Genomic DNA, 107,273 nt, shown 5'->3' on the forward strand with positions numbered 1-107,273 from the left:
GGGTCGGGGCACCGTCGCTCTGAAGGCTGCTGAGGCGGAAGATGTGCAGGTGGGAGTGGAGCCGCTCCACCGAGTCCGCGAGCAGGGGCCGATGGGCGGCCTCGGCGACCGCGTCGTGGAATCGCTGGTCCAGGGCGGCGAAGTCCCGGTAGGCCGCGTACGGCCCGGCGGGGCCGGGGTGGGCCTGCGTGTCCTCCAGGATCGTCTCGATCGCGTCGAGCTGTTCCTCGTCTGCGTGGCGGGCTGCCAGAGCGGCGGCTCGCGGTTCGAGGAGCAGCCGCATCTCGAACAGCTCCTCCACCCCCTGCCGGGTCAGCAACTCGGTGGCCCGGTATCCGGACAGGGAGCGCTTGACGACGAGACCGTCGGACTCCAACCGGGCCAGGGCCTCGCGCACGGGGGTCGGTGAGACGTTGAGTGCGCGGGCCAGGCCCTCGATGCCGACGCGGGCGCCGGGGGCGATCTCATGGTCCATGACCATGGCCTTGATGTCCTCGTAGACGCTGTCGGACAGCACCTGCCGGGCCGGCGCCGGCGGCGCCCCTCTCGTCCCGGCCGCGTCGTCGGAGACGGACGGGTCGTGTGCCGGCATCCGGGTCTCCTCAGTGCGCTGTGCGTTACGGCGAGCGTCAGTTTAACGAGGTGGCGCGGCCGCTTCGAGGTCGGCGACGGTGCCCGACTCGATGGTCCGCACCTGCGCGGTGATGTGGTCGGCCGGCCGGTACCACGAGGCCACCGCGGGCAGCCGGGCGACGTCCTCGTCGCCGAAGCGGGTGCGGAGGAGCCGCACGGGCATGTCGGGCGGTTCCTCGGGATCCTGGGTGGTGACTCGATCACATGATCGCCGCAACAGGGCTCGCGAGACGCCGGTTTTCGCGAGTGTACGTTCGTACGCTTGCGCCTGTAGGCTCCGCGCATGACTGTTGACGTTCTGCGCCGGCCCGCCCTGACCGAACGGCGGGCTCGCGTGGCCGTCGCCGCGCTGTTCTTCACCAACGGGGCCCTGTTCGCCAACCTTCTGCCGAGGTATCCGCAGATCAAGGCGGACCTCGGCATCGGCAACGCCGCCTACGGGCTGGCCGTGGCGGCGTTCCCGGCGGGCGCCATCGCGGCCGGGCTCGCGGCCGGCGTGGTCGTCCGCCGGTTCGGCTCGGCGCGGGTGGCGGTCGGCGGCACGCTGCTGACCGGGGTGGGCATACTCGCCGCCGGCCTGGCCGACTCGGTGGCGCTGTTCGCGGGCGCCCTGCTCCTGGCCGGAGCGGCGGACGCGTTCACCGACGTCGCGCAGAACGCCCATGGCCTGCGGGTGCAGCGCCGCTATGGACGCTCCATCATCAACTCCTTCCACGCCATCTGGTCCATCGGCGCCGTCACCGGCGGGTCCATGGCCGCCGCCGCGATCGCACTCGACGTCTCCCGGGGCTGGCACCTGCTGTTCTCGGCCGTGGTGTTCGCGCTCGCGGCGTGCGTCGCCCTGCGGTTCTGCCTGCCCGGCCCCGAGACCGAACCGGAGGAGGAGGCCGGCGTCGAGGGCCGCGCCCCGCGGCAGGCCCGGCGTGCGGCACCGGGTGGGCGTACGAGCTACGTACTGGCCGCACTGGTCCTCATCGCCACGGCCGGCACGCTCGTCGAGGACGCGGGCAGTTCCTGGGCCACCCTCTACCTCTCCGACTCGCTGCACGCGTCGGTGGCGCTGGCCGCATCCGGCTATGTCGCCCTGGTCGGGGCGCAGTTCGTCGGCCGGCTCATCGGTGACCGGCTGGTGGACCGGTTCGGTCAGCGCACGGTGGCCCGCTGTGGCGCTCTCGTCGCCGCGGCCGGCATGGGCCTGGCGCTGGCCGTGCCCACGGTGCCCGGGACGATCCTCGGGTTCGCGGCGGCCGGCTTCGGGGTGGCGACCCTGGTTCCGGCGGCGATGCACGAGGCCGACGAGTTGCCCGGCCTGAAGCCCGGGTTGGGGCTGACCATGGTCTCCTGGCTCATGCGGCTGGGCTTCCTGTTGTCCCCGCCGATCGTGGGGCTGGTCGCCGACGCGACGAGCCTGCGGGTGGGGCTGCTGGTCGTGCCGCTCGCGGGGGTTCTCGTCCTCGTGTGCTCCGGTGTGCTCCAGTCCCGCCGGCGCTGAACGGAGCCGCCGGGCGGGGCGTCCTCCAGCGACACGCCGACCATGAGTGTACGTTCGTACGCTCCAGGGTACGATCGTGCGCATGCCGACGGACTACTTCGCGCAGGACCCTCGCACGAACCTCGAGCGCATGGAGGCGGGCGACCTCTACATCGCCGACGATCCCGAGATCGCCCGCAGGCAGCAGCAGGCCGTGCGGCTGGCCGCCCGCTACCAGGCCGCCTACGCGGAGGACGCGGCGGCCGCGCAGCCGATCCTCGCCGAACTGCTCGGCTCCCTGGGCGCAGAGGCGCACGTGCGGCCACCGCTGTACGTCGACTACGGCAGCAACATCACGATCGGCGCGCGCACCTTCGTCAACTACAACCTGACCGCGCTGGACGTCGCGGCGATCACCATCGGCGAGGACTGCCAGATCGGGCCGGGTGTCCAGCTGCTCACCCCCACGCATCCCCTGGAGGCCGAGCCCCGGCGGGACAAGCTGGAGGCCGCCCGGCCCATCACCATCGGCGACAACGTCTGGCTGGGCGGTGGCGCCGTCGTCCTGCCCGGTGTGACCATCGGCGACAACTCCGTCATCGGCGCCGGAGCGGTCGTGACGAAGGACGTGCCCGCGAACGTCGTCGCCGTCGGCAACCCCGCCCGCCCGGTGCGGAAGGTGTAAGCCTGCTCCCATGGCAACCGGACACACGGATCCGCAGCGGCGTGAACGCATCATCGCCGCCACGCTCGACCTGATCGCCGAGGAGGGCATCGCGCGCGTCTCCCACCGGAAGATCGCCACCCGCGCCGCGGTCCCCCTGGGCTCGATGACCTACCACTTCAGCGGCATCGACCAGTTGCTGCGGGAGGCGTTCGGCCGTTTCACCGACCACATCGTCGCCGTGTTCGACACCCACCTCGGCGCGGCGGCCGACCGCGAGCAGGCCCGGGAAGCGGTGGCCGACCTCGTGCACCTCCTGTCCGAGGGAAGCCGGCGGGACCTGGTGCTCACCCAGGAGCTGTACACCCTCGCCGCGCGCCGGCCGGCCTACCGGGAGCTCACCCACGAGTGGATGCGCCGCAGCCGCGTCCACCTGGAGAAGCACTTCGACCCGGACACCGCCCGCCAGCTCGACGCCCTCATCGAGGGGATGACGCTGCACCGTGCGCTGGCCCGCGAGCCCCACGGCAGGGCGCTCACTCTGGAGGCCATCGCCCGCGTCACCACCACGAAGCGGCGCGCCCCGTAGCCGCCCGTGCGGCACAGGCCTGATCCCTGTGCCGCACGGGCATCCCCCTGTCTCAGGGAACGCCGTCGCCGGCTCGGGTGTCAGCAGACGCCGTCGCCGGGCTCGGGTGTCAGCAGACGCCGTCGCCCGGCTTGGGGTTGCCCAGGCCGAACAGGGGACGCAGCTTGAGGCCCACCCAGGTACCGGCCAGCGCGAAGGCCCCCCACAGCCAGCCGCTGAGGCTGCCCGAGGCGATGCCCGCCAGATAGGCGCCGATGTTGCAGCCGCCGGCCAGACGGGCGCCGATGCCCATCAGCACGCCGCCGAGCACCGCCGCGAGCGCCGTGCGCCAGGGGATGCGCCGGTGCAGGGCCCAGGTGCCGCCGACCGCGGCCGCGAGGGCCGCGCCGATCATGATGCCGATGTCGGTGAGGCTGGTCTTGTCGGCGAGAACCGGGCCCGCCAGCATTTCGGCGTTGCCCGGCCGCTGCCACCACGTCCAGTTCTCCGGGTGGCCGCCGAGCGCACCCACCAGCTCCGAGCCCCACAGACTGAAGGCGCTCGTGACGCCCCAGGCGCCGCCGGAGACCAGCAGGATGCCCGCGCCGAGCACGGCCAGCACGAGGGCGCCGGCGGCCGGCGACCAGGAGCCGCGCAGCGCACGGACGGCCAGTCCGCGCGCCGAAGGGACGGCCCCGAGGGGCGGCGGGTTGCGGCGGGCCTGGACGCGCCGTGTGACCAGTACCACGAGGAGCAGCGCGAGGATGGTCACGGCCCAGGAGCCGAGCCATCCGATGTGGTCGGACAGGACGACGGGTTCCCAGGCGGGAAGGTCCTTCCACAGGTCGAACTGCCAGGCGGCGAGAGTGGCGCCCGCGATGAAGCCGCCGAGGGTCAGCACCACCGACCCCTGTCCCGAGCCGACGGCGAAGAGGGTGCCGGAGGCGCAGGCGCCACCGAGCTGCATGCCGATCGCGAAGAGCACCGAGCCGGCGAACAGACCGACCCCGATCGACCCGGCGGACGGGGTCGGCTGGGATCCGAAGAGTCCGGTGCCCGTGCCGATGAGCAGCGCGAACAGGGTGGCCGTCGTGCCGAGCAGCAGGGCGTGCGCCCGCAGCCCGGCGCCGTTGCCGACGGCGACCAGCTGCCGCCAGGCGGACGTGAAACCGAACCGGGAGTGGAAGAGGGCGACACCGAGGCCGAGGCCGAGCAGGAGCAGTACGCCCGGCTTGGCGCCGTGCGCGGACCACACGTACGCGGCAAGGGCCACGGCGAGCAGGCCGGACACCGCGAGTGGTGTCCGCCGCACCGGAGGCAGGGGCGGCGCCTCGGGCCGTGCCGAGGAGGTCGGGGAGGGGGAGAACAGGACGGCGGGCGCGCGCGGCGGCGCGGCCGGGGTCGACCCGGCTGGGGGCGCGGTGGTCACGGAAGATCTCCGGAGGGGTGCACGGGGACGGCGGGCGATGGCGCTGACGGACCGGCGGCATGGGTGACGCGGCCGGTGTGGGGGTCAGCGGCGACAGAGGCCGTCGTCGACGCACCACGCCGAGTTCGCGAAGAGCGCGAGGCACAGCAGCGGAGCCGATGCATACATGCGTGCGAATATACGGAGTGTGCTGCTCCGGATGCCAGACCGTCTCGCCATGCGGATGTCGAGGTGGACAGGAGACGTCCCGGAGTACCGCCCGGGCGGCGTGGCCCTTCGCGTCTCACGGGGCAGCGGCCGACCGCCGCAGGCGCCTGCGGCGCACGCGTTCGCCCCCGGCCCGCCCCTGCCGGAGCCCGCCCCTGCCTCCGGCCCGTCCCGAACGCCACGATTCCGTGGCGTTCGGGACGTACGCGGCGCCGGTCCGACGCCTGGCGGCGTGGTTACAGCGTGCGCTCCAGACGGTCGGCGACCAGCTTCACGAAGCGGGCCGGCTCATGCGGCCGGCCCCCCTCGGCGAGTACCGCCAGGGCGTGGAGCAGTTCGGCGGTCTCGGTGAGCTCCGTCCGGTCCTGCTGCTCGGTGTAGGACCGGTTCAGGGACTTCACCAGCTGGTGTTCCGGGTTGAGTTCGAGGATTCGCTTGGCCTGGGGCACCTCCTGGCCCATCGCCCGGTACATGTTCTCCAGCGCGGGCGTGAGTTCGTTCGCGTCGGAGACGACACAGGCCGGCGAGACCGTGAGGCGGGAGGAGAGGCGGACCTCCTTGACGTCCTCGCCCAGGTGCTCCGTCATCCAGCCGAGCAGGCCGGCGTACTCCTCGCCCTGCTGGTCCTTCTCGGCGTCGGTCTTCTCGTCCTCGGAACCGCCGAGGTCGATCTCGCCCTTGGCCACCGAGCGCAGCGGCTTGCCCTCGTACTCCCCCACCGCGTCGGCCCACACCTCGTCGACGGCGTCGGTCAACAGCAGGACCTCGACGCCCTTGGCCCGGAAGGCCTCCATGTGCGGGGAGTTCTCGAGGGACTGCCGGGACTCGCCCGTCATGAAGTAGACGGCGTCCTGGCCGTCCTTCATCCGCTCCACGTAACTCTTCAGCGTGGTCGGCTCGTCGGCGTCGTGCGTGCTCGCGAAGGAGGAGGCGGCGAGGATCGCGTCGCGGTTGTCGGAGTCGGTCACCAGTCCTTCCTTGAGGACGGCGCCGAACTCCCGCCAGAAGGTGGCATAACGGTCCGGCGCGGACGCCATCAGGTCCTTGACCGTGGCCAGGACCTTCTTCGTCAGGCGGCGCTGGATCATGCGGATGTGGCGGTCCTGCTGGAGGATCTCACGGGAGACGTTGAGCGAGAGGTCCTGCGCGTCGACGACGCCCTTGACGAAGCGGAGGTACGGCGGCAGCAGTTCCTCGCAGTCGTCCATGATGAAGACGCGCTTCACATAGAGCTGTACGCCGCGCTGGTACCCCTGGGTGAACAGGTCGTGCGGGGCGTGCGAGGGCACGAAGAGCAGGGCCTGGTACTCGAAGGTGCCCTCCGCCTGCAGCCGGATCGTCTCCAGCGGTTCGCGCCAGTCGTGGGAGATGTGCTTGTACAGCTCGTGGTACTCGTCGTCGGACACCTCGTCGCGCGGGCGTGCCCACAGCGCCTTCATCGAGTTGAGCGTCTCGGCCTCGCCCGGATCGCCACCGTCCTCGGCCGGCTTCGGCAGCAGGCGGACCGGCCAGGTGATGAAGTCCGAGTAGCGCTTGACGATCTCCTTGATCTTCCACTCGGAGGTGTAGTCGTGGAGCTGGTTCTCGGAGTCCGCCGGCTTGAGGTGAAGGGTGACGGAGGTTCCCTGCGGCGCCTCGTCGACCGTCTCCAGAGTGTACGTGCCCTCACCGCGCGACGACCAGCGGGTGCCCTGCGCCTCACCGGCGCGACGGGTCACCAGGGTGACCTCGTCCGCCACCATGAAGGCGGAGTAGAAGCCGACGCCGAACTGGCCGATGAGCCCGTCGGCTCCGGCGGCGTCCTTGGCCTCTCGCAGCTCCTGCAGGAACTTGGCCGTGCCCGAGTTGGCGATGGTGCCGATGAGGTGCGTGACCTCGTCGTACGACATCCCGATGCCGTTGTCCCGCACGGTGAGGGTGCGGGCCTCCTTGTCGACGTCGAGTTCGATGTGGAGGTCGGTCACGTCGACATCGGGAGTGTCGTCCCGCAGGGCGGCGAGGCGCAGTTTGTCCAGCGCGTCCGAGGCGTTGGAGACAAGTTCGCGCAGGAAGACATCCTTGTTCGAGTAGACGGAGTGAATCATCAGCTGAAGGAGCTGACGTGCCTCTACCTGGAACTCAAACGTTTCGGTCGGCATGGCTGCTGAGTACCTCACAGGTCCGCGATCGGGTGAACTGACGGTAGTCACTTTAGAACAGCCCGAGTTCCCGCCGCCGCCACTCGGGCGACCTCCAGTACGCCGACCCCCTCAAGCCCGTCCGTCAGGGCCTCGGACGGGTTCAGCCGCAGCACCCGCCCGCAGCCTCAGGTCGGAGATCGATCGGCGGGCCACCGTGCCGTGCCGCTGCAACAAGTCGCGTCAACAGCGTTGACGCAAAGTCAGCGCGCGTGCACATTACTTAAAAGTAGAACCGATCGGTAACCCGCGGCCGCACGCTCGCACCCTCCCGCGCCCCCGTCCCGAGAAGAGAGAGCCCATGCCGAAGCATGCCCTGCGCCGTGTCATGACCGCGACAGTAGCCGCGGTCGGTACACTGGCCCTCGGCCTCACCGACGCCACCGCGCAGTCCACGCCCTCCCTGGACTACGTCGCTCTCGGCGACAGTTACAGCGCCGGCTCGGGCATCCTGCCCGTCGACCTCACCAACCTGCTCTGCCTGCGCTCCACGGCGAACTACCCCCACGTCATCGCCGAAACCACGGGCGCCCGCCTGAAGGACGTCACCTGCGGCGCCGCCCAGACCACCCACTTCACGCAGGCCCAGTACCCGGGCGTCGCTCCCCAGGTGAACGCCCTCACCACCGGTACGGACCTGGTCACGCTGACCATCGGCGGCAACGACAACAGCACGTTCATCAACGCCATCACGGCCTGCGGGACCGCGGGCGTCCTCAGCGGCGGCAAGGGCAGCCCCTGCAAGGACAGACACGGCACGTCCTTCGACGACCAGATCGACGCCAACACCTATCCGGCGCTCAAGAACGCGCTGCGCAGCGTCCGCGCCGAGGCTCCCAACGCCCGCGTGGCGGCCCTGGGTTACCCGTGGATCACACCGGCCACCGCCGACCCGTCCTGCTTCGCGAAGCTGCCGATCGCCGCTGGTGACGTGCCCTACCTGCGGAGCATCCAGGCGCACCTCAACGCCGTCGTCGAGCGTGCCGCCGAAGAGACCGGGGTGACCTATGTGGACTTCTCACAGGTGTCCGAGGGCCACGACGCCTGCGAGGCCGTCGGCACCCGGTGGATCGAACCGCTCCTCTTCGGTCACAGCCTCGTCCCCGTCCACCCCAACGCCCTCGGCGAACGGCGCATGGCCGAGCACACCATGAAAGTCCTCGGCCTGAGCTGACCGGCACCCCACGTACGCTGTCCCGCGTGCCGTCCTCCCGCCCGCGTCGCGTCGCCGTCCTCGTGCTCGAGGGTGCCAAGCCGCTCGATGTCGGCATCCCCGCGCAGGTGTTCACGACGCGGGCGAGCATGCCGTACGAGGTCCGGGTGTGCGGCGCGGAGCCCGGCCTCGTGACCGGCGGTGACGGCCTGTCCTACCACGTCGCCCACGGCCTCGAGGCGCTGGCCTGGGGCGACGTGGTCTTTCTCCCCGGTTACCGGTCCCCCGACCTCGACAATCCGCCGCGCACCGTCGTCGAGGCGCTGACGGCGGCCCACGATCGGGGCGCGCGGCTCGCCGCCATCTCCACGGGCGCCTTCGCGCTCGCCGCCACGGGCCTGCTGGACGGCAGGCGCGCCACGACGCACTGGCACTACACGCGGGCGCTCGCGGCGAAGCATCCTCGCGTGCGGGTCGACGAGAACGTGCTGTTCGTGGACGAGGGCAGCGTGCTGACCTCCGCCGGCGCCGCCTCCGGCATCGACCTGTGCCTGCACATCCTGCGCGGTGACCTCGGAGTGGCCGCGTCGAACCACGCCGCCCGGCGCCTGGTCGCGGCCCCCTACCGCAGCGGTGGTCAGGCGCAGTACGTGCCGCGCAGCGTGCCCGAGCCGCTGGGCGAGCGGTTCGCCGCCACCCGCGAGTGGGCGCTGCGCCGGCTCGGCGAGCCCCTCACCCTGGAGAGACTCGCCCGGCACGCGGCGGTGTCGGCGCGCACGTTCTCGCGGCGCTTCGTCGAGGACACGGGGTACACACCGATGCAGTGGGTCATGCGCGCCCGCATCGACATGGCCCGTGAGCTGCTGGAAAGCTCGGAACGGAGCGTCGAGCAGATCTCCGCCGACGTCGGTCTCGGCACCGGCGCGAATCTGCGGCTGCACTTCCAGCGCATCCTGGGCACGACACCGAGCGAGTACCGGCGCACCTTCGCCCAGGGCGAGTAGTCCCACCGGCCCAGCCTCCTCCGCCTCCTCCGACGCCTGCCGCTTGGCCATGGCACCTGCCGCTTGGCCTTGGCGCTTGGCGCTTGGCGCTTGGCGCTTGGCGCGATCCTTGCGAACCGTGGCACTCCCGCCGCTGCCACGCGCGGACGACACGCGCGAGCCTGGTGGCGAACGACCTGACGGCGAACGAAGGGACACACCACTCATGACTCGCATCGGCATCAACGGATTCGGCCGCATCGGGCGCAACGTGCTGCGCGCGCTGCTGGAACGCGACAGCAAGCTCGAGGTCGTCGCCGTGAACGACCTCACCGAGCCGGCCACCCTCGCCCGGCTGCTGGCCTACGACTCCACGGCCGGCCGGCTCGGCCGCCCGGTGTCCGTCGACGGGGACACCCTCGTCGTCGACGGACACCGCATCAAGGTCCTCGCCGAGCGCGAGCCGGCGCGGCTGCCGTGGGCCGAGCTCGGCGTCGAACTCGTACTGGAGGCCACCGGCCGCTTCACCTCGGCCGACGCCGCCCGCGCCCACCTGACCGCGGGCGCGAGGAAAGTCCTGGTCAGCGCGCCTTCGAACGGTGCGGACGTCACCCTGGCGTACGGCGTGAACAGCGACGCGTACGACCCGGCCGCGCACACGATCGTCTCGAACGCGTCCTGCACGACCAACGCGCTCGCGCCGCTGGCCGCGGTGCTCGACGAGCTCGCCGGCATCGAGCACGGCTTCATGACGACGGTGCACGCCTACACGCAGGAGCAGAACCTGCAGGACGGTCCGCACCGCGACCCCCGCCGGGCCCGCGCCGCCGGGGTCAACATCGTGCCGACCACGACGGGCGCCGCCAAGGCGATCGGCCTGGTGCTGCCGAACCTCGACGGCAGGCTGTCGGGCGACTCGATCCGCGTGCCGGTACCTGTGGGCTCGATCGTCGAACTCAACACGACCGTCGCCCGCGACGTGACGCGCGACGACGTGCTGGCGGCCTACCGTGCCGCCGCCGAGGGCCCCCTCGCGGGAGTGCTCGAGTACTCGGACGACCCGCTGGTCTCCTCGGACATCACGGGCAACCCGGCCTCGTCGATCTTCGACTCGGCGCTGACCCGCGTCGACGGCCGCCACATCAAGGTGGTCGCCTGGTACGACAACGAGTGGGGCTTCTCGAACCGGGTGATCGACACGCTCGGACTGCTCGCCACACGCTGAAAGGACGGCCGGTGCGACATCACGGGGGCTCACACGTCACAATGGTGCGATGAGCAATTCCAAGGTTTACTTCGACATCGACATCGACGGCCAGGATGCGGGCCGCATCGTCTTCGAACTCTTCGAGGACGTCACCCCCAAGACCGCCAAGAACTTCATCGAGCTGGCCACCGGCGAGCACGGCTTCGGCTACGCCGGTTCCTCGTTCCACCGCGTGATCCCGCAGTTCATGCTCCAGGGCGGTGACTTCACCCGGGGCGACGGCACCGGCGGCAAGAGCATCTACGGCGAGAAGTTCGCGGACGAGAACTTCCAGCTGAAGCACACCGAGCCCTACCTGCTGTCCATGGCGAACGCGGGTCCGAACACCAACGGCTCGCAGTTCTTCGTCACCACCGTCCGCACCCCCTGGCTGGACGGCAAGCACGTCGTCTTCGGCAAGGTCGTCGAGGGCACGGGCGTGGTCGACAAGATCGAGGGCTACGGTTCCCAGTCCGGCGGCACCTCCGCCAAGATCACGGTGCGGGAGTCCGGCAAGCTCTGAGAGCTGATCGGCCGCACAAGGACGTGAACCCGACGGGGCCCGCCGCACACAGTGCGGCGGGCCCCGTCCCGTCCCGTCTGGTGAGGGGCGCCAGGTGGTGCGACGCTGGGGTGGAGAGCGTTGGAGGAAGGCGACCCCGGGAGGACCGATGGGACGGGACGTCCCGGCGCTGGTCTTCACCCGCGAGGACCGCCGCCGGTACCGGATCAAAATGCAGGAGTGCCTCGAGGCCTTCGCGCAGATGCTGGGCGAGTCACGGTTCGAGACCGAGCGGCCCCAGGTGGGGCTGGAGATCGAGCTGAACCTGGTCGACGACGAGGCCGAGCCGGCGATGTGCAACAGCGACGCCCTCGAAGCGATAGCTGACCCCGCCTGGGCCACCGAGCTGGGCCGTTTCAACCTGGAGATCAACATCCCGCCCCGCCGGCTGACGGCGGGCGGCCCCGACTCCTGGGAGACCGAGATCCGCGCCGCCCTGAACCACGCGGAGGACCGCGCCGAGTCGATCGGCGCACATCTGATCATGGTCGGCACCCTGCCCACACTGCGTGAGGCTGACGTGGGAGAGGCCGCCCTGTCGGAGAACCCGCGCTACCGGCTGCTCAACGACCAGGTGTTCGCGGCCCGGGGCGAGGACCTGCACATCGAGGTGGACGGCGTCGACCGGCTGCGGACCTACGCGGACACGATCATGCCGGAGGCCGCCTGTACCAGCACGCAGTTCCACCTCCAGGTGTCCCCCGACGAGTTCGCCGACTACTGGAACGCGGCCCAGGCGATCGCCGGGGTCCAGGTGGCCCTCGCCGCCAACTCACCCTTCCTGCTCGGCAAGGAACTGTGGCACGAGAGCCGTATCCCGCTGTTCGAGCAGGCCACCGACACCCGGCCGCAGGAGATCAAGGCGCAGGGGGTGCGGCCACGGGTGTGGTTCGGAGAGCGGTGGATCAACAGCGTCTTCGACCTCTTCGAGGAGAATGTGCGCTACTTCCCCGCGCTGCTGCCGCTGTGCGACGAGCAGGACCCCGCCCAGACACTGGACCGCGGCGACATCCCCGACCTGGGCGAGCTCACCCTTCACAACGGCACCATCTACCGCTGGAACCGGCCCGTCTACGCCGTCGCCCACGACACACCGCACGTCCGGGTGGAGAACCGGGTACTGCCCGCCGGTCCGACCGTCGCCGACACGCTCGCCAACGGCGCCTTCTACTACGGGCTCACCCGCGCCCTGGTGGAGGAGGAACGGCCGGTGTGGTCGAGGATGTCCTTCTCGGTCGCCGAGGACAACCTGCACACCGCGGCCCGGCACGGTATCGAGGCACGGCTGTACTGGCCCGGCATGGGCGAGGTGACCGTGCCCGAGCTCGTACTGCGGCGGCTGCTGCCGCTGGCGCACCGGGGACTGGAGCTCTCCGGCATGGACGCGGCCTGGCGGGAGCCGCTGCTGGGGATCATCGAGCAGCGGTGCGTCACCGGGCGCAACGGTGCCGTCTGGCAGAAGGAGATGTTCCACCACATCGACACCGGCGCCCGTCCGGGCCGTCACGAGGCCCTGCGCCGGATGACACAGCAGTACATGGACTACATGCACCTCAACGCCCCGGTGCACACCTGGCCGGTCGACTGAACGTCCGGGGCGACCCGCGCGGCACGCGCCGAAGACCAGGGAGGCGGCAGACGATGTGCCGATGGCTTGCCTACTCGGGAACGCCCGTGCTGCTGGAGACCATCCTCTACAAGCCCGAGCACTCACTGATCGACCAGAGCCTGCACGCCCGGATGGGGGTCGAGACGACGAACGGGGACGGGTTCGGCGTCGGCTGGTTCGGCCCGGAGATGACGACCCCCGCGATCGTCCGGGAGATCGGGCCGGCGTGGAGCAACCGCAATCTGCGGGAGATCGCGAGCCATGTCCGCTCGTCCCTGTTCTTCGCTCACATCCGGGCCTCCACGGGCAGCCCCGTGCAGCAGACCAACTGCCACCCGTTCCGCCACGGCCGCTGGATGTGGATGCACAACGGCGCGATCGCCGAGTTCCACCGGGTCCGGCGCGAACTCGCCCTGGCCGTCGACCCGCGGCTCTTCCTGGACATCGAGGGGTCGACGGACTCCGAGATGATGTTTTTCCTGGCCCTCACCTTCGGCCTGGAGGACGACCCTCCGGCGGCCGTGGCACGGATGGCGGGGCTGGTGGAGGAGGTCGGTCATGAGCACGGCGTCCAGTACCCGCTGCAGATGACGGTCGCCGTGACCGACGGACGTCGGCTGTGGGCCTTCCGCTACTCCAGCCAGGGCGCCTCACGGTCCCTCTACTACAGCTCGCGGGTGGAGAGCCTGCGCGCGCTCCACCCGGACCTGCCCTTCCTCCGGGAGGCGTCCGACGACACCCGCCTCATCGTCTCGGAGCCCCTGGGCGATCTCCCCGGCGTGTGGAACAAGGTGCCCGAGAGCAGCTACGGCGTCGTCCAGCCCGAGGGGGACGTCATGCTCCCCTTCGCCCCGCGGCCGGTCCGGGCCGGTTGACAGGGGCCCTGGGAGATCACACAATCGGTGCCATGACCACATACCGGTTCGGCACCACGGCGGAGTGTCCCCCCGTGCCCGAGCGAACCGGGTGTGAGCGCTCCGGCCGATAACGGCCGTCCGCGAGCCGGGGTCTCGACGCGCGTGCCGCGCGTCCCGAGCCGACCGGCCTTCCTTCCGGCGAACAGCCCGGAGCATTTTCGTTTCCCGCTTCTTTTTCCTGGCCGGTCGGCGATGACGCGTACCGCCATGGCCCGGCCGACCCGGCCCACCGCAAGGGGAGGACTCCCATGACCGTCACGACCGCCGGCCCGACCGTCGATCTGCGCGAAGCACGCATTCCGGGGGACGGTATGTACGAGGGTCGGCGCACACTGCGCCGGCTGCCCGAGGGGTGGCAGGAGCGGCCCTACGAACACTTCGAGGTCGTTCCGCAGGCCCGCACGATCGGTGCCGAGATCCGGGGCGCCGACCTCTCGCGCCCGCTCGGTGCCGCCCTGCGCGAGGAGCTGAACCGCGCCCTGCTGGAGTGGAAGGTGCTCTTCTTCCGCGCCCAGCACCTCACCTCCGACCAGCAGCGCGACTTCGCGGCCAACTGGGGCGAGCTGGAGACCAACCCCCTGCTCGCCGCCGGTTCCAGCGACGACGTCGTCCGCTTCGACAAGAGCGCCGGGGCCGCCCCGACGTACGAGAACGTCTGGCACACCGACGTCACCTTCCGCGAACGGCCCGCGCTCGGCGCCGTTCTCCAGCTGCGCGAGGTGCCGCCGTTCGGCGGGGACACCATGTGGGCGGACATGGCTGCCGCCTACGACAACCTCCCTCAGGAGGTGAAGGACCGCATCGACGGCGCCCGGGCCGTGCACGACTTCATCCCCGGCTTCGCCCGGTTCTACGGCCCCGAGCGGCTGATCCCGCACCAGGACCTGTTCCCGCCCGTGGAGCACCCCGTCGTGCGCGTCCACCCCGAGACCGGGCGGCGCATGCTGTTCGTCAACACCTCCTTCACCACCCGCATCACCGGCATGGACCGTGACGAGAGCGACCGGCTGCTGCGCTTCCTGTTCCAGCAGGCACACGTCCCCGAGTACCAGGTGCGCTTCCGCTGGCAGCCCGGCGACATCGCCTTCTGGGACAACCGCGCCACGCAGCACTACGCCGTGGGCGACTACGGATCCGACCGGCGCGTCGCCGAACGCGTCGCCATCGAGGGCGACCGTCCCTTCTGACACCGCGCGACCGGAGGGCCGGAGGCGATCGTCGCCTTTGGCCCCCCGGAGGTTCGCTAGGCCGGGTCCTGATCCTCGATCGCGGCCGGGCGCGGCTGCGCGGCACGGATACGCTCGACGTCGAGTTCCACGCCGCGGTCGAACCGATAGATGCCGTTCTGCTCCTGGAAGACGTCGGTCAACTGGGTGTATCAGTAGCCGAACATGTCACGGTCCCCCAGCAGTACCTCGGTGAGACCGCTGAACCGCTCGTGGAACTCGTCCTCGTTGCGGACCCGTTCCCCGTAGCCCCAGGAGACGGTGCGCTCGTCGCCCGACCGGTCCGCGGCCGCCTCGGGGTCCCACCAGATGCCGCCGAACTCGCCGACGAAGTACGGCTGGCCGCGGTAGGGCTGGGAGTAGGGGGCTCCGCTGTCGTGGGCGTTGACGAAGGGGCGTCCTTGGCGAGGCCGGACATCAGCTGCCGGAAGGCGGCCGGGTCCTGCTCGTAGTTGTGGGAGTCGTAGATGTCGGTCGCGGCGACCCGGTGGGCGTAGCCGGAGGCGTCGATGACCGGCCGGGTGGTGTCCATGGCCTTGGTGGCCAGGAACATCGCCCGGGTCACGGCGTCGAGCCCGGTGATGCGGTCGTGCAGCTCTGGTACGTCTCGTTCAGCGGGCACCAGCCGATGATCGAGGGGTGTGAGTAGTCGCGTTCGAGGGCCTCGAGCCACTGGCCGACGTAGGAAGCGTCGGGCTGCTGGTTGTCGCCCGAGGAGCCGCCGGTCTCGCAGCCCCAGTCTCCGAACTCGCCCCAGACCAGGTAGCCGAGACGGTCGGCGTGGTACAGGAAGCGTTCCTCGAAGACCTTCTGGTGCAGCCGGGCTCCGTTGAAGCCGGCTTCCACGGCCAGCTCGATGTCCCTCACCAGGCGTCAAGGAGTTCGAGGCGCAGGTCGTACAGGGGCGGATCGCCGGGGCTCCACTCGCGTCGCCGGTCGTCCGGCGCCGGCAGGTGCAGGCGCGGGGCGAGGTCCAGGTCGGCGCGTGCCTCGGCGCAGGCCACCTCGCCGTGGGCGTCGCCGAGGACGGCGCGTACCCGGTGGCCGGGACGGTTGCCGGACAGGGGCAGTTCGAGGTGGAAGGCGGAGCCGGCCAGGTCGGGGGTGACGCGGGGGCGGCGCAGGTGGAGGTCGGGGACGGGCTCCAGTCAGACGGTCTGCCAGATGCCGGTGACCCGGGTGTAGTTGCAGTCGTGGTTGCATACCGCACGGCCTGCTTGCCGCGTGCCTGCGGGCCGGACCTGGGGTCGCGGGCGCGGACGGTGACGACGACCTCGTCCCCCGCTTGGACGATGTCGCCGAGGTCGGCTGTGAAGGGGGTGAAGCCGCCGCGGTGCCGGGCGACCTCCTTGCAGTCGGCCCGTACGGTGGTGTCGTAGTCGACGGCGCCGAAGTGCAGCAGCACGCGGCGCCCTGCCCACGCCGCCGGCAGGGCGATGGCGCGCCGGTACCAGACGGCTTCCAGGAAGTCGGTGTCGCCGATGCCGGACAGCTCGGACTCGGGCGGTAAGGGGACGGGGATCTCACCGCGCAGTTTCCGGTCGAGCAGACGCGTAGCCCGCCAGCCGGGACAGACGCATGGCGGCCACGTCGGAGGCCCGGCCGCCGGCGGCGGACATGGCGAGCATGGTGTAGTAGGACGGCCCCGAGTCCAGGATCGTGCGGTCGCCCTCGGAGCCCTTGGCGCCCTCGGACCCCTTGGCGCCCTCTGGCCCCTTGGACACGGCCTCGATCATCTCGTCCATCAGCATGCCGTCGCCGCCCTGGAAGAGGTCCCAGACGCATAGCGGACGCGCCGGAGGCGGAGGCCGGTGAGGCGCAGCCCGACAGCGGGGCCGCCGCGAGCAGGGCTCAAACGGGAACTCGTCGCGGACCTTTCGACGGCCGGACGCTCATGCGGTGGCTTGCTTTTACATCGATGTACATCGGCTGTAAAGAGCTGGGCGGCCCATGCGGCTCCGGGACATAGACTCGGCAGTCGCGTGAGAGGCAGGGAGGTCTCGGTGGCACGGCCCAGGATCAAGGACGTCGCACGTCATGCGGGCGTTTCGGAGAAGACCGTGTCCAATGTCATCAACGACTACGCCCACGTCTCCGACCGGACCAGGCAGGTGGTGCGCGAGGCCATCGAACACCTCGGGTACCGAGTGAACCTGGCAGGCCGTCACTTGCGCAAGGGCCGTACCGGCATCATCGCCCTTGTCGTTCCCGAACTGGACATCCCGTACTTCGCCGAGCTGGCCCGGCATGTCATCCGCGAGGCCGAGCAGTGCTCCCTGACCGTCCTGATCCATCAGTCCGGGGCGGACCGCGCCCACGAGCTGGCGGCGCTGGCCGGTTTCGGTTCCACCTTCGTGGACGGGATCATCCTGAGTCCGCTCGCCCTGACCGCCGACGACCTGCGCGATCGCGTGGGCGCCCCGCCCACCGTGCTGCTCGGGGAACTGCTGGAGGAGGGCGCGGACCATGTGGCCATCGACAACGAGCGTGCCGCACGCGAGGCGACCCACCATCTGATCGGTCTCGGGCGCCGCGCCATCCTCGCCGTCGGGGGACGCGACGACTCGGGCCTGGGGACCGCGGAGGCCCGTACCCGGGGCTACCGTGCGGCGCTGTCGGAAGCGGGCATCGCCTACGATCCGGCTTCCCTGCTGCCGGTCGGCTCCTTCAGGATGCCGGACGGGGCCCGGGCGGTGGCGCGTGCGCTGCGCGACGGTGCCCGGCCCGACGCCATGCTCTGCCTCAACGACCAGCTGGCGCTGGGCGCGTTGCGCGCCCTGCACGAGCTCGGGGCCAAGGTGCCCGAGGACGTCGCCGTCATCGGCTTCGACGACGTGGAGGGCGGGCGGTTCTCCGTACCGACGCTGAGCACGGTGGCTCCCGACAAGGCGGCGGTGGCCAGGGTCGCCGTACAACTGCTGCGGCGCCGCATCGAGGAGACGACGGGAGGGGACGGTGCGAGTGCGGCCGCCGAGTCCGCGGTGCTGTCGCCGCAGGACCGCATCGTGGCCCACCGGCTCGTCCTGAGGGAGAGCACGGAGGGCCACGAGCGGCTCTGACGTCGCGGTCGGCCGGGTGCGTCGGTTCACGTAGACCTCGGCGCGGTCCACGCTCGCCCAGGAAGCCCCCAACTGGGAGTTGTGCTCACCCGTCACCCGGATCCGCGCAGGGTGTGGCCGCCGTACGCGAGCCGTGGGCTGACGTACTGCACCGTCTCTCCGACGCGGATCGGGTCGTGGAAGTCCAGCCGTTGCCCGGGGCCTGTGTCGACGCTGACGGCCGTGTAGCCGTTGCCCGTGTCCTTGACGGAGAGCAGCGGCCGTCGTCGTTGATCCAGCGATTGCCTGTTCCGGGGTCGCCGGAGGGCAGGTTCTGGGTGGCGCCCGTCGCGAGCGGCCGGCCGAAGTCGGGGCTGTCGTCGACTCGCCGGGTGAACTTCCGGGCCCGCGCGGTGCGGTTGGTGCAGGTGTAGGCGGACGTGCTCCTGACGTTGTGTGCGATGACGGTGCATCAGGCCAGGGGCGCCTCACCCTCCTGCCGACAGGGCGCAGCATGGCATTCCATTTGCCGCAGACCGTTTCGTCGGTGCCAGGTCGTATGTGTAGAGGCCGGAGCTGATGGCGGGCGGACGGCGCAGGGGGAGGGGCAGGGGCAGGCAGGGGCAGGGGCAGGGTGAGTCCTGACCCCGGCTTTCGGTGGCTCGCCGGCGGGGCTGTCGCCCGTCCGCGGACGAGAGAGGCCGGGTGACGGCCCGTTCGCTCATGGCCGCCCGCCTGGACCGGGCGGCGGTGGTGACATCACGACTCGCCGGACGGGTCCCGGCCGTCCCGCGCCCACGGCCGCAGCTTCTCCGGATTGCGGACCACCCAGATCCGGGTGACACGGCCGTCGCCGACTTCGAACGAGGCCACGGTCAGGACGGCGCCGGCACGCCGGGCCACCAGGCCCGGCACACCGTTGACCGACCGCTGCAGGAGTTCGAGCCCCGGAGCCTTGTCGGCGATGGCGACCATGTACTGGGCGATGCGCGTGCCGCCCTCGATCGGACGTAGGGCGGCACCGGCCATGCCGCCCCCGTCGGCGGTCATCACAGCGGCCGGGTCGAGGAGGTCGACGAGGGCCGCGATGTCCTTGGTCTCCCATGCCGCTTTGACATGCCGTACCGCGTCGGCCTGCCCGGCCGTCGTCGCCGGCGCGGGAGCGGCGCGCGCCCGCCGCCGGGCGGAGGCCGCGAGCTGCTTGCAGGCCGCGGGGGTCCGGCCGAGGACGTCGGCGATCTCGGCGAAGGGATAGCGAAAGACGTCGTGCAGGACGAAGGCCACCCGCTCGGCGGGGGTCATCGACTCCAGAACGACGAGGAAGGCCATGGTCACCGATTCGTCCAGCACCATCTGATCGGCGGGGTCGGTGCCATGGCCGTGGTCCCACTCGGTGTGGTCGGGCAGCGGATCGGGCAACCACGCGCCGACATAGCGTTCCCGCCGGGCCCGCGCCGAGCCGAGCACGTCCAGGCAGACGCGGCCGGTCACCGTCGTCAGCCAGGCGCCGGGAGACACGATCTCGTCCCGCCGGCCATGTGGAAGCGCGTACCAGCGCGCGTACGCCTCCTGCACGGCGTCCTCGGCCTCGGCCAGTGACCCGAGCAACCGGTAGGCGACATTGATCAGTTGGCGTCGCTCACCGGCTGTCTCATCGGTGCGCGTCCCGGCCGTTCCCATACTCCCGACCGCCTCCTCGCCTTACCTTTCGCGGGCCCGCGTCGTCGGGCTGGTGTGAGCTTACCGATCTACCGCCCGTTGGCGGAAAGAGGGGACCTTGACATGGCAGCCTCGGCGACGACACGGCGCCGCTTCCCGTTCCTGCGGATAGCGATCGCCGTGCAGACCCTGACCATCTTCCTCCAGGCGGTCTCCGCCGGACTGCTGATGTCCTCGTCCTACGGGGAGGCGCTGCACAGTGCCGGAGCCCGCGTGATGTACGGGGCGTCGATGCTGTACGTGCTCGCGGCGGTGCTGGCGTGGAAGCCGGGCGGCGGCTCGCCCCGGCCCGTCTGGCACGCGTCCGGCTTCCTCGCCCTGGCCTCGGTCCAGGTGGTGGTGGGCATCGCCCACATGCCGTCGGTCCATCTCCCTCTGGGTGTCCTGATGTTCGGTCTGAGCGTGCTGGCGCTGGCGCGGCGCTGAGGTCCGGCACCGGGCCGTCAGACGATCACGGCCTCCCAGGTGTCGACGGCGTAATGGACCGTCATGCCCTTGCGGCCGTAGAGGCGGGGGCGCCCGTCGCGGTCTCGATGTCGACGCCGAGGCCCACGTAGTGGTCGATTGGGTCGCCGCAACGGGTTTTCCGCCGGCCTCGGTACCCGCGCGCCGCCCTCTTCGTGATGCCGCCGTCGGCCCGGACACGTAGGGCGGCGAACCGCGGGCATACGGATGTCCCGAGGCCCTCTCCGTCGCCGACCAACGGGAGTTCCCTGTGACGCCGAGCCTGCGCACCGCCCGCGCGTGTCGTGCCGCCGCCGCCCTGCTCCTCGCCGCCGCCGGATACGCGGCCACCCACCATCCCTGGCTCGCCCTGCCCGGCCTGTACGCCGCCGCGGTGTTCGCCTGGTGTGCCGCCCGTGTCCGGACGGAGCACCGGCTGCGTCTCGCGCGGGCCCAGCGCGCCGAGCGGTTGGCCCGCCCCCGCCGACAGCGGCCGCTCGTCGCCCTCGCACCGTGCTGCGTGTTCTGGCAGCAGTCCGACGGCGCCCTGCACGGCCCGGGGTGCACCCGCCCCGCCGCCGCGCGCGTCCCGTTCCGGGACGACTGCTGCGAGCGGTGGTGGACCTCGCTGGGCGCACGGCACGACACGGGGTGCCGCCGGTACGTCGGTGCTTCGCGGGAGGACCGGGCCGGCACGACTCCGCAGTAGGACCGTCGGCCGCCGGAGAGGCGGGCGGTCCCGGGAGCAGCGGACGTGACCCGGTGCCGGGTCGTCGTCCCTCCTTCGGTTACGCCGAGGACGGCGTCCCCCGGGCGGCCCCGTCCGGCCGTTCCCCTTCCAGCGCCGTCCGCAGGGCCAGCGGAGTGGCTGCCGCCCAGGCCTGGGGCGAACAGGAGTGGGGGTAGGGGACCGGTTCCGGGGTGCCCTTTCTGACCGGGGTGCGGGAGCTCGTCTACCAGCGCGCCTTGCCCCGCGCCACGGCCAACCTCCAGGTCGTCACCTCGCGGCTCGGCGACCACGCGGGGCTCGTCGGAGCCGCCGCCATGGTCGTGGAGCACCTCCACTCCCCCGCCGGCGCCGACGCCCGGCTCGACCGCCTGGCCCCTTGACCGCGACACCGCCGTCCCATCGGAAGCCCCGAAAAGGGTTCCAGAAAGACAGGAACACCGTGACCGCAGCCCTCGCCCCTTGGACCGACCGGCCCGTCGAGGTCGGGCTCGTCGGTGCCAACCCCTGGGCCCGGGCAATGCACGCCCGCGTGCTGGCCGCCGGGCCGGAGACCCGGATCGCCGCGGTCTGGGCCCGTCGTACGGAGGCCGCCCGCGAGACCGCCGCTCCCTACGCCGCCCATGTGGCCGCGGACTTCGACGAGTTGCTGGATCACTGCGAGGCCGTGGCCTTCGCCGTGCCGCCCGCCGTCCAGGCCGAACTGGCGCCGTTTGCCACCGGACGAGGCAAGGCCCTGCTGCTGGAGAAGCCGCTCGGTGCCGATCTGCCCGCGGCCCACCGGGTGGCCGACGCGGTCGCCGAAGCCGGTGTCGTCTCCCAACTCGTGCTGACCAAGCGCTATCACCCGACGACGCGGGCCTTCCTGGAGGCCGCGCGCGCCTTCGATGTGGCCGGGGCCCGCTCGTGCTACCTCCACGGCGCCTTCCTGCAAGGCGACTTCGCCACCGGCTGGCGCCTCGAACACGGTGCCCTCCTCGACCTCGGCCCCCACCTGGTCGACCTGCTGGATGCCGCCGTCGGTCCCATCACCCACATCCGGGCCACCGGCGACCCGCGCCGCTGGGTGGAGCTGACCTGCGAACACGAGAACGGGGCCGTGAGCCAGGCCTCGTTGTCGGGCTCGGTGGCCGTCCCCCGCGCGCTCACCCGCGTCGAGCTCTTCGGCCCCGGGCGCCCGCTGGTCTACGACACGGCCGGCATCGACCACGAGGAGTGCTGGCCCGTCCTGCGCCACGACTTCGCGACGGCCGTCCGCACCGGCACACCGACCCCGCTCGACGCACAGCGCGGCCTTCACCTGCAGAGCCTGCTGGACCAGAGCCTCCTGGACCGGGCGGCCCACGGCTGAGGCAGCGGGACTCGGCCGGGCACGCCGGTGCCGCGTCAGCGGGTGTCCGTCAGACCGCCGGTGACGGCGACGACCTCACCGACGGTGAAGCTGGAGTCCGCGTCGGAGGCCAGGTACACGTACGCGGGAGCCACCTCCTCCGGCTGGGCCACCCTCCCCATGGGAGCCGAGCTTCCCAGGTTGGTCAGATAGTCGTCGGGGAACCGCTGGCCCGCCAGGTTGAGCACCGTCCAGGTCGGCCCCGGGGAGACGATGTTGGCGCGGACGCCGCGCTCGGCGAGGTGGGGGGCGATGGACTTGGTGAAGACGACCAGAGCCGCCTTCGAGGCGGCGTAGTCCATCATCATCTCGCTGCCCTTGAGCGCCTCCTCGGACGCGGTGGCGATGACGGCGTCACCGTGGGAGAGGTGCGGCAGGGCCGCCATCACCAGGTGGAAGTAGGCGTAGACGTTCGTCTTGAAGACCCGGTCGAAGTCCTCGGCGGTCAGGTCGCAGAGGCTGTTCTGGCTGTTGAGGTAGGCGGCGTTGCTGACCAGGACGTTCAGGCCGCCCAGCTCCGCGACGGTGCGTTCGACGACATCCGCGCAGAAGGCCGGTTCGCACAGGTCGCCCGGCAGCAGCAGACAGGTGCGGCCCTCCTTCTCGACCGCCTTGCGGGTCTCGTCGGCATCTCTCTGCTCCTCGGGCAGGTGAACGATGGCGACGTCGGCCCCTTCACGGGCGTAGAGGACAGCGACCGAACGGCCGATCCCCGAGTCTCCCCCGGTGATCAGCGCGACCTTCCCGGCGAGCTTTCCGGAGCCCCGGTAGTTGGGGGCGAGGTAGCGCGGGCGCACTTCCATCCGCTCTTCCAGCCCGGGGCGCTGCTGGCGCTGGAATCGGTAGGGCGGAGAGAGCTCCGCCTCCTCCTGGGGCATCGCCGGACGGTCGAGCGGTCCGCTCCCCGTTCCGTTCCTCTCCGCCATCTGGCCTCCACACGATCGCACGCACGGTCGGCGCCACCGTCCGGCGGCGCCCGGCAATCGGATGTCCCGAGCTCAGGCACTCAAACAAGTCACCTCAGAGGCCGCGGGAAAGCAGAGCCGGTCGGGCAACGGCCTGGATGCCCCCGAGGGCCGTCCTGGACACACCCGGGGTCCATGCCGGCCGGGGCGATGCGGGCCTCCGAGGAGGCTCCTCCTGTCCGCGCCCCGGTCCGACAGGACCGCCGGCTTCCCCCCTGACCCTCCGTGGCCACTCGCCCTCTGCCGTCGCCCAGTCCCACCCCGCCGGTGGGTCCCACCCCGCCGGTGGGTGCCGCTGTTTCACTGTGCCGGACTCGAGTCACCCGGTCCTCGGCGTGCGGTGCCGTCATTCCCGGCGTGGCGTGCGGCCTGGATCCCAGTCGGCCGCACTTGGCGTTTCCTGTGAGTGAGGTGCCCCGGCCGTGGGCGGCCGGCGGGCGGTACGCCGCGGGAGCGCCGGATTCCCAGATTTCTCCCAGAAGCTCCCAGGAACCGGTCGGCCCGGCCCGTCAGGATCTCGCCCATGACAAGGATCGACGTACAGGGACTGACCAAGCGGTACGGGCCCGACACCGTGGTGGACGACCTGTCGTTCACCGTGGAACCCGGGCAGGTGACCGGCTTCCTCGGGCCGAACGGCGCAGGCAAGTCCACCACCATGAAGATGATCATGGGCCTGGCAGCCCCCACCCGGGGTTCGGTCACCATCGGCGGTCGTGGCTACCGCGACCTTCCCGTACCACTGACGGAGGTGGGCGCGCTGCTCGACGCCGGCGCCGTCCACGGCAGCCGGAAGGCGTACGACCATCTGCTGTCCCTCGCGGTGAGCAACGGCCTCTCCCGTGGCCAGGTCGGTGAGGTGCTCGCCCGGACCGGGCTGGAGGGTGTGGCCGGCAAGCGGGTCGGCGGGTTCTCGCTCGGTATGCGTCAGCGGCTCGGTATCGCGGCCACGCTGCTGGGCGACCCACAGGTCCTGATCTTCGACGAGCCGGTGAACGGACTGGATCCCGAAGGCATCCGCTGGATCCGGGACTTCATGCGTTCCCTCGCCCGCGAGGGCCGGGCGGTACTGGTCTCCAGCCACCTGATGAGCGAGATGGCGCAGACCGCCGACCATCTGGTCGTCATCGGCCGGGGCCGGGTCATCGCCGACACCGGCATGAGCGAGTTCCTGCAGACCAACGGGGTGAGCAGCGTACTCGTCCGCACGCTCGAACCCGGCGCATTCGCACGACGACTGACCGCCGCCGGGGCCACCGTTCGGGACGGTCGGGAGTCCTCGCTCGTCGTCTCCGGCATGACCAGCGAGGACATCGGCAGACTCGCCGTTTACCACGGCGTCGCGCTCAGCGAACTCGCCCCGCAGCGTGCCTCCTTGGAGGACGTCTTCATGGAACTGACCAAGGACAGCCTCGAATACGAGGGGGCGACCGCAGCATGAGCGCGCCGACCACGTCCGGGGTGACCTTCGCCCACACCCTCCGCGCAGAGTGGATCAAACTCCGCAGCCTGCGCTCCACCTGGTACACACTGGTCTGCCTCTTCCTGGTCGGACTCGGCATCACGGCCGTGTCCATGAGTTCCGCCGGTCAGGAGTACAAGACCGCGACGGCCGCGGAACGGCAGACCTGGGATCCGACCAACCTCAGCCTGACGACGTACATCGTCGCCCAGTTGATCATCGGCGTGCTGGGCATCGTGGTCGTCACCTCCGAGTACGCGACCGGCCTGATGCAGACGTCGCTCACCGCCACGCCCCGCAGGCATCGGCTGCTGGCGGCCAAGGTGGTGCTGGCCGCGGCCGTCACCCTGGTGGCGGGTCAGGTGCTGATGTTCGCCGCCTTCCTCCTGGGACAGGCCCTCCTCACCACGCAGGACGTGCCGTACGCACGGCTGGGCGACCCCGGTGTGCTTGCCGCCGTGGCGGGCGGCGGGCTCTATCTCTCGGCCATCGCACTGCTCGCCGTAGGTCTCGGCACGATCATGCGGGCCACGGCGGGAGCCCTCGCCACCCTGGTGGGGATCATCTTCCTGGTCCCCGGCATGGCCGGCCTCTTCCCCTCGGCGTTCCAGGGCCTGGTCGACTTCTGGCCGACCGCGGGCGCGGCGGCGGTCCTGGCGACGGTCCCGAACCCCGACTTTCCGCACCCCTGGCTGAACCTGGGCGGAATGTGCCTGGGCGTGGCCGCCGTGCTGGTTTCCGCATTCGTCGTCTTCCGACGCCGCGACGTGTGACGCCCGGGATGGCCGGGACGCCAGGGATGGCCGGGATGGCCGGGGTGACCGGGACCGCGGCGCCACGAGGGTACGGGTTCCGCGGCCCGGCCTCCGTATCCTGGCCGGCATGGAACGATCGGGTGGGACGGTGACGCCTCGAGGGGGTGCCGAGCAGCTGCTGGTGGTGGACGACGAGGCCACTGTCCGGGAGCTGCTCTGCGCGGCACTGCGTTTCGCCGGATTCCGGGTGACCTCCGCGGCGACCGGCACCGAGGCGGTCGCCGCGGCCACCGAGGAGCCCCCGGACCTGGTGCTGCTCGACGTCATGCTGCCGGACATGGATGGCTTCGAGGTGGTCCGGCGGCTGCGCGACCAGCACCCGGCCGGTCGTGGCGGACCGGTGCCCGTCCTCTTCCTGACCGCCCGGGACCGGCAGGCGGACAAGGTCACCGGGCTCTCCCTCGGCGCCGACGACTACGTGACGAAGCCGTTCGACCTGGAGGAGCTGATCGCCCGCATCCGCGCGATCCTCCGCCGTACCACGGGCCACCAGACCGATGTGCTGACGGTGGGCACGCTGACGCTCGACGCCGAGGGGCACCAGGTGACGCGGGCGGGGCTGCCCGTCCGCGTCTCCGCCACGGAGTTCCGGCTGCTGCGGTATCTGATGGAGAACGCCGGGCGCGTGGTGTCCAAGGCACAGATCCTCGACCGGGTGTGGCGCTACGACTTCGGCGGGGACGCCAGCATCGTCGACACCTACATCTCGTATCTGCGCCGCAAGGTCGACACCGAGGAGCCGAAGCTCATCCACACCGTGCACGGTGTGGGCTACGTGATGCGGGAGCCCCGGCGATGAGGCGCCTGCTGAGCCGGCTCTCGCTGCGGGCCAGGCTGCTGCTGCTCACCGCCGGGCTGCTGCTAACCGGACTGAGTCTGATCAGCGCGGCCGTCTCCGACCGCTTGCAGGACTACCAACTCGAGCGTCTCGACAACCAGTTGCGCTCGCTCACCGCGCTCATCCAGCGAAGTTCCGCCATCGGGCCGTCCGAGATCGAGGACCCCGCCGCCTTCCCCGAACTACTCGGCCCCGGCCTCGACCTGCTCGGCGCCCCGTACCTGGTGTTCCTGGACGCGGACGGCGAGGTGACGCGGCGCGTGCACACGCCGGGACTGGACAGCTCGTTCCTGCCGCCGTCCGACGAGCTGCGCACGGTTCCCACCGACGCCACGGCCGTCGATCTCCGCTCCGCGAACGGCTCGGAACGCTGGCGGGCCGTCGCCCGGCCGACCGACGCGAGGGACGCAACGGTGGTCGCGGCGGCGCCGCTCGCGGAGGCCGACGCCACCATCGACCGGCTCCGCACCAGCAGCGTGATCAGCGGTGCCGTCCTGCTCGTGCTGCTGACGGGAGTCGGCTGGTTCGCGCTCGGCCGGGGCCTGGGCCCGCTGCGCCGCATCGAGCACACAGCGGCCGCGATCGCCGACGGGGACCTCACCCGACGCGTGCCCGGGCTCGCTCCGCCCGGTACGGAGATCGGCCACCTCGCGGCGTCGCTCAACACGATGCTCGGCCAGCTCGAGCGAGCCTTCGCCGACCGGGCCGCGTCCGAGGCGCGGATGCGTGCCTTCGTCGCGGACGTCAGTCACGAGCTGCGCACCCCGCTCTTCGGCATCAAGGGGACGACCGAGCTCTACCGGATGGGCGCGCTGCCGGAGCGGTCCGACGTCGACGAGGCGATGCACCGCATCCAACGGGAGGCCACCCGGCTCACCGCCCTCACCGAGGACCTGCTGCTGCTCGCCCAGCTCGACGAGGCGCCCGAGGGACAGCTCGATCCGGCCCCGATGGACCTGCGCACTCTCGCGGGCGGCGCCCGCCACGACCTGCGCGCCCTCGACCCGTCCCGACCGGTGGAACTCACCGGGCCGGGAGGCGTCGGCCCGCCCGGCCCGGCCCCCGTCCACGCCGACGAGGCCCGGCTGCGGCAGGTCGTCACCAACCTGGTGGGGAACGCCGTCGCCCACACCCCGCCGGGCACACCGGTCAGGATCGGCGTCGGCACGGAGGGTGGTCGCGGCGTGCTCGAAGTGGCCGACGAAGGCCCGGGGTTGACGGCCGAGCAGGCGGATCGCGTTTTCGACCGCTTCTACCGGGCCGACCGTTCCCGAAGCCGCTCGGACGGCACCAACGCCGGGCTCGGTCTCGCCATCGCCCGTTCCCTCGCCCGGGCACACGGCGGCGACATCGAGTTGGAGACAGGAGTCGGCGAGGGCGCACGCTTCCGGCTGACACTCCCCCTGCCGGCCCAGGGCTGAGCCGGCAGGGGGCTGAGCAGGCTCGGAGCGTGCGGTCGGGCCACGGAACGGCTGTTCAGTCGACGACCGCGGTGGCCTCGACCTCGATCAGGTGTTCGGGCACGTCCAGCGCGGCGACGCCGATCAGGGTGGCCGGCGGGGCGGCGGTGACCCCCAGTTTCGTCATCGCCCGGGCGATGCCCTCCAACAGCAGGGGCATCTTGTCGGGGGTCCAGTCGACGACGTGGACGGTCACCTTCGCCACGTCGTCGAAGGAGGCACCGGCCTCGGTCAGGGCGGTTCCGATGTTGAGGTAGCACCGCTCGGCCTGCGCCCCCAGATCGCCTTCGCCGACCGTGGTCCCGTCGGCGTCCCAGGCGACCTGTCCTGCGATGAAGACCAGCTTCGACCCGGAGGCGATCGACACCTGTCGGTAGACGTCGACCTCCGGCAGTCCTGCGGGGTTCATCAGAGTGATGGCCATGCTCTCTGTCTCCTTGCCCGTTCGCTCTCTTGTGGTTACTCGGGAACCGTAAGAGAGTGGTCGCTGACATGGAAGAACGCACTTTTCAGTGACTGGGGAACCTGATGGTGACCAAGCAGTACACCGGCTCTCTCGACGACGCGGACCTGACCCGCGCGGACTCCCTGGCGCGGGAGATATTCTCGGACATCGCCAACAAGTGGGCGCTGCTGATCATCGAGGCGCTGGGCGACCGCACCCTGCGCTTCAGCGAGTTGCGCAACGAGATCGAGGGCGTCAGTCACAAGATGCTCACGCAGAACCTGCGCATGCTGGAGCGCAACGGGCTGGTGGAGCGGTGCGTGCACCCCACCGTGCCGCCGCGGGTCGAGTACACCCTCACGGAACCGGGCCGGGGTCTGCTGAAGACGACGCACTACATGTGCGACTGGACCCACCAGTACCTGGGCCACATCGAGGCCTCCAGGCGCAGCTTCGGCGACTGACGGGCGACGCACGGTTCAGCGTCGCCGGCGAGCGGGGCTGCCAAAGACCGCCAGCCGCAGGACGGCGAAGCGTACGACGGTGACGGCGACCGACGTGGCGGCGAGGACTCCGGTCTCGGCGGCGGGCGATGCGCCGGGCTCCGCGTGCTTGAACCACAACACCGCACCGGACGTGACCAGGTACCCCAGCACGAAGAGGCCACCGGCTCCGAGGTGGGCGCGGGCCGGCCCCGCAGCAGCGTGTCGGAACGTCAGCCGCCGGTTCGCTTCGGTGTTCAGCACCGTCAGCACCAGCAGGGAGACCAGGTTGGCGGCGGCCGGAGACCACCACAGGCGCAGCACCCAGTACAGCAGTGCCTGCCCGACGGTCGACACGATGCCGATCGAGACGAACCAGCCGACCTCCCGCGACCATACCGTGCGCCGTGTGACCGTGCGCCGTGTGGCGGAAGCACGGAGCGGCTCGCAGGGATCGGCAGCGGCGGACGACGCCTTCAGTCGAGCCACACGCCACGCTCCCACCCGGCCGACCGACCGTCAACTGCTGGAATTCCGCGCAGCCTACTACGCCACCGTGAGACACTTTGCCTGGCCTTTGCCTTGCGGGAACCGCGCGGACGTCGGGTGCGTTCATCCTGATAGCCGCGAGTGATCGCGACCGAGGACCAAGACGGATCAAGACGGATACGCAGCAGCAACAGAAGCCGAGGTGGCACGAGTGGCGATGTGGGACAAGATCAAGGACCAGGCCAAGACCTTCCAGCAGTCCCAGGGCACTCGGGGAGCGAGCGGTCCCGGGCAGGGACCGCAGGGACAGCACGGAGCGCAGGGACAGCAGGCGCACCAGGGGGCCGGCCGGCCGGGCTCTTCCTCCGGCGGGTCCAAGGCCCAGCTGATCGGGATGTTCAAGACCCAGCTCGCATCGGTCAAGACCGAACTCAAGAGCGGCTCCTACCGGGACGCCAGCATGGCCATGTGCGCGCTGGTCGCCGCGGCCGACGGTCAGGTGGAGCCGGCCGAGCGGCAGCGCGTGGAGGAGCTGATCGTTTCCAACGAGGTCCTGCAGAACTTCCCGGCGGACCAGCTCCGTCAGCGGTTCAACCAGCATGTGGACCGGCTCGTCGGCAACTTCGAGCTGGGCAAGAGCGAGGCCCTGCAGGTGATCGCCAAGGCCGCCAAGAAGCCCGCGGAGGCCCGGGCGGTCATCCAGACCGGCATGGTCATCGCCGGGGCCGACGGCGTCTTCGAGCCGTCCGAGCAGTACGCGATCCGCGAGGCGTGCACCGCCCTCGGGGTGTCCCCCTCGGAGTTCGGCGTCTGACCCTGGCCCGTTCTTCGGACGGAAACGCGCTTGACGGCCGTCGGCGCCGACGGATCGGATGGGGCCCATGAGTTCAGGGCAGCCGATGCATCCGGGCCTCCATCCCCTCGACGACCGTCTCGTACGGCGCCTGGTCGCCGGGCAGTTCCCGCAGTGGGCGGGACTGCCCGTCAAGCGCTTCCCGTCCGGGGGCACGGTCAACGCGATGTACCGGCTGGGTGACGACATGGTCGTACGGCTGCCGCTGGACAAGGGCGGGGGCCGGGGACGTGCCGACGGAGCGGGAGTGGCTGCCCCGCCTGTCGCCCCTGCTGCCCACCGCCGTCCCCGAGGTGCTCGGGGCCGGTGCCCGCTGGGGGCCACGGCTGTTGGCCGGGGAGTGTGCGTGAGGGTGGTTTAGCTCGATCGTGTGATCGTCGACTTCTGGGCTTGCGGTGGCCTGGGCCGTTCGGGCTACGGTGATCGTGCGATCTGGGCCGCTGGTTACGGCGACCAGTGTGTGGGGCCCCCGCTCCACCGGAGTGATGGTTCGGGGCCCCCCGCCGCCGCTGGCCGTATCCGACTGGCCAGGTCGTGAGGGAACTGGCCTCCCGAGACCGGACCACGGACAGGATCTGTGTCGCTGCCTCGGGGTTGAGTACGCCGGGGGCCAGTGCGCCCAAGACCGTTCGGGGCGCGCGACTGAACGGGGTTCCGGCTCAGTCCACAGGAACGGTACCCGTGGCCGTGATCGGTGTACCGGTGGCTGCCTAAGTGATCAACTTCGGATGCATGAGGAGGGGCGACCCGGCCTGCGATCTACTCCCGGCGTGGAACCTGCTGCCGGCCGGTGCGCGGGAGGTCTTCGCGAGGCGCTCGGCGTGGACGACGCGGCCTGGCGGCTGGGCCGGGGACTGACGTTCTCCCAGGCGCTGATCGCGCTGCCGTACTACCCCGGGAGACCAATCCCGCGATGGCCGGCAACGCCCGTCATGTCATCCGGGAGGTGCTGGCGGAGGACGACTGAGCGTCGCCCCCGTCCGGGTGGCGCGGCACCCCGTCAGGTGTGCGGCGGGGGACGGAGCCTGGCTCGTGCCCTCGACGGCGGCGACAGTCCCGCCCCGGTGCGCCGACCGGAGGCGGGTGCCGTTCGCTCAGCTGTCGTAGTCCACGGTCAGCTTCTCCGAGACCGGGTACGACTGGCAGGTCAGGACGTAGCCCGCATCGACCTCCGCCGCTTCGAGGGCGTAGTTGCGGCGCATGTCGACCCTGCCGTCGGTCACCAGGGCGCGGCAGGTGCCGCAGACGCCGCCCTTGCAGGCGAAGGGCAGGTCGGGCCGGGTCTGCTGGGCTCCGTCGAGGACGGACCGCTCCCGGGAGAGGGCGGAGGTCGTGGAGCGGCCGTCCAGGGTGATGACGACCTCGCTGACGGGCCCCTCGGGGCCGGCGTCCTCGTGGTGGACCTCGCGCCCGGGCTCGTCATCGGCGTAGAACAGCTCCCGGTGGACGCGTTCCGCCGGGACGCCGAGGCCGGTCAGGACCTGCTGGGCGTCGGCGACCATGCCCTGCGGGCCGCACAGCCACCAGTGGTCCGCGCTCTCCACGTCCACCAGGGAGCCGACGAGCCTGGAGAGCCGTCCGGCGTCCAGGCGGCCGGAGAGCACCTCCGCCTCGCGGGGTTCGCGGGAGAGCACATGGGCCAGGTGGAAGCGGGTGGGGTGGAGGTCCTTCAGGTCGGCCAGTTCGTCGGCGAACATGACTGTGTCGGTGCGGCGGTTGCCGTAGAACAGGGTGACGGTCGAGCGCTCGTCGGCGGCCAGCACCGATTCGGCGATGGACACCATGGGGGTGATGCCCGAGCCGGCGGCGATCAGCACGTGGTGGCCGGGGGTGGTCAGGTCGGGCGTGAAGAGGCCGGTGGGTGCCATCACCTCGACGGTGTCACCCGGACGCACCTCGCTCACCAGCCATGACGAGAAGAGACCGCCCGGCACCACCCGGACACCGACGCGCGGCACCGTGCCGGCCGGTGCGCAGATCGAGTAGGAGCGGCGCTCGTCGCGGCCGTCGATCTCGCGCCGCAGGGTGAGCGACTGCCCCGGTGCGAAGGCGAACTCCTCGGCCAGCTCGTCCGGGACTTCGAAGCTCACGGCGGCCGCGTCCGCGCACAGCCGCTGGACGTCGGCGACGCGCAGTCGGTGGAAGGCGGCACGGCGGCGGGTACCCGCCGGTGCCGGGGCCGGGGAGGTCGCCGAGGCGGGGGCGGTCGGGGCCATCAGATCTCCTTGACGTACTCGAACGGCTCGCGGCAGGCCCCACAGCGCCACAGCGCCTTGCAGGACGTGGCGGCGAAGCGGGAGGTCTCCTCGGTGTCCACCGAGCCGCACCGGGGACAGGGCACCGCGGGCCGAACGGGCGACAGGACGAGGGAGACCGGGCCGCGGGGCGCGGCGCCGGGCGGGGCGATGCCGTGCTCGGCGAGCTTGCGGCGGCCGGACTCGGTGATCCAGTCGCTGGTCCAGGGCGGGTCGAGGACCGTGCGGATCTCCACGCGGGCGTATCCCGCGTCCCGCAGGCGCGCGGCGACGCCCGCCCGCATCTCGGCCATGGCCGGGCACCCCGAGTAGGTGGGGGTGAGGCTCGCGACCACGGTGCCGTCCCCGGTCGCCTCGACGCCGCGCAGCACGCCGAGGTCGGCGAGGGTCAGCATGGGCAGCTCGGGGTCGGGCACCTGCTCGGCGACGTGCCGGGCGCGGCGGATGTCCACGAGCGCCGGGTTACCGGTCACCATGTCGCCTCCGGATGGGCGCGGGCGACGCTCTGCAACTCGGCCAGGAGCGGCGCCAGATGCTCGGTGTGCTCGCCGGCGCGGCCACAGCCGGGCAGCGGGCGGTACACCGGGAGGGGCAGTCCGGCCGCCTCGGTGACCTGGCGCAGGACGTCGGCGACCTCGTCCCGTACGTCGTACGCCGTGTGCAGTTCGCCGAGGTAGGGGGCGACCTGTTCCAGAGCCGTGCGCGTCCTGCGGTGTGACTCGTCCGTGCCGTCACCGAGACGCACGGCCCACTCGGCGGCGTACTGCCGGTGGTACGTCAGCTCCTTGACACCCTTGGCCGCGACCGCCGCGAGGACAGGGTCGGGGTGGGTCTCCAGGCGCCGGAAGTGGGCAAGGCGCCAGCTGGAGAGCACCAGCAGCCGCACGATGGCGAACGCGAAGTCGCCGCCGGGCAGTTCGGCCAGGGTCACGTTGCGGAAGTCGCCGGCGTCCCGGAAATAGGCGTAGGCGTCCTCGTCACGGCCGGTGCCGTCGACCTGGCCGGCGCGCGCGTAGAGCAGGCGGGCCTGGCCGAGGAGGTCGAGGCCGATATTGGCCAGCGCCACCTCCTCCTCCAGCTCCGGCGCACGCGTGACCCACTCGGCGAGCCGCTGCGCCGAGACCAGGGCGTCGTCGGCGAGCGCCACGCAGGCCGCGGCCAGTTCGCCGGCGTCGACGCCCTCGGGCACGGTGGTGTCGACGCCGTGCAGCGGGTCCTCGAAGCCGGTGCCATAGGCCCAGCGGGTGTCGTCCTCGTGTCCCTCGGCCAGGGTCAGGTAGACGTGGTCGTCACTCATGCCCTGCTCCTAGATGTGGGGGACGTCGTCGGGGATGTCGTAGAAGGTCGGGTGGCGGTAGACCTTGTCGGCGCTGGGTGCGAAGAAGGGGTCCTTCTCGTCGCGGGTGGAGGCGGCGATGTGCTCGGAGCGCACGACCCAGATGCTCACGCCCTCGTTGCGCCGGGTGTAGAGGTCGCGGGCGTGGGTGAGGGCCATCGCGTCGTCGGCGGCGTGCAGCGAGCCGACGTGGACGTGGTTGAGGCCGCGCTTGCCGCGCACGAACACCTCGTACAGCGGCCAGCCCTGCTTCTCGGCGCTCATGCCGCCGCTCCCTTCTTCGTCCGGGCCCCCTGCTTGGCCGCGTGTGCGGTGGCCGCCTCGCGCACCCAGGCGCCCTCCTCGTGGGCGGTCCGCCGCCGCCGGATCCGCTGTTCGTTGCACGGGCCGTCGCCCTTGATGACGCGCGTCAGCTCGTCCCAGTCGGGGGTGCCGAAGTCGTGGTGCCCCGTCTCCTCGTTCCAGCGCAGCCGGGGGTCGGGGAGGGTGACGCCGAGCTTCTCGGCCTGCGGGACGGTCATGTCGACGAAGCGGCGGCGCAGTTCGTCGTTGCTGTGCCGCTTGATCTTCCAGGCCATCGACCGCGCGGAGTTGGGCGAGGCGTCGTCGGGTGGGCCGAACATCATCAGGGACGGCCACCACCAGCGGTTCACCGCGTCCTGGACCATCTCGCGCTGGGCGTCGGTGCCGCGCATCATCGTCATCAGGAGTTCGTAGCCCTGTCGCTGGTGGAAGGACTCCTCCTTGCAGATGCGCACCATCGCGCGTGCGTACGGGCCGTAGGAGCTGCGGCACAGCGGCACCTGGTTGCAGATCGCCGCGCCGTCCACGAACCAGCCGATCACGCCGACGTCGGCGAAGCTCGGGGTCGGGTAGTTGAAGATCGAGGAGTACTTCTGACGCCCCTCGATCAGCCGCTCGGTGAGGTCGTCGCGGTCCGCGCCGAGCGTCTCGGCCGCCGAGTACAGGTACAGCCCGTGACCGGCCTCGTCCTGGACCTTGGCGAACAGGATCGCCTTGCGGCGCAGCGACGGCGCCCGGGTGATCCACTCGCCCTCCGGCTGCATGCCGATGATCTCCGAGTGGGCGTGCTGGGCGATCTGCCGGACCAGCGTCTTCCGGTAGCCGTCCGGCATCCAGTCGCGCGGTTCGACGCGCTGGTCGCGCGCGATCGTCGTGTCGAAGTGCTTCTGCAGCCCGTCCGGGGGCGGCGCCTCGGCGGCGTGTGTCGTGGTCATCATCACCAGCTTCCCAACCGACCATTCGTTCGGTATCAGTGTGACGCGTTTCCCGGTGCCGGGCAAGACCCGCACGCACACCGAACCGCGCACTCTTGACACGGCGACCGTGCGACTGGATTACTGGGGCTCGCCGCACGCTGACCGAATGATCGGTCGGGAAGACAGGGTGGTGGGACCACGTGGTGGGAAAGGTGTCGCAGGCCGCTGAGCCGACGCCCACGGAGGTGATGTTCGCCGCGGACGAGGCGTCCCGGCGACTGGGCATCGAGCTGGTCGAGCACGGCGAGGGGACCGCCCTGCTCCGTATGACCGTGACCCCGGCGATGGTGAACGGACACCGGATCGCCCACGGCGGCTACCTGTTCCTGCTCGCCGACACCGCCTTCGCCTGCGCGTGCAACAGCCACGGACCCGTGACCGTGGCGGCGGGCGCCGACATCGTGTTCGTCGCGCCGGCCCGTGAGGGCGACGTCCTGGTGGCGCGCGCCGAGGAGCGCGCCCGGTTCGGCCGCAGCGGTGTCTACGACGTGACGGTGCGGCGCGCCGGAGAGGTGATCGCGGAGTTCCGCGGACGCAGCCGCAGTGTGCGGGACACTTCGGCGCGCGAGACGCCGGGCACGACGACGAAGGAGTCGCGATGAACAGCGAGCCGAGCGCCGGGGCGGCCCCGGCACCCCGCCGGGGAGAGCCCCTCCCCCACGACCTGCTCGACGACGCCGAGCGGCTGTCCCGGGGGCAGCTGCGGGAGCTGCAGCTCGACCGGTTGCGCGCGACGCTGCGGCACGCCTACGAGAACGTGGGGCTGTACCGGAAGAAGTTCGACGCCGCCGGGGTGACGCCCGAGGACTGCCGCAGCCTGGCGGACCTGGCCCGGTTCCCCTTCACCACCAAGGCCGACCTGCGGGACACCTACCCCTTCGGCATGTTCGCCGTCCCGATGGCCGACGTGCGGCGCGTGCACGCCTCCAGCGGCACCACCGGCCGTGCCACGGTCGTCGGTTACACGGACAACGACCTTTCGATGTGGGCGGACGTCATCGCCCGTTCCATCCGGGCCGCGGGCGGCCGGCCGGGCCACAAGGTGCACATCTCCTACGGCTACGGCCTGTTCACCGGAGGCCTCGGCGCGCACTACGGCGCCGAACGCGCCGGGTGCACGGTGATCCCGGCCTCCGGCGGCATGACGGCGCGGCAGGTCCGGATCATCCAGGACTTCCGGCCCGAGATCATCATGGTCACCCCGTCCTACATGCTCACCCTGCTCGACGAGTTCGAGCGGCAGGGGGTCGATCCGCGCACCACGTCACTCGAGGTCGGCATCTTCGGCGCCGAGCCGTGGACGGAGGAGATGCGCCGCGAGATCGAGGAGCGCACGGACATCCACGCCGTCGACATATACGGACTGTCCGAGGTGATCGGTCCCGGCGTGGCGCAGGAGTGCGCCGAGACCAAGGACGGGCTGCACGTGTGGGAGGACCACTTCTACCCGGAGGTGGTCGACCCGCTCACGGACGCCGTGCTGGCCGAGGGCGAGGAGGGTGAGGTGGTCTTCACCTCACTCACCAAGGAGGCGCTCCCGGTGATCCGGTACCGCACGCGCGACCTGTCGCGACTGCTGCCGGGCACCGCCCGGCCCGCCTTCCGCCGGATGCGGAAGGTCACCGGTCGCTGCGACGACATGATCATCCTGCGCGGGGTGAACGTCTTTCCCACCCAGATCGAGGAGATCGTGCTGCGCACGCCCGGCGTCGCCCCGCACTTCCAGATCCGGCTCACCGAGCGCGGCCGGACGGACCACATGACCGTGCACGTCGAGGCCCGTCCGGGAGCCGGTCCCGAGCAGCGCGAGGCCGCCGCCAGAGCGATCGGCCAGGGCGTCAAGGACGGCGTGGGCGTCACCGTGGAGGTGGAGATCGTCGACCCGGAGACCCTGGAGCGCTCGCTCGGCAAGCTCCGCAGGGTCAGGGACCTGCGCCGGACGTGACCTGCGACCCGCGGAGCGGCGAAACGTGAGCACCGACACGTCTGTTCACCCCTCGTACTGGTGTGCATAGAGATACGGATGGGCAGTGAATGCATGATCGGGGGAGATTGAGTACGTCCTGGGGGTAAATCCCGTGCGTGTGTGTGTGATCGGTGCAGGTCTGTCGGGGCTGGCTGTGGCCCATGCCCTCAAGGAGCGGGGCATCGGGTTCGTCTGCCTGGAGAGGGCTCCCGACGTGGGCGGGATCTGGCGTCAGCCGGAGGCCGGCGAGCGGGGCCCCGGGTACCTGTCGCTGCACCTCAACACCGCCAAGCAGCTGACCGGTTACGCCGGCTTCCCGATGCCGGACTCGTACCCGCTCTATCCCCGGCACAGCCAGGTCGCCGCCTATCTGCGGTCCTTCGCCGAGTGGGCGGGCATACGCGAGCACGTCGAGCTGCGGACCGAGGTGGTGTCCGTGGGGCAGGACGCGGACGGCATGTGGACCGTCGTCAGCCGGGACGCGGACGGCGCGACGACGTCGCGGCGGTTCGAGCGGGTGATCGTCGCGTCGGGCCACCACACCGATCCCGCGCTGCCCGACACTCTTCCGGCGGGTTCCGACTCCTTCACCGGAAGGATCCTGCACTCCCTCGACTACCGCGACGGCGGCGACTTCGCCGGACAGCGCGTCGTCGTGGTGGGCCTCGGCGCCTCGGCGGTGGACATCGCCGCGGACCTGTCCCGGCATGCCGCCGAGACCGTGCTCTCGGTGCGCCGGGGACTGCACATCGTGCCCAAGCAGCTGTACGGGAAGTCGCTCGACGAGATCGCCGAAGCGCCGTGGTGGAACGAGATGTCCTTCGCCGAGCGGCGCAAGTGGGCCGAAGAGGCCCTGCTCGTCGCACGCGGAAGGCTGGCGGACTACGGCCTGCCCGAGCCCGACCATCCGCTCTTCTCCTCCGCCACGACTCTCTCGGACGAGATCCTCAGCCGGATCCGGCACGGCGCGGTGACCCCGAAGCCCGCGATCGCCTCCTTCGACGGCGACCGCGTCGTGTTCACCGACGGCACCCGGGTGGCGGCGGACGCCGTCGTGTACTGCACCGGCTTCCACATGACCTTCCCCTTCCTGCCCGCAGGCTGCCCGGTGGCGGCGGACGGCTCGGTCGAGCTGTACAGACGGGTCGTCCCGGCCGACCGACCGGGCCTGTACTTCGTCGGACTGGTCCGGCCCGTGGGCGCCATCACCCGGCTGGTGGAGGCCCAGGCACAGTGGGTGGCGCGGATCATCGGCGGGGAGGCCGAACTGCCCGCGGCGGACGGGATGCGCGAGGAGATCAGTACGTATTTGGACGGCATCGTCCAGCGCTACGGCCGGACGCAGGGAGCCTCGATCCAGGTCGACGTGGGCCCGTATCTGGCGGAGTTCCGGGAGTCGCTGCCCGTGTGACCGCCCCGCCGGGCGCCCTCGCCGGCGCCCGGGCACCGCGTTCGTGACCAGGGCTCCCGGTGCGTTCCACCGGGAGCCCTGTGGTGTCCGGACGGTCCGCTCAGCGCACCGCTACCGGCTGCCGGACGGCCTCCACGGCCTCCACGGCCGGCGGCCTGACCGCGTACGCCTCCGAGGAGAGGTAGGCCGTCACTCGTGGCGGGCGGTCCTGCTGATGGGCCAGCGCCAGGTAGGCGATCAGCCCCACGCCGTCCTCGGGCCGCCGCGCGGTGACGGCGGCCAGGGCGCGGCCGAGCACCGAGGCGTCCATGCCGTGGTGGCGCATCACCCGCTCACCCCGTGCCAGGGCCTCTCCGTCGTGCCGGGCGTAGTCCCTGACCGGGATGTGGAGGGTGAAGCCGCTCGGCCGGGCGGTGGTGGTGTCGGTGAAGGAGTGGCAGGACAGGCCCGGCCGCCTGCTGAGCCCCGTCATGTCGGGCCCGAGGCCCGCGGCCGTGCGGTAGAAGCCCTCGATGCCCGCGGGGCCCGGAGCCGGTTCCATGCGGGACAGCCGCCCGGCCTGACCGGCCGTGAGGTTGTCGTGGCGCACGTAGACCTTCGCCCGAGGTTCGGCCCAGTCCCCCAGGTCCAGGGCCAGGAACGGGTATCCGACACCCTGGGGCAGGCCGGCGAAGGCCCGCCGGTGGCCCAGTCGGTGCAGCGCCTCGCGCACCGTCGCGGCGGAACGTTCCGCCCCGTTCGCGGCCGGGTTGAGGTAGACCTTGACCTTGGGCACACCGCCGGGCCTCAGTTCCAGGGCGCACCACAGGGCCAGGGGGCCGTGCGGTGTGGGCGGCAGGAAGAGGTCCCGCAGGTCGTCGAGCGGGCTGGTGGAGAAGTGCCAGCGCCGCGCCATCGCCCTGATCGCCTCGAGCCCGACGCGGCCGTTGTGGGCCAGGCTGTCTGCGCCGCAGCCCGGTTCCAGGAGCACCCGCAGGGCGGGAGCCGCGTCCGGCTGGAAGGAGAGGGAGAACTCCACGGGGGTGTGGTCGTCGGACAGAAAGGTGCGGGTGGGCGGTGGCAGGTCCAGCGGTCGCTCGGCCACCGGGCCCAGGGTGTCCGTCAGGACCTGGGCGTAGGTCTCGGCGTCGGCCTCGGACAGGCCGGCGACCGCGCCGAGTCTTCGCAACTGACCACCCGTGAAGGCTCCGAGCGTCGGTGTGCCGCGCAGGCCGTTGCCCGTCGCTCTGGCGATCACCGGCCCGGCCCCCGTCGCAGCCGCACAAAGTGATACCCGCCTGGGGAGGCGGGTATCGGGGGGTTCGGCGGCGGGTAAGCGGCGTTCGTGGATATGTGGTCCACGACACCTCCTTTTACTCGTGAGCAACTTGAATGCCGCGTTGCTCACTACCCGTGCCGTTGGATCTTCATGCGGGAGGGGCAGGTGTGAAGGGTGTTACGCATGTCACCTGGTGAGCCAGTTGAGGAACTGGCTCCACATACCGCCGCGTTCGGCCGGACGGGCCGGGCCCGCCGCCGTCTCCCGCGCGGCTGCCCCGGTGCCCGACTCCGGCTCACCGCGCCGTCCGGACCGCACCGGGGTGAAGCGGGCCGGAAGCGTGGCCAGAGCCCGGTTGAAAGGACCCGGACGCCACGTCAGACTGTCCTCGGGAACGGCGAGTTCGACGTCGGGCAGCTCATTGAACAGGTGCTCCACGGCGGTGACCGTGATGTGCCGGGCCGGCTCCTTGGACGGGCAGGCGTGCGGACCCGCGCTCCAGGCCAGGTGCGCGCGGTTGCTGCCCGCCTGGCGCGATGCCTTGAGGGCCGGGCCGGTGTTGGCCGCGGCGAAGCTGACCAGCACCAGATCGCCCGCCTGCAGGTGCTGACCGGCCAGCTCCGTGTCGGCGGCCGGGTAGTGCGGCGCATAGTTCGACATGGGAGGGTTCTCCCACAGCGTGTCGTCGAGGGCCTCGTCGATCAGGCCGCCCTCACGGGCGTACCGCTCGTGGGTGAGCAGGCGATGCAGGGTGTTGCCGATGAGGTTGCGCAGTGGTTCGGCGCCCGCGCCCAGCAGCAGGGCGAGCTGGTGGACCATCTCCTCGTCGCTGAGCCGCGCCTCGTGCTGCATCAGCCAGGAGGTGACGTCGTCACCGGGCCTGCTCCGCTTGAGTGCGACCAGCTCCTCCACTGCCTGGAACAGCACCGCGGTGGCCTTGTCGGCGTTGACTCCGTCGAACATGCCGGAGATGCCGAACAGCACCCGGTCTCCGATGTCGGCGGGGCAGCCGAAGAGCTCGTTGAACACGAACAGCGGCAGCTGCCTGGCGTAGTCGCCGAGCAGGTCGGCCGAGCCGCGGCCGCCGAACTGGGAGATGAGGTAGTCGGAGATCTGCTCGGTGCTCCGGCTCAGTCGGCGGCTGTCCACCCGCGCCATGCTGTCGGTGACCGCCTGCCGCAGGCGCAGGTGGTCGGCGCCGTCGGCGAACATGCAGTTGGGCCGGTAGGCCAGCAGCGGCGCGACGGGGCTGTCCGGGCCCACCTTGCCCTCGTTGAAGGCCCGCCAGCGGCGGGCGTCCTTGCGGAAGGAACCGGAGTCCTGCAGCAGCTGGAGCGCGGCGGCGTAGTCCGTGACCAGCGTCGCCTCGACCCCGGGGGCCAGTTCGACGGGTGCTGCGGCGCCGTAGTGGCGCAGGTACTCGTAGTACGCCTGCGGGTGGGCGGCGAACTCCGGCCCGTGCAGCGGTACCCGGGCGCCGGAGCCGTGTGCCGGGCACCCGGGCGGCGGCACCGGGGCGGTGTCGTGGGCGTTCATGTCTGCTCCCAGCTCCTAGCGGGTGCGGTCCAGCAAGTAGCGGACGAGGGTGGTCAGTGCGGCGGCCGAGGACTTCTCGTCGCGGGCGTCGCAGGTGACGACGGGGGTGTCGTCGAGCAGGTCCAGTGCCTCGCGCAGGGCGCGTTCGTCGCGCAGCGGTACGCCGTCGAAGTGGTTGACTGCGATGGCGTAGTCGAGTCCGTAGTGCTCGATGAGGTCGATCACGGGGAACGAGTCGGCCAGCCGCTCGGGGTCGACCAGCACCAGGGCGCCGAGCGCGCCGCGGGCCATGTCCTCCCACATCTGGACGAAGCGCTGCTGGCCGGGCGTGCCGAACAGGTAGAGCACGACACGGTCGCTGATGGTCAGACGGCCGAAGTCCATGGCGACCGTGGTGGTGGTCTTGCCCTGGACCCCCTTGAGGTCGTCGACCGCCTCCGCGGCCTGTGTCATCGTCTCCTCGGTGGAGAGCGGCTCGATCTCGGAGATGGACCCGATGAGGGTGGTCTTGCCCACCGCGAAGTGGCCGACGACGAGGATCTTCACCGCGGTCTGGGTCGCTCCACCGCGTACGTAGTCCTGCTCATCCAAACTTGGCGCGGAGGCCATTGAGCACCTCCTCCAGGATTTCCTTGTCGGCCAGGCGTGCGCGGGCCACCGGTGGGCGGGTCGTGAGGTGGCCGCCTTCCATGAGGGAGGCCAGCAGGATCCGCACCACGCCCAGTGGGAAGTGGGTGTGGCCGGCGATCTCGGCGACCGAGAGGTAGCCGGCGGAGCAGAGGTCCAGCAGGCTCCGCTCCTCGGGGGACAGCCGGGTCGGCCGACGCGTGTCCTCGGCCGAGGCGGTGACCAGGGTGATGAGGGAGAGGTGCTCCTCGTCGGGCAGGCCCCGGCCCTTGGTGATGACGTACGGCCGGACTAATTCGCCGGCCTCGGGCTCCCAGCCGTCGTGGCCGGTCATGAGTGGCTGCCGAGGTTCTCGCGCGGCGGTGTCGTCAGCCGCTTGCCGAGCTGGGCGACGAGCTGCTGCATCCGGAAGGTGATGTCCGCCATGTCGACCTCGGGGGAGGCGGAGACGCCGAGGTAGGCGCCCTCGCCTGCGGAGATCAGGAAGACCCATCCGCCGTCGAACTCGACCAGGGTCTGCCGCCACGCCTGGTTCGGGTCCTCACAGAAGAAGGCGAGGGTGCGGCTGAGTGACTGCACGCCGCTCATCGCGGCGGCGACCCGGTCGGCGTCGTCCTTGTCGAAGTCCTGCGTCCGGGCCATCAGCAGTCCGTCGGCGGATATCAGGACGGCGTGCAGGGCCCCGGGAATCTCCAGGGCGCTGTCCAGCATCCATGACAGATCGTCGTTCACGAGTCCTCATGTCCTTCGCTTCTTGCACCGGGTGTTCTGCTCGTCCGGTCCGTCTCCTGTGGCCGGGTGACACGGCCGGTCTGTGTGCCCCGTTGGAAGGCGGCCATGATCTGCGCCTGCTCGGAGTCGGAGCGGCCGGCGGAGCGCGGGGTGGACGCGCTGCCGGGCACGATGGCCATCGGGCGCTTGCGGCGCCGCCGGGGCAGGCCGTCGTCGGTCTGCGACGAGGTTTGCGCGGTTTCCGGTCCGCCGTCCTGGCCTGGCCGGGACGTGGCGCGGGCCGCGGGGGCGGGGGCCTTCTTCTCCGGCATGGCGGTGAGCAGTTCGTGCGGCAACAGGACCACCGCGCGTACACCTCCGTAGGGGGAAGAGGAGTCCACCGACACCTCGAAGCCGAACCGCTCGCACAGCAGGCCGATGACGGCGAAGCCGAACTGCGGCGGGTTGCCGAGTCCCGCCACGCCCGAGGCACGCTCGGTGGCGAGCAGCCGGTCCGCGCGGGTGCGCTCCTCGTCACTCATGCCGACACCCGCGTCGTCGACGACGACGCAGATGCCCTTGGGCACGGTCCGGATGTTGATCTCGACGACCGTGTCCGGGCTGGAGTAGCTGGTGGCGTTGTCGAACAGCTCGGCGAGGGCCAGGGCGACGGGTTCGACCGCCCGGCTGGTGATGCCGAAGTCGACCTGGGAGAGGATCTCCACCCGGCGGAAGTGCCGGATGCGCCCCTGTGCGCTGCGCACCACGTCGTACACCGAGGCGGTGTCACGTCGGCCACCGAGCCAGCCGTCGCACAGGACCGCGATGGACTGGGCACGCCGGCCGAACTGCGAGTTGGTGTGGTCGATCTCCAGCAGGTCCTGGAGGAGTGCCGAGTCGCCGTACTTGGTCTGCAGCCGTGAGAGCACCAGCTGTTGTTCGGCGGCGAGGCCCTGAAGGGTCCGCATGGCCGATTTCAGGACGGTCTTCGTCTCGTCCTCGGCCCGCTCCTGAGCCGCCCGCACGGACTTGCCGTAATCGTTCTCCAGCTCTGTGTAGTGATCCCTGAGCCCTCGGACCTCTTGCCGCAAAGCTCGCGCCGCCCTGCGCTGGCGGCTGATGAGCGCGGCGGCGGCGACGAGGGCGACGAGGGCGACCCAGAGCAATGGGTTCCCCATGTATTCCGTCATAAGACTCTCTTCAGGCGACTGAAGGCCGGCTTGCTGAGTTCCCGTCTACGCGGGCGGTCCGGTGGACTGCCCACACCGGTCTGACCGCCGGGGCTGTCCCTGAAGTCGGGAATGACGCCCTTTGACCCATCCGCCCGCTCCGCAAACGCGGTGATCGTATCACCGCGTGATCAGGTGAATTTACGTCAAGAAGTGGCCATCCGGGACCGGTTGGGGACCGACTCACGGCGGCCCATGAACGGTGGGTACAGTCGGCCCCGTGAAAGATGCACAGGACACCTTCCGCCCGGGCCCGGAGCCGGCGCGGGACGGCACCGCGTGACGCCGGAGGCGATGGCCGCGGTGTTCGCGGCGGGCTTCGGGGCCGGCGCGATCAACAGCGTCGTCGGCTCCGGAACGCTGATCACCTTTCCGGTCCTGCTGGCCACGGGACTGTCGCCCGTCACCGCCACGGTCTCCAACGCGCTCGGCCTCATCCCCGGTTCCATCAGCGGGGCCATCGGCTACCGGAAGGAACTGAACGGCCAGCGCTCCCGCGTCCTGAAACTGGGCGTGGGCGCGCTGGCGGGCGGTCTCGTCGGCGCCACGCTGCTGCTGGCCCTGCCGGCCGACGCGTTCGAGACGATCGTGCCGGCCCTGGTGGGTCTGGCCCTGGTGCTGGTGGCGCTCCAGCCCCAGCTCGGCAGGCTGGTCCAGCGCCGCCGGGAACGCACCGGCGCCTCCCCCCGCCGTGACGGCGGCCCGCTGCTGTTCGGCGGACTGACGCTCGCCAGCGTCTACGGCGGCTACTTCGCGGCCGCGCAGGGGATCATCTACCTGTCCCTGATGGGCATGCTCCTCGACGAGTCCCTGCAACGCCTCAACGCCGTAAAGAACGTGCTCTCCGCCCTTGTCAACAGCGTCGCCGCGCTCTTCTTCCTCTTCGCCGCGGACTTCGACTGGACGGCCGTCGCGCTCATCGCCGCCGGTTCGGGCCTCGGCGGTTACGCCGGGGCCAAGGTGGGCCGCCGCTTCAGCCCTCTGGTCCTGCGCATCCTGGTCGTGACGGTAGGCACCGTCGCCCTCGTACAGCTGCTGCTCCGCTGACGCGGTGGCCGGGCCGGGGCTCTCGCGGATCCTCGGCCGCAGGGCGGCCGCCGTCGGTTGAGGAGCGACCGAGGTTGGGCTCTGCCCCCGCCGCTTCCCTCCCAACCTCGCCCGCGCCCGCGGGACACGTGGCATACACCACGCCGTGGCGCGGATTGCGCACGGGAGTGATCGGGGAAGCCATGGAGGCGCCCAAGATCGACTCGAAGGGACCGCCCTCGTGACGCTCGTAGCGCCTCCCCCCATACCCCGGGCAGCGGGCTCGCTGCCGCTTCTGGGTCACGCGATACAGCTCCTGCGCGACAACCTCGGCTTCATCGCCTCACTGCGCACCACCTACGGACCGCTCGTCGAGATCACCCTCCAGCCCGGCACCCGCACCCTGGTCGTCCAGGACCCCGAACTCATCCGCACCATGCTGACCGACCTCGGACCGAGCCTCGACAAGGGCCGGTTCTTCGAGAAGATGGGCCAGCTCCTCGGCGACTCCGTCGTCACCGCCGCCGGCCAGGTCCACGTCCGCAAACGACGCCAGCTCCAACCGGCTTTCGCCCGCGACCGGATCGCCCGCTACGTCGACACCATGCGCGACGAGACGGAGGCCGCCCTCGACGGCTGGGCCCCCGGGCAGAGCCTCGACGTGCGCGAGGCCATGGTCGGGCTCAGCCTGAACATGCTCGCCAAGACGGTGTTCTCCGGCAGCCTCGACGAGGCCACCTTCCGCCGGCTGCGCGCGGACCTGTCGGTCGTGATGAACGGCGTGGGCGCCCGCGTCATGCTGCCCGACTGGGTCGAACGGCTGCCGCTGCCCGTCAACCGCCGCTTCACCGCGGCACGAGACGCGGTGCGGGCCACCATCGACCGGGCGGTCACCGACCTCCAGGTCTGTGGCCACGACACCGGCGACATGCTGTCCCTTCTCCTGCGCACCACCGACGAGGAGACCGGCCGACCGCTCACCGGGCATCAGATCTCCTCCGAGATCCTCACCCTGGCCGTGGCCGGCACCGAGACCACCGCCTCGGTGCTGTCCTGGGTACTGTACGAACTCGCCCGGAATCCCGACATCGAGGCGCGGGTCCTGGGGGAACTGGACGACGTCCTCGGCGACCGGCCGGTCACGTTCGACGACCTGGGCCGGCTGCCCTACCTCGGCCGGGTCGTCGACGAGACCCTGCGACTGCACCACACCGGGTGGCTCGTCACCCGCCGCACCGTCACCGAGACCCGGCTCGGTCCCTGGACCGTGCCCGCCGGGACCGAACTCGCCTACTGCCAGCACGCTCTCCATCGTGACCCGCAACTGTTCACGGATCCGCTGAGCTTCGACCCCGACCGCTGGCTGGACAGTGAGCAGCCGCGCCCCACGCACGCGTTCCTGCCCTTCGGCGCGGGCAAGCACAAGTGCATCGGTGACCGTTTCGCCCTCACCGAACTCGTCACGGCCGTCGCCACGATCACCCGGCGGGTGCGACTGGAGCTCGCCCCCGGCCAGACGGTGCGGCCCGTCGCCGCCGCCACCGTACGGCCCCGGACCCTGCTGATGACCGTGCGCGACAGAGCGAACACCCCGGCCCCGCCCGCCGGCTGAACCGACGTACCGGGCCGGTCGGCAGGCTCCGTCGGCCGGCCCGGGCCCGTCTGCATAACGGCGCGTTATGAGAAGTCGGGATTGGTGGCCCCGGATCCGCGCCGGACATGCTGAGCGGTGCCCCCACACAGCCACACGCGCCCCCACGCGTGTCGTCGGAATCGAGGAGCCTTGCGCATATCCAGACTCGTCCCCACCTTGATGGCCGCTCTCATGGCAGCGCTGCTGTCCGCCCTCACGCTCACCCCGAACGCCTGGGCGGCGGAGCCCCGGCCCGGTGACGGCGGCCCGCAGCCGATCATCGGAGGCGGCTACGCACAGAACGCCCCCTGGGCGGCCCGGCTGTTCTCCAACGGAACCCAGACCTGTTCCTCGACCATCGTCTCCCCCACCTGGATCCTGACCGCCAAGCACTGCGTGAGCGGCGGAGGCCTCTCCTTCCGCATCGGCAGCCTCGACCAGAGCTCCGGCGGCACCGTGGCGAACGGAGTCCGGACCGTCACGCACGCCTCGTCGGACCTCGCGCTGGTCCGGCTCGACCGCTCCGTCTCCGCCACCTACGCGCGGCTCGGGCAGCCGGGCACGGTGCGGGTCGGGCAGACGGTGCAGGTCTACGGCTGGGGCGCCACCTCCCGGTGCGGCTCGGAGATCAACTGCCAGTCCCAGCGCCTGAAGGTCGCGAACCTCAGCGTGACGCGCGGGTGTTACGACGCCTACTACGGTTCGGCGATCTGCGCCCGCCCCGGTGACGGCATCACCGCGGGTGGTGACTCCGGCGGGCCGATGATGGCCGGCGGCGTCCAGGTGGGTGTCGCCTCGACCAGCGACCGGCAGACCACCACGGCGTACACGAACGTGACCGCCTACCGCTCGTGGATCCAGTCCGTCGCGGGCGTCTGACCGTCCCGCCCCTGGGATCGAACCGGGCTCCGGCCCAACTCCCGTCCGCCTCCGTCACGGCGGAGGCAGACGTGCGGGGCCCGCCGATGCCGGCCGGAAGGCCGGCGGGCCGGCGGGCCCCGCTGCCCGGCGTCCAGGAAGCGGACGGCCCGGCAAGCGCGTGGCGATTACATCTAGCGTTCGGCGTGAACGATCGGCGTCCCGCGCAAAGGAGCTCCGGTATGGCCGGGCAGTCAGCCACTCCCCTGGTGAAAGAGCACGAGGCGGCCGTACTGCGGCTCCAGGACGTGGGTGTCCGCCGCCACACGACGGAGCAGCTGATCCTCGACGGGATCGACTGGGCGGTCCGGCCGGGAGAGCACTGGGCCCTGCTGGGCGCCAACGGCGCCGGGAAGACCACCCTGCTGCGGCTGATCGGCGCACTCATGCACCCCACGGTCGGCACCGTCGACGTCCTCGGCAGCCGGCTCGGCCGCGTCGACGTCCGCGAGCTGCGCGCGCGCATCGGCCATGTCACCTCCGCCCAGCGGGTGCCCCAGGACCTCACGGCCCACGCGGTCGTCCTCACCGGCCACAGCGGCACCGTGCAGCCCCTGTGGCGGACGTACGACGACGAGGTGCGGCTCCGTGCCCACGACCTCCTGACCGAACTCGACGTCAAGGACCTCGCCGACCGGCCGTACGGCGTCTGCTCGGGCGGGCAGCGGGCGCGGATCCTCATCGCCAGGGCACTGATGGCCGACCCGGCCCTGCTGCTCCTGGACGAGCCGTTCAACGCCCTGGACCTGCCGTCCCGCGAGGACCTCGTCGAGGCCATGCACCAACTGGCCGAGGGGCGCCCGCGGCTGGCCACCGTGACGGTCACCCACCACCTGGAGGAGCTGTTCCCGGCCGTCGGTCACGCCCTGCTGCTGCGCGGGGCCGGACCCTGGCCCAGGGGTCCGTGGACCACGTCCTGACCGACTCCCTCCTGACCGCGTGCTTCGGGCGCGACATCACGGTGGCCCGGCGCGACGGCCGCTGGTCCGCCTACTCGGGGCGGCGCACTCGGAGTTGAGGTTCGGACCTGCACAGGCATCATCGACAACCAAAGTTTACAACTCGCGATTCGTTAACTATCGTTGTCGCATGGCTCTGTTCCAGATCACTCCCGAAGAACAGGTGGAGCTCGACAAGGCTCTCTACGACGCACTCACCCCCCTCGCGTCCGCCGTGCGTTCCCGGACGCCGGGACTGCCGGAGGACCGCATGTGGGAGGCGGACCCCCGTGAGGTGACACTGTCCGTTCTGGCCGCCTGGAAGGTGGTCGACACTGAGGTCAAGCGGCTGACGGCGATCGCGGCGGACACCGCCGGATCCTACGGCGCGAGCTACGAACAGATGGGTGCCGTCTGGGGCATCACCCGGCAGGGCGCCCGCAAGAAGTGGCCCGGAGCCGTCGACCGCGGGGCGACCACGGCGGCACCGGCCGGCGGCACGCTCGAACTGTGCGGCGGAACGGCCGAGCTGACGCCGGAGCCTTCCTCAGGGGGCTGGCGGTGGACCGGGGAAGGCGCGGACGGGACGCACGGGGCGGCCGATCCCGGTTCCTGGTACGCGACGAAGGAGGAGGCCGCGGCCCACGCGGGAGCCTTCCTGAAGGAGCACGCCCCCAACCGGGCCTGACCACCTGCCTCGTTGGCCGTTTCGAGCCGGTGTGGATCCCGTGCGCCCCTCCGCGGCACGACTGCTAGGTTCGACCCTCGTGCATCCACAAGTATTCGACATGCAGTTCCGTGAACGCGGACGCCGGACAAGGAGCATCGGTTTCGCTCTACTGGCCGTCGCGGGCGTGCTGTGGGTGTGGTGCGGCGTGCTGCTCGCCACTCCCTACGAGGTCGAGCGCAAGTACTCGACGTCCCCGCTGGAGTGCGAGTCCCGCCTCTTCACCGACGACGGAACCGCGAACGAGGGACCGGCCAAGGATCCTTGCGGCGACGAACGGGACTGGCCCGAGGCGCTGACGCTGCTCGGCCTCTCCGTACCCCTGTCCGTGGCGGGCGCGGTGCTCCTCACCTACGGACTCGTCGGTGTGCGGGTGAGCGAGCACGCCGCCGATCTGGACCGGCTGCGCGAACTCGTCGGCCGGGACAGGGGACAGGCCGACGCCTAGCTCCTCCCGCAGAGGGAGGCCGCGAGGGCGGCCCCGGACGTATCGGCGTACGGAACGTCCGGGACCGCCCCTCGGCTCCCCCGCCGGGGGACTGCCCACCCGCCGGCCGCGGGAAACGGGATCCGGCGGTGGACGGCACACATGCACGCCCACGGGTTACCCGGTCAACACGGCGGTCGGGTCGGGGCGCCGCCCCGAGCGCCGGGAGCCGTCCGGCGCAAAGGCTCACATGACTACTTACGCCGGCCGCGCCGCGCTGGAGCGTCAGGCGCACCCCCAGGCCGACATCCCCTGGATACGGGCCAGGCGCTTGGCCACGGCGATCTGCTCCCCGCGGGAGGCGAGGTCCGCGCGCGGGGCGTACGCGAGGCCGCCCGCCGCGATCCAGCTCGACCGGGCGAACTGCAGCCCCCCGTAGTAGCCGTTGCCGGTGTTCGCACCCCAGTCGCCGCCGGATTCGCACGCGGCGATGGCGTCCCAGTCGGTGCGCAGGGGGGCCGACGGTGAGGCCGCTGCTTCAGTGGTCGCCCCCAGTGCGGTCGCGGCGAACAGGACCACCACAGCGGTCCGGATCCTTCGGCCCTGCGAACTGCGCGCGCCGCTCGGATGAGCATTTCGTCTACAGATCATACGAAGACTGTTACACCACGTGACGACGGTGTGCCGTGCAGGCCGCGCCCTCCGTACGCCAGTCGGAGCACCCGAACCATCTCCCCACGGGGGCGGTCGGCGAGCGCGGCCACGCGACCGGCTCAAGGCTGGCGCTCACGCCCGCGTGCCGCCCCTGGACGGATCGCCTCACGTCCACAACTCGCCGCTGTCGCACACCCGGGCACCCATGTTCCGCTGCATCATGCGCAGCGCGGCATCCGCCAGGTCGGTGTGGATGTGGGCGACCGCGTCGCGCGGAACGACGACCCGCAGGTGGCGGATGTGTGCGTCGAGCGCCGAGTAGAGCACGCACTGTTCGGTCACCTGCCCGCACAGCACGAGCCGGTCGATCCCCTGCTCGAAGAGCAGGTTCGTCAACGGGGTCTCGAAGAAGATCGAGTGGCGTGCCTTGACCACGAAGAGGGAGGACTCGTCGGGCCGCAGTGGCTCGACGAGGCGGCCGTGCGGACCGGAGAGCGCCTTGTCGAGGATCTCGCCGTGGTGCGAGCGCCACTCGCCGAAGTTGTCGTTGACGTAGATCACGGGAACGTCCTGGCGCCGGGCCCGCTCCAGCAGGCCGGTCAGCGCCGGCAACACGGATTCCACGGCGGGAATCAGAAGCTCGGCGTCCTCGTGATCGTAGGTGTTGATCATGTCGATGACGATCAGCGCGGTCTTGCCCATACCGCCCAGGTTGCCACTGGGCGGCTGCAGAATCGCTTCACCCCGGCGGACGGCGGGGCGCTGAGCACCCCGGGAGATCATTGGACGGCCTGGCCCGAGGAGTCCGTCCCGTCCTCCACGAGGGGAGTCGGCACCCAGGGCGCCGGTCCCAGGCCCTCGCTCCAGTCGCGCAGTCGCGCCTCGTTCACGCAGACTATTCCGCACTGCTGGGCGTACTCGACGGCCGGTGCGGTGAAGTCGCTACTGGTGACGAGGACCGCGACGTCGGCCTCGTGGACGGTGAAACAGGTACCGCCGAAGCGTTGCAGGTCCTGGGAGCCGACCTTGTTGTCGTCGCCGTAGCGCTTGCACTGGATGACGACACGCCGGCCGTCGGGAGCCACCGCCACCACGTCCGCACCGAGGTCGCCCGCTCCGCCCACCACCTCCACCTCGGCGCAGCCGTCGCGTACGCACAGACCGGCTATCGCCTGCTCGAACTCGTCGGGGCTGAGCGCCTCGTGGCCGACGTCCGCCACCGCGGTGGAGTCCTCGACACCGGGCGCCTCGTCCGCAGGCATCGCCGACCGCTGCTCCTCCAGCGCGTCCAGGGCTGTCGCCGTGGCCTCCTCCAGGGCGCCGGTGGTACGGCGCGCCAGCCTGGACGGGGAGAACCCGAAGCGCCCGCGCCGGCAGGCGACGCCTGCCACCACTCCCCCGAGGACCAGGACGACGGCCCACAGGGGACGCCGCTGCGCGACGTCGACGGCCATTCGGCCGACCCACCCCACGACGATCAGACCGACAGCGGCGAGGCCGAAGAACACGGCGGTCGCGCGGAGGTCGAAGCGGCGCCCGTAGCGTCTCGGGCGGGTGCGGCGTTCAGGCACCGTCACGATGGTCGTTCCTCCCAGCGGCCGACATGTTGATCACTTACACCGTCTGCCCGGGAACCACCGGATCACCGTCCGTTCATGACACGCCGTCGGATGGCTTATCCGTCCCGTGCGTGAATCTTTCGGGCATAGCGTGCGGAACATGAAGAAAAGTCATGTCGTGTACCTGGTGTGCACCGCAGCGATGATCGGAACGGGGCTCGGCGCGGCCCCGGCATCCGCCGACCACACGACCCATGTGGTCCACCCCGGCGAGTCGATCCAGAAGGCGGTGGACGCCTCCGAGTCGGGCGACACCGTTCTCGTCACCTCCGGCACCTACCACGAGAGCGTCAAGGTGAGCACGCCCGGGCTCACCCTGCGGGGCGTGGGCCGCGGCACGGTCATCAGGCCGAGCACGGAGAAGGCCACCGACAACACGTGTGCCGAGGGCGGCAACGGCATCTGCGTGATCGGGACGAAGGACAAGAACGTCAAGGGCATCACCGTCGCCAACCTGACGGTGACCGGCTTCAAGCGCACCGGCCTGTTCTCCATGGCCACCGACGGGCTCACCGTGCGGAACGTGACGGCGGTGAAGAACGGCGTCTGGGGCATCGCCCAGGAGCGGTCGGTCCACGGCATCTTCCTGGACAACATCGCCCGCGACAACGGCGACGCCGGCATCTTCCTCGCCAACACCATCAAGGCCGAGGAAGGCGCCGCGGACACCGAGGGCACGGTCGTCGCGCACAACCGCCTCGAGGGCAACCGGATCGGCATCACCGTCCGCCGTCTGCGCAACCTCGCCGTCGCGGACAACTACATCGGCGGCAACTGCGCGGGCGTGTTCGTCGTCGGCGACGAGAACAAGCCCATGGCCGGCGACCTGGTCGTGCGCGACAACCACGTCGTGCGCAACAACAAGTCCTGCCCGAAGACCGACCGGCTGGAGGCGCTCCAGGGCTCCGGCATCGTCCTGACCGGCACCGAGAAGGTCCTGGTGGCCGACAACACGGTCGAGGGCAACTCCGGCAAGTCCTCGATGTCGGGTGGCATCGTCCTGGCCGCGAGCATGGTGGGCGCCCCCAACTCGAAGAACGAGATCACCGGCAACAGGCTGCGCGACAACTCCCCCGCCGACCTGGTCAACGCCGGGACCGGGGAGACCGCCAAGAGCAACACCTTCGAGGGCAACACCTGCGGGGCCTCCAAGCCCGCGGGGCTGTGCTGACCGGCCGGCCGTAGCCCCCGGTGGACCCAAGCAGGCCGAAGTAGGGAAGGAAGCGGCACATGACGACCGCACAGACTGCCCCGCCCCCGCCCATGCGGCTGAGGGAGCTCGTGTTCGGGGCGGCATGTGCCGCCGCCCTCCGCGCGGCCGCCCGGCTCGGCGTGGCCGACGCGCTCGGCGACACCCCCACGGCCGTGGAGGACCTCGCGGCCGCGGTGAAGACCGAGCCGGGGCCGCTGCGCCGGCTGCTGCGCGCCCTGACCTGCTACGGCGTCTTCGCCGAGCACAAGGACGGGACCTTCGCGCACACGGACATGTCCCGACTGCTGCGCGAGGACGACCCGAACAGCCTGCGTTACATCACGCTGTGGTGCACCGAGCCGTGGACCTGGGACGCGTGGCCCCGGCTTGACGAGGCGGTGCGCACCGGCGGCAACGTCGTCGAGGGCCTGTACGGCAAGGAGTTCTTCCCCTACCTCAACGAGGACGCCCCCGAGTCGGCCGAAATCTTCAACCGCGCCATGACCACCTCCAGCCGGCAGTCCGCCCAGGACGTTGCGGCGCTCCTCGACCTGTCGGGGAGCACGTCGGTCGCGGACATCGGCGGCGGCCAGGGACACGTGGTGGCGAGCCTGCTGGAGAAGTACCCGTCGATGCACGGCACCCTGCTCGACCTGCCACGCGTGGTGGAGAACGCCGACCCGCGGCTGCGCGAGGGCGGATCGCTCGCGGACCGCGTGCGAATCGTGCCGGGTGACTGCCGGGTGTCAGTCCCCGTCCGGGCCGATGTGTACGTCATCAAGAACATCCTGGAGTGGGACGACGACAGCACCGCCCGTGCGCTGCGGGGCGTCATCGCGGCGGGCGGGCCCGGGGCCCGCGTCGTGGTCATCGAGAACCTCGTCGACGACACGCCCTCGATGCGGTTCAGCACCGCCATGGACCTGCTGTTGCTCCTCAACGTCGGCGGCGCCAAACACACCACCGACAGCATGGCCGGCCGGCTGACCGACGCCGGCCTCGTCATCGACGACATCCGCCCGGTCAATCCCTACCTGCACGCGTTCGACTGCACCGTGCCCGAGTGAGCTGACCCTGAGACGCGGCACGCCGGCCGCCGGACCGCCCCCGCGGCGGTCCGGCGGCCGGCGTGTGCGTGCCGTGGAGTGGCCGATCAGGCGTCGGGCGCCCGACGGTCGGTGACCAGCTCCATCCGGGCACCCTCGAGAGCCCGGGCGAGGTCGTCTGCCGCGGGCGCGGACCCGTCCGTACCGGCCGGGCCGTCGAGGAGCGTCGTCAGTTCGGCCACCTGTCCGGGGTCCGGAAGACCGAGGGACACCGCCGGGCCGACGGCGTCGAGCCCGCCTCGTACGTCTACCAGTCGCACCACGACGTCGTCGCGCTGGAAGACCGTGCTGCACAAAACGGGGCTGCGCGGGTCCTGTGCCGCCGCCTCGTCGCGCTCGGCGAGCAGCCGGGCCAGCCGCATGCCGCAGCCCGGCCTGGCCGGGTACGACAACGCCTGCCGCCGCGCCGCCGGGTCCTGACGGCCCGCGGTCACGTGGTGGACGGCGGGCAGCGCCGCCCGTGTGTAGAAGACCCGGGCGGACTCCGGGTCGCCGAAATCACGGTCCTGCTCCATATACGGGTTGAGGGCCTCCTCGACGGCCCGCACCTCGGGCTGCTCGGCCACGTGCCGCAGGGCCGCGAGCAGGTCACCGCGCACCTCGATGGCCCGTACCACCCGGTTGCCGTGCAGGAACAGGGAGGTACGGCACAGCCGTGTGGTGTCGTCGACCCGCGGCTCGGGCGAGGCGTAGTCGGCGAGGACCTTGGCGACCGCCTCCTCGCTGCCCGGTTTCACCGTGAAGGTGATCGCGTGCCGGATCACGCCGTCGCCGAGGCGGGGCGCAGTCTGGAGCCCGCCCCGGGTACTCTCACCACCCGCCGCCGGGTGGCTCGTCTCGCGGACGACGTGGAACCGGAGCGACCTGGTGTGCCGCACGCAGTTGTGCAGCGGTTTCACCATCCGCACATGCTCCTCGCTGCTCACCCAGGTCAGGAAGGGCGGGGCGCTCTCCCACTCGCTGGTGATGAGCCACTGGGAGGGGTTCTCGATGGACTGGCACAACTGCTCGCCGAGGTGGCCGGGAACGGACTCGACGTGGCTGCGCAGTTGCTCGTACGTCTCGAGGAACTGCTGCTGGGCGCCGTCGTAGACCTCCACCAGCAGGACGACCCGGAGCCTGGAGCCGTCGAACACGGACTGGGAGACACGGTGCGACGCCTGTCGCGTCGGCGGTTCCGAAACAGGGGTGGACGTGGTGGTCATCCTGCGCACATCTCCTTCGCGGGTGCGGAACTGAACGTCGGCCGCGGTGATGCGACGCCAGCGTTCCTCGATGGTGTGCCCGGCCCCGGTGGCGCGCGACCCGTGTGCACTGCGCGGGTGACCGGCCCCGCCGGCACCCCGCCGCGGAAGTCAGACGAGGTGCGCGAAGACCACCAGGTTCTCGGTGTAGTCCTTGGCCTTGCGGTCGTAGTCGCCCGCGCAGGTGATGAGGCGTACCTCGGCCCGGTCCGCGTCGCCGTACACGCGCTTGCTGGGGAAGTCGTCCTTGTCGAACGTCTCCAGGCCGTCGACCTCGAAGGACGCCTGGCGTCCGTCGGCTCTGCGGACGTGGAAGACGTCTCCCTCGTCCAGCCGGCCGAGGTACGCGAAGACGGCCGCGGACGTCTTCGTGTCCACGTGTCCGGCGATGATCGAGGTGCCCCTCTCTCCGGGGGAGGCGCCCTTGGCGTACCAGCCGACGAGGTTGGTGTCGTCGGGCGGCGGGGGCTCCAGCTGCCCGTTCGCGCCGATGGCGAGGTCGGTGAAGGGTGCGTCGACGGAAATCTCCGGGATGAGCAGACGCACCGGCTTCGAGCGCGGCAGGTCCGTGTCCGTTTCCGCGTCCGTTTCCGTTTCCGTGTCCGCCTGGCCGCCGGCTGCGGAGGGGGCCGACACACCGGGCTGCGCGGCGAGCGGTGGGCGGGAGGAGTCGGCCGACGTGTCGTTGCCGCCGACCAGGCTCACCGCCAGGACCAGGAGGGCCACGGCACACAGCACCGTCGTGCCCGAGCGGGACCCTGTCGGCGCCTGCTCGTCGTCGGCGGGGGAGGAAGGGGGGACTGGCATCGAGGACCACCTCACTGGGGCAGGGCGGCGGACAGGACGGGGGAAGCGAGCCGGGCCGCCACGCGGTGCCTGGGTGGCGGCCCGACGGCTATAGCGCCCGGCACGGCTCACGCCATCCCGTGAGCCGACTTCCTGCGCCGGACGGCGTACAGACCGGTCGCGGCGACGCCCAGGACGGCCAGTCCGCCCGCGGTCGTGGTCGGCGCGTCCAGTCCGCCGCCTCCGGTGTGCATGCCACCGCGCGGCTTCTCGTGCTCGCCGCCGCCCCAGGACTTGTCGCCCTCGTCCTGCTTGTAGCTCTCCGAGTCCTGCTTGGACGTCTCCGAGCCCTGCTTCGACCCGCCCTCCCAGTCACCCTCGGTCACCGCGGTCAGCGCACCGCCACCCGTGTGCATGCCGCCGCGCGGCTCCTCGTGCTTGCCTCCGTTGTCGTGCTCCTTGCTGTAGGAGGAGTCGTCGTGTTCCCAGTCGCCCCCGACCGCCGCGTAGGCGCCGGGAGCGCCGAGGACGAGGACGGCCGAGGCCGCCGCCGTGGTCAGGAGCATGCGAGCAGAACGCATCTGAGTTCCTTCCGTCATGACCGGGCAGCTGGTGCTTCGTCAGCTGAGGGGACCCGGCCCCGACGTGAATTACCGTCAGTCAGTCTTCCGGTTCGCACCACTCAAGACGATCAGCCGGGTGAACGTCCGCCCGGACCGCGGCCCGCGCCGGGGCGTCGGGCCGACACGGGCGGCCACTTCCTCGCACCGGGCCGGGGCTAGCTCTTCAGGAACGTCAGGAGGTCCGCGTTGAACCGCTCCTTGTCGCCCGGCACCACGGCGATGCCGTGGGAGCCCTGCTCGTAGACCTTCAGCTCCGCGCCCGGCACCAGCCGAGCCGTCTTGCGGCCCGTGGCGTCGACGGGGACGATCCGGTCGTCGTCGCCGTGGACGACCAGGGTCGGGACGTCGAACCTCTTCAGGTCCTCGTGGAAGTCCGTCGTGCCGAACGCGTCCACGCAGTCGACGCCGCCCTGGATGGTCTGCGCCATCGCCATGTACCAGAAAGCGTCCCTATTCCCCTGGGTGACCTTGTCCCCGCCGTCGCCGTCGGCGGAGAAGAAGTTGACCGCGGTGTCCTTCCAGAACTGCGAGCGCTCCTCGATGATGCCGGCCTTGATGCCGTCGAACACCGACTGCGGAACACCTTCGGGGTTGTCCGGCCCCTGCAGCATCAGCGGCGTGATCGCGGAGAGCAGCACCGCGGAACGGACCCGCTCGGTGCCGTGCCGGCCGATGTAGCGGGCGAGTTCGCCACCGCCCATGGAGTGCGCGACAAGGGTGACGTCGCGCAGGTCGAGACGGGTGATCAGGTCGTTCAGGTCGTCGGCGAAGGTGTCGAAGTCGTAGCCGTCGTAGACCGGAGTGGAGCGGCCGTGCCCGCGGCGGTCGTGGGCGATGCCGCGGTATCCTGCATCGGCCACCGCCTTGAGCTGGTCCTGCCAGGCGTCGCCGTTCAGCGGCCAGCCGTGGATGAACACGACCGGACGGCCCGCACCCCAGTCCTTGTAGAAGATGTCGACGCCGTCGCGGGTGGTGCAGATGGGCATGTGCCCTCCTTCGGTCAGGGCCCGGCCGTGCGGCGGGCCGGCTGTCGGGGGGACGCTCCCTGGCATCCCCCAGCAGTCGAACGCACGCACGCCGCTTCCGCACGCGGCACGCGACCGGACGGGTACGGGATGCGGAACGGCGCACGGCGGCACGCGACCGGACAGGCGCATGGAGGGGAACGGCGCACGTGAACGCGGCGTCGCCGCCCCGCTCTTCGGAGCCGCCCCGCTCTTCGCTACTCGTCCGGGTCGACGTGTGTCGTGTCCTCCACCTCGGGCTGCTGACGGCGTGAGCCCGGAGCGGCCCGGTCGGGGGCTGCCTCACTGTGCGCGGACTGGGACGGTGGAGGCGGTGCGGTGTCCCCCGGGGCGCCGGCGCCGGCTCCGGGCAGACGCAGGGCGAGCAGGGCGACGTCGTCGCCGCGCGGCGTGATACGGGCGAGCAGTTCGTCGCAGAACTCGTCGATGTTCCGCCCCTCCAGCCGGCGGGCCAGGACGCCGGCGTGGTGGCGGAGCTTGGCCATACCGAGGTCGATCGGGCGGTCGCGGCTCTCCACCAGACCGTCGGTGTAGAGCAGGAGGATGCTCTCCGGCGGGAGCTCCTCGTGCGCGTCGGGCCAGTCCAGACCGAGGCGCAGGGTGGCGCCCATGCCGATGAGCGGTCCGTGGCCGGCCTCCAGGAAGCGGGTCCCGCCGTCCGGTGCGATCAGCAAGGGCGGCGGATGGCCGGCGTTGACCCAGTGGAACTGCCAGGGGCCGCCCTCGGGGCCCTCGACGCGGGCGAAGACGAGCGTGGCCATGGGGGCGTCACTGGTGTTGGTCACGGCCTCGTCGAGACGCCGCATGATCACGCTGGGCGGCTCCTGGTGGTCCCAGGCCAGGGCGCGCAGCATGTTGCGGACCTCTGCCATGTGTGCGGCGGCCTGCAGGTCGTGTCCGACCACGTCCCCGATGACCAGGGCCATGACACCGTCGGCGAGCAGGAAGGCGTCGTACCAGTCGCCACCGACCTCCATGGCGCTCTCGGCGGGCCAGTACCGGGCCGCCATGCGGAGGTGGTCGACCTGTGGGAGGGGCGTCAGCAGTTGGCGCTGCATGGTCTCGGCGACGTTCTGCTGCTCGTGGTAGAGACGGGCGTTCTCCAGGACCAGTCCGACACGGCGGCCGATGTCGGCCAGCAGGGCGACCTCGTCCTCGGTGTGTGCGGGGTGCTCCTGCGCGCGTGCCACGGTCAGCATCCCGTACGTCCGTTGCCGGGTGCGGAGCGGCACGATGACGGCCGAGTGTCCGCCGAGCCTCTCGAACAGCACGCGGTGGGTGGCGGCGAGCGGGTTGTGGGGGTCACGCAGCAGGTCCTCGGCGCTCACCGGGGCGGGGCGGTCACCGTTGACCAGCCGGGTCAGCACGGCGCGGGCCGGGTCGGGCAGCGAGGTCACCCGCCCCCTCAGCCGTCCCGCCCGGTGCGGGTGGGTGCTGCTGCGGACGGCAACCCGCTCCAGGACGTCCGAGTGCCCCGGGTAGACGTCGACCGCGGCCCACTGGCCGAGTTCCGGCACCATCAGGCGCAGGAGGCGGCGAATCGTTGCGGAGGTGCGCTCGGTGGGAACCAGCACCGTTGAGATCTCGGCCACCAGGTGCAGCCGGGCGGTGAGGGCCTCCAGAGCGGCGGTGCGCGCCTCGGTCTCCTCGGCGGCGCTGCGGTGCAGGCTGAAGTCGTGGAAGACGAGCACCAGCCCCTCCGGCCCGCGCCCGCCCTCCCCGGCCAGCGGGGTGGTCGCCCAGATGATCGGAACCGTGGTGCCGTCCGCCCGCTCGAAGTACTCCTCGCTTCCCTCCTCGGAGGACGTCCCGTACAGGGGGTTGCGCAGCGAGCAGCGTTCGCGTGGCACGGGGCCGCCGTCGGCGTGCCGGTGCAGGAGGTCGTGCGCGTCGCGTCCGATCATGTCCCGCGCCGACCGCCCCAGCAGGTGCTCGGCCCAGGGGTTCACGGAAGTGATCCGGCCGGACGTGTCAAGGGTGAGGACGCCGGCGCCGAGAGCGTGCAGGACGGCGCGGGCGAAGTCGGGGCCCGGGGCACTGTCCGCTCCGTCGGCTCCTGGCTCACCGCTGTCCCGGTGCCCCGCCCAGCGTGATGTCACGACCCTCACAGCCTTCCGACGCCGTCCATCCCGCCAGGTTCCCCCAGGGGGCGGGGATGAACCGCTCCTGAGGGCCGAAGGAGGGAGGTCGGGTAGGCTCCCGGTGCTCATCTTGTACCTGGAGGGTTGCGTGCGGACGAAGAACACGACCACGGCGGCGACCGTGCTGACCTGTCTGCTGGCCGGGGCCCTGGTGGCGGGGTGCGGCAGCGGCGACTCGGGCGCGAACGAGTCCGCCGACGACATGCTCGAAGACGCCAACGCCGCGATGCGGGCGCTGAAGTCCGTGCGGGTCGACTCCACCAGCACCGCGGCGCAGGGCGGTACGGTCACCGTCCGGCTCGTGACCGACCTCGACAGCCGGTGCACCGCGAGGACCACGTTCTCCCAGGGCGGCTCCCTCGACCAGATCCGGTTGGGCAAGACCGACTACGTCCGTCCCGACCGCGCCTATCTCGAGAAACGGAAGCCCGGCAGCGTCACCAGCGAGCAGCGGCTGTGGATCAAGACGCCCGCCGACGCGGCGCAGCCCGGTGACGGGCTCTCCTCCTGCACGCGTCCCTTCGAATCCTTCGGTGAGGCGAAGAAGGGGAAGGACGCCCGCGTCGGCGACCGGAAGGCGGTCGAACTGACCGTGACCGACAAGGAGGACGAGGGCGGGACATACACCTTCTACGTCGCCACGGAGGGCAAGCCGTATCTGCTCAAGGCGGTCTACAAGGGTGACGAGTACGACACGACCACGTCCTTCGCCGACTTCGACGAGCCGCTGGACGTCCAGCCGCCGAAGGCGGCCGAGGTGATCGACGCGCAGGAAGCACTGCGGTGAGCCTGTGAGCGGCGTCGGCCGTCCGTTTATTCGGTCGCTCCACGGGGCCGCCCCCCGTAGGTTGCCGGGATGTCCGAGCTGCGAACCGACCGTCTCGTGCTCCGCGAGTGGCGGGCGTCCGACCTCGCCCCGTGGGCGGCCATGAACGCCGACCCGGTGGTCCGTGAGTACTTCCCCGAGGTGCTCACCAGGGAGCAGAGTGAGGCGTCCGCGGCTCTCTTCCAGGCCGATCTCGTGCGGCGGGGCTGGGGGTGGTGGGCGGTGGAGGTCATCGCCACCGGGGAGTTCATCGGCTTCACCGGGCTCGACCCCGTGGAGGACGGCATGCCGTTCGCCGGAGTGGAGGCCGGCTGGCGTCTGGCCCGTCCGGCCTGGGGACACGGCTACGCCACCGAAGCCGCGCGAGCCGTGGTGACCCACGCCTTCGAGGAACTCGGGCTGGATGAGGTCCTCGCGGTGACGGCGGCCACCCATCTCCGCTCGCGGGCGGTGATGCGCCGCCTCGGCATGACCCACGATCCGGCCGACGACTTCGACGACCCGGACGTACCCGAGGGGCCGCTGCGCCGCAGCGTGGTGTACCGGCTCCGGGCCGGGAGCCCGCGGCCCGCCGTACCCGCCGTACGGTAGGGGCGACGGGCGGCGGATCGGCCGTCTCGTACGGCGGTGGTGGACCCACTCCCCCGGGCTCTGAAACCGTCGACTCGCCGGGCGTGGGGCCGTCAAACCGCCGGGCGTGGGGCCGTCACACCGTGGGCATCAGGACGGGTGGCCGACGGCCCTGCCGTTCATGTCGTCGGCGAGCCGCACCGCGGCCCTCATGCGCTTGCCGACCGGTTCCCGGTGTACCTCGAAGCTCTGGCAGACGGCCATCACTATCTCCAGCCCGTGCCGACCGATCCGGCCCGGGTCCGCCGTCTCGGCCACCGGCAGCACCGGGTCGCTGTCCCACACCGTGACTTCCACCCGGTCCTCGGCCAGCTCCAGATCGACCAACGAGGGGCCGGGCGCGTATTTGCAGGCGTTCGTCAGAAGCTCACTGACCACCAGCTGCACCAGGTCCGTCGCGCGGTCGGACACCGGGAGGCCCTGCGCCGCCCGCACCCGTGCCAGGAACCCGCGGGCCAGCTCCCGGCCCCGGGCGATGTCGCCGGGCATGCCCTCGTACTCTGCCGAAACCCTGACCAGCTCGTTTCTCAGCCGGTCCCCATTCTGGGCAGCCCTGTCCATCCGATCCGCCCTCTTCCTGAGCCTTGACCGTTACGCCAGCCCGTCTACCCCCAAATCCGGGAAACATCGGAGGACGGCCCGTCCGATCGATCAGGAGCACTCCGAGCTCTCACCACTCAGTCGCTCGTCGGGCGCGGGACGCGGCAGAGGAAGCCCAGTGCGGTCCAACGCGGTCGGCAGGTCGGTGAGACCGTCGAGCATCTCGACGGCCTCGGTGGACGGTTGGCCTTCCCAGAGGCCGTCACCGGCCAGTCACGTCCGCCGGGTGCCAGGTGCTCGCGTGCGGCGGCCCGGGTGGCGGGCAGGCCGCGAAGGCGTGGGTGGAGCCGACACGGAGGACCAGGTCGAAGATCCGCGGACTTACCGCGGCACTTCCCCGGGCCGGTCGTCACTGACCGGCCCGGGGCGGGGGGCTGGGGCTGCCGGTGCGGCCTCAGCCGCCCAGGGCACCGAGGACGACGAGCTTGGCCTCGTCCTGCACCTGCCGGAGGTGGTCCGCCCCGAGGAACGACTCCCCGTAGATCTTGTAGACGTCCTCGGTGCCGGAGGGACGGGCCGCGAACCAGGCGTTCTCGGTCGTCACCTTGATGCCGCCGATGGCCGCGCCGTTGCCCGGCGCCTCGGTGAGCACGCCGGTGACCGGCTCTCCGGCGAGGGTGTCGGCGGTGACCTGGGCCGGGGACAGCTTGGCCAGGCGGGCCTTCTCCTCACGGGTCGCCGGGGCGTCGATGCGGGCGTAGGCCGGTTCGCCGAAGCGTGCGGTGAGAGCTCCGTAGTGCTCGGAGGGCGTCTCGCCGGTGACGGCGGTGATCTCGGAGGCGAGCAGCGCCAGGATGATGCCGTCCTTGTCCGTGGTCCACACCGAGCCGTCCCGACGCAGGAACGACGCCCCGGCCGACTCCTCGCCGCCGAAGCCGAGCGTGCCGCCGACCAGCCCGTCCACGAACCACTTGAAGCCGACGGGTACTTCGACCAGCCGTCGGCCGAGGTCGGCGGCGACCCGGTCGATCATGCCGGAGGACACCAGCGTCTTGCCGACGCCGGCGTCCGAGGGCCAGTCGGTGCGGTGGGCGTAGAGGTAGGAGATCGCGGTGGCGAGGTAGTGGTTGGGGTTCATCAGCCCGGCGTCGGGGGTGACGATGCCGTGCCGGTCGGCGTCGGCGTCGTTGCCGGTGGCGATGGTGAAGCGGTCGCGCTGCTCGATGAGTGAGGCCATCGCATGCGGCGACGAGCAGTCCATGCGGATCTTCCCGTCCCAGTCCAGCGTCATGAACCGCCAGGTGGGGTCGGTGAGCGGGTTGACGACGGTCAGGTCCAGGCGGTGCTGTTCGGCGATCCGGCCCCAGTACGCGACGGAGGCGCCGCCCAGCGGGTCGGCACCGATCCGCACGCCCGCCGTCCGGACGGCGTCGAGGTCCAGGACGCTCGGCAGGTCCGAGACGTAGGCGCCGAGGAAGTCGTAGCGGCCCGTGCCGGGCGCGGCGAGTGCCTGGGCGTAGGGGACGCGCCGTACGTCCTTCAGGCCGGCCGTGATGATCTCGTTGGCCCGGTCCTGGATCCAGGAGGTCGCGTCCGAGCCCGCGGGACCGCCGTTCGGCGGGTTGTACTTGAAGCCGCCGTCGGCGGGCGGGTTGTGCGAGGGGGTGACGACCACGCCGTCGGCCAGGCCCGAGGGACGGCCTCGATTGTGGGTGAGGATGGCGTGCGAGACCGCCGGGGTGGGGGTGTAGCCGTCCGCGATGTCGATGAGGACGGTCACGTCGTTGGCGGCGAACACCTCCAGCGCGGTGATCCTGGCGGGCTCGGACAGGGCGTGCGTGTCGGCGCCCAGGAAGAGCGGGCCGTCGGTGCCCTGTGCGGTGCGGTACTCGCAGATGGCCTGGCTGGTGGCGGCGATGTGGTCGTCGTTGAAGGCCGCCGCCAGGGACGATCCGCGGTGCCCGGACGTGCCGAAGGCCACGCGCTGCCCGGGCTCGGCCGGGTCCGGGTGCAGGGCGTAGTACGCCGTCACCAGCCGGGCGACGTCGATCAGGTCCTCGGGGCCGGCCGGTTTTCCGGCTCGGTCATGCTGCATGCGCCCACTCCTCCGCATCGGTCGGGACTTCGCTCGCGGTCCCATCTTCCCTTGTCCGGGGAGCGGTACCGACGTCCGGGCCGCCGGCCGGGGCCGACGGTGTGACCGAGGTGGGGTGGCCGGTACCGCCGGTCCGGCCCGTACGTCGGGGTACGGCGCGGCGGGCGCCGGCCGGCGACCGGTACGACGCGCGGCCCGCCCACCGGAGCGCGGCGGTCACCTTCATGGCCGTGGAGCGTTTGCCCCCGCCATCGACCCCGGCCGCCGATCCGCGGAGATGTCCGTCCGGCAGGCGTCAGATCCGGCCGCCGGTGAGGCGGGTGAGTGGGCCGTGCGTGTGGCGCCCCGCGCGGCGGCCCACCGCGTACGACGCGGCGGTCAGGGCGGTGACGCCGGCGCCCACGCCCGCGGCGACGAGCTTGCGGTGGGCGATGACCGTCCACGCCGTCCTGGCCGTGGCCGCGACGTGCCCCGAGGTGGTGACGACCGCCTGACGGCCGGCTTCGACGCCCTTCGACGCCGTCTGCACGGCGCCGTTCGCGGCCTGGGCCGAACGCTGGGCGCCGGCCTTGGCCGCTGACGCCGCGTCACCGGCCTTGCCCGCGGCGACCTGCCCGGCCCGCGAGGCGGGGGCGGTCGCCCTGTCCGCGGCGTCGCGCGCCTTGGCATCGGCGGTCCGTGTGGTGGTGGGCTTCTGGCTCGTGTCCTTGTTCGGATCGCTCATGGACACCGCCTTGCCTTTCACTGTGGCGGCAAACATCTACGGTGAGTTGAGTGAGAAGTGGCGGAGCAACTGCGGTGCGCGTGGCGGCCCGTCGCGGTGCGCGCGGGCCGAAGCCGCGTCCGACGCGTCCGGCAGGTCCGGTACGTCGAAGCACCGAAGCCTCCGGCAGGTCTGGTACGTCGGGCGTCGGTGCGGCAGGACCATGGCGGTCGGGGCGGCGAGGGCCGGCAGCGCGGCCGAGCCGGGCAGGCACAGGTGCGGACCGTCGGGCAGCGTCTCAAAGACGGCACCCGATGCCCGGCCTGCACGCACGTCAGGAGCCGGCTGTGCCACGGCACCGTGCCCGCCGCGCGTCCACCCCACCGCGTCGCCGGTGAGGCCGGCGTCGGCGAGACGGCGCCCCGGGGCCGCCCTGTTCGGCGGCCGTGGGCCGCGACGGGTGGCGCCCGCCCGGCGACGCCTTCCTCACCGGGGCGCCGCGGTCGGCGGCAGCTGGGCCGGGCTCACCTGCTCGCCCAGCACCTGGGCCATGAACTGCACCAGCCACCGCTGCGCCGGACTGCGCGAGGACTCGTGCCGCGCGTACAGGGCGATCTCGATCGGTTCTGTCTCGAAGGGCAGCCGGACCAGGCGCACCCGGTGGGAGGCGGTGAAGACCTCCCCGACGTACTCGGGAACGATGGCGATCAGGTCGGTCTGCTCCAGCAGGTAGGGCAGCATCGAGAAGCGGGTGGCGTCCACGGCCACCCGTTCCAGGAGCCCGTGCGCGGCCAGCACCGCCCGGGGCGCGACGTGCCCGCTCGGCCCGAAGACCGTCGCGTGGTGCTCGGCCGCGAGGTCCGCCAGCGTGACCGAGTCGCCCCGCACGCGCGGATGGTCCGCTGCGACCATGAGGACGTAGCGCTCCCGGAAGAGCGGGATCCGCACGGTCAGGTGCGAGGTGATCACCGGGGTGGCCACGAACGCGTCGAGGTCGCCGCGGCGCAGCTGGCCCTCGGCGTCCTCCACGTCGAACGGGCGGACGGTGAACGACACCCCGGGCGCGCGCTCGCGGGCCGCGGCGAGGAGCCTCGGCAGAAGGGTCGCCTCGCCGAGGTCGGAGAGGGCGATCGTGAAGCGGCCCGACATGGTCCCGGGGTCGAAGGCGTCGCCCTGCCGGACCGTCCCGTCGATCTCCGCGAGGGCGCGCTGCAGCGGCTCGTACAGCCGTCGGGCGCCGGCCGTGGGCGTCAGTCCGCGCCCGTTGCGGCGGAACAGCTCGTCGTCGAAGTGCCGCCGGAGCTTGCCCAGGCTGTAGCTGACGGTGGGCTGCGTGACGTGGAGCGTCTCGGCGGTGGCGGTGACACTCCCGGTCTCGTACAAGAGGACGAAGACGCGGGCCAGGTTGAGATCGAAGGTGCCCATATCGATGGACTCTATATCGGCGTGCCGAAACATCTATTGGTGCCCATGTCGCGGGGTGCCTAGCGTGTCCGGCGTCACTGCGAAAGGAACCGTCCGTGCCATCCGTGCGTCGCGTCTCCCACGATTTCCTGGAGCGCCAGGGGCTCACCACCGTCTTCGGCAATCCCGGCTCCAACGAGCTGCCCTTCCTCGCCGAGCTGCCCGAGAGCTTCCGCTACGTCCTCGGCCTGCACGAGGGCGCCGTCGTCGGTATGGCCGACGGCTACGCCCAGGCGACCGGCCGCCCGGTCCTGGTCAACCTGCACGCCGCGTCCGGTTCGGGCAACGCGATGGGCGCGCTGACCAACGCCGTGGCCTCCCGCACCCCGCTCGTGGTGGTGGCCGGCCAGCAGGTGCGGCCCGCCATCGGTCCGGAGGCCAACCTGGCGAGCGTCGACGCGCAGACCCTGATGAAGCCGCTGGTCGGCTGGGCGGCGGAACCGGCGTGCGCCGAGGACGTGCCGCGCGCGCTCGCGCAGGCCGTGTTCGAGGCTCGGCTCCAGCGACGGCCCACGTATCTCTCCGTGCCGTACGACGACTGGTCGGCCGACGTCGACGACAATGCCCTGGCCGTGCTCGACCGGCGGGTGGAGCGGGCCTCGGTGCCCGGCGGCGAGCAGAGCGACTGGCTTGTGGAGCAGGTCGCCGCCGCCCGGCGTCCCGCGCTCGTGCTGGGCGGCGACATCGACTCGGCCGGCCGGTTCGACGACGCCGTCCGGCTGGCCGAACGCCTGGGCGGCCCGGTGTGGGCGGCACCCTCGCTCTTCCGGCTGCCCTTCCCCAACCGGCACCCGCAGTTCCGGGGCGTGCTGCCCGCCGGGATCGCGCCCGTCTCGCAGGCCTTCGAGGGCCACGACCTCGTACTCGTGCTCGGCGCGCCGGTGTTCCGCTACCACGAGTACCTCCCCGGCCGGTATCTGCCCGAGGGCACCCGGCTCATCCAGGTGACCGAGGACGCGTCGGCCGCCGCGCGGGCGCCGATGGGCGAGGCGCTGGTCGCCGACCCGGGAGTCGTCATCGACCTGCTCCTGAAGTCGCTCGACGCCCGCGGACCGGCGGGCGCCCACCGGTCCGCGCCCGAACCGCTCACCGCCGAGGGACCGGGCCTCCACCCCGAGCAGGTCTTCGCCGCGCTGCGCGACGAACAGCCGAAGGACACGGCGTACGTCGTCGAGTCGACGTCGACCAACTCCGCGTGGTGGCGCCAGATGGACCTGCGCCGCCAGGGCTCGTACTACTTCCCGGCGGCCGGCGGGCTCGGCTTCGGCCTGCCCGGCGCGGTCGGCGTCACGATGGCCCAGCCAGGCCGCCCGGTCGTCGGCGTGATCGGGGACGGCTCTGCCAACTACGGCATCACCGCCCTGTGGACGGCCGCGCAGCACCGGGTCCCGCTGACCGTCGTACTGCTGCGCAACGGCACGTACGGGGCGCTGCGCTGGTTCGGCGGACTGCTCGGCGTGCCGGACGCCCCCGGGCTGGACATCCCGGGGCTGGACTTCACCCGCATCGCCGAGGGCTACGGCGTCCGCGCCCAGCACGTCGGCGGCGCCGAGGAGTTGCGCGCCGTACTCGCCGAGCGGCCGGACCACCCCCGTCTCATCCAGGTGGACACGGCGCTCACCACGCCGTCCTGACCCCGACCGACACGTGGAACACGAACACCCCGAGGAAAGGCCAAGCGATGACATTCCTGGACAGCGACGTCTGGGGCCGGAAGTTCTTCAGCGACGGCTGGCAGGACTCCCCCATCGAGCACCCGGTGACCGAGCCGGCCACCGGCGACCGGCTCGGCGCCGTCGGCCTGGCCACGACCGAGGACGTAAGCCGCGCCGCCGCACGGGCCGCCGAGGCCCAGCGGGAGTGGGCGGCGACCCCACCGCAGCGGCGGGCCGCCGTGCTGCGCCGCGCGGGCGAGCTCTTCACCGAGCACGCCGCCGAGATCGGGGACTGGCTGGTACGTGAGGCCGGCTCGGTGCGGTCCAAGGCGAGCTTCGAGGTGGGCCTCGCGGTGGGCGAGTGCTTCGAGTGCGCGGGCCTGCCGACACACCCCCAGGGCGAGGTGCTCACCTCGGAGGAGGCCCGCTGGTCGCTCGCCCGGCGCCGCCCGGCCGGTGTCGTGAGCGTGATCGCGCCCTTCAACTTCCCGCTCATCCTCGGCCTGCGTTCGGTGGCCCCCGCGCTCGCCCTCGGCAACGCCGTGCTGCTCAAGCCCGACCCGCGCACCGCGGTGAGCGGCGGTGTCGTCATCGCCCGTGTCTTCGAGGCGGCCGGGCTCCCCTCCGGCGTCCTCCATCTGTTGCCGGGCGACGGCTCGGTCGGCCAGGCGGTCGTCGAGGCCCCCGAGGTCCGGGTCGTCTCCTTCACCGGCTCCACGCCGGTCGGCCGGGCGATCGGCGAGCAGGCCGGACGGCTGCTGAAGCGGGCCCACCTGGAGCTGGGCGGCAACAACGCGCTGGTCGTGCTGCCCGGCGCGGACGTGTCCAAGGCCGCCTCGGCGGGGGCGTTCGGCTCGTACATGCACCAGGGGCAGATATGCATGACGACCGGCCGGCACATCGTGCACGAGTCGCTGGTGGAGGAGTACACCGCCGCGCTCGCCGCGAAGGCCGAGGCCCTGCCGGTCGGTGGCCCGGCCCGCGAGGACGTGGCCCTCGGCCCGATCATCGACCGCCGCCAGCTGGAGCGGGTGCACGGCATCGTCACCGACAGCGTCGCGGCGGGCGCGAAGCTCGCCGCGGGCGGTGAGATCGACGGTGCCGGCTACCGCGCGACCGTCCTGACCGGTCTGACGACCGACATGCCGGCGTGGCGCGAGGAGGTCTTCGGTCCCGTCGCCCCCGTCATCGGCTTCTCCTCGCTGGAGGAGGCCGCGCGGATCGTCAACGACTGCGAGTACGGACTGTCCGTCGGCATCCTCGGGGACGTCGGTACGGCGATGAAGCTCGCCGACCGGATCGACTCCGGCAAGGTCCACATCAACGAACAGACGGTGAACGACGAGCCGAACGCCCCCTTCGGCGGGGTCAAGGCCTCCGGCACCGGGTCCCGCTTCGGCGGCGCCGCGGCCAACATCGAGGCGTTCACCGAGACCCAGTGGGTGACGGTCCGCCCGGACATCGCCGACTACCCGTTCTGACGCTTCGGGCCACCCTCGGCCGTCCCCGCTCCGGCCGTCCCCGCTCCGCTCACTCACACCCGCCCCCGGGGAGACTCACCATGGCTTCCGCCACCACGTCCGACGCGCCCGGGCAGTCCGGCCGCGCCGGCAACAGCACCTGGACGGTGATCCTGTGCTGGATCACCGTCCTGCTGGAGGGCTACGACCTCGTCGTCCTCGGCGCCATCATCCCCACCCTGCTCAAGACCCACCACCTCGGCATGACCGCGGGCGACGCGACCACCATCGCGACGCTCTCGCTCGTGGGCGTCGCGATCGGCGCGGTCTGCGTCGGTCCGCTGGCCGACCGGCTGGGGCGCCGCCGCCTGCTCATCGGTTCGGTGGCGCTGTTCTCGCTCCTCACCCTCGTGGTGCCGCTGGCCGACTCCGTCGCGATGTTCGCCGCGCTCCGCCTGCTGGCCGGTCTGGGGCTGGGCGCGTGCATGCCCGTCTCGCTCACGATGATGGCCGAGCACATGCCGGCCGGCCGCCGGGCACGCGCCAGCACGCTGACGATGACCGGCTACCACACCGGTGCGGTGATCACCTCGCTGCTGGCCCTGCAGGTGACCGACGACTGGGAGATCCTCTTCTACCTGCTCGGCGCCGTCGGCCTGGTGGTGGCCGCCATCCAGTGGTTCAAGCTGCCGGAGTCGGAGGCCTTCGTCCGGGCGAAGCAGGACGGGACCCAGCGAGTGCCGTTCACCGAACTGCTGAAGCCAGCGTACCTGCGTGCGGGCATCGGCATCTGGGTCGCGTCGTTCATGGGGCTGCTGCTGGTCTACGGCCTCAACACCTGGCTGCCCAAGCTGATGAACGACGCCGGCTATCCGGTGCCCACGGCCGTCACCCAGTTGCTCGTACTCAACGTCGGCGGTGTCGTCGGCCTGGTCCTCGGCGGGTTCGTCGCCGACCGGCGGGGCATCAAGGGCACCACGATGGGCTGGTTCGCCGTCTCGGTGGTCATGCTCGCGTGCCTGAGCATAAGGATGGAGAGCGACCTGCTGCTCAACGTCGTCGTCTTCTTCACCGGCGTGTTCGTCTTCTCGGCCCAGGTACTCGTCTACGCGTACGTGACCGACTTCTATCCGGCCTCCGTGCGCAGCACGGCACTCGGCTCGGCGTCCGGTATCGGCCGGATCGGCTCGATCGTCGGCCCGTCGATCACTGGTGCCCTGGTCTCCTCGGGGGTCGGGCATCCGTGGGGCTTCTACTTCTTCGCCGCGGTGGCGGTCTTCGGCTTCCTGGCCGTGCTCACTCTCCCGCGCTCGGTGGCCGGCGCGCGGTCGGAGGTGGACAAGACCACCGGCTGACACCTTCCGGCAGGCACGGCGGGAGCGGTCGGGTGACTCCACCCGACCGCTCCCGTGGTGCTTCCTCGGTTCCTTCTGTGGTTCTTCTCGTGCTTCTTCCCGCGGTACTTCTCGCAGCGTTCCGGGGCGGCGCTCAGTCGCGGTCCACGTCCTCGCGCAGGATCTTGCCGTTCGTCGCGTCGACGTCCACGGTGGTCTTGTTCCAGTTGTCGGTCGACACCACGTCGACGGACCACAGGAGCTGCCGGCTGTCGTTCTCGTCCAGCTCGACGCCGGTGACGGTGCCCTTGCTCTTGTCGGTGGCCACCTTCACGGCCTGCTCCGGCGTCTGGGTCGCCTTCTTGAGCCGGTCGGCGAGCTGCTGCTTGTCGTCCGCGTCCTGGTCCTCGACCTGGGTGCGGAAGACCTTGCCGGAGACCGCGTCGACGTCGATCCGGTGCACCGTGCCGTCGGGAGCGGCGACCTTCGCCTCCCACTCGGGGGCGCCCTGGCTGGGGGCCGGGTTCGGCATGCTGGGACTGGGCGAGCCGGTCGACGCGGTGGCCTCGGCGGACGTGGGCTTCAGTTCGAGGTCGACGAGCTTGCCCTCCGGGACCTCCTTGACTGCGGTGTCGGCCGCCTTGTCCCAGGTGACCTTCGCCTTCGGGACCAGCGCCTTGCGCTCGGACTGGTCGTCGGTCAGGGTCTCCGAAGGAGAGGGGGAGGCGGTGTCGGTGGCGGACGCCGTGTCGGTGGCGGACGCCGTGTCGGTGGCGGACGCGGTATCGGTGGCGGACGCGGTATCGGTGGGTGATGTGGTGGGGGGAGTGGTCTGAGCCGCCTCGGCGACACTGGAGCGTGTCGTGTCGGCGCTCGTGCAGCCGGTCATCAGCAGGACGGAACTGCCCAGGGCGCAGATGACGGCCATCGAACGAAGAGGCGGAAGACGTCGCACAGAGCTCATACACCTCTCCGTAACCGTATGACCGTCTTGCCATACCGGTACGGGTGGGAAACCACCGCAATGGCCGATATCGCTCAGCTCGCCGGAACGAGGCGTGGCCCGGTGTGTTCCAGCCACTCCCGGTAGGCGGTGGACTGACGGGCCACCTCCCAGTACGCCTCCTCCAACGCCGGGTAGACGGCGTCCAGCTCCGCACGGGTGCGCGCGGCCAGCAGCAGTCGTACGCCGAGGGGGTCGCCGTACAGACGTCGTACCGCCGTGTCGGGGCGTGACTGGGAGCTGGGCTGGCACACGGTCACGACCTCGCCGGTGGCGACGAGGGACGCGGCGGTGTGGTAGTCGCCGTGCAGGACGCGCGGGTCGAGGCCGACGGCGCGCAGCATGCGGTGCACTCCGTCCCACTCGCCGTCGACGGTGGGGTCGACCATCCAGCGGTCTTCGGCCAGGTCGGTGAGGCGGACGACGGGCCGGCCGGCCGCGGAATGGTCGGCGGGCAGCATGACGAACTGGGGTTCGCGCTCGACGAGGACCCGTGTCCGCAGCCCCTCGGGCACATGCAGCGGGCAGCCTTCGACCTCGTGCACGAAGGCGACGTCGAGCTGGCCGTCGGTGACCCGGCGCAGCAGCGCGTTGGCGGAGACGTCCATCTGGAGTGTCGGTTCCAGGCCCGGCCGTCTGAGCCGGCGCAGCCAGCCGGCCAGGGCGCGGCTGGCCGTGGAGCCGACCCGCGGCCGGCTGTCGCCTCCGGCCGCGGCGGCGCGGGCCTCGCGGACCAGGGTGCGCATGTCGGCCAGCAGCGGACGGGCCCTGCCGAGGACGGTGCGGCCGAGCGGGGTGGGGCGGCAGCCGGTGCGTTCGCGGGTGAACAAGGGCCCACCCAGGGCCTGTTCGATACGGGTCAGCTGGGTGCTCAAGGTGGGCTGGGCGACGCCCAGTTGACGTGCCGCCCGGTGCAGGCTGCCGGCGTCGGCGATGGCGCACAGTGCGCGTAGGTGCCTCACCTCGAGCTCCATGCAGGGAGCGTAGGGCGGAACAGTTGGTTGCGCCAGGTGAACAAAAGGCGGCGGATCAGGGCGAGTTCTGCACTCCGGTCCAAGCTGTCCCCGGCCGGGGCGCGGCGGGTGATAGCCCCGTCCTATCGCCTGCTGCCATCATCACAGCGGGCTCATGGCGCTCCACACTCACCGATGACGACTTCTCCCCACTCCCCCACGCAAGGAGTCATCGATGCGCATCAGTCTGCGCCTGCTGTCCACCGCGGTCGGCCTCGGCCTGACCGCGGCCGTGCTCGGCACCGGCCCGGCCGCGACCGACGCCGCGCTCCAGACCCAGGGAGCGAGGACCGCGGCAGCCCAGGCCCAGGACCGAGCCGCTCACGTCGGCTACCAGCCCTCGGCCGGCTCGGGCGAGGACGCCCGGGCCAACCGGGCGTTCTTCGAGGCGGTCATCAGGTCCGTCGCCGAGAAGCGCGCCGCCGCCCCGGCCTCGACGGCGGCCGTCACCGTCTACTACAGCGCCGCGGGCGCGCCCAGCTTCCGTGCACAGATATCCCGTTCCACCAGGATATGGAACGGTTCGGTGTCCAACGTGCGGCTCGCGGAGAGAAGTTCGGGCGCGGACTTCGCGTACTACGAGGGCAACGACTCGCGCGGCTCGTACGCGTCGACGGACGGACACGGCAACGGCTACATCTTCCTCGACTACCGGCAGAACCAGCAGTACGACTCGACCCGTGTGACCGCCCACGAGACCGGGCACGTGCTCGGTCTGCCCGACCACTACTCCGGCCCGTGCAGCGAGCTGATGTCGGGCGGTGGCCCCGGTCCGTCCTGCACCAACGCCTACCCGAACGCCAACGAGCGCGGCCGGGTGAACCAGTTGTGGGCGTACGGCTTCCAGGCCGCCCTCGACAAGGCGCTGCAGAAGACCTCCCAGCGCTGATCACCCGAGGCGTGCGATCGCGGGGGCGGCCCGGACGGGCCGCCCCCGCGTACGTGTGCGCGCACCGTCGGCCTCGACGCGGTGACCGCCGCCGGTACCCGTTCCCCGCGAAGATGTCGTACGGGCTCAGCGAGGCGCGACGGCGGGCAGCGAGCCGAGTACGGCCCGGTGGACGGACCGGGCCAGCCGGGCCCCCCACTCGGAGCGCGGGCCGGCGAACGAGTGGACCTCGGCGCCGTCCTGCGGGGCGCGGGCGGCGACGCACACGGCGTCCGTGGGGGTGCCGGAGCAGTCGAGACCCGACTCCAGCAATGCCTGGACCTTGGCCTCGGTCACCGTCATCACGGCGTTGACCAGGGCGGCGTCGCTCAGCGCGACCGGCAGCGCGGCGACGATGTTGATTGTCCCCGGTGCGCCGGCCCCGGTGGCGCCCTCCTCGGGTGAAGCCGCCCATCCGCGTACCGAGATACCCGCGGTCACCACTGCTTCCACACCGCCGTCCCTCGCACGGGCTGCCGCGGACACGTCGGCGGCCGTCATCAGGCCCACCCCCGTTCCCCCGGCGCCCGCGGCGCGAGCCAGGTCGGCCAGGTGGCGTGCCGGGTCGGTGCGCCGGTAGCCGTGGGCGACCTGGGCGTTGAGCACCCACGCGCGCTCGGCGATCCCGCCGCCCAGCACGGCGCTGCTGGCCATCCGCCAGCCCGGTCCCGGGTGCCACAGCAGGGCGTGCAGCCGTTCGCCGTCCTCCGTCCGTGTCAGGCACTCCTGGTTCAGCAGGCGGGGCCCGGTGCGGGGCGGGGGCAGGAGGGCGGACACCGGTCGGGGCTCCTTGCGGCGGTCGGGGAACGGAGACGAGCGGACGGACGTCGGGGCAGGGTCGATGAGGGACCGGACGATCGTACTCAGTGCCGTCTTCACGCCGACGGGCCGCCCGGTCCGACGGGCCGCCCGGTCCGGCAGCGGGGTCCAGCCGCCCGGTTCCGGCCGCGGGGCGCGTTGCGGACCCGGTGCCGGGCGCCTTCACTGAACACAACCTCGCCACCAGGCGTCGGATCGGAGGCCGCAATGCTGTCCCACACCCTGGAGCATGGGGTCCTGGTCATCACCGTGGACCGGGACCCGGGAATCGACGGGCGGGCCACGCTGACCACACACATCACCCACCTGGTCGACGCCCATCAGCCGACCCCCGTCGTCATCGTCCTCACCGAGAGGGCCGCCGGCCCCGCCGCGGTCAGTGCCGTGCTCCGGGCCCACCAGTGGTGTGCCCGGCTCGGCGTCCTGATGTGCGTCGTCGCCCACAGCGCGCCCGTGAGGCGGCTGCTGGAGAACAACGCCGACGCCTCCGGGCCGCGGCTGGTCGTGCACGCCCGCGTCGACACCGCCGTCACCACCGCGTTCACCGCGGCGGTCCAACGCCCCGTACGTGATTCGCACAGCTCCCCGGCGTCCGCGTCCGGGGAGCGTGTGTGACCGCCTCCCGCTACTCCTGTCCGAGCCAGAGGTCGGGGCCGAAGACCTCGTAGTGGATGGCCTGAGCCGGCACCCCGCGGCGCAGCAGGTCGCCGCGGACGGCGCGCATGAAGGGCACCGGGCCGCACAGGTAGGCCGTGAGTCCCGCGGGCAGTTCGAGACCGGTGAGGTCGGCACGGCCGGCCGATGCCTGCGGTGCCTGGTCGCCGGGCTCCTCGTACCACAGGTGGAGCCGGGCGTCGGGCAGCGCGCGTATCAGGTCGAGCTGTTCCTGCCGGTGGGCGTGGTCGGCGGGGGTACGGTCGGCGTGGACGACGGTCACCGGACGGGTGGATCCGGCGGCGGTCAGGTGGTCGAGCATGGCCAGCATCGGAGTGATACCGATGCCGGCGGAGGCCAGCAGCAGCGGGCCGTCGTCCTCGGCCAGCGCCAGGTCGCCGAACGGCGCGGACACGGTGAGCACGTCGCCCTCGCGTGTGTGCGTGTGGAGCCAGGACGAGACCTCGCCCTCCGGCCGCCCGTCGCCCTGGACACGCTTGACGGTGATGCGCCGGTCGGACCGGCCGGTCGCGGCGGACAGGCTGTACTGGCGGATCTGCCGGGCTCCGTCGGGCAGTTGTGACCGCACACTGACGTACTGGCCGGGGCGGAAGGGCTCGGCGGGGCGGTCGTCGGCCGGCCGCAGTACGAGGGAGACCGCGTCGGGGCTCTCCTCGCACCGCTCGACGACCTCCATGCGACGCCAGACCGCTCCCTCGGCGACCCCTGTCTCCTGGTAGAGGCGGGTCTCGATGGCCACGAGCGCGTTGGCCATCAGCCAGTAGACCTCGTCCCAGGCCGCGGCGACCTCGGTGGTGACGGCGTCGCCGAGCACCTCCGCGATCGCGGCGAACAGATGGCGGTGGACGATCTTGTACTGGTCGGCGGTGACGCCGAGGGAGGCGTGCTTGTGAGCGATCCTGGCGAGCATCACGTCCGGACGGGCGTCGGGGCGCTCCAGCAGCATGCCGGCGAACGCGGCGATGGAGCCCGCCAGGGCCCGCTGCTGCTCCCCGTTGGCCTGGTTTCCCCGGTTGAACAGGTCCCGCAGCAGCTCGGGGTGGGCGTCGAAGAGCTTCCGGTAGAACAGCGTGGTGATGTCACCGATGGCCGCCCCTACTGCCGGAAGGGTGGCCCGGACCACGGGAACTGACTGTTCGGAGAGCACAGCGACTCCTTAATTGGTAGATGACATTCGTCTTTTAGATCGCGGTTCGGCACCGGCCCGTCGTCGCCACCCCTCATCCGGAGGGGCGGTCCGTCAGACCGATCAGGACCGGGCCGGTCGGTGAGGCCACCAGGTCGGTCACGGTCAACGGGTCGAGCGCGGCGTAGAACGCTTCCTGCGCGTCCCGGAGCGCGCCCCGGAGCCGACAGGCCGCTCGCAGTGGGCACGGCGTGTCCCCCTCACAGGCGACCACTTCACCGTCGCCCTCGAGTTCGCGCACCAGCCGACCCACCGAGGCGTGCCGCCCCAGGTCGGTCAGCGTCAAGCCGCCGCCGCGACCGCGCCGCGCCTCCACCACACCGAGGTGCTGCAGGCGCGTGATGGCCTTCGCCGCGTGCGTGTACGGCACACCGACGACCTCGGCCACCTCGCGGGTGGTCGGCGGGTCGTCCCCGTCTCTCACGACCGCCAGGCGCATCACGGAACGCAGCGCCAGGTCGGTGAACTTGGTCAGCCTCACGACCAGGACGCTACCAAACACGCATAATAGATTCGTGTTTACTTACGACGACGACTCTGTGGCGTGCGTCACCGGGCGCCCCACGACGGACGGTGACACCCGATGACAGCGGAAGACAGCGGCTCCGCCGCTCCGGCGGCCACGCCTCCCCTCCCCCGGATCCTGTGCGACACGGGGGAACTCCTGCCGCCCGGCGGGGACCTGGCGGCCGGCGCCCTGTGGAAGCTCGCGGAACCGGGACGGCAGCTCGACGCCAACGTGGTCCGCGTCCCCGCGGCGGGGCGGGTCGACACGCACACCGAACCCGACCTCGACGTCCTGCTGCTCGTCCTCGACGGTGCGGCCGCCCTCCTGTGCACCGACGGCGAGCGGCCGCTCCGCCCGGGCGTCCTGACCTGGCTGCCGCACGGTTCGACACGGGCCGTCCAGGCGGGCCCTGGCGGAGTGACGTACCTGACCGTGCACCGGCGGCGTCCCGGTATGCGAATCCAGCCGCCGGGCGCCGCCGACCGGCTCCGGCCGGACGTGGACGGCGTCTGACGCCACGGTCAGCCGGCCGGCGCGGGCAGGCTCAGGCGTCCGTCGTGCACCTCGGTGACACGGTCGGCCGCGGCCAGATGGGCGTGGTCGTGGGTGACCAGCACCGTGGCGGTGCCCCGGTCCCGGGTGAGGCGCGTGATCAGGTCGATGACGGCCGCGCCACGCTCGTGGTCGAGGGCGCTGGTGGGTTCGTCGACGAGCAGCAGGCCGGGGTCGTTCATCAGGGCGCGGGCGATGTTGACGCGCTGACGCTGCCCCCCGGAGAGCTGGTGGGGCCGTCGCCCGGCCCGGTCCGCCATGCCGACCGCGTCGAGGAGCTCCAGCGCCCGGCCGCGGGCGGCGCGCGGCCTGCGCCCGTCGATGTGGGCCATCACCTGGAGCTGCTCGGCCGCGGTCAGGGACGGCAGCAGGTTGGGCTGCTGGAAGACGATGCCGATGTGCTGCCGGCGCAGGTCCGCCAGCTCTCCTCGGCTCATCCCCGTGGTGTCCGCGCCGTTGACGGTGACGGTGCCCGTGTCCGGCGTGATGAGGGTGGCCGCCACGGCCAGCAGGCTGGACTTGCCCGAACCGGAGGGACCGATGACGGCGGTCAGAGTGCCCCTCGGGACGTCCAGGCCGACACGGTCGAGGGCGGTCAGGCGGCCGTCGCCGTCGGGGTAGGTGAGGGTGATGTCGGTCAGACGCAGGCTCATCGGGCGCTCCCCAGGGCGGTCAGCGGGTCTACGGAGGTGATGCGGCGGACGGCGAGCCCTGCCCCGAGTCCACCGAGCAGGACCATCACCGCGGCCGGGACGAGGACGGTGGCGGGCGTGAGGACGAAGGGGACGACCGAGCCGGAGACCGCGGCGCCGATCGCCGCGGCGGCGGCGGTGCCGACGAGGGTGCCGCCGGCCAGCAGCACGACGGCCTGGCCGAGCGCGTCGCGCAGCAGGGCGCCGGTGGTGGCGCCCAGGGCCTTCAGCACGGCGATGTCGCCGCCGCGCTGGATCGTCCACACGGTGAAGAAGGCGCCGATGACCAGGGCGGAGATGGCGAACAGGAAGCCGCGCATCAGTTGCAGCGAGCCGTTCTCGGAGGTGTAGGAGCCGATCGCGGAGAGCGACTCGTCCTTCGTCACGGTCTCGGTCCCCGCCGCCCGGTCCGTCGCCGCGGTGTCGGCGCCGGAGGCGGTGTCCAGGGCGATCACCGTCGCGACGGGTCCGCCGGTGCCCGGGGTGGGCGGGGCGACGGCCTGCCAGGTGCGCAGGCTCGTCCAGACCACGGGGGTGTGGCTGAAGGAGTCGTCGCGGTCGGTGGCGGCGACGGTCAGCCGCCGGCCGGCGAGGGTGACGGTGTCGCCCTCGCGCACGCCGAGTGCCTCGGCCGCCGCGGGCGGCATCAGCACCGTACGGTCGTCGACGCGGTCACCGCCGGGTGCCAGGTGCGAGCCGGGCTCGACGCCGAACACGGACACGCCCGCGCTCCGGTCGTCCGCGGTGGCCCTGGTGGTGGTGATGCCCAGCGGCTCGGCGCGGCGGACGCCGGGCGCCTTCGCCCACTGGCGCCACTGGTCCTCGGTGACGGTGGAGTTCGCGTACGACAGGTCCTGTCCGTCGCTCGGCGCGGCGAAGGCGATCCGGTCGGCGGGCAGCGACGTCACGGCGGATACGTTCTCGCGGGCCAGGCCGGCGGTCAGGCCGGACAGCAGCCCGACCAGCAGGGTGATCAGTACGACGACGCTGCCCATCAGGGCGAACCGCCCCTTGGCGAACGTCAGGTCTCTCAAGGCGACAAACACGTCTTCGCCCGGCCTTTCGACAACGGTGGGAATCAAGGTGCGCGGCCGACGGAATCGGCGACGTGTCCCACCGTCGCCGCTCGGGGGCCTTGCGGGCATCGCTCCTGGGCGGGGACTTCGCGGGCCGAAGGGTACGGCCCGGCTTGCAACTTTCGACAGATGCCCGGCCCCGGCACGGTCCGTAGGCTGGAACGATCGTGAACGCGCTGACTCCCACCACCCGGGCCATGACCTGGAGCCTGCACCTGCTCGTGGCCGGCCTGCTCACCCTGGCGGCGGTGCGGGCGGTGACGGACGACCGGCCGCACGCCCCCGCAGTTCTCGCCGTCGCGGCGGTGGTGGGCTCGGTGTACGCCGTGGGTCCGGCACTGCCCGCCGTCCGGGCCTCCCGCCGTGCGGCCGCGGTGTGGCTGGGCGCGGTCGGCGCGGTGTGGCTCGTGCTGCTGGCCCTGTCCCCCGAGGGGGTGTGGCTGGCGTTCCCGCTGTACTTCGTCCAGCTCCATCTGCTGTCCCGCCGTGCCGGGCCGGCGGCGGTGACGGTCACGGCGGCCGCCGCCATCGCCGCGTTCTCCGCCCATCGGGGCACGTTCACCGCGGCCACCGCGATCGGCCCGGCACTCGGGGCCGCGGTCGCCGTGGCGGTGGTGTGGGGGTACCAGGCGCTGTACCGCGAGAGCGAGCAGCGGCGCCGGCTCATCGAGGAGCTCACCGTCACCCGGGCCGACCTGGCCGACGCCCAGCGGGCCGCGGGAGTGCTGGAGGAACGCCAGCGACTGGCCCGGGAGATCCACGACACCCTCGCCCAGGGCCTGTCCAGCATCCAGTTGCTGCTGCGTGCCGCCGAGCGGGCCCTGCCCGACCGGCCGGGGCCCGCGGCCACCTATGTGGACCAGGCCCGCCAGGCCGCGGTGGACAACCTCGCCGAGGCGCGCCGGTTCGTCGTCGCCCTCTCGCCACCGGCCCTGGACGACACCACCCTCACCGACGCGCTGGACCGGCTGTGCGCCACCACCACCGACCGGCACCGCCTCGACGTCCGCTTCCGCCTCGCCGGCCGGCCCCGCCCCCTGCCCACCGCGCAGGAGGTCGCCCTGCTGCGCGTCGCCCAGTCCGCGCTGGCCAACACGGTCGGGCACGCCCGTGCCGACCGGGCGGAGGTGGTCCTGAGCTACCAGGAGGACGCCGTCGCCCTCGGCGTCAGCGACGACGGGGTGGGTTTCGATCCCGACGCCGTGTCCGGCCCCGGGCCGCAGGGCGGTGGCTTCGGACTGGCCGCCATGCGGGCCCGTATGCACGCCGTGGACGGCACACTCGTCGTCGAGTCCGTTCCCGGAAGCGGCACGTCGCTGGCCGCGCGGCTCCCGCTCACCTCCGCGCCCGACACCGCACGCGACACCGACGACACCGACAGCCCGCACGACCACGACCACGAGGCCCAGCCGTGACCGAGACCAACCCGCCGCCGATCCGTCTGCTGCTCGCCGACGACCACCCCGTCGTCCGTGCGGGGCTGCGCGCGGTGCTGGAGACCGAGGAGGGCGTCACGGTGGCCGCCGAGGCCGCGACCGCCGAGGAGGCCGTCGAGCGGGCGGGGCGGGGGGACATCGACGTCGTCCTGATGGACCTGCAGTTCGGCGGGGGCATGAACGGCGCACAGGCCACGGCCGCGATCACCGCGCGGCCGGGGGCACCGCGTGTCCTGATCGTCACGACGTACGACACCGACGCGGACACGCTGCCCGCCATCGAGGCCGGTGCCACCGGCTACCTCCTCAAGGACGCGCCGCCCGAGGACCTCGCCGCCGCCGTACGCACCGCGGCGACGGGCCGGACCGCGCTCGCGCCCACGGTCGCGGACCGGCTGATGACCCGCATGCGTGAACCGCACACCTCGCTGACCCGCCGGGAGACCGAGGTCCTCACCCTGGTCGCCGAGGGTCTGTCCAATCAGCACATCGCCGGGCGGCTCCGGCTGACCGAGGGCACGGTCAAGTCCCACCTGGCTCGCGTCTACACCAAGCTGGACGTGGACTCCCGCACCGCCGCGGTCGCCACCGCCACCGCCCTCGGTCTCATCCGGCGCTGAACCGCGCCGCCGGACGGCGGTGGTTTCCGGACCCTCCTGTTGCCTGCGGCCGTCTCCTGGGCACTCCTGAAGGGAACGAGGAGGAGACGGCATGGAGGACTGGCGTGGCTTCGCACAGCAGATGGCGTCGTTGGCGCGCGATCTGCTGTCCCAGGAGTCGGTGAACGACACGCTCGAACGGATCACGGGCTCGGCCACGGAACTGGTGGAGGACTGCGACGCCGCCGGCATCCTGGTCCTGCGCGGCGGGCACGTGCAGTCACTCGCGCCCACCGACCAGGTGGTCATCGACAGTGACGAGCTCCAGGGGCGCGTCGGGGAAGGACCCTGCTTCGACGCCGCTCGTACCTCCGAGGGGCAGCGGCACTTCCGGATCGCCGACTTCACACACGAGGCACGGCGCTGGCCCAAGTACGTGCCCGAGGCCCGCAAGCTGAACCTGGGCAGCATGATGGGCTTCCTGCTGTTCACCGAGGACGAGGACCTGGGGGCTCTGAACCTCTACTCCTACCGGCCCGGCGCGTTCACCGAGGCAGACGAGACGGCCGGCTGGCTGCTGGCCTCCCACGCCGCGGTCGCCTTCTCCGGTGCCCGTACGCACGCCCAGTTGCAGGAGGCCATCGGTACCCGGCACACCATCGGTGAGGCCATGGGCATCCTCATGGGCAGGAACCGCCTCACCGAGGACCAGGCCTTCGCCGCGCTGCGCCGGTACTCGCAGGACCGCAACGTGAAACTCCGGGATGTCGCCCGCCGGGTCTGCGAGCAGGGAGGTCTGCCCTGACCTCCGGGGGCGTCGTCCCCGTCCGGGTCGGGCCGGACGCGTACCGCCGCCCGGCCACGGGCACACGACAGAGATGACCTTGGCCGACTTCCTCTTCACCGTGCTCGGGGCGGGCACGCTCGCGGCGGCCGTACTCCCCCGCCTGGTGGCCGGGCGGCCCCTGTCCATGCCGCTCGTCTTCCTGGCGTGCGGGGCAGTGCTGCAACTGCTGCCCACGCCTCTTCCGGAGATCGACCTGGTGCGCGACAGGGTGTGGGTGGAGCACCTCACCGAGATCTGTCTCATCATCTCCCTGATGGGCGCCGGGCTCGCCCTGAACCGCCCCTTCGGCCTGCGCCGCTGGCGTGCGCCGTGGCGGCTGATCGGCATCACCATGCCGCTGACCATCGCGGCCACTGGGCTCCTCGCCTGGTGGCTGCTGGACTGGCCGCCGGCCGCCGCGCTGCTGCTCGCGGCCGTGCTCGCGCCCACCGACCCGGTACTCGCCTCCGAGGTGCGGGTGGGCGAGCCCACCGACTCCGAGCATGACGAGGACGAGGTGCGTTTCGCGCTCACCAGCGAGGCCGGCCTCAACGACGGTCTCGCCTTCCCCGTCGTCATGGCGGCGATCGCGCTGACCGCTGCGGCGGGCACGGGCCTGTCCGGCGGCTGGGTCGGGCACTGGCTGCTGGTCGACGTGCTGTACGCGTGCGTGATCGGAGTGCTGGCCGGCCTCGCCGTCGGCAAACTGCTCGGCTGGCTCTTCTTCCGCGCCGGCCGGCAGGCGGTGCGGCTGTCCGAGCACCGGGAGGGCTTCGCCGCCCTTGCCGCCACGTTCCTCTCCTACGGAGTCACCGAACTCGCCCACGGCTACGGCTTTCTCGCCGTCTTCGTCACCGCCTGCCGCATCCGCGCGGCCGAACGCGACCACGGCTACCACACCGTGCTCCACGACTTCGTCGAGCAGGTCGAACGACTACTCACCGCCGGGCTCCTCTTCCTGCTGGGCGTCTGTGTCGCGCAGGGCGCCCTGGCCGACCTGACCTGGCGGGGCGCGGCCGTCGGTCTGCTCGTGCTGCTCGTCGCCCGGCCACTGACCGGCTGGGTCGCGCAGTTCGGCACGGCCGCCGGCCCCCGGGAGCGCCTTGTGACCGCGTTCTTCGGCATCCGCGGCATCGGCTCACTGTTCTACCTCGCCCACGCGCTCGGCACGGAGGGCTTCCACGTCCCGGCCGGGGAGCTGTGGGCCGTGGTGGCCTTCACCGTCCTTGCCTCCGTCGTCCTGCACGGGGTGACCGCCTCCCCCGTGATCTCCCGGCTCGACCGGCTGCGGCTGTCGCAGGCCCGCGGCCGCCGGCGGACGGGGCGGACGCCGAACGAGGACGAGGTGGCCAACGAGCGTCTGTGACGCGCTGCTGGACCGGCGTCCGTGACGCACTGCCGGACCGGACTCACGGGGAGCACGGGGTGTGTGAACGAACAGCCCTGAAACGCGTAGCGATTGAGCGAGACCCTTCTCTTTTCGATCACTAACTCTCGTATAGTGATCGCCAGTTGCGCGTCGTGTGACAGCTTCCATGCTTGCACGCGCCCCGAAGGACGACACGAGGGCCGTTCCGGCGGCCTGGCGAGGACCCGATTGATGACCGCGCCCGCCCGCTCCGGCGACCGACCCGTTCCCCGCGTCCTCGGGACCGTGGCCCTACCCTGCGCGGTGGTGTCGGCGCTCGTGGTCGGCGGTGCCGTCGCCGCGGCGCCATCCTCGGTACGGGTTCCGCTCGGCCTGGGCGCGAGCGCCGCGGCGATCCTGCTCTGCGCGGCCGTGACGGTGGCCGTGCAGGCCATGCGCCGGGAACGGGCCACCCGCCGTCTGCTGGACGCCGCCCGCGCGGACGCGGCCGGGCTCGCCCAGGACCGGGCGCGGCTGGCCGAGCGGGCGAAACAGGAACAGGAACGGGTGCGCGCGCAGGCCGAGCGCGAACGGACCGCTCTCGCAGCGGGGTTCGACGGCGAGCGGGAGCGGCTCGGGGACGGGTTCGAGCGGGAGAGGGCACGTCTCGCCGAACAGCGGGCACAGGAGGTCGCGCGGCTCACCGAGGAGGCCGCCCGGCTGCGGGCGCGGCTGGAGCGTGCGAACAGCGGGCGTGCCGCCGCCGTCTCCGCGACCGCCAACACGGCCGGCCGGATGCAGGCGCTGGCCACCGGAATGCTCGCCGACCTGCGCGCCATGGAGGAACGGCACAGCGACGAGGAGGTCCTCGCCGACCTGCTCCACCTCGATCACCGCACCGCGCAGGCGGGCCGGCTCGCCGACTCCGTCGCCGTCCTCACGGGCGCCCGCTCCGGGCGCCGTTGGGCGCGGCCCATCGGCATGGAGTCCATCCTGCGTGGCGCCATGGGACGTATCGCCGGCTACCAGCGGGTGCGCGTGCACTCGGCCAGCGACACCGCCGTCGCCGGGCACGCCGCCGAGGGCGTCATGCACGCCCTGGCCGAACTCCTCGACAACGCCGCGAACTTCTCCCCGCCGACCGCCGAGGTCCATGTGTACGTCGAGGAGGTGCCGGCCGGCGTCATCGTGTCCGTGGAGGACAGCGGACTGGTGATGGGCGAGGTGCAGCTGCGCCGGGCCCAGCAGGCGGTGGCCGGCGAGTCCGCCGGGCTCGGCGGTCTGACCGGCACCCGGCTGGGACTCGCGGTGGTGGGCCGGCTGTCGGCCAAGTACGGGCTGAAGGTGTCCTTCCGGCCGTCCGCGCGCGGCGGTACGGGCGTCCTGATGCTCGTGCCCCAGGACATCCTGAGCGGACCGGTCGCATCCGGCGGTCCGGCCGCCGGTCCGTCAAAGGCCGCCGGTCCGCTGCCCACTGCCCCGGCCGGCCCGGCCACCCCGGCGCCGCCGGCCGACCTGCCGCGTACCCCCGCACCGCCCGCCGACGCGGACTCCGAGCCGCTGCCCGCCCACGAGTCGGCGGACCGCGGACCGGAGGCGTCGGCCGGGGCCCCGGCGCCCGACGAGCCGGACACGGGGCTGCCCAAGCGGCGCCGCGGCCGCACCCTCGCCGCGGCCGAACGCGCCCGCGCCACCGTCCGGTCCGCCGAGCCGGGCGCCACACCGTCCGCCGACGACGCGAAGGTACGCGCGGCCCGTTTCGGCAGCTTCCGTCAGGCCGTCCGGGCCACCGGTACCGCCGCCCCCGCGGGCGACGCCCCGCAGGCGGACCCCGCCGCGCCCGCACCGGCCGAGACGGCCCCCGACCACCCGTCCCACTCGCACACGCACACGCACACGCAGACGCACTCGCACTCGCACCCGGAAGGCGACACAACTTCATGACCGGCTCCACCACCGCCGACGAGAAGCTCACCTGGCTCATCGAGGGCCTCTTGGAACGCACGCCGGGTGCGCGGCACGCGCTCGTCCTCTCCCGTGACGGACTCAAGCTGTGCCGCACCCCGGAGCTCTCCGTCGACCAGGCCGACCAACTGGCCGCGATCGCGGCCGGCATCCAGTCGCTGTCCCACGGCGCGTCCGTGGAGTTCGGCGACGGCAGCGGCGGGGTCCGCTCGGCCATGACCGAGTTCTACGGCGGCATCCTGTTCATCGTGGAGGCCGGTGAGGGCGCGCACCTCGCCGTGGTCACCTCCGAGGACGCGGACGCGGGGCTCATCGGCCACAACATGAGCGAACTCATCGAGCAGCTCGGCGAGCACCTCACCGCGCGGCCCCGTACGTCATGAGCCGCCCCGGCAGGGACGACGCCCCCGACCGCCTGTACACCGTCACCCAGGGACGCAGCCGTTCTGACCCCGGCAACCCCTTCGACCTGGTCACCCTCGTCGTCGCCGAGTGCGCGCCGAGGCCCGGCATGCAGTCGGAGCACACGGCGATCCTCAGGATGACCGAGGCGCCCACGGCCGTGGTGGAGATCGCCGCCGAACTGCGGCTTCCGGTGAGCATCACGAAGATCCTGCTCTCCGACCTCCACGCGGCAGGCCGGGTGAGCGCACGCCACCCGTACACGGCCGCCGTTCCCGATCCCGACATCCTGGAGCAGGTGCTCGTTGGACTCCGCAATCTCTGACGCCCGTACCCCAGCACGCGTCCCGCTGGGCGCGTCCGCCGACAACGGCCTGAAGATCGTCATCGTGGGCGGGTTCGGTGTCGGCAAGACGACCCTGGTCCGCTCGGTCAGCGAGATACGCCCCCTCAGCACCGAGGAGACGATGACGCAGGCCGGCGAGGCGGTCGACGACATCAGCGAGGTGCGCGGCAAGACCGCGACGACCGTGGCCTTCGACTTCGGCCGCATCAGCCTCGACGCGCGCAACGTGCTGTACCTGTTCGGCGCGCCCGGCCAGGAGCGCTTCTGGTTCCTGTGGGACCGGCTGTTCTCCGGCACCCTCGGCGCGGTGGTCCTGGTGGACACCCGGCGCATCGACGACTCCTGGTACGCCATCGACCGCCTGGAGCACCACGGCACGCCGTTCATCGTCGCCTGCAACGACTTCGGCGGTCCGGGGCATCCGCCCGAGGCCGTACGCGAGGCGCTCGACCTGGATCCGCGGGTGCCGCTGGTCTCCTGCGACGCCCGGTCCCGCGAGTCCGGCAAGCAGGTGCTCATCGCGCTCGTGGAGCACCTCCAGGCCCACTACGCCGGCCACGCGGCCCGGCCCCGACAGGAGTTCGTGTGAGCACCGACGCCACCGACGTCACGGACGCCGTACCGCTCGGCGGCCCCCGCTTCCAGACCGAACCCGCCCAGCTGTACCGGCGGATGCGGCGCGAGCACGGCGCCGTCACCCCGGTACTGCTGGACGGGGACGTCCCGGCCTGGCTGGTGCTCGGCTACCGGGAACTGCACCAGGTGACCGGCGACCCGGCGCTGTTCAGCCGGGACTCCGGACTGTGGAACCAGTGGGAGAACATCCCCGACGACTGGCCGCTGCTGCCGATGATCGGCCGGGCGCAGCCGTCGATCCTCTACACGGTCGGCGAACGACACCGCGAACGCGCCGTCATGATCAGTGACGCGCTGGAGGCGGTCGACCCGCACGTCCTGCGCGGCCACGCCGAGCGGTTCGCGGACGAACTCGTCGACCGGCTCTGCGCCAGGGGCGAGGCCGACCTCGTCGGCGACTACGCCATGCTGCTGCCGGTGCGGGTCCTGGCCCGCCTGTACGGCTTCTCCGACGAGGAGGGCCCGGCGCTCGTCACCGCCCTCAACGACATGATCGACGGCCGGGAGCGGGCCATCGCCGGCCAGGCGCACCTCGGCACGTCGATGGCGGGCCTCCTCGCCGACCGGAAGGCGGCGCCCGCCGACGACGTCGCCTCCCGGATGCTGGCCGACGACAGCGGCTTCACCGAGGAGGAGGTCGCCCAGGACCTGATGGTGATGCTGGCCGCGGGCCACCAGCCGACGGCGGACTGGATCGGCAACTCGCTGCGCCTGATGCTGACCGACGACCGTTTCGCCGCCTCGCTCTTCGGTGGCCGCAACAGTGTCGCCGAGGCCATGAACGAGGTGCTGTGGGAGGACACGCCCACACAGAACGTGGCCGGCCGCTGGGCCTCGCGCGACACCCGGCTCGGCGGGCGCCACATCCGCGCCGGCGACCTGGTGCTGCTCGGTCTGCAGGGCGCCAACTCCGACCCGCAGGTCCGCACCGACGGCTCCGCGCTCACCGGCGGCAACAACGCGCACTTCTCCTTCGGCCACGGCGAGCACCGCTGCCCCTTCCCCGCGCAGGAGGTGGCCGAGGTCATCGCGCGCACGGGCATCGAGGTCGTCCTCGACCGGCTGCCGGACATCGACCTGGCCGTACCCGCCGGGTCCCTCACCCGTCGCCCGTCGCCCTGGCTGCGTGGGCTGACCGAGTTGCCCGTGCGCTTCACCCCGACCACTGCCCTGGGAGGCACGTCAGCATGACGACCGGTACCGAAGAAGCCCGGATCCCGCTGGACCCGTTCGTCACCGACCTGGACGACGAGAGCGCCCGACTGCGCGCGGCCGGACCGCTCGCCGCGGTGGAGCTGCCCGGCGGCGTGCCCGTGTGGGCGGTCACCCACCACGCGGAGGCCAAGGCCCTGCTCACGGACCCCCGCCTGGTCAAGGACATCAACGTGTGGAGGGCGTGGCAGCGCGGCGAGATCCCCGCCGACTGGCCGCTGATCGGGCTGGCCAACCCCGGCCGCTCGATGCTCACCGTGGACGGCGCCGAGCACCGCCGGCTGCGCACGCTGGTGGCGCAGGCGCTCACGGTGCGCCGGGTGGAGCACATGCGGGGACGGATCACCGAGCTCACCGACCGACTGCTCGACGAGCTGCCCGCGGACGGCGGCGTCGTCGACCTCAAGGCGGCCTTCGCCTACCCGCTGCCGATGTACGTCATCGCCGACCTGATGGGCATCGAGGAGGCGCGGCTGCCGCGGCTGAAGGTGCTGTTCGAAAAGTTCTTCTCGACGCAGACGCCGCCCGAGGAGGTCGTCGCGACCCTGACCGAGCTGGCCGGGATCATGGCCGACACGGTCGCGGCGAAGCGGGCCGCGCCCGGCGACGATCTGACCAGCGCGCTGATCCAGGCTTCCGAGGACGGCGACCATCTCACCGACGCGGAGATCGTCTCCACGCTCCAGCTGATGGTGGCCGCCGGTCACGAGACCACGATCTCGCTCATCGTGAACTCCGTGGTCAACCTGGCCGCGCATCCCGAGCAGCGGGCCCTGGTGCTCTCCGGGGAGGCGGACTGGTCCGCGGTGATCGAGGAGACGCTGCGCTACTCGACCCCGACCTCGCACGTCCTGATCCGCTTCGCGACCGAGGACGTCAAGGTCGGCGACAAGGTGATACCCGCAGGGGACGCGCTGATCGTGTCGTACGGCGCGTTGGGCCGGGACGAGGAGGCGCACGGCCCGACGGCGGACGAGTTCGACATCACCCGCACCTCGCCCAGCCGGCACATCTCCTTCGGCCACGGCCCGCACGTGTGTCCGGGCGCCGCCCTGTCCCGGCTGGAGGCCGGCGTGGCGCTCCCCGCGCTCTACGCCCGTTTCCCGGGCCTGGACCTGGCGGTGCCGGCGTCGGAGCTGCGCAACAAGCCTGTGGTCACGCAGAACGACCTCTTCGAGCTGCCGGTCAGGCTGGCGTAGCGGCGTCGGGCCGGGACCGGTGCGGTCACCCGCGGGGCGTTTGCTCCCCGCCCTGCGGGTAACTCCGGCATTCCGGACGCCGACCCCCGGGAGTCGCCATGTGGAAGCGCAAGAGCAGGAAGGGCCGTCGGACCACGAAGCCGGTCCCCGTGGAGCTGTGCGACCTGTGCGCCAAGGTCTTCCCCGAGAACGAGTCCGTCAGCGGTTACGTGCCGGACTCCTCCGCGGCGGATCCCACCCACCCCTGGGCCGACGGGCTGCGGCTCATCACCGCCTGCTGCGACGACCACTTCGACGTGGTCAAGGCGGGCTACGCGCACCGGCCCTTCGTGGAGGAGGAGCTGTGGGCGGCGAAGCTCACCCGGACCCTGACCGCCGCGTGCCCGCAGGCACTCTCCATGGAGCAGCTCGGCTGCCGGACGGGCCTCCAGGAGCCGCAGATACGGGCCGCCATCGCCTGGCACAACGAGCGCATGCGTGACCAGCAGCGCACGGACCCCTGATCCGTCCCCGGGCCCGGGCCCGACGGCCCGCGGCCCGGTGCCCCCCGCGGCCCGGTGGCCGGGGCCGGTGTTCCCGGCCGAGGTGGGTGGCCGGTGTTCCCGGCCGGGTCAGGACGGGCGCGTTCCGTGGACGCGGTAGGGCTCCGCGTCGGCCCACCTGACCTCCAGGCCGAGTCCCGGCCGGTCCGGGTCGGGGCACAGGGCGCCTTGGTCGGGTGCCGGGGCGCCGTCGAACAGCAGTCGCTCGACGCGCACGTGGTCGTGGAAGTACTCCAGGTGCCGCAGCCGGCGTACGGCGCAGAAGGCATGGGCGGAGACCGCCGGGGCGCAGTGCGCGGAGAGGTCGAGGTGGTGGGCCGCGGACAGGCCGGCGACCTCCAGCACGCCGGTGATGCCGCCGCACCGGGTGACGTCGGCCTGGAGGCAGTCCACGGCGGGCCCGTCCACGAGGTTGACGAAGTCCTGGGCGGTGAAGGCGTACTCCCCCGCGGTGATCTCCAGGCGGGCCGGCCCCCGGTCGCGGAGCATGCGCAGTCCTTCCAGGTCCGCCGAGCCGACCGGCTCCTCGAACCAGCGCACGTCCCACTCGTCGTGGAACCTGTGCGCCCAGTACAGGGCCTCCTTGCGGCCGAGCGCCCCGTTGGCGTCGGTGAACAGTTCCGGCCCGTCCCCGATCGCCCGGCGCACGGCGGTCAGGCGCCGGGCGTCGTCCTGCGGTGCCCGTGAGGTCTTCAGCTTCACACGGGGGATGCCCTGCTCCACCCACCCGGTGAGCTGGTCGGCGAGGCGGTGCGGGGAGTAGTTGGTGAAGCCGCCGCTGCCGTAGACCGGCACCCGGTCGTGGTGGGCCGGCAGGAGGTGGACCAGCGGAAGCCCCAGCAGCCTCGCCTTGAGGTCCCACAGCGCCACGTCGACGGCGGACAGCGCCATGGCGCCGGCACCGGGGCGGCCGGCATTGCGCATCCGCTTCCCCATCCGCTCCCACGAGGCGGGCGGCGAGGAGACCGGCCCGCCCTCGATCACCGGTGCCAGTACGGAACTCACGAAGGACGCCACCGAGACGTCCCCGTAGGTGTAGCCGAGGCCGCTCCTGCCGCCGGCGTGCACCCGCACGAGCACCAGGGTCGTGGACTCCCACTCCAGGGTGCCGTCCTGTTCCCGGCCGTCGGGGCCGTCGGTGGGGACCTCGAAGGCGTGCACGTCGACGGCGTCGACCACGTGCTCGTCCAGCGCCTTCTCGTCGAAGCCGGTGGCCGGCGTCATCGCGTACTCCCTCGGGTCGTCCGGTGAGCGGTCAGTGCGCGCCGCCCTCCAGCATGATCACCGTCTTGATGTCGTCGGCGCTGCGCTCGAACGCCCTAGTCGCCCGTTCCAGCGGTTCGCAGCGCGTGAGGAGCCGGTGGAGCCAGTCCCGGTCGGCTCGTGCCAGGGCGTCGGCGGCCTGGCGGAAGTGGCGGAGGTTGGCGTTGACGGACCCCACGACGACGTCGTTCTCCAGCACGATGTCGCGGTTCACCGTGCCCGCGTCGACGGTCAGGCTCCGCCCGGCGGTCGAGACACCGGTGAGGCAGACGATGCCGTACGCCGCGGTTCCACGGATCGCGTCGAACACCAGCCGGGCGGCCCCGGTGGCCTCGACCACGACGTCCGGGCGTACGGCGGCGAACACGTCGTCGGCCGCGCCGCTGTGGTAGGTCGCCCCGAGGGCCCGCACGAGATCCGGTTTGGGACCGTCCGTGACCAGGTCCAGGACGTGCACGTCTAGGCCCCGCTGCCGGCCGAGCAGGGCGGCGAGGAGGCCGATGGGGCCGGCGCCGGTCACCAGTACGCTGCGGGGCTCGAACCAGGCCCTGGCGCCCACCCTCTCGATCTGCTCCCATGCCTTGGCCACGACACTGGCCGGCTCCATGAGCACGCCCGCGAGGTTCAGCCCCGCGTCGATCCGCACGGCGTAGCCGGTCTCCAGGCGCCACAGCTCGGCCCCGTACCCGTCGAGTTCCCTGATGCCGCGTTCCCGGTAACGGCCGTTGCGGCACATGTCGAACTCTCCGTGCGCGCAGGCTCCGCAGGGTTCGGGATCGGGGCGCCGCACCACGCCGGCCACCAGGTCGCCGACGGCGAATCCGCTGCCGGGCGGTGCCTCCGCGACGCGTCCGAGGGACTCGTGGCCGAGGACGAGCCGGTCGTGGCCCGGCACCGCCCTGCCGTACTCGCCCGAGGCGATCTCCCGGTCCGTGCCGCACACGCCCAGCGCCACCCCGCGGACCAGGAGTTCACCGGCAGCCGGCTCGGGGTCCGCGACCTCCTCCACCCCGAGCGAGCCCGGCCGGCCGGGACGGACGGTCAGTGCGCGCATGGTGCTCACCCTCTCGGCTCGCCTTCCCGGAGCCGGTTCCCCGCATCGCCCGGCCCATGCGGAGGCCTTCCGGCCCGGGCACGGCGGGCGTGACGGCGTCCGAGTCGGGCACGGCGGGCGTCCCGGGGGCGCGGCGGCCGTCCGAGTCAACGCGGCGGGCGTCCGGGTGGCGCCACGTTTGTCCGGCCCGTCGGCGGGTCACACAGTTCCGCATCCGCGAGCCATCGAAGGGACCGCCCGAGGAGCACCCCGTGAACCGCTTCCGGCAGCCGTTCCACCGTGTGTGGGACCGGTTGGCCGCGTCCTCCCTCGTCCGGCGCGGCCGGGACCTGGAGCTGATGCACCGGGCCATGGGGTTCGCCACGCTCGCCCTGGTGACGCTGGCCCCGCTGCTGATCGTGGTGGCCGCCTTCGACCCGCTGGGACGCGGTGGTTTCGGATCCTGGCTGGCCGACGGCATGGGGCTGTCAGGCCGGTCGGCCCGGGTACTCACCGGCATCATCACTCCGCCGACCAAGATCGTCGGCACCACGAGTGTGTGGGGCGGTATCGCGCTCGCCGTGTTCGGCGTGTCCTTCGCGGCGAGCGTGCAGAACGGCTACGAGCGGATCTGGGAGCTGCCCTCCGGCCCGTGGCACCGCGTCTGGCGCCAGATGACCTGGGTGATCGCGCTGACCGCGTACCTCTACCAGGAGGTACAGACGCGGACCGCTGTCCACGGGTCGGTGCGGATCGTACTGTCCACGGCGACGGGCGTGCTGTTCTTCTGGTGGGGTCAGCATTTCCTGCTGGGCAGTCAGGTCCGCTGGCGGGACCTGCTGCCGGGAGCGATCGCGACCATGGTGGGCCTGATCGGCCTGCGCGGCTTCTCGTTCCTCGTCTTCACGCCCCTCATCCTCGACAACGCGATCAGCTACGGCACGGTCGGCATCGTACTGGTGGTGGAGTCCTGGCTGATCGGGGTCGGGTTCGTGGTCTTCGGCGGCGCGATGGTCGGCCACTGGTTCTGCGAGCACCACTGGTGGACACACGCCATCGACCGGGAATGACCCGTACGACGCCGTCACACCCGCGCGTGCGGTGCGGGGCACGATCCGGTCCTGTGACGATCACCGCGGGGCCGGCCGCCGCCGCGGGGCGGCGCCCGTCCGTTGCGGGGACTACCTCCACGGCCTCCTACCGGGGTACACGGCCCGCCGCGCAGGCGCCCCGGCCCCACCGCACCGGGAGCGGCGGCGCGCGCCGTCGGCCAGCGCCGCGGCGGCCGTCGTGGTCACGGCGGCGGCCAGCGCGAGCGGGCGGCGGTGGCGGGAGAGCCAGAACTGCAGGCTGCGCGAGTGGGACTCGTCGTCGAAGACGCCGTGCGCGCCGTAGTCGGCCGGTGCGGCGTCGTCCGGGGGCTCCCAGAGGTTGACCGGGCGGGACGGGTCGACGGGCTCGTCCGTCTGCTGCCCGTCGTAGCCGGTCCGGGCCAGATAGCGGTCCAGCAGGCCCGGGGCGAGCTTCTGGCCGAACAGGGTGGCGACGGTGGATCCACCGACCCAGTACTCACCCCGCCCGGGATGGTCGGCGGCGTACAGGACCGCCTCGGCGGCGACCTCGGGCTGGTAGACGGGGGCCACCGGGCGCGGATGCCTGGGCAGCCGGGTGAGGACCCAGCTGAACTGGGGCGTGTTGAGACCGGGCATCTGGACCATGGTCACCCGCACACCGCTGCGGTCGTGCAGCAGCTCGCAGCGCAGGGACTCGGTGAAACCCTGGATGGCGTGCTTGGCCCCGCAGTACACCGCCTGGAGCGGGACGCTGCGCCGGGCCAGGGCCGACCCCACCTGGACGATGGTGCCGCGATCGCGCGGCGTCATGTGCCGCAGGGCGGCCTGGGTGCCGTGGACGAAGCCGAAGTAGGTCACCTCGGTGGCCCGTCTCAGCTCCTTGGGGCTGATCTCCGCCACCGGGGCGAAGACGGTCGCGAACGCCGCGTTCACCCAGACGTCGATCGGGCCGAGCTCCGCCTCGGTCCGAGCGGCCGCCGCGTCGACTGCCTCCGGATCGGAGACGTCCACCATCAGGGGCAGCGCGCGTCCGCCGGCCTCCCGGACCTCCTCGGCCGCCCGCTCCAGGGCGTACTCGCCGCGCGCGAGCAGGGCCACGGAACTCCCGCGGGCGCCGAAGGCCCGGGCGACGGCCCGGCCGACTCCGCCGGTCGCCCCGGTGACGACCACGACTTCGGTACTGTCCGCCCGGCGGTGCCGCCCGCCTCGCCGGGCCCCTCGTCCACCGCTCACTTCTTGCCCCGTCCGGGGAGGTGCTCGGCGTACTCGGTGAGCTTCTGGCGTACGCCCTTGGTGGCGATCCCGGTGAGCTCCGGGTCGTGCAGCGCGGCCTTGACCGCCTTCTTGCCCTGCTCCTTCATGATGTGCGGCGGGATCGGCGCGATCTCCGCGTCCACCTTGAACTCCAGGACCACCGGCCGGTCGGCGGCGAGCGCCTCGTCCCAGGCGGAACCGACCTTCCTGGGGTCGTCGCAGACGATGCCCTTGAGGCCTAGGAGCTCGGCGTAGGCGGCGTAGGGGACGTCGGGGATGTCCTGGGAACCGGGGTACTTGGGGTCGCCGGCCATGGCGCGCTGCTCCCAGGTGACCTGGTTGAGGTCCTGGTTGTTGAACACGCAGAAGATGAGGGGGGCCGTCCCGGTCAGTCGGTCCAGGTACCGCTTGACGGTGATCATCTCGTTCATGCCGTTCATCTGGAAGGCGCCGTCCCCGACGAAGGCGATGACCGGCCGGTCGGGATACGCGAACCGCGCCGCGATGGCGTACGGCGTTCCGGGGCCCATCGTGGCCAGCGTGCCGGACAGCGAGGCCCGCATGCCCTCGCGCAGCTTGAGGTGCCGGGCCCACCAGTTGGTGCCCGAGCCCGAGTCGGCCGTCAGGATGGCGCCGTCCGGCAGCCGGGGCGACAACTCGGCGGCGACGGCCTGCGGGTTGATCGTCTTGTCGAAGTGCTGGCCCGCCCAGCGGTCGCACAGGTCGTGCCACTCCCGGACATCCTTCTCGATCTTCTCCCGCCAGCCGCGGTCCTTCTTGCGCTGGAGCATCGGGATCAGGGCGCGCAGGGTCTCCCTGGAGTCGCCGACGAGGTGGGCGTCCATGGGATAGCGGATGCCGATCATGCGGCCGTCGATGTCGATCTCGACACCCCGGGCCTGTCCCTCCTCCGGCAGCCACTCCGAGTACGGGAAACTGCTGCCGACCATCAGCAGGGTGTCGCAGCCCTGGATCATGTTGTCGCTGGCCTTGCTGCCGAGCAGGCCGATGGGCCCGGTGACGTACGGCAGGTCGTCGGGCAGGACCTCGCGGCCGAGCAGGGCCTTGGCGACGCCGGCGCCGAGCAGTTCGGCCACCTCCCGCACCTCGGCCTCCGCCTTCGCCGCGCCCTGCCCCACCAGCATGGCGACCTTGTCGCCCGCGTTGAGAACGTCGGCGGCCTTGCGGAGCTCGTCCAGGTCGGGCAGCACCCGGGGCCGGCTCCAGCCCACGCTCGAGAAGACCGAGCCGTGCTCCCTGGGCGGGGAGGGCTGGGCCTCCTCCTCCTGCACGTCGTTGGGGATGATGATCGTGGCGACGCCCCGGGTGGTCAGCGCGGTCTTGAACGCCCGGTCGATCACGTGCCGGGCCTGGCCCGGGTGCACGACCATCTGGCAGTACTCGGACACGTCCGCGAAGAGCTGGTCGAGGGCGATCTCCTGCTGGTAGTGGGTGCCCAGCGACAGACGCTTCTGCTGGCCCACCACCGCCACCACCGGCTGGTGGTCGAGCTTGGCGTCGTACAGGCCGTTGAGCAGGTGCACGGCGCCCGGGCCCGACGTGGCGACGCAGCAGCCCACCTCGCCGGTGAACTTGGCGTGGGCGCAGGCCATGAACGCGGCCATCTCCTCGTGCCGGGCCTGGATGAACTCCGGGTCGCCGTCGGCCCGGTCGAAGGCGCCGAGCAGGCCGTTGATGCCGTCACCCGGATAGCCGTACACCCGCTGGACGCCCCACTCGGACAGGCGCTTGAGCACATAGTCGGCGACTTCGGTCATGGGGCTCTCCTGGGCGTGGGGGACGGACGACTGTCGGCTTGTGGAGTTGCCTTCCCGGGCAGGCCGTAAACCGGGCGGTACTCATCCGTCCGGCCGGGAATCGACCAGGCCGTCACCGTGCCGTCACGCAGAGTGAAGGTGGGTGGGTGGACGGCGGGACGGACGCCCCCCGCCGTCCGTGGCCACGGCTGGGGCCCGGAGCCGCGGCTCCGGCCCGCCCCCGCCCCCGCCCCCTACTCCGGTGGCACCGCCGTACTCGACCGGGTCACCAACCGGGTCGGTACGAGCGTCGTGCCGCGTTCCGGGCCGTCCTGGCGCATCTTGCGCAGCACGGCCTCCACGCAGAGCCGCCCGACCTCGGCGAAGTCCTGGTGCACGGTGGTCAGCGGGGGCAGGAAGGAGCCTGCCTCGGGGATGTCGTCGAAGCCGATGACACTGACCTCGTCGGGTACGCGCCGGCCGCGTTCGTGCAGGGCGCGCATCAGGCCCAGGGCCATCTGGTCGTTGGCCGCGAAGACGGCCGTGCACTCCTTACGGGCGGCGAGTTCCAGGCCGGCCCGGTAGCCGGACTCCGCCGACCAGTCACCCCGGCTGAGGGGCGGCGGGGTGCGGCCCGCCTCGGCCAGCGTGCGCCGCCAGGCGTCGGTGCGGCGCTGGGCGGCGAAGGAGCCCTCGGGCCCGCCGAGGTGCCACACCGTGTCGTGCCCGAGGTCCAGCAGATGACGGACGGCCGCGCGGGTGCCGCCGGCCTGGTCGGTGTCGACGACCGTGTAGTGGTCGCCGGCGTCGGAGTCGACCACGACCACCTGTACGTGGGGCGGCAGTCTGAGGGACGCCGCGTCCAGCAGGTGGACCTCCATGATGACGATCACCGCGTCGACGGCGAGCTCCTCCAGCCGGGAGAAGGCGCCCCGCACCTCGTCCTGGGTGGGGACGGCGACCGGCAGCAGCGTCACCGCGTACCCCTCGCTCGCCGCGGAGGTGGCGATGGCCTCCAGAGTGCGCACGTTGCCCGTGGTGGCCAGCGAGAAGGTGATGACGCCGATGGTGCGGAACTCGCCGCGCTTCAGCGCCCGGGCCGCGCTGTTCGGCCGGTAGCCCAGCTCCTTCATGGCCGCCAGTACCTGGTGCCGGGTCTCCTCGGTCACGCCGGCGTAGCCGTTGGAGACGCGGGAGACGGTCTGCGAGGAGACCCCCGCGAGCCGGGCCACGTCCGCCATGGACGCCGTCGGCACCCGGCCGCCGCGGCGGCGCCGCGCCCCCGCGCCCCGCGCGTCCGCGACTTCCTCAGCGGTGTCCACTGCCGTTCGCCACCTCTCCGCAACTGTCCGAGCCCCGCCGAAGGACCCTTGACCGTCGTCCTCGGGGCAGTGTAGACATGCCGCCATCAAATGTTTACGTAAACATAGCAGCCCTCCGGTCAGCGGAATCCCACTTCCGCGGTACTCGATGTTTACGCAAACATGGGTGAGACCCCAGGACGTGGACGAGCGAGGAGCGACATGACGACGCTGCAACCGCCGGCCGCCGCCGCCCAACCGCGGCCGGCCCCACCGCCGGCGAGGCGGGAGCGCCGCTCCTGGACGGGGTGGGGCTTCCTCGGTCCCTTCGTGGCCGTCTTCGCCCTGGTGTTCCTCGCACCGATCGCGTACTCGGTCCATCTCAGCCTCTTCCGCGACCAGCTCATCGGCGGGACCACCTTCGTCGGCCTGGACAACTACAGCCAGGCACTCGGGGACGAACAGTTCTGGGCCTCGCTCGGCCGGGTCTCGCTCTTCCTCGCCGTGCAGGTGCCGATCATGCTCGGCATCGCGCTGCTGGTGGCGCTGGCGCTGGACAGCGGACGCCTCTACGGCCGGGACTTCTTCCGCATCTCGATCTTCCTGCCGTACGCCGTGCCCGCCGTGGTGGCCACCCTGATGTGGGGCTTCATGTACGGCACCCGGTTCGGCCTGCTCGGCGACATCAACAGCGCTCTGGGCGTGTCCCTGCCCGACCCGCTCTCCCCCGACCTGGTGCTGGCCTCCATCGGCAACATCGTGACCTGGGAGTTCGTCGGCTACAACATGCTGATCTTCTACTCGGCGCTGCGCGTCATACCGAACTCGCTGTACGAGGCGGCCCAAATCGACGGCGCGGGCCAGATCCGCGTGATCACCGCCATCAAGCTCCCCGCCATCCGCGGTGCCCTGGTGATCGCGACGATCTTCTCGATCATCGGCAGTTTCCAGCTCTTCAACGAGCCGAGCATCCTGCAGCCGCTGGCACCCAACGCCATCACGAGCGACTACACGCCCAACTACTACACGTACTCGCTGTCCTTCAACGGCCAGCAGCACAACTACTCCGCGACGGTCGCCATCGTCATGGGGCTGATCACCATGGTCATCGCCTACGTCGTCCAGCTGCGCGGCATGCGCAAGGGAGTGTGAGCAGCGATGACCAGCCCTGTCGTCACCGCCTCCGACCGTTCCGCGACCGCCCCGGCCGGCGCCACGGGGCCGGTGCCCCGGCTGCGTACGTCCCGGCGCCGGCACTCCCCCGGCAAACCCCGGCGCAGCGTGCTGCTGACCGTCCTCACCGGGCTGGTACTGCTGTACAGCCTGGTGCCGCTGGTCTGGCTGGCCATCAGCGCCACCAAGACGCAGGAGGGGCTGTCCCGTTCCTTCGGCCTGTGGTTCGACGGCGACTTCGCACTGTGGGACAACGTCAGCCGGACGTTCACCTACGACGACGGCGTCTTCACCCGCTGGCTGCTGAACACGCTGCTGTACGTGGGTCTGGGCGCGGGCGGTGCCACCTTCCTGGCCGTCCTCGGCGGCTACGCGCTCGCCAAGTTCGACTTCCCCGGCCGGCGTGCCGTCTTCGCCGTCGTCATCGGCGCGGTGGCCGTGCCGGGTACGGCGCTGGCGGTGCCCACCTTCCTGATGTTCAGCGAGATGGGGCTCACCAACACCCCCTGGGCGGTGATCATCCCCTCCCTGATCTCGCCGTTCGGCCTGTACCTGATGTGGGTGTTCGCCACCGACGCCATCCCGACCGAGCTGATGGAGGCCGCCCGCATCGACGGGGCGGGCGAGGTGCGCACCTTCTTCCAGGTCGCCCTGCCGCTGCTGGCACCCGGCATCGTCACCGTTCTGCTCTTCACCATGGTCGCGACCTGGAACAACTTCTTCCTGCCGCTGGTCATGCTCAAGGACCCCGACTGGTACCCGCTGACCCTCGGCCTGAACAGCTGGAACGCCCAGGCCGCCACCGCCGGCGGCGAGGCCGTCTTCAACCTGGTCGTCACCGGGTCGCTCATCACCATCCTGCCGCTGATCGCCGCGTTCCTGCTGCTCCAGAAGTACTGGCAGTCCGGACTCGCCGCCGGAAGCGTCAAGGAGTAGCGCCGCTCGGCTCCGAGCGGCCCTCCCGCTCCCCCGACTCCCCTCCAACCCTCGACGGTGCCGGTTCCGGCCACGAAGAAGTGGAAGCGATCCCATGCCCAAGCACTCGCGCCGCCTACTGCGCGGCACAGCCCTCGTCTGCGCCCTCGCCCTGGGGGCGACCGCCTGCGGCGACTCCGACGGCGGGGGATCGAGCCAGAAGGCGGTCTCCGAGGCGGACATCCAGGCGGCCCTCAAGGAGGGCGGCACCCTCACGGTCTGGGCGTGGGAGCCCACGCTGAAGCAGGTGGCCACCGACTTCGAGAAGAAGCATCCCGGCGTCAAGGTCGACCTCGTCAACGCGGGCACCAACAACGACCAGTACACGGCGCTGCAGAACGCCATATCGGCGAAGAAGGGCGTCCCGGACGTCGCCCAGATCGAGTACTACGCGATGGTCCAGTACGCGCTGACCGAGCAGCTCACCGACCTCAAGGCCTTCGGTGCCGACAAGCTCTCCGGCACGTTCTCCCCCGGCCCGTGGAACGGCGTGAAGGCCGGCTCGGACGGCGTCTACGCGCTGCCGATGGACTCCGGCCCGATGGCGCTGTTCTACAACAAGAAGGTCTTCGACAAGTACGACATCGAGGTGCCCACCACCTGGGCCGAGTACCTGGACGCCGCCCGCGACCTTCGCAAGGCCGACCCGAAGGCGCACATCACCGCCGACACCGGCGACGCCGGGTTCGCCACCAGCATGCTCTGGCAGGCCGGCTCGCGCCCCTACACGGTGAACGGCACTGAAGTGAAGGTCGACTTCTCCGACCAGGGTGCCAGGACGTTCACCGACACCTGGCAGAAGCTCATCGACGAGAAGCTGCTCGCCCCGGCCACCAACTGGACCGACGAGTGGTACAAGGGCCTCGGCGACGGCACCATCGCGACCCTCGCCACCGGCGCCTGGATGCCCGCCAACCTCGCCTCCGGCGTGAAGGAGGCGGCCGGTGACTGGCGCGTCGCCCCGCTCCCGCAGTGGACCGCGGGCGGCAAGGCCAGTGCGGAGAACGGCGGCAGCGCGCTCGCGCTGCCGGAGCTCGGCAAGAACGAGGCACTGGCGTACGCCTTCGTCGAGTACGCGAACGCGGGCGACGGCGTGCGGACCCGCCTGGACAGCGGCGCCTTCCCGGCGACCACCGCGGATCTGCGGTCCGCGAAGTTCCAGGACACCGCGTTCCCCTACTTCGGCGGCCAGAAGGCCAACAAGATCTTCGCCGAGTCCGCCGCGAACGTCGCCGACGACTGGTCGTACCTGCCCTACCAGGTGTACGCGAACTCGGTCTTCAACGACACCGTCGGCAAGGCCTACGTCTCCGGCACCACGCTGGCCGAGGGCCTGAAGTCCTGGCAGGAGGCGTCCGTCGAGTACGGCACCGAGCAGGGCTTCACCGTCGAGAAGTAGCGGTCGAGAGACAGCAGTCGAGAAACGGCAGACGACGACCAGCAGCCGAGCAGCAGTGCCGGCAGCACACGATGCGGCGGCCCGCGGGGCGGCGGCGCGACTCACCCACCGCCGCTCCCGCACCGCACGCACCACACCGGAAGGACCGTCATGATCTCCACCCTCCTGTCCCGCCCGCAGCGCGGGCCGGACGGTGCGCCCGTCCCCCGCCTCCTCTTCGGCGCCGACTACAACCCCGAGCAGTGGTCGCGAAAGGTGTGGGAGGAGGACGTGCGTCTGATGCGCGCGGCCGGCGTCAACGTCGTGTCGCTGGCCATCTTCTCGTGGGCGCACCTCCAGCCGGGCCCGGACGCCTGGGACTTCGCCTGGCTCGACGAGGTCATGGACCTGCTGTACGAGAACGGCGTCGGCGTCGACCTGGCCACCGCCACCGCCTCCCCGCCGCCCTGGCTGACCACCGCGCACCCGGAGATCCTCCCGGTCACCGACCGGGGCGAGACCCTGTCGCCGGGCGCGCGCCAGCACTGGCGCCCGACCTCGCCCGTCTTCCGCGAGCATGCCCTGCGCCTGGTCCGGGAGATGGCGACCCGCTACGCCGACCACCCGGCCCTGTTCGCCTGGCACGTCAACAACGAGCTGGGCTGCCACAACGTCTACGACTACTCCGACGACGCGGCCCGCGCCTTCCGCGACTGGCTGCGCGCCCGGTACACCACGCTGGACACCCTCAACCACGCCTGGGGAACGGCGTTCTGGTCGCAGCGCTACGGCGACTGGGAGCAGATCCTGCCGCCGCGGCTGGCCGCCTCGCACCCGAACCCGACCCAGCAGCTGGACTTCAAGCGGTTCTCGTCGGACTCGCTCAAGGACTACCTGCGCGCGGAGCGGGCGGTCCTGCGCGAGGTCACGCCCGACGTTCCCGTCACCACCAACTTCATGGTGATGCCCGGCACCAAGGGCATGAACTACGCGGACTGGGCGGACGAGGTGGACTTCGTCGCCAACGACCACTACGTCGTGCCGGGCCCCCAGGCCCGTGACGAGCTGTCGTTCTCGGCGAACCTCACCAGCGGCATCGCCGGCGGCCGCCCCTGGTTCCTGATGGAGCACTCCACGAGTGCCGTGAACTGGCAACCGGTGAACCTGGCCAAGCGGCCGGGCGAGCTGGCCCGGGACTCGCTGACGCACGTGGCGCACGGCGCCGACGCGGTCTGCTTCTTCCAGTGGCGCCAGTCGGCGGCCGGCGCCGAGAAGTACCACTCGGCGATGGTCCCGCACGCCGGTGCCGACAGCGACCTGTTCCGCGCGGTCACCGCGCTCGGCGACACCCTGAAGACACTGGCACCTGTGGCTGGGAGCGAGCGGGAGCCCGCCGGGGTCGGCATCCTCTTCGACTGGGAGTCGTGGTGGGCGAGCGAGCAGGACTCGCACCCGACCTCGCTGCTCGACTACCACCGGGAGGCGCTCGACTGGTACTCGGCGCTGCTCTCCCTCGGCGTCCGCGCCGACGTCGTCACCACCGGGGCCGACCTGAGCCGGCACCGGATGCTGATCGCCCCCGTGCTGCACCTGGTTCCGGCCGGGCTCGCCAAGGACCTCACCCGGTACGCCGAGCAGGGCGGGCACCTGGTCACCACGTACTTCTCCGGCGTCGTCGACGAGAACGACCACGTCTGGCTCGGCGGCTACCCGGGCGCCCTGCGGGACCTGCTCGGCATCCGCGTCGAGGAGTTCGGCCCCCTGCCCGCCGGGCAGGAGGTGGAACTGGACGACGCGAGCACCGGCGGCCTGTGGACCGACCACATCACCGTCACCGCGCCTTCGACAGAGGTCCTGGCCCACTACCGCACCGGCGCGTACGCGGGCCGCCCGGCCGTCACCCGGCGTCCGACGGGCGGCGGTTCGGCCACCTACGTCTCCACCCGGCTCGGCGCGGACGGACTCGCCTCGCTGCTGCCGCGGCTGCTGGAGCCGGCCGGCGTGATGAGCGAACTGCCCGCCGAGGTACGGGGATCGGTCGAGACCACCGTGCGCCGCGGACCCGGCGGCCGGTTCCTGTTCCTGGTCAACCGGACCGACCGGGCGGTGACCGTCCCGGGCGTCACCGGAGAGGTTCTGGTGGGCGGCACCGACGCGGACGGCGCGGTCCTCCTCGCGCCCCGGGGCGTCACCGTCCTGCGCACGTCCACCGACTGAGCGACCCCGGCAGCAGACTCACGACTCCCCGGAGCGTCCCTCACGCTCCGGGCCCACCCCTTCCGCCCGGAGCGGGGCGAAGGGGCCACCGCAGCGACCACACCTCTCAGTTGGGAGCACACGTTGGCACGCCGTACCCGCAGCAGACGCCTCCTCACAGGCGCCGCCCTGACCGCCCTGGCCACCGGGGCCGCCCTGATCAGCGTCCCCGCCCAGGCCGAACCGGTCACGGCGGCCGCCGCCTCCGTCACCGTGCGGCCGGACCCGTCGTACCAGCAGGAGAAGTTCGAGGGCTGGGGCACCAGTCTGGTCTGGTTCGCCAACGCCACCGGCGACTACCCGCCCGAGATCCGCGAGAAGCTGGCCCGGCTCCTCTTCGGCGACGACGGCCTGGGGCTGAACATCGCGCGCTACAACATCGGCGGCGGCAACGCACCGGACGTCGAGGACTATCTGCGCGCCGGTGGCGCGGTCGAGGGCTGGTGGCAGGCCCCCGCGGGCACCACCCGCGAGGACACCGACTGGTGGAGCGCCGACGACCCGGCCGACTGGAACGAGGACCCCGACGCCACCCAGCGCTGGTGGGTCGAGCGCATCAAGGACGACATCGACCACTGGGAGACGTTCAGCAACTCCCCGCCCTGGTTCATGACCGTCAGCGGCTACGTCTCCGGCGGCTTCGACTCCTCCGCCGACCAGCTCAAGCCCGAGTCGGTCGATGACTTCGCCGCCTACGTGGCCGGTGCGACGAAGCGGCTGGAGAGGGCGGAGGGCATCGAGGTCGACACCGTCGACCCGTTCAACGAGCCCAACACCCCCTACTGGGGGACACGACTCGGCGCGGACGGCGAGCCCGTCGGCGGCCGGCAGGAAGGGGCTCACATGGGTCCCGAGCTCCAGCGCGAGGTCCTGCGGGCTCTGGCCCCCGCGCTGAGGAAGGCGAAGGTCGAGGCGGACATCTCGGCGATGGACGAGACCAACCCCGGTACCTTCGCGACGAACTGGAACGCCTACTCCCGGGCCGACCGCGATCTCGTCGACCAGATGAACGTCCACACCTACGGCACCGGGCAGCGCACCACCGTGCGGGACCTGTCCAAGGCCGCGGACAAACCGCTGTGGATGAGCGAGGTCGGCGGCGACTGGGGCGACGGGCAGGACTTCGAGGACATGCGGCCCGGCCTCGGCCTCGCCCAGCAGATCGTCGACGACCTGCGTAAACTTGAGCCCCGGGCCTGGGTGTTCTGGCAGCCCGTCGAGGACTACGAGAACATGAAGCCCGGGGGCGAGTCCGCCGAGGGAGGCAACTGGGGAAGCATCCAGCTCCCGTTCGACTGCACCGCCGAGGACACCCTCGAGACGTGCCCGATCCGGACCAACACCAAGTTCGACACCGCCCGCAACTTCACCCACTTCATCCAGCCCGGCGACCGGCTGATCGGGACGGACGACACCTCCAGCGTCGCCGCCGTCACCCGCGACGGCAAGGGCGCCTCCCTCGTCCACGTCAACCGCGCCACGGCACCCCGCACGGTCACCGTCGACCTGTCGAAGTTCCGCGACGTACGCCGGGGCGCCACCGTCACCCCGGTCGTGACCAGCGCGGAGGGCAAGCTCGAGAAGCGGTCCCCGATCCGGGTGAGCGACCGCAGGGCCACCTTCACCGTGCCCGCCGAGTCCGTGACCTCCTTCGAGATCAAGGGCGTCTTCGGCGTCGCGAAGGACGCCGCCCCGCTGCGCAAGGACCACACCTACACACTGACCGGCGTACAGAGCGGCAAGGCCGTCACCGTCGCGGCGGACGGCACGGACCTGGTCCTCGGCGGCGAGGCCGGCACGAGCGCCCAGCAGTGGCGGCTCGGCGCGGTGCGTCACGACAGCGGTGTACGCGACCGCTATGTCTTCACCGATCCCGCCGGCGGGACGCGGCTCGCCGTGCGCGACGGCGTCCCGGTGGCCGAGCCCGACACCGGCAGGCGCGACAAGGCCGCCGAGTGGATCATGTCGACCACCGGTGACGGCACCTGGACCCTGGTCAACGCGGCCACCGGGCGCCTGCTCGAGGTCGGCGGCCAGGCGACGCACGAGGGCGCGGCCGTCACGACATGGCCGCCCAACTCCGGTGCCAATCAGCGCTGGTCGGTGACGGACGTGTCCGCCACGAGCACCGGCTGACGAACGCCCGCACCGGCATCCACGGACCTGCCTGCCCGCACCGGCCCCCGGGCGGTGCGGGCAGGCAGGTCCCCCCGCACGCGTTGGCTGAAGGAGGCCACATGACGACCGACCCGCGCGAGACCGAGGTCCGCCGCAGGATGGCGGCGCGGGAGCTCTACTCGGACGGCGCGCCGGGCCTGGAGGGCCTGGCGGAGGAGCGGCTTCGGGGCAAGGACCTGGCCGACGCCTACAACCGGACCGGAGCCCGGGACGAGGAGGGCCGCCGGACGATCCTGAAGGAGATGCTCGCCTCCCTGGGCACGGGGGTGTGGATCGAACCGCCGCTGCACGTGGCCTACGGCAACCGTGTGCACCTGGGCGACGACGTGTACGCCAACTTCGGCCTCACCCTCGTCGACGACGTCGAGGTCTTCGTCGGGGACCGGGTGATGTTCGCTCCCCACGTGACCATCAGCACCACCGGGCACCCCGTCCACCCGGAGCTGCGCGGGGACGGTACGCAGTTCTCGGCGCCGGTGTGCGTCGAGGACGACGTGTGGATCGGGGCCGGCGCGCTGATCATGCCGGGGGTCACCGTCGGCCGGGGCTCGGTGGTCGGCGCGGGCAGTGTGGTGACGGCGCACGTGCCGCCCCTGGTGGTCGTCGCCGGGACCCCGGCGCGGATCGTCCGCGAGATCACCGACGCCGACCGGGAGTGGGCCTACCGCCCGCCCCGCACCCTGCGCCCGAGTACCGGGTGACCTTCCTGACTCAGCGGCGGCGTCCGCGCGTCGCCCGGCCGCCGCCGATGCCGGCTACGTGCAGGGCCAGCAGGGCGAGGCCGACGAGCATGACGTTCGTCGAGGTGAAGATGTCGTTGGTCGAGATCTCCGCCGCGTTGATCAGCCAGGCGATGAGGAACAGGACCGCCGCGATGATGGCGAGCACGGTGTACATCCCTTCGGATCGGGGGCACCGGGCCGGTGCCGTGTCACGCGTATGCCCCCGACGGGGTGCGTGACACGGCCGAAGGCACCGGGCGCTTCGTACAGTGGGGGGACGGGACCGTCCGCGGCGCGTCCAGGCCGCGGGCCGGTCCACCCCCTCCACTCTCGTACCGGAGCCCGCATGCACGACCCGTCCACCGCACCGGACGACGGCGACGGCACCCTCTTCGGCCTGGACGCCCTGGCGCCCGGGCCGCCCTCCCCACGGCCGGCCGCCGGCCCGCTCTTCCGGGACTCCGCCGCCGCCCGCCGTCTGCTGCCGGTGCGGGAGATCCACGCCGAGCCGGCGGCGGCCGTCTCCGAGCGCGGCCGGCAGGTGATCGCCCGGTTCCCCGAGGCCCGTGTGGTCGAGGTGGACTCCCACTGGCGCATCCCCGGCCTGCACGGCAACGAGGGCAACGTAGAGCGCTGGGTGCGCGTCAAGGGCGAGACGCTCGTCCTCGGTGAGCGGAAGACGCTGACCACCCGCCCCAACGGCCGGTCCGCGGACTGGATCGCCCCGGGTGCCTCCAACGGCTGCGCCATGGCCTGCGCCTACTGCTACGTGCCGCGCCGCAAGGGATACGCCAACCCGGTCACCGTCTTCACCAACATGGACCGGATCATCGCCCACCTCGGCCGGCACATCGCCCGGCAGGGGCAGAAGCCCGAACCCAACCAGTGCGACCCCGAGGCCTGGGTCTACGACGTCGGCGAGAACGGCGACTGCTCGGTGGACGCCCTGATCTGCGACAACACCGCGGACCTGGTGCACGCCTTTCGCCAGTGGCCGACGGCCAAGGCCTCCTTCGCCACCAAGTTCGTCAACCCCGACCTGCTCGCCCTCGACCCGCGCGGCCGGACCCGGATCCGCTTCTCCGTGATGCCGCCGGACGACTCCCGGCTGCTGGACGTACGCACCTCCCCGGTCGCCGAGCGCATCGCGGCGGCCGGCGACTTCCTGGACGCCGGTTACGAGGTCCACTTCAACCTCTCTCCCGTGGTGGTGCGACCGGGCTGGGAGGAGGCCTGGGCGGAGTTGCTGCGGCACCTCGACGACGTCCTGCCGGACCGGGTCAAGCGGCAGGCCGCCGCCGAGGTGATCATGCTGACGCACAACCGCGACCTGCACGAGGTGAACCTGGGCTGGCACCCGCGCGCCGAGGAGGTCCTGTGGCGGCCGGAGCTCCAGCAGGCCAAGCGCTCGGAGAACGGGGCGTTGAACATGCGCTACCGCGACGGCGCCAAGGCCGCGGCGGTCGAGCGGCTCCGTGCGCTCGTCACCGCCCACGCACCCTGGCTGCGTGTCCGCTACGCCTTCTGATACCGCGCACCGCCGCCCGCGCTCCGGGTCCCGCCGGGCACCGGGCAAGGCAACCCTTAATGCCAGATAATG

At 71.8% G+C, this 107,273-nt stretch carries 101 protein-coding genes and 7 pseudogenes (1 of these 108 cut by a window edge); 60 read left to right on the plus strand and 48 right to left on the minus strand.

What is annotated here, in order from left to right; genetic code table 11:
• Together ABEA26_RS00275 and ABEA26_RS00280 are read right to left on the minus strand one after the other, a co-directional pair.
• A protein-coding gene (locus ABEA26_RS00275; RefSeq protein WP_345588004.1) for a GntR family transcriptional regulator crosses the window boundary here: on the minus strand, nt 1-592 show its 5' portion. It extends 125 nt beyond the left edge of the window; the window shows 592 of its 717 coding nt (coding positions 1-592); the start codon lies at nt 590-592; its stop codon lies off the left edge, out of view.
• A gap of 42 nt (nt 593-634) precedes the next feature.
• Nucleotides 635-796, minus strand: a complete 162-nt coding sequence (locus ABEA26_RS00280) for a hypothetical protein (protein ID WP_425587771.1) — start codon at nt 794-796, stop codon at nt 635-637.
• Nucleotides 797-916: 120 nt separating this feature from the next.
• On the opposite strand from ABEA26_RS00280, the gene ABEA26_RS00285 reads away from it, so the two are divergent.
• The 3 genes from ABEA26_RS00285 (at nt 917) to ABEA26_RS00295 (ending at nt 3,357) form a co-directional block, all read left to right on the plus strand.
• Nucleotides 917-2,125, plus strand: coding sequence for an MFS transporter (locus tag ABEA26_RS00285; protein WP_345588005.1), 1,209 nt, complete (start codon nt 917-919; stop codon nt 2,123-2,125).
• An 82-nt stretch (nt 2,126-2,207) separates the two neighbouring features.
• Nucleotides 2,208-2,789: a sugar O-acetyltransferase gene (locus ABEA26_RS00290; RefSeq protein WP_345588006.1), complete on the plus strand. Its 582-nt coding sequence runs from the start codon at nt 2,208-2,210 to the stop codon at nt 2,787-2,789.
• Nucleotides 2,790-2,799: 10 nt separating this feature from the next.
• A complete protein-coding gene (locus ABEA26_RS00295) occupies nt 2,800-3,357 on the plus strand; it encodes a TetR/AcrR family transcriptional regulator (RefSeq protein ID WP_345588007.1) in 558 nt (185 codons plus the stop codon).
• A 109-nt stretch (nt 3,358-3,466) separates the two neighbouring features.
• Here ABEA26_RS00295 and ABEA26_RS00300 read toward each other — a convergent pair whose 3' ends face one another.
• Nucleotides 3,467-4,765, minus strand: coding sequence for a YeeE/YedE family protein (locus ABEA26_RS00300; protein WP_345588008.1), 1,299 nt, complete (start codon nt 4,763-4,765; stop codon nt 3,467-3,469).
• Nucleotides 4,766-5,208: 443 nt separating this feature from the next.
• Nucleotides 5,209-7,110 carry a molecular chaperone HtpG gene (gene htpG, locus ABEA26_RS00305; RefSeq protein ID WP_345588009.1) on the minus strand — a complete coding sequence of 634 codons (1,902 nt, stop codon included), beginning with the start codon at nt 7,108-7,110 and terminating at the stop codon, nt 5,209-5,211.
• A 340-nt stretch (nt 7,111-7,450) separates the two neighbouring features.
• Between htpG and ABEA26_RS00310 the strand changes: the two genes are divergently transcribed.
• From ABEA26_RS00310 to ABEA26_RS00340, 7 genes are all read left to right on the plus strand, one after another.
• The gene (locus ABEA26_RS00310) at nt 7,451-8,323 is read left to right on the plus strand and encodes an SGNH/GDSL hydrolase family protein (RefSeq protein ID WP_345588010.1); all 873 of its coding nucleotides are present in this window, start codon (nt 7,451-7,453) and stop codon (nt 8,321-8,323) included.
• A 26-nt stretch (nt 8,324-8,349) separates the two neighbouring features.
• A complete protein-coding gene (locus tag ABEA26_RS00315) occupies nt 8,350-9,306 on the plus strand; it encodes a GlxA family transcriptional regulator (protein ID WP_345588012.1) in 957 nt (318 codons plus the stop codon).
• Nucleotides 9,307-9,511: 205 nt separating this feature from the next.
• Nucleotides 9,512-10,510: a type I glyceraldehyde-3-phosphate dehydrogenase gene (gene gap / locus ABEA26_RS00320; RefSeq protein ID WP_345588013.1), complete on the plus strand. Its 999-nt coding sequence runs from the start codon at nt 9,512-9,514 to the stop codon at nt 10,508-10,510.
• Nucleotides 10,511-10,559: 49 nt separating this feature from the next.
• On the plus strand, nt 10,560-11,054 hold the full coding sequence (locus ABEA26_RS00325) for a peptidylprolyl isomerase (RefSeq protein ID WP_345588015.1): 495 nt from the start codon (nt 10,560-10,562) through the stop codon (nt 11,052-11,054).
• Between the two features lie 148 nt (nt 11,055-11,202).
• Entirely contained in the window at nt 11,203-12,681 is a 1,479-nt protein-coding gene (locus ABEA26_RS00330; protein ID WP_345588017.1) for a glutamate-cysteine ligase family protein, read from the plus strand.
• A gap of 53 nt (nt 12,682-12,734) precedes the next feature.
• The gene (locus ABEA26_RS00335) at nt 12,735-13,577 is read left to right on the plus strand and encodes a class II glutamine amidotransferase (RefSeq protein ID WP_345588018.1); all 843 of its coding nucleotides are present in this window, start codon (nt 12,735-12,737) and stop codon (nt 13,575-13,577) included.
• 290 nt (nt 13,578-13,867) lie between these two features.
• Complete coding sequence (locus ABEA26_RS00340; protein ID WP_345588019.1) at nt 13,868-14,806, plus strand: TauD/TfdA dioxygenase family protein; 939 nt, start codon at nt 13,868-13,870, stop codon at nt 14,804-14,806.
• 56 nt (nt 14,807-14,862) lie between these two features.
• Here ABEA26_RS00340 and ABEA26_RS00345 read toward each other — a convergent pair.
• Nucleotides 14,863-16,394, minus strand: a pseudogene (locus tag ABEA26_RS00345) (sugar-binding domain-containing protein); the annotation flags it as partial.
• Nucleotide 16,395: 1 nt separating this feature from the next.
• A pseudogene (locus tag ABEA26_RS00350) lies at nt 16,396-16,696 on the minus strand (ABC transporter substrate-binding protein); the annotation flags it as partial.
• Between the two features lie 152 nt (nt 16,697-16,848).
• Between ABEA26_RS00350 and ABEA26_RS00355 the strand changes: the two are divergent.
• Complete coding sequence (locus ABEA26_RS00355; RefSeq protein ID WP_345588021.1) at nt 16,849-17,904, plus strand: LacI family DNA-binding transcriptional regulator; 1,056 nt, start codon at nt 16,849-16,851, stop codon at nt 17,902-17,904.
• A 24-nt stretch (nt 17,905-17,928) separates the two neighbouring features.
• Here the strand turns inward: ABEA26_RS00355 and ABEA26_RS00360 are convergent.
• Together ABEA26_RS00360 and sigJ are read right to left on the minus strand one after the other, a co-directional pair.
• Nucleotides 17,929-18,346, minus strand: a pseudogene (locus tag ABEA26_RS00360) (hydrolase); the annotation flags it as partial.
• A gap of 296 nt (nt 18,347-18,642) precedes the next feature.
• Nucleotides 18,643-19,563: an RNA polymerase sigma factor SigJ gene (sigJ, locus tag ABEA26_RS00365; protein ID WP_345588023.1), complete on the minus strand. Its 921-nt coding sequence runs from the start codon at nt 19,561-19,563 to the stop codon at nt 18,643-18,645.
• 102 nt (nt 19,564-19,665) lie between these two features.
• On the opposite strand from sigJ, the gene ABEA26_RS00370 reads away from it, so the two are divergent.
• The 4 genes and pseudogenes from ABEA26_RS00370 to ABEA26_RS00385 all read left to right on the plus strand — a co-directional run bounded on the left by ABEA26_RS00370 (nt 19,666) and on the right by ABEA26_RS00385 (nt 22,124).
• Nucleotides 19,666-20,028, plus strand: a complete 363-nt coding sequence (locus ABEA26_RS00370) for a hypothetical protein (protein WP_345588024.1) — start codon at nt 19,666-19,668, stop codon at nt 20,026-20,028.
• 289 nt (nt 20,029-20,317) lie between these two features.
• The gene (locus tag ABEA26_RS00375) at nt 20,318-20,755 is read left to right on the plus strand and encodes a hypothetical protein (RefSeq protein ID WP_345588025.1); all 438 of its coding nucleotides are present in this window, start codon (nt 20,318-20,320) and stop codon (nt 20,753-20,755) included.
• A 197-nt stretch (nt 20,756-20,952) separates the two neighbouring features.
• A pseudogene (locus ABEA26_RS00380) lies at nt 20,953-21,156 on the plus strand (sugar kinase); the annotation flags it as partial.
• 59 nt (nt 21,157-21,215) lie between these two features.
• Complete coding sequence (locus ABEA26_RS00385; protein ID WP_345588026.1) at nt 21,216-22,124, plus strand: Gfo/Idh/MocA family protein; 909 nt, start codon at nt 21,216-21,218, stop codon at nt 22,122-22,124.
• Between the two features lie 35 nt (nt 22,125-22,159).
• Here ABEA26_RS00385 and ABEA26_RS00390 read toward each other — a convergent pair whose 3' ends face one another.
• A complete protein-coding gene (locus tag ABEA26_RS00390) occupies nt 22,160-23,041 on the minus strand; it encodes an SDR family oxidoreductase (protein WP_345588028.1) in 882 nt (293 codons plus the stop codon).
• A 610-nt stretch (nt 23,042-23,651) separates the two neighbouring features.
• Here ABEA26_RS00390 and ABEA26_RS00395 point away from each other — a divergent pair.
• From ABEA26_RS00395 to ABEA26_RS00410, 4 genes are all read left to right on the plus strand, one after another.
• A complete protein-coding gene (locus tag ABEA26_RS00395; RefSeq protein WP_345588029.1) occupies nt 23,652-24,569 on the plus strand; it encodes an ABC transporter ATP-binding protein in 918 nt (305 codons plus the stop codon).
• Entirely contained in the window at nt 24,566-25,363 is a 798-nt protein-coding gene (locus tag ABEA26_RS00400; RefSeq protein ID WP_345588030.1) for an ABC transporter permease, read from the plus strand. Before ABEA26_RS00395 ends, ABEA26_RS00400 begins: the two co-directional genes overlap by 4 nt.
• A gap of 109 nt (nt 25,364-25,472) precedes the next feature.
• Nucleotides 25,473-26,204, plus strand: a complete 732-nt coding sequence (locus ABEA26_RS00405) for a response regulator transcription factor (protein WP_345588032.1) — start codon at nt 25,473-25,475, stop codon at nt 26,202-26,204.
• A complete protein-coding gene (locus tag ABEA26_RS00410) occupies nt 26,201-27,664 on the plus strand; it encodes a sensor histidine kinase (protein ID WP_345588033.1) in 1,464 nt (487 codons plus the stop codon). Before ABEA26_RS00405 ends, ABEA26_RS00410 begins: the two co-directional genes overlap by 4 nt.
• 55 nt (nt 27,665-27,719) lie before the next feature.
• Here ABEA26_RS00410 and ABEA26_RS00415 read toward each other — a convergent pair whose 3' ends face one another.
• Nucleotides 27,720-28,127 (minus strand): RidA family protein, encoded by a 408-nt coding sequence (locus ABEA26_RS00415; RefSeq protein WP_345588034.1) that lies wholly within the window; start codon nt 28,125-28,127, stop codon nt 27,720-27,722.
• A 104-nt stretch (nt 28,128-28,231) separates the two neighbouring features.
• On the opposite strand from ABEA26_RS00415, the gene ABEA26_RS00420 reads away from it, so the two are divergent.
• Nucleotides 28,232-28,612 (plus strand): winged helix-turn-helix transcriptional regulator, encoded by a 381-nt coding sequence (locus tag ABEA26_RS00420; RefSeq protein ID WP_345588035.1) that lies wholly within the window; start codon nt 28,232-28,234, stop codon nt 28,610-28,612.
• 15 nt (nt 28,613-28,627) lie between these two features.
• Here ABEA26_RS00420 and ABEA26_RS00425 read toward each other — a convergent pair whose 3' ends face one another.
• Complete coding sequence (locus tag ABEA26_RS00425; RefSeq protein ID WP_345588036.1) at nt 28,628-29,119, minus strand: GtrA family protein; 492 nt, start codon at nt 29,117-29,119, stop codon at nt 28,628-28,630.
• A 211-nt stretch (nt 29,120-29,330) separates the two neighbouring features.
• Here ABEA26_RS00425 and ABEA26_RS00430 point away from each other — a divergent pair, with 211 nt between their 5' ends.
• Both ABEA26_RS00430 and ABEA26_RS00435 read left to right on the plus strand, forming a co-directional pair.
• Nucleotides 29,331-29,933, plus strand: coding sequence for a tellurite resistance TerB family protein (locus tag ABEA26_RS00430; protein WP_345588037.1), 603 nt, complete (start codon nt 29,331-29,333; stop codon nt 29,931-29,933).
• Between the two features lie 67 nt (nt 29,934-30,000).
• A pseudogene (locus ABEA26_RS00435) lies at nt 30,001-30,939 on the plus strand (phosphotransferase).
• A 127-nt stretch (nt 30,940-31,066) separates the two neighbouring features.
• On the opposite strand, the gene paaE reads toward ABEA26_RS00435, so the two are convergent.
• From paaE to paaA, 5 genes are read right to left on the minus strand one after another with little or no spacing between them, the layout of a single operon-like run.
• Nucleotides 31,067-32,188: a 1,2-phenylacetyl-CoA epoxidase subunit PaaE gene (gene paaE, locus ABEA26_RS00440; RefSeq protein ID WP_345588038.1), complete on the minus strand. Its 1,122-nt coding sequence runs from the start codon at nt 32,186-32,188 to the stop codon at nt 31,067-31,069.
• On the minus strand, nt 32,188-32,703 hold the full coding sequence (gene paaD, locus ABEA26_RS00445; protein ID WP_345588039.1) for a 1,2-phenylacetyl-CoA epoxidase subunit PaaD: 516 nt from the start codon (nt 32,701-32,703) through the stop codon (nt 32,188-32,190). Before paaD ends, paaE begins: the two co-directional genes overlap by 1 nt.
• Nucleotides 32,697-33,524: a 1,2-phenylacetyl-CoA epoxidase subunit PaaC gene (paaC, locus tag ABEA26_RS00450; protein ID WP_345588041.1), complete on the minus strand. Its 828-nt coding sequence runs from the start codon at nt 33,522-33,524 to the stop codon at nt 32,697-32,699. The genes paaD and paaC overlap by 7 nt, the downstream gene beginning before the upstream one ends.
• A gap of 9 nt (nt 33,525-33,533) precedes the next feature.
• On the minus strand, nt 33,534-33,827 hold the full coding sequence (gene paaB, locus ABEA26_RS00455; RefSeq protein ID WP_279562929.1) for a 1,2-phenylacetyl-CoA epoxidase subunit PaaB: 294 nt from the start codon (nt 33,825-33,827) through the stop codon (nt 33,534-33,536).
• Nucleotides 33,824-34,801, minus strand: a complete 978-nt coding sequence (gene paaA / locus ABEA26_RS00460) for a 1,2-phenylacetyl-CoA epoxidase subunit PaaA (protein ID WP_345588044.1) — start codon at nt 34,799-34,801, stop codon at nt 33,824-33,826. The genes paaB and paaA overlap by 4 nt, the downstream gene beginning before the upstream one ends.
• Before the next feature lie 230 nt (nt 34,802-35,031).
• Here paaA and paaI point away from each other — a divergent pair, with 230 nt between their 5' ends.
• The 3 genes from paaI to ABEA26_RS00475 all read left to right on the plus strand — a co-directional run bounded on the left by paaI (nt 35,032) and on the right by ABEA26_RS00475 (nt 38,220).
• Nucleotides 35,032-35,445: a hydroxyphenylacetyl-CoA thioesterase PaaI gene (gene paaI / locus ABEA26_RS00465; protein WP_425587772.1), complete on the plus strand. Its 414-nt coding sequence runs from the start codon at nt 35,032-35,034 to the stop codon at nt 35,443-35,445.
• Nucleotides 35,442-36,788, plus strand: a complete 1,347-nt coding sequence (paaK, locus tag ABEA26_RS00470) for a phenylacetate--CoA ligase PaaK (protein ID WP_345588047.1) — start codon at nt 35,442-35,444, stop codon at nt 36,786-36,788. Before paaI ends, paaK begins: the two co-directional genes overlap by 4 nt.
• A gap of 133 nt (nt 36,789-36,921) precedes the next feature.
• Nucleotides 36,922-38,220 carry a flavin-containing monooxygenase gene (locus ABEA26_RS00475; protein ID WP_345588049.1) on the plus strand — a complete coding sequence of 433 codons (1,299 nt, stop codon included), beginning with the start codon at nt 36,922-36,924 and terminating at the stop codon, nt 38,218-38,220.
• Nucleotides 38,221-38,320: 100 nt separating this feature from the next.
• On the opposite strand, the gene ABEA26_RS00480 is transcribed toward ABEA26_RS00475, so the two are convergent.
• The 6 genes from ABEA26_RS00480 to ABEA26_RS00505 all read right to left on the minus strand — a co-directional run bounded on the left by ABEA26_RS00480 (nt 38,321) and on the right by ABEA26_RS00505 (nt 43,542).
• The gene (locus ABEA26_RS00480; protein WP_345588050.1) at nt 38,321-39,457 is read right to left on the minus strand and encodes a tryptophan dimethylallyltransferase family protein; all 1,137 of its coding nucleotides are present in this window, start codon (nt 39,455-39,457) and stop codon (nt 38,321-38,323) included.
• A gap of 207 nt (nt 39,458-39,664) precedes the next feature.
• Complete coding sequence (locus ABEA26_RS00485) at nt 39,665-41,014, minus strand: cytochrome P450 (RefSeq protein WP_345588051.1); 1,350 nt, start codon at nt 41,012-41,014, stop codon at nt 39,665-39,667.
• A gap of 15 nt (nt 41,015-41,029) precedes the next feature.
• Complete coding sequence (locus ABEA26_RS00490; protein ID WP_345588053.1) at nt 41,030-41,623, minus strand: GTP-binding protein; 594 nt, start codon at nt 41,621-41,623, stop codon at nt 41,030-41,032.
• Complete coding sequence (locus tag ABEA26_RS00495) at nt 41,598-41,975, minus strand: DUF742 domain-containing protein (RefSeq protein ID WP_345588055.1); 378 nt, start codon at nt 41,973-41,975, stop codon at nt 41,598-41,600. Before ABEA26_RS00495 ends, ABEA26_RS00490 begins: the two co-directional genes overlap by 26 nt.
• Entirely contained in the window at nt 41,972-42,373 is a 402-nt protein-coding gene (locus tag ABEA26_RS00500; RefSeq protein ID WP_345588057.1) for a roadblock/LC7 domain-containing protein, read from the minus strand. Before ABEA26_RS00500 ends, ABEA26_RS00495 begins: the two co-directional genes overlap by 4 nt.
• A complete protein-coding gene (locus tag ABEA26_RS00505; protein WP_345588059.1) occupies nt 42,370-43,542 on the minus strand; it encodes an ATP-binding protein in 1,173 nt (390 codons plus the stop codon). The genes ABEA26_RS00500 and ABEA26_RS00505 overlap by 4 nt, the downstream gene beginning before the upstream one ends.
• Nucleotides 43,543-43,875: 333 nt before the next feature.
• Here ABEA26_RS00505 and ABEA26_RS00510 point away from each other — a divergent pair, with 333 nt between their 5' ends.
• The 6 genes and pseudogenes from ABEA26_RS00510 (at nt 43,876) to ABEA26_RS00535 (ending at nt 49,271) form a co-directional block, all read left to right on the plus strand.
• Complete coding sequence (locus ABEA26_RS00510; RefSeq protein ID WP_345588161.1) at nt 43,876-44,628, plus strand: sulfite exporter TauE/SafE family protein; 753 nt, start codon at nt 43,876-43,878, stop codon at nt 44,626-44,628.
• A 220-nt stretch (nt 44,629-44,848) separates the two neighbouring features.
• Nucleotides 44,849-46,219, plus strand: coding sequence for a cytochrome P450 (locus tag ABEA26_RS00515; protein WP_345588061.1), 1,371 nt, complete (start codon nt 44,849-44,851; stop codon nt 46,217-46,219).
• Nucleotides 46,220-46,390: 171 nt separating this feature from the next.
• Nucleotides 46,391-47,119, plus strand: coding sequence for a S1 family peptidase (locus ABEA26_RS00520; RefSeq protein ID WP_345588062.1), 729 nt, complete (start codon nt 46,391-46,393; stop codon nt 47,117-47,119).
• A 221-nt stretch (nt 47,120-47,340) separates the two neighbouring features.
• Nucleotides 47,341-48,176: pseudogene (locus ABEA26_RS00525) on the plus strand (ABC transporter ATP-binding protein).
• A gap of 71 nt (nt 48,177-48,247) precedes the next feature.
• A complete protein-coding gene (locus ABEA26_RS00530; RefSeq protein WP_345588064.1) occupies nt 48,248-48,784 on the plus strand; it encodes a hypothetical protein in 537 nt (178 codons plus the stop codon).
• Nucleotides 48,785-48,863: 79 nt separating this feature from the next.
• Nucleotides 48,864-49,271 (plus strand): hypothetical protein, encoded by a 408-nt coding sequence (locus ABEA26_RS00535; protein ID WP_345588065.1) that lies wholly within the window; start codon nt 48,864-48,866, stop codon nt 49,269-49,271.
• A 264-nt stretch (nt 49,272-49,535) separates the two neighbouring features.
• On the opposite strand, the gene ABEA26_RS00540 is transcribed toward ABEA26_RS00535, so the two are convergent.
• The 3 genes from ABEA26_RS00540 to ABEA26_RS00550 form a co-directional block, all read right to left on the minus strand.
• On the minus strand, nt 49,536-49,901 hold the full coding sequence (locus tag ABEA26_RS00540) for a transglycosylase family protein (protein WP_345588066.1): 366 nt from the start codon (nt 49,899-49,901) through the stop codon (nt 49,536-49,538).
• Between the two features lie 168 nt (nt 49,902-50,069).
• Complete coding sequence (locus ABEA26_RS00545; RefSeq protein ID WP_345588068.1) at nt 50,070-50,606, minus strand: cysteine hydrolase family protein; 537 nt, start codon at nt 50,604-50,606, stop codon at nt 50,070-50,072.
• Between the two features lie 77 nt (nt 50,607-50,683).
• The gene (locus ABEA26_RS00550) at nt 50,684-51,481 is read right to left on the minus strand and encodes a restriction endonuclease (protein ID WP_345588070.1); all 798 of its coding nucleotides are present in this window, start codon (nt 51,479-51,481) and stop codon (nt 50,684-50,686) included.
• Between the two features lie 142 nt (nt 51,482-51,623).
• Between ABEA26_RS00550 and ABEA26_RS00555 the strand changes: the two genes are divergently transcribed.
• Together ABEA26_RS00555 and ABEA26_RS00560 are read left to right on the plus strand one after the other, a co-directional pair.
• Complete coding sequence (locus ABEA26_RS00555) at nt 51,624-52,694, plus strand: right-handed parallel beta-helix repeat-containing protein (RefSeq protein WP_345588072.1); 1,071 nt, start codon at nt 51,624-51,626, stop codon at nt 52,692-52,694.
• 59 nt (nt 52,695-52,753) lie between these two features.
• The gene (locus tag ABEA26_RS00560; protein ID WP_345588074.1) at nt 52,754-53,782 is read left to right on the plus strand and encodes a methyltransferase; all 1,029 of its coding nucleotides are present in this window, start codon (nt 52,754-52,756) and stop codon (nt 53,780-53,782) included.
• An 86-nt stretch (nt 53,783-53,868) separates the two neighbouring features.
• On the opposite strand, the gene ABEA26_RS00565 is transcribed toward ABEA26_RS00560, so the two are convergent.
• The 5 genes from ABEA26_RS00565 to ABEA26_RS00585 all read right to left on the minus strand — a co-directional run bounded on the left by ABEA26_RS00565 (nt 53,869) and on the right by ABEA26_RS00585 (nt 59,598).
• The gene (locus tag ABEA26_RS00565) at nt 53,869-55,026 is read right to left on the minus strand and encodes a SchA/CurD-like domain-containing protein (RefSeq protein ID WP_345588077.1); all 1,158 of its coding nucleotides are present in this window, start codon (nt 55,024-55,026) and stop codon (nt 53,869-53,871) included.
• A 150-nt stretch (nt 55,027-55,176) separates the two neighbouring features.
• Nucleotides 55,177-55,872 carry a class F sortase gene (locus ABEA26_RS00570; protein WP_345588079.1) on the minus strand — a complete coding sequence of 232 codons (696 nt, stop codon included), beginning with the start codon at nt 55,870-55,872 and terminating at the stop codon, nt 55,177-55,179.
• Nucleotides 55,873-55,979: 107 nt separating this feature from the next.
• On the minus strand, nt 55,980-56,432 hold the full coding sequence (locus ABEA26_RS00575; RefSeq protein WP_345588081.1) for a hypothetical protein: 453 nt from the start codon (nt 56,430-56,432) through the stop codon (nt 55,980-55,982).
• A 197-nt stretch (nt 56,433-56,629) separates the two neighbouring features.
• Complete coding sequence (locus ABEA26_RS00580) at nt 56,630-57,460, minus strand: alpha/beta fold hydrolase (protein WP_345588082.1); 831 nt, start codon at nt 57,458-57,460, stop codon at nt 56,630-56,632.
• Between the two features lie 236 nt (nt 57,461-57,696).
• The gene (locus ABEA26_RS00585) at nt 57,697-59,598 is read right to left on the minus strand and encodes a SpoIIE family protein phosphatase (RefSeq protein WP_345588084.1); all 1,902 of its coding nucleotides are present in this window, start codon (nt 59,596-59,598) and stop codon (nt 57,697-57,699) included.
• Nucleotides 59,599-59,728: 130 nt separating this feature from the next.
• Here ABEA26_RS00585 and ABEA26_RS00590 point away from each other — a divergent pair, with 130 nt between their 5' ends.
• Both ABEA26_RS00590 and ABEA26_RS00595 read left to right on the plus strand, forming a co-directional pair.
• Complete coding sequence (locus ABEA26_RS00590; RefSeq protein ID WP_345588086.1) at nt 59,729-60,427, plus strand: LolA family protein; 699 nt, start codon at nt 59,729-59,731, stop codon at nt 60,425-60,427.
• Between the two features lie 69 nt (nt 60,428-60,496).
• Nucleotides 60,497-61,057 carry a GNAT family N-acetyltransferase gene (locus ABEA26_RS00595; RefSeq protein ID WP_345588088.1) on the plus strand — a complete coding sequence of 187 codons (561 nt, stop codon included), beginning with the start codon at nt 60,497-60,499 and terminating at the stop codon, nt 61,055-61,057.
• A gap of 129 nt (nt 61,058-61,186) precedes the next feature.
• On the opposite strand, the gene ABEA26_RS00600 is transcribed toward ABEA26_RS00595, so the two are convergent.
• The 5 genes and pseudogenes from ABEA26_RS00600 to ABEA26_RS00620 form a co-directional block, all read right to left on the minus strand.
• Nucleotides 61,187-61,657: an ATP-binding protein gene (locus tag ABEA26_RS00600; RefSeq protein ID WP_345588090.1), complete on the minus strand. Its 471-nt coding sequence runs from the start codon at nt 61,655-61,657 to the stop codon at nt 61,187-61,189.
• Nucleotides 61,658-61,816: 159 nt separating this feature from the next.
• Nucleotides 61,817-62,018 (minus strand): annotated as a pseudogene (locus tag ABEA26_RS00605) (SAM-dependent methyltransferase); the annotation flags it as partial.
• 72 nt (nt 62,019-62,090) lie between these two features.
• Nucleotides 62,091-63,731: a phosphoglucomutase (alpha-D-glucose-1,6-bisphosphate-dependent) gene (pgm, locus tag ABEA26_RS00610; RefSeq protein ID WP_345588091.1), complete on the minus strand. Its 1,641-nt coding sequence runs from the start codon at nt 63,729-63,731 to the stop codon at nt 62,091-62,093.
• A 295-nt stretch (nt 63,732-64,026) separates the two neighbouring features.
• Complete coding sequence (locus tag ABEA26_RS00615; protein WP_345588092.1) at nt 64,027-64,491, minus strand: hypothetical protein; 465 nt, start codon at nt 64,489-64,491, stop codon at nt 64,027-64,029.
• A 429-nt stretch (nt 64,492-64,920) separates the two neighbouring features.
• Nucleotides 64,921-65,859, minus strand: coding sequence for a LysR family transcriptional regulator (locus tag ABEA26_RS00620; protein WP_345588093.1), 939 nt, complete (start codon nt 65,857-65,859; stop codon nt 64,921-64,923).
• A gap of 95 nt (nt 65,860-65,954) precedes the next feature.
• Between ABEA26_RS00620 and mdlC the strand changes: the two genes are divergently transcribed.
• The 3 genes from mdlC to ABEA26_RS00635 all read left to right on the plus strand — a co-directional run bounded on the left by mdlC (nt 65,955) and on the right by ABEA26_RS00635 (nt 70,368).
• On the plus strand, nt 65,955-67,532 hold the full coding sequence (mdlC, locus tag ABEA26_RS00625) for a benzoylformate decarboxylase (RefSeq protein WP_345588094.1): 1,578 nt from the start codon (nt 65,955-65,957) through the stop codon (nt 67,530-67,532).
• A 47-nt stretch (nt 67,533-67,579) separates the two neighbouring features.
• Nucleotides 67,580-69,034 carry a benzaldehyde dehydrogenase gene (locus tag ABEA26_RS00630; protein WP_345588096.1) on the plus strand — a complete coding sequence of 485 codons (1,455 nt, stop codon included), beginning with the start codon at nt 67,580-67,582 and terminating at the stop codon, nt 69,032-69,034.
• A gap of 80 nt (nt 69,035-69,114) precedes the next feature.
• A complete protein-coding gene (locus ABEA26_RS00635; RefSeq protein WP_345588098.1) occupies nt 69,115-70,368 on the plus strand; it encodes an MFS transporter in 1,254 nt (417 codons plus the stop codon).
• A 133-nt stretch (nt 70,369-70,501) separates the two neighbouring features.
• Here the strand turns inward: ABEA26_RS00635 and ABEA26_RS00640 are convergent, their stop codons facing one another.
• Entirely contained in the window at nt 70,502-71,311 is an 810-nt protein-coding gene (locus ABEA26_RS00640; RefSeq protein WP_345588099.1) for a PepSY domain-containing protein, read from the minus strand.
• 74 nt (nt 71,312-71,385) lie between these two features.
• Nucleotides 71,386-72,324 carry a LysR family transcriptional regulator gene (locus ABEA26_RS00645; protein ID WP_345588100.1) on the minus strand — a complete coding sequence of 313 codons (939 nt, stop codon included), beginning with the start codon at nt 72,322-72,324 and terminating at the stop codon, nt 71,386-71,388.
• A 214-nt stretch (nt 72,325-72,538) separates the two neighbouring features.
• Here ABEA26_RS00645 and snpA point away from each other — a divergent pair, with 214 nt between their 5' ends.
• Nucleotides 72,539-73,252: a snapalysin gene (gene snpA, locus ABEA26_RS00650; protein ID WP_345588101.1), complete on the plus strand. Its 714-nt coding sequence runs from the start codon at nt 72,539-72,541 to the stop codon at nt 73,250-73,252.
• Between the two features lie 126 nt (nt 73,253-73,378).
• On the opposite strand, the gene ABEA26_RS00655 is transcribed toward snpA, so the two are convergent.
• Nucleotides 73,379-74,068, minus strand: coding sequence for an adenosylcobinamide amidohydrolase (locus tag ABEA26_RS00655; RefSeq protein WP_345588102.1), 690 nt, complete (start codon nt 74,066-74,068; stop codon nt 73,379-73,381).
• Between the two features lie 249 nt (nt 74,069-74,317).
• Here ABEA26_RS00655 and ABEA26_RS00660 point away from each other — a divergent pair, with 249 nt between their 5' ends.
• A complete protein-coding gene (locus ABEA26_RS00660) occupies nt 74,318-74,725 on the plus strand; it encodes a hypothetical protein (protein WP_345588103.1) in 408 nt (135 codons plus the stop codon).
• A gap of 10 nt (nt 74,726-74,735) precedes the next feature.
• Here ABEA26_RS00660 and ABEA26_RS00665 read toward each other — a convergent pair whose 3' ends face one another.
• Complete coding sequence (locus tag ABEA26_RS00665; RefSeq protein ID WP_345588105.1) at nt 74,736-75,932, minus strand: globin domain-containing protein; 1,197 nt, start codon at nt 75,930-75,932, stop codon at nt 74,736-74,738.
• A gap of 73 nt (nt 75,933-76,005) precedes the next feature.
• Complete coding sequence (gene nsrR, locus ABEA26_RS00670) at nt 76,006-76,452, minus strand: nitric oxide-sensing transcriptional repressor NsrR (RefSeq protein ID WP_345588107.1); 447 nt, start codon at nt 76,450-76,452, stop codon at nt 76,006-76,008.
• A gap of 102 nt (nt 76,453-76,554) precedes the next feature.
• Between nsrR and ABEA26_RS00675 the strand changes: the two genes are divergently transcribed.
• On the plus strand, nt 76,555-76,992 hold the full coding sequence (locus tag ABEA26_RS00675; protein WP_345588109.1) for a hypothetical protein: 438 nt from the start codon (nt 76,555-76,557) through the stop codon (nt 76,990-76,992).
• 8 nt (nt 76,993-77,000) lie between these two features.
• Here the strand turns inward: ABEA26_RS00675 and ABEA26_RS00680 are convergent, their stop codons facing one another.
• Both ABEA26_RS00680 and ABEA26_RS00685 read right to left on the minus strand, forming a co-directional pair.
• On the minus strand, nt 77,001-77,684 hold the full coding sequence (locus ABEA26_RS00680) for an ABC transporter ATP-binding protein (protein ID WP_345588111.1): 684 nt from the start codon (nt 77,682-77,684) through the stop codon (nt 77,001-77,003).
• The gene (locus tag ABEA26_RS00685) at nt 77,681-78,769 is read right to left on the minus strand and encodes an ABC transporter permease (protein WP_345588113.1); all 1,089 of its coding nucleotides are present in this window, start codon (nt 78,767-78,769) and stop codon (nt 77,681-77,683) included. The genes ABEA26_RS00680 and ABEA26_RS00685 overlap by 4 nt, the downstream gene beginning before the upstream one ends.
• A 227-nt stretch (nt 78,770-78,996) precedes the next feature.
• Here ABEA26_RS00685 and ABEA26_RS00690 point away from each other — a divergent pair, with 227 nt between their 5' ends.
• From ABEA26_RS00690 to ABEA26_RS00740, 11 genes are all read left to right on the plus strand, one after another.
• Nucleotides 78,997-80,214 carry a sensor histidine kinase gene (locus tag ABEA26_RS00690; protein ID WP_345588163.1) on the plus strand — a complete coding sequence of 406 codons (1,218 nt, stop codon included), beginning with the start codon at nt 78,997-78,999 and terminating at the stop codon, nt 80,212-80,214.
• Nucleotides 80,211-80,855, plus strand: coding sequence for a response regulator (locus ABEA26_RS00695; protein ID WP_345588114.1), 645 nt, complete (start codon nt 80,211-80,213; stop codon nt 80,853-80,855). Before ABEA26_RS00690 ends, ABEA26_RS00695 begins: the two co-directional genes overlap by 4 nt.
• 91 nt (nt 80,856-80,946) lie before the next feature.
• Nucleotides 80,947-81,639: a GAF and ANTAR domain-containing protein gene (locus tag ABEA26_RS00700; RefSeq protein WP_345588116.1), complete on the plus strand. Its 693-nt coding sequence runs from the start codon at nt 80,947-80,949 to the stop codon at nt 81,637-81,639.
• A gap of 73 nt (nt 81,640-81,712) precedes the next feature.
• Complete coding sequence (locus tag ABEA26_RS00705; protein ID WP_345588118.1) at nt 81,713-83,026, plus strand: cation:proton antiporter; 1,314 nt, start codon at nt 81,713-81,715, stop codon at nt 83,024-83,026.
• Between the two features lie 234 nt (nt 83,027-83,260).
• Complete coding sequence (locus ABEA26_RS00710) at nt 83,261-84,952, plus strand: sensor histidine kinase (protein WP_345588120.1); 1,692 nt, start codon at nt 83,261-83,263, stop codon at nt 84,950-84,952.
• Complete coding sequence (locus ABEA26_RS00715; RefSeq protein WP_345588122.1) at nt 84,949-85,356, plus strand: roadblock/LC7 domain-containing protein; 408 nt, start codon at nt 84,949-84,951, stop codon at nt 85,354-85,356. Before ABEA26_RS00710 ends, ABEA26_RS00715 begins: the two co-directional genes overlap by 4 nt.
• Nucleotides 85,353-85,700 carry a DUF742 domain-containing protein gene (locus ABEA26_RS00720; protein WP_345588123.1) on the plus strand — a complete coding sequence of 116 codons (348 nt, stop codon included), beginning with the start codon at nt 85,353-85,355 and terminating at the stop codon, nt 85,698-85,700. Before ABEA26_RS00715 ends, ABEA26_RS00720 begins: the two co-directional genes overlap by 4 nt.
• Nucleotides 85,681-86,310, plus strand: coding sequence for a GTP-binding protein (locus ABEA26_RS00725; protein ID WP_345588125.1), 630 nt, complete (start codon nt 85,681-85,683; stop codon nt 86,308-86,310). Before ABEA26_RS00720 ends, ABEA26_RS00725 begins: the two co-directional genes overlap by 20 nt.
• Nucleotides 86,307-87,548: a cytochrome P450 gene (locus ABEA26_RS00730; RefSeq protein ID WP_345588127.1), complete on the plus strand. Its 1,242-nt coding sequence runs from the start codon at nt 86,307-86,309 to the stop codon at nt 87,546-87,548. Before ABEA26_RS00725 ends, ABEA26_RS00730 begins: the two co-directional genes overlap by 4 nt.
• Nucleotides 87,545-88,768: a cytochrome P450 family protein gene (locus ABEA26_RS00735; RefSeq protein ID WP_345588129.1), complete on the plus strand. Its 1,224-nt coding sequence runs from the start codon at nt 87,545-87,547 to the stop codon at nt 88,766-88,768. The genes ABEA26_RS00730 and ABEA26_RS00735 overlap by 4 nt, the downstream gene beginning before the upstream one ends.
• Nucleotides 88,769-88,866: 98 nt before the next feature.
• Nucleotides 88,867-89,271 (plus strand): hypothetical protein, encoded by a 405-nt coding sequence (locus tag ABEA26_RS00740; protein ID WP_345588131.1) that lies wholly within the window; start codon nt 88,867-88,869, stop codon nt 89,269-89,271.
• A gap of 108 nt (nt 89,272-89,379) precedes the next feature.
• Here ABEA26_RS00740 and ABEA26_RS00745 read toward each other — a convergent pair whose 3' ends face one another.
• Both ABEA26_RS00745 and ABEA26_RS00750 read right to left on the minus strand, forming a co-directional pair.
• Nucleotides 89,380-90,534 carry an enolase C-terminal domain-like protein gene (locus ABEA26_RS00745; protein WP_345588132.1) on the minus strand — a complete coding sequence of 385 codons (1,155 nt, stop codon included), beginning with the start codon at nt 90,532-90,534 and terminating at the stop codon, nt 89,380-89,382.
• Between the two features lie 31 nt (nt 90,535-90,565).
• On the minus strand, nt 90,566-91,627 hold the full coding sequence (locus ABEA26_RS00750; protein WP_345588133.1) for a glucose 1-dehydrogenase: 1,062 nt from the start codon (nt 91,625-91,627) through the stop codon (nt 90,566-90,568).
• A gap of 251 nt (nt 91,628-91,878) precedes the next feature.
• Between ABEA26_RS00750 and ABEA26_RS00755 the strand changes: the two genes are divergently transcribed.
• Nucleotides 91,879-92,676, plus strand: a complete 798-nt coding sequence (locus tag ABEA26_RS00755) for a ribonuclease BN (protein ID WP_345588135.1) — start codon at nt 91,879-91,881, stop codon at nt 92,674-92,676.
• A gap of 111 nt (nt 92,677-92,787) precedes the next feature.
• On the opposite strand, the gene ABEA26_RS00760 is transcribed toward ABEA26_RS00755, so the two are convergent.
• From ABEA26_RS00760 to ABEA26_RS00770, 3 genes are all read right to left on the minus strand, one after another.
• Nucleotides 92,788-93,849: an SDR family oxidoreductase gene (locus ABEA26_RS00760; RefSeq protein WP_345588137.1), complete on the minus strand. Its 1,062-nt coding sequence runs from the start codon at nt 93,847-93,849 to the stop codon at nt 92,788-92,790.
• Nucleotides 93,850-93,908: 59 nt separating this feature from the next.
• A complete protein-coding gene (locus ABEA26_RS00765) occupies nt 93,909-95,711 on the minus strand; it encodes a thiamine pyrophosphate-requiring protein (RefSeq protein ID WP_345588138.1) in 1,803 nt (600 codons plus the stop codon).
• Nucleotides 95,712-95,944: 233 nt separating this feature from the next.
• Nucleotides 95,945-96,931: a LacI family DNA-binding transcriptional regulator gene (locus ABEA26_RS00770; RefSeq protein WP_345588165.1), complete on the minus strand. Its 987-nt coding sequence runs from the start codon at nt 96,929-96,931 to the stop codon at nt 95,945-95,947.
• A gap of 282 nt (nt 96,932-97,213) precedes the next feature.
• Between ABEA26_RS00770 and ABEA26_RS00775 the strand changes: the two genes are divergently transcribed.
• The 6 genes from ABEA26_RS00775 (at nt 97,214) to ABEA26_RS00800 (ending at nt 105,652) form a co-directional block, all read left to right on the plus strand.
• On the plus strand, nt 97,214-98,143 hold the full coding sequence (locus tag ABEA26_RS00775) for a carbohydrate ABC transporter permease (protein WP_345588139.1): 930 nt from the start codon (nt 97,214-97,216) through the stop codon (nt 98,141-98,143).
• A gap of 6 nt (nt 98,144-98,149) precedes the next feature.
• Nucleotides 98,150-99,100 carry a carbohydrate ABC transporter permease gene (locus ABEA26_RS00780; RefSeq protein ID WP_345588141.1) on the plus strand — a complete coding sequence of 317 codons (951 nt, stop codon included), beginning with the start codon at nt 98,150-98,152 and terminating at the stop codon, nt 99,098-99,100.
• Between the two features lie 94 nt (nt 99,101-99,194).
• Complete coding sequence (locus ABEA26_RS00785; RefSeq protein WP_345588143.1) at nt 99,195-100,538, plus strand: ABC transporter substrate-binding protein; 1,344 nt, start codon at nt 99,195-99,197, stop codon at nt 100,536-100,538.
• A gap of 150 nt (nt 100,539-100,688) precedes the next feature.
• The gene (locus ABEA26_RS00790) at nt 100,689-102,734 is read left to right on the plus strand and encodes a beta-galactosidase (RefSeq protein WP_345588144.1); all 2,046 of its coding nucleotides are present in this window, start codon (nt 100,689-100,691) and stop codon (nt 102,732-102,734) included.
• Between the two features lie 123 nt (nt 102,735-102,857).
• Nucleotides 102,858-104,909 carry an RICIN domain-containing protein gene (locus ABEA26_RS00795; protein WP_345588145.1) on the plus strand — a complete coding sequence of 684 codons (2,052 nt, stop codon included), beginning with the start codon at nt 102,858-102,860 and terminating at the stop codon, nt 104,907-104,909.
• A gap of 101 nt (nt 104,910-105,010) precedes the next feature.
• Nucleotides 105,011-105,652, plus strand: a complete 642-nt coding sequence (locus tag ABEA26_RS00800) for a sugar O-acetyltransferase (RefSeq protein WP_345588146.1) — start codon at nt 105,011-105,013, stop codon at nt 105,650-105,652.
• Between the two features lie 10 nt (nt 105,653-105,662).
• On the opposite strand, the gene ABEA26_RS00805 is transcribed toward ABEA26_RS00800, so the two are convergent.
• Complete coding sequence (locus ABEA26_RS00805; RefSeq protein ID WP_345588148.1) at nt 105,663-105,848, minus strand: hypothetical protein; 186 nt, start codon at nt 105,846-105,848, stop codon at nt 105,663-105,665.
• Between the two features lie 171 nt (nt 105,849-106,019).
• Between ABEA26_RS00805 and ABEA26_RS00810 the strand changes: the two genes are divergently transcribed.
• The gene (locus tag ABEA26_RS00810) at nt 106,020-107,201 is read left to right on the plus strand and encodes a spore photoproduct lyase family protein (protein WP_345588149.1); all 1,182 of its coding nucleotides are present in this window, start codon (nt 106,020-106,022) and stop codon (nt 107,199-107,201) included.
• The last annotated feature ends 72 nt before the right edge of the window (nt 107,202-107,273 follow it).

This window comes from Streptomyces marokkonensis (genome assembly GCF_039539045.1).
Taxonomy (GTDB): domain Bacteria; phylum Actinomycetota; class Actinomycetes; order Streptomycetales; family Streptomycetaceae; genus Streptomyces; species Streptomyces marokkonensis.

Bases quoted from the DNA above. Each gene is read 5' to 3' on its own strand.
- ABEA26_RS00280 (WP_425587771.1), bottom strand. From the start codon at position 796: ATGCCCGTGCGGCTCCTCCGCACCCGCTTCGGCGACGAGGACGTCGCC.
- ABEA26_RS00285 (WP_345588005.1), top strand. From the start codon at position 917: ATGACTGTTGACGTTCTGCGCCGGCCCGCCCTGACCGAACGGCGGGCT.
- ABEA26_RS00290 (WP_345588006.1), top strand. From the start codon at position 2,208: ATGCCGACGGACTACTTCGCGCAGGACCCTCGCACGAACCTCGAGCGC.
- ABEA26_RS00295 (WP_345588007.1), top strand. From the start codon at position 2,800: ATGGCAACCGGACACACGGATCCGCAGCGGCGTGAACGCATCATCGCC.
- htpG (WP_345588009.1), bottom strand. From the start codon at position 7,110: ATGCCGACCGAAACGTTTGAGTTCCAGGTAGAGGCACGTCAGCTCCTT.
- ABEA26_RS00310 (WP_345588010.1), top strand. From the start codon at position 7,451: ATGCCGAAGCATGCCCTGCGCCGTGTCATGACCGCGACAGTAGCCGCG.
- gap (WP_345588013.1), top strand. From the start codon at position 9,512: ATGACTCGCATCGGCATCAACGGATTCGGCCGCATCGGGCGCAACGTG.
- ABEA26_RS00325 (WP_345588015.1), top strand. From the start codon at position 10,560: ATGAGCAATTCCAAGGTTTACTTCGACATCGACATCGACGGCCAGGAT.
- ABEA26_RS00330 (WP_345588017.1), top strand. From the start codon at position 11,203: ATGGGACGGGACGTCCCGGCGCTGGTCTTCACCCGCGAGGACCGCCGC.
- ABEA26_RS00335 (WP_345588018.1), top strand. From the start codon at position 12,735: ATGTGCCGATGGCTTGCCTACTCGGGAACGCCCGTGCTGCTGGAGACC.
- ABEA26_RS00340 (WP_345588019.1), top strand. From the start codon at position 13,868: ATGACCGTCACGACCGCCGGCCCGACCGTCGATCTGCGCGAAGCACGC.
- sigJ (WP_345588023.1), bottom strand. From the start codon at position 19,563: ATGGGAACGGCCGGGACGCGCACCGATGAGACAGCCGGTGAGCGACGC.
- ABEA26_RS00370 (WP_345588024.1), top strand. From the start codon at position 19,666: ATGGCAGCCTCGGCGACGACACGGCGCCGCTTCCCGTTCCTGCGGATA.
- ABEA26_RS00390 (WP_345588028.1), bottom strand. From the start codon at position 23,041: ATGCCCCAGGAGGAGGCGGAGCTCTCTCCGCCCTACCGATTCCAGCGC.
- ABEA26_RS00395 (WP_345588029.1), top strand. From the start codon at position 23,652: ATGACAAGGATCGACGTACAGGGACTGACCAAGCGGTACGGGCCCGAC.
- ABEA26_RS00400 (WP_345588030.1), top strand. From the start codon at position 24,566: ATGAGCGCGCCGACCACGTCCGGGGTGACCTTCGCCCACACCCTCCGC.
- ABEA26_RS00405 (WP_345588032.1), top strand. From the start codon at position 25,473: ATGGAACGATCGGGTGGGACGGTGACGCCTCGAGGGGGTGCCGAGCAG.
- ABEA26_RS00410 (WP_345588033.1), top strand. From the start codon at position 26,201: ATGAGGCGCCTGCTGAGCCGGCTCTCGCTGCGGGCCAGGCTGCTGCTG.
- ABEA26_RS00415 (WP_345588034.1), bottom strand. From the start codon at position 28,127: ATGGCCATCACTCTGATGAACCCCGCAGGACTGCCGGAGGTCGACGTC.
- ABEA26_RS00420 (WP_345588035.1), top strand. From the start codon at position 28,232: ATGGTGACCAAGCAGTACACCGGCTCTCTCGACGACGCGGACCTGACC.
- paaE (WP_345588038.1), bottom strand. From the start codon at position 32,188: ATGGCCCCGACCGCCCCCGCCTCGGCGACCTCCCCGGCCCCGGCACCG.
- paaD (WP_345588039.1), bottom strand. From the start codon at position 32,703: ATGGTGACCGGTAACCCGGCGCTCGTGGACATCCGCCGCGCCCGGCAC.
- paaC (WP_345588041.1), bottom strand. From the start codon at position 33,524: ATGAGTGACGACCACGTCTACCTGACCCTGGCCGAGGGACACGAGGAC.
- paaB (WP_279562929.1), bottom strand. From the start codon at position 33,827: ATGAGCGCCGAGAAGCAGGGCTGGCCGCTGTACGAGGTGTTCGTGCGC.
- paaA (WP_345588044.1), bottom strand. From the start codon at position 34,801: ATGACCACGACACACGCCGCCGAGGCGCCGCCCCCGGACGGGCTGCAG.
- paaI (WP_425587772.1), top strand. From the start codon at position 35,032: ATGTTCGCCGCGGACGAGGCGTCCCGGCGACTGGGCATCGAGCTGGTC.
- paaK (WP_345588047.1), top strand. From the start codon at position 35,442: ATGAACAGCGAGCCGAGCGCCGGGGCGGCCCCGGCACCCCGCCGGGGA.
- ABEA26_RS00485 (WP_345588051.1), bottom strand. From the start codon at position 41,014: ATGAACGCCCACGACACCGCCCCGGTGCCGCCGCCCGGGTGCCCGGCA.
- ABEA26_RS00490 (WP_345588053.1), bottom strand. From the start codon at position 41,623: ATGGCCTCCGCGCCAAGTTTGGATGAGCAGGACTACGTACGCGGTGGA.
- ABEA26_RS00495 (WP_345588055.1), bottom strand. From the start codon at position 41,975: ATGACCGGCCACGACGGCTGGGAGCCCGAGGCCGGCGAATTAGTCCGG.
- ABEA26_RS00505 (WP_345588059.1), bottom strand. From the start codon at position 43,542: ATGACGGAATACATGGGGAACCCATTGCTCTGGGTCGCCCTCGTCGCC.
- ABEA26_RS00510 (WP_345588161.1), top strand. From the start codon at position 43,876: ATGGCCGCGGTGTTCGCGGCGGGCTTCGGGGCCGGCGCGATCAACAGC.
- ABEA26_RS00530 (WP_345588064.1), top strand. From the start codon at position 48,248: ATGGCTCTGTTCCAGATCACTCCCGAAGAACAGGTGGAGCTCGACAAG.
- ABEA26_RS00540 (WP_345588066.1), bottom strand. From the start codon at position 49,901: ATGATCTGTAGACGAAATGCTCATCCGAGCGGCGCGCGCAGTTCGCAG.
- ABEA26_RS00545 (WP_345588068.1), bottom strand. From the start codon at position 50,606: ATGGGCAAGACCGCGCTGATCGTCATCGACATGATCAACACCTACGAT.
- ABEA26_RS00555 (WP_345588072.1), top strand. From the start codon at position 51,624: ATGAAGAAAAGTCATGTCGTGTACCTGGTGTGCACCGCAGCGATGATC.
- ABEA26_RS00560 (WP_345588074.1), top strand. From the start codon at position 52,754: ATGACGACCGCACAGACTGCCCCGCCCCCGCCCATGCGGCTGAGGGAG.
- ABEA26_RS00565 (WP_345588077.1), bottom strand. From the start codon at position 55,026: ATGACCACCACGTCCACCCCTGTTTCGGAACCGCCGACGCGACAGGCG.
- ABEA26_RS00570 (WP_345588079.1), bottom strand. From the start codon at position 55,872: ATGCCAGTCCCCCCTTCCTCCCCCGCCGACGACGAGCAGGCGCCGACA.
- ABEA26_RS00575 (WP_345588081.1), bottom strand. From the start codon at position 56,432: ATGCGTTCTGCTCGCATGCTCCTGACCACGGCGGCGGCCTCGGCCGTC.
- ABEA26_RS00580 (WP_345588082.1), bottom strand. From the start codon at position 57,460: ATGCCCATCTGCACCACCCGCGACGGCGTCGACATCTTCTACAAGGAC.
- ABEA26_RS00595 (WP_345588088.1), top strand. From the start codon at position 60,497: ATGTCCGAGCTGCGAACCGACCGTCTCGTGCTCCGCGAGTGGCGGGCG.
- ABEA26_RS00600 (WP_345588090.1), bottom strand. From the start codon at position 61,657: ATGGACAGGGCTGCCCAGAATGGGGACCGGCTGAGAAACGAGCTGGTC.
- pgm (WP_345588091.1), bottom strand. From the start codon at position 63,731: ATGCAGCATGACCGAGCCGGAAAACCGGCCGGCCCCGAGGACCTGATC.
- ABEA26_RS00615 (WP_345588092.1), bottom strand. From the start codon at position 64,491: ATGTTTGCCGCCACAGTGAAAGGCAAGGCGGTGTCCATGAGCGATCCG.
- ABEA26_RS00620 (WP_345588093.1), bottom strand. From the start codon at position 65,859: ATGGGCACCTTCGATCTCAACCTGGCCCGCGTCTTCGTCCTCTTGTAC.
- ABEA26_RS00630 (WP_345588096.1), top strand. From the start codon at position 67,580: ATGACATTCCTGGACAGCGACGTCTGGGGCCGGAAGTTCTTCAGCGAC.
- ABEA26_RS00635 (WP_345588098.1), top strand. From the start codon at position 69,115: ATGGCTTCCGCCACCACGTCCGACGCGCCCGGGCAGTCCGGCCGCGCC.
- ABEA26_RS00640 (WP_345588099.1), bottom strand. From the start codon at position 71,311: ATGAGCTCTGTGCGACGTCTTCCGCCTCTTCGTTCGATGGCCGTCATC.
- ABEA26_RS00645 (WP_345588100.1), bottom strand. From the start codon at position 72,324: ATGGAGCTCGAGGTGAGGCACCTACGCGCACTGTGCGCCATCGCCGAC.
- snpA (WP_345588101.1), top strand. From the start codon at position 72,539: ATGCGCATCAGTCTGCGCCTGCTGTCCACCGCGGTCGGCCTCGGCCTG.
- ABEA26_RS00660 (WP_345588103.1), top strand. From the start codon at position 74,318: ATGCTGTCCCACACCCTGGAGCATGGGGTCCTGGTCATCACCGTGGAC.
- ABEA26_RS00675 (WP_345588109.1), top strand. From the start codon at position 76,555: ATGACAGCGGAAGACAGCGGCTCCGCCGCTCCGGCGGCCACGCCTCCC.
- ABEA26_RS00680 (WP_345588111.1), bottom strand. From the start codon at position 77,684: ATGAGCCTGCGTCTGACCGACATCACCCTCACCTACCCCGACGGCGAC.
- ABEA26_RS00690 (WP_345588163.1), top strand. From the start codon at position 78,997: ATGACCTGGAGCCTGCACCTGCTCGTGGCCGGCCTGCTCACCCTGGCG.
- ABEA26_RS00700 (WP_345588116.1), top strand. From the start codon at position 80,947: ATGGAGGACTGGCGTGGCTTCGCACAGCAGATGGCGTCGTTGGCGCGC.
- ABEA26_RS00705 (WP_345588118.1), top strand. From the start codon at position 81,713: ATGACCTTGGCCGACTTCCTCTTCACCGTGCTCGGGGCGGGCACGCTC.
- ABEA26_RS00710 (WP_345588120.1), top strand. From the start codon at position 83,261: ATGACCGCGCCCGCCCGCTCCGGCGACCGACCCGTTCCCCGCGTCCTC.
- ABEA26_RS00715 (WP_345588122.1), top strand. From the start codon at position 84,949: ATGACCGGCTCCACCACCGCCGACGAGAAGCTCACCTGGCTCATCGAG.
- ABEA26_RS00720 (WP_345588123.1), top strand. From the start codon at position 85,353: ATGAGCCGCCCCGGCAGGGACGACGCCCCCGACCGCCTGTACACCGTC.
- ABEA26_RS00735 (WP_345588129.1), top strand. From the start codon at position 87,545: ATGACGACCGGTACCGAAGAAGCCCGGATCCCGCTGGACCCGTTCGTC.
- ABEA26_RS00740 (WP_345588131.1), top strand. From the start codon at position 88,867: ATGTGGAAGCGCAAGAGCAGGAAGGGCCGTCGGACCACGAAGCCGGTC.
- ABEA26_RS00745 (WP_345588132.1), bottom strand. From the start codon at position 90,534: ATGACGCCGGCCACCGGCTTCGACGAGAAGGCGCTGGACGAGCACGTG.
- ABEA26_RS00750 (WP_345588133.1), bottom strand. From the start codon at position 91,627: ATGCGCGCACTGACCGTCCGTCCCGGCCGGCCGGGCTCGCTCGGGGTG.
- ABEA26_RS00765 (WP_345588138.1), bottom strand. From the start codon at position 95,711: ATGACCGAAGTCGCCGACTATGTGCTCAAGCGCCTGTCCGAGTGGGGC.
- ABEA26_RS00770 (WP_345588165.1), bottom strand. From the start codon at position 96,931: ATGGCGGACGTGGCCCGGCTCGCGGGGGTCTCCTCGCAGACCGTCTCC.
- ABEA26_RS00775 (WP_345588139.1), top strand. From the start codon at position 97,214: ATGACGACGCTGCAACCGCCGGCCGCCGCCGCCCAACCGCGGCCGGCC.
- ABEA26_RS00780 (WP_345588141.1), top strand. From the start codon at position 98,150: ATGACCAGCCCTGTCGTCACCGCCTCCGACCGTTCCGCGACCGCCCCG.
- ABEA26_RS00785 (WP_345588143.1), top strand. From the start codon at position 99,195: ATGCCCAAGCACTCGCGCCGCCTACTGCGCGGCACAGCCCTCGTCTGC.
- ABEA26_RS00790 (WP_345588144.1), top strand. From the start codon at position 100,689: ATGATCTCCACCCTCCTGTCCCGCCCGCAGCGCGGGCCGGACGGTGCG.
- ABEA26_RS00800 (WP_345588146.1), top strand. From the start codon at position 105,011: ATGACGACCGACCCGCGCGAGACCGAGGTCCGCCGCAGGATGGCGGCG.
- ABEA26_RS00805 (WP_345588148.1), bottom strand. From the start codon at position 105,848: ATGTACACCGTGCTCGCCATCATCGCGGCGGTCCTGTTCCTCATCGCC.
- ABEA26_RS00810 (WP_345588149.1), top strand. From the start codon at position 106,020: ATGCACGACCCGTCCACCGCACCGGACGACGGCGACGGCACCCTCTTC.